Raw genomic sequence first — 115343 nt, forward strand, 5'->3', positions numbered from 1 at the left:
CGTTCCTCGCGAAGCCGGTGAGCACCGGCGTGACGAGCGTCGGCGTACCGGTCGGCATGGCGGTGATCGTGTTCACCGTCGTCATCACCGGCATCTACGTGCGCCGCGCGAACAACGAATACGATCAACTGACGCAGGACATCCTGCAGGACGTCGCCCAATGAAGAAGACACTTTCGATGGCGCTGGTCGCGCTGCTGGCCGTGGGCGTGTGCGGCGTGGCCGTCGCGGGCGGCGGCGATGTCGGGCAGACCGCCAAGCAGGCCACCAACACCACGGCCATCGTCCTGTTCGCACTGTTCGTGGCCGGGACGTTGTGGATCACCAAGTGGGCGGCGTCGCGCACGCGTTCCGCGGCGGATTTCTACACGGCCGGCGGCGGCATTACCGGGTTCCAGAACGGCCTCGCGATCTCGGGCGACTACATGTCGGCGGCATCCTTCCTCGGCATTTCCGCGGCGGTGATGACGTCGGGCTACGACGGCCTGATCTACTCGATCGGCTTCCTGGTCGGCTGGCCGATCATCACGTTCCTGATGGCCGAGCGGCTGCGCAACCTCGGCAAGTTCACCTTCGCCGACGTCGCGGGCTATCGCTTCGAGCAGGGGCCGATTCGCAGCTTCGCCGCGATCGGCACGCTGGTGGTGGTGGCGTTCTACCTGATCGCGCAGATGGTGGGCGCGGGGCAGCTCATCAAGCTGCTGTTCGGTCTCGACTACTGGGTGGCGGTCGTCATCGTCGGCGCGCTGATGATGGTCTACGTGCTGTTCGGCGGCATGACGGCCACCACCTGGGTGCAGATCATCAAGGCGTGCATGCTGCTCGCGGGCGTGACCTTCATGGCGATCATGGTGCTCGCGCAATACGGCTTCAGCCCGGAAGCGCTGTTCGCCCATGCCGTGGAAGTCAAGACCGCGATCGCCGCGAATGCCGGCAAGGCGCCGGACGACGCGACGCGGATCGGGCTGTCGGTGATGTCGCCGGGCGGGTTCATCAAGGATCCGATCTCGGCCATCTCGTTCGGCATGGCGCTGATGTTCGGCACCGCCGGCCTGCCGCACATCCTGATGCGCTTCTTCACGGTGCCGGATGCGAAGGAAGCGCGGAAATCCGTGTTCTGGGCCACCACGTGGATCGGCTACTTCTACGTGCTGATCTTCATCATCGGTTTCGGTGCGATCACGCTGGTACTGACCAATCCGGAACTGGCCGACGTGGCCAAGGGCGTGATCAAGGGCGGCGCGGGCACGGCCAACATGGCCGCGGTGCTGGTGGCCAAGACGGTGGGCGGCGACGTGTTCTACGGCTTCATCTCGGCCGTGGCGTTCGCGACGATCCTGGCGGTGGTGGCCGGGCTCACGCTGTCGGGCGCGTCCGCGGTGTCGCACGATCTCTACGCGACCGTCTTCAAGAACGGCAAGGCCAACAGTGCCGACGAGCTGAAGGTGTCGCGCATCACGACGCTGGTGCTCGGCGTGATCGCCGTGCTGCTGGGCATCGCGTTCGAGAAGCAGAACGTCGCGTTCATGGTGTCGCTGGCGTTTGCCGTGGCGGCATCGGCCAATTTCCCGGTGCTGTTCCTGTCGATGATGTGGAAGGGCTGCACCACGCGCGGCGCGGTCATCGGCGGCTTCCTCGGGCTGGTCTCGTCGGTGGGGCTGACGATCGTGTCGCCGTCGGTGTGGGAGGCGACGCTCGGTTATCCGAAGGGTTCGGCGTGGTTCCCGTACACGTCGCCCGCGTTGTTCTCGATGACCATCGGCTTCGTCGGCGTGTGGCTGTTCTCGGTGCTCGACACGAGCCTGCGCGCGAAGGCGGAGAAGGGCGCGTTCGCCGCGCAGCAGGTGCGTTCGGAAACGGGGCTGGGGGCGACGCGCGCCAGCAGCCACTGACCTATCGTTAGTCGCTCACGCCCGCGCCGGGGCCCCCGATGCAGTCCATCGCATCGCGGGCCCCGGGCGGGCGGAATCGTTTTCATCCGTCCGTGGAATTACGCCACGGTAATAAAAAATCGCGAATTCGACTGAATTCGTCGATAATGCGCAAACGTTTTACGAAAGCCCGATTGCGGCTAATTCGCGGATTAAATAAATAAAAATAAAATATCCGAACCTGGAATTTCCGGGCCGCGCAGGATCGCCGATCGAAGCCTTGTGGCAGGAGGTTAACGGCAGATCCCGGCAAATCTTTAGGGCGCTTTCGTCACAATTATTCATTTCATTTTTATCAATGAATGAATGATTTTCGGTCATCGGAGCGTCATACACCATCCCCGATAATTCGGCGCTCACATTCTTTCAATAGACCAAACGGCGATCGAAGCCGGATCGCTGCGGGGAGCTGTACTCATGACCATCCGTCATCGCATTACGCTGCTAGTCGTCCTGACGTTCTTCGCGCTGTCCGCGATCGGCATCTATGCCGTGTACCAGACCCGCAAGAGCGCGTCCGAGGTACGCCAGGTCACCCAGGGAATCGTGCCGAGCGCGCTCGCGTCCGCGGATCTCGTCGCCGATGTGAAGAACATCCAGATCGCGACGATGACGCTCGTCTATGCGCCCGACGCGAACACCGCCGCGCAGGCGCGCGACGAGCTGAAGGCGAAGCAGGGCGCGCTGCGCGCCGCGCTCGACGTGCAGGCGAAGTCGGCGGTCGGCCAGGCGCAGGTCGGGCTCGTCTCGCAGGCGAAGGAGAGCGCCACGAACTATTTCGCGGCAATCGACGACACCGTGAAGATGAAGGCCGACGGCAAGCCCGAGATGGCGCAGGCGTACCTGTTCGCGAACGTCGCGCAGTATCGCGACGAACTCGAAAGCATCGTCGACACGCTGCGCGTCGAGAAGAACCGCCAGAAGGACGACGCGATCAGCGCGCTGAACGGGATGCTGTCGACCACGGCGACCGCGATCGCGGGCGTCGCCGGCACGGTGATCGTGCTGCTGACCGCACTGGGCCTGCTGCTGTATCGCCAGATCACGCGCCCGCTGATCGGGATGCAGACGGCGATGAGCGAGATCGCGACGAGCCAGGATTTCACGCGCCGCGTGCCGGTGGGCCGGATGGACGAAATCGGCCATTCGATCGTCGCGTTCAACGGGATGATCGAGAAGATCCAGGAGAACTCGGCGCAGCTCAAGCAGAAGACGGCCGACATCCAGGCGATGCTGCAGAATATGCAGCAGGGGATCCTGACCGTCGTCGAAGGCGGCGTCGTGCATGCGGAGTATTCGGCGTACCTCGAAACCATCTTCGAGACGAGCGACATCGCGGGCCGCGACCTGATGGCGCTCGTGTTCGACGACTCGAACATCGGTTCCGACGCGCGCTCGCAGGTCGATGCGGCCGTGCACGCATGCCTCGGCGAAGACAGCATGAACTTCGCGTTCAACGAGCACCTGCTCGTGAACGAAGTCGCGAAGCGGATGCCGGACGGCCGCGACAAGTGGCTCGACCTGAGCTGGTCGGCGATCACCGACGAGACCGACACGGTCGTGCGCCTGATGCTGTGCGTGCGCGACGTGACCGAGATTCGCGAGCTGACCGCGCAGGCCGGCGAGCAGCAGCGCCGCCTCGAAATGATCGGCGAGATTCTGTCGATCAGCCAGGACAAGTTCCACGACTTCGTCCACAGCGCGAAGGGCTTCCTCAGCGAGAACGAGCGGATGATCCGCCAGCACGAGCGCGCCGATCACTCGATCGTCGCGGCGCTGTTCCGCAACATGCACACGATCAAGGGCAATGCGCGCACGTACAGCCTCCAGCACCTGACCAACATCGTCCACGAGGCGGAGCAGGCGTACGACTCGCTGCGCCGCGCGGACGGCGGCCCGGAGTGGAACCGCGACGCGCTGATGGACGACCTGGCCCGCGTGCGCGACGCGGTCGAGCACTACGCGACGATCAACGCGGTCACGCTCGGCCGCAGCGGCGAAGCGGTGCAGGGCGCCGACTTCCTGATGGTCGAACGCGCGCACATCAGCGAGAGCCTGCGCGTGCTCGACGGTGCCGATCCGGCGAACGCGTCCGACTGGCACGCGGCGCGCGACGCCGTGCGCCGCATGTTGAGCCAGCTCGGCACGCAGGGCATCGGCGATGCGCTCGGCGGCGTGATCGAGTCGCTGCCGTCGCTCGCGGCCGAACTCGGCAAGCCGGCGCCGGTCGTGCATATCGACAGCCACGGCCACCGCGTGCGCAGCGAAATCGCCGCGACGCTGAAGAACGTGTTCATGCACCTGCTGCGCAATTCGATGGACCACGGGATCGAATCGTCCGACGAGCGGCGCGCGGCCGGCAAGGCGGCGTCCGGCACGATCGATATCGCCGTCGGCGTGGGCGGCGGCGAGCTGTGGTTCGTGCTGAGCGACGACGGCCGCGGCCTCGCGCTCGACCGGATTCGCGGCATCGCGCGCGAGCGCGGCTGGATCGATGCCGGCCACGACGCGGCGCTGTCCGACGACGAGGTGGCCGAGCTGATCTTCCGGCCGGGTTTCTCGACCGCGAGCACGGTGACCGAAGTGTCGGGGCGCGGCGTCGGCATGGACGCGGTGCGCAACTTCCTGAAGCGCGACGGCGGCGACATCGCGCTGCGCTTCACCGACGATCGCGTCGGCGCGCCGTATCGCGCGTTCGAGACGATCGTGTCGCTGCCGGCCCGCTTCGCGGCGGACGGTGCCGCCCAGGGCGTCGTGCACGAACGTGCGCGCAGCGCGGACATCGGCGCGGCGGAGTGACGACGTGATCGGGCAGGCGTGGATGATCCAGATGGCCGCCGCACTGGCGGGCGGTGTCGTCGTCGCCATCGTGGCGGTGGTGGTGTTTCGCGTGACGCGCACGCGGCTCGTCGCGGCGCACGAGCGCGATGCGGCGCAGTTGCGCGGCGCGCTCGACGCAGCCGACGCGCGCGTCGCCGACGTCGCGTCGGCGCATGCGGAGGCGGCCGATGCATGGGCGCAGCGCGAGGCGCAGCTCGAGGATGCGCTGGCGCGCGAGACGTCCGCCGCCGGCTCGCAGCGCGACGCCGTGCAGGCGCTGTCGGCCGATCGCGCGGCGCTCGCGCAGCACGCGATGAAGATCGCCGATGAAGCCGCGCGCCTGCGCGGGCTCGCCGGCACGTTCGAGCGCTGGCACGAGCAGATGATCTCGCTGACCACGCAGAACCAGGACATGCGCGCGAAGAACCAGGAGCTGTCGGCGATCGTCGCGCACGTGTCGATCGTGTCGCTGAACGCGTCGATCGAGGCCGCGCGCGCCGGCGCGGCCGGGCGCGGCTTCTCGATCGTCGCGAGCGAGGTGCGCGGGCTGGCCGCGCGCTCGCAGCAATTGTCGAACAGCTATCGCGACAGCCTGAACCGCAACGATCTCGTGACGGCCGCGACGTTCCAGGACATCCAGGCCGGCGGCAAGATGATCACGGCCGCGCTCGCGACCGTCGAGACGCTGGCCGGGCAACTGCACGCGCGGATCGAAGGAGGCGCGGCGTGATCAGCGCGCAGGCGAAAGCCGGCTTCGAACGGATCTTTTTCGATGCGGCGCGCACGCGGCTCGCATCCGGCGGCGCGTGCGACATCCGGCCGGCTGCCGGCCACGCACATGATGGGCAGGACCACGCGCCCGCGAGGTCGCGCACGAAGCCGAAGGTGCCCGAGCATGTCGCGGTGCTGACGATCTCGGCGCTGCATTTCCGCCTGCTGCTCGCGCTGCGCTTCAGCGACGACGACGCGACGCGCCGCCGTTTCGCCGGCGCGACGGCGGGCACGAGCAGCCAGCGGCCGTTGCCCGAAGCGTTCATGGAAGTCGCGAACCTGTGCTGCGGCGCGATCAACCAGGCGCTGACCGTGCCGTTTCCCGACCTGGGGATGTCGACGCCTTATCTGCTGAGCGGATCGAGCATCGACTACCTGCCCGCGCTGGCGCCGGATCACGTGGCCGCCTACGACCTGACGCTCGACGGCGACGTGCGGGTCGGCGCGACGTTGTGCGTGTGCGCGAACGCGCCGGTCGATTTCCATGTGCCGGAGACGGCCACGGTGGATACCGGCGGCGAGCTCGAACTGTTCTGACCGACCCTGACAGATCATTAGGAAACCTTGAGATGACCCTGGACAAACCCGTCAGCAAGGTGCTCGTACTCGACGACAGTCGCGCGCACGCCGACGCGATCAAGCGTTTCTGCGACGAGCACAACCTGGTCGGCCTGACCGTGCGGCGCAGCCGGTTGCTGAAGGTGCTGCGCTCGAACATCGACCTCGGCGCGATCCTGCTGGCCGAGGATTACGGCGGTTCGCCGGCCGAGAGCGCGATCATCGCGACGCAGATCGATGCGCTGCGCCCCGAATTGCCGATCATCCTGCGCCGCGAATCGCTCGCGTCGCGCGACGGGTTGCCGGAGGCGCTCGCGCGCGTCGCGTGCGCGGCCTACGTCGCGGACGACATGACGCCGCTCAAGCGCGCGATCGACGAATACCTGTTCGGCCGCGACTACCCGAACGCACTCGTGCGCGGCATCTCGGAGATCACGGAGACGCGCATCGACAGCCTGTTCCCGGGCATGACGATCGAGCACGAAACGCCGTGCATCGTGCGCGACCAGATCATCTTCGGCGAAGTGTTCAGCCTGATCGCGCTCGAAAGCGCATGGTGCCGCGGCTACATGCTGCTGCAGACGAGCGAGCAGCCGCTGCTCGACATGCTCGGCGGCACGCGCGAGGCCGGCCGCGCGCCGGATTTCCGCGACGTGAACAGCGTGCTCGGCGAGCTGACCAACCTCGTGTGGGGCGCGTTCAAGAACCGCTATCTCGGCGACGCCGAGGCGCTGGCGCGCCATCCGGTGCAGGTGCCGCTCGTCGTCAATCACAAGCAGAAGTTCATCTCGTTCGGCGGCGATTGCCCGCAGCTCTGCTTCAAGTACCGGATGACCGACCCGGCATCGGGGCGCTCCGTCTGCCTCGACCAGCGCTTCGTGTTCAGCCTCAGCTGGTCGCCGGAGGATTTCCGCGAATCGGTGCAGGACGTGGGGCCGATGGTCGAATCGGGTGAACTCGAACTGTTTTGAAGACTGAAGTCAGCAACAAGGAAAGGAAGGGGAATACGACATGGCAAAGATTCTGGTGGTCGACGATTCGGGCACGGTGCGCGACGAAGTCGCGGGCTTCCTGCGCAATCACGGGCTCGACGTCGCGACGGCCGTCGACGGCAAGGACGGGCTCGCGAAGCTCAAGGCAACGCCCGGCGTGCGCCTCGTGATCAGCGACGTGAACATGCCGAACATGGACGGCCTGACGATGGTCGAGAAGATCCGCGGCGAGCTGGCGAACTCGACGGTCAACGTCGTGATGCTGACGACCGAAAGCAGCCCGGCGATGAAGGAGCGCGGCAAGGCCGCCGGCGTGAAGGGCTGGATCGTGAAGCCGTTCAAGGGCGAAGCGGTGCTCGACGCGCTGAAGAAGCTCGCGGGCTGACGCCCGTCGGGGGGCGGCGCACCCGCGCCCGCCCGCGCGCTCAGCGTTGCGGTTCGGGTTGCGCGGCCGCCGCGTCGCCGGTGGCGGCCGGCACGCGTGGTGCGGGCGTCTGCCATTGCACGACGATCATCCCAGCGAAGATCAGCGCGACGCCCGCGATGCGGCCGGGGGTCGCAAGCCGCTGCGCGAGCCCCATCAGCCCGTAGTGGTCGATCAGCAGCGACGCGAGCATTTGCCCGGCGACGACGCAGACGATGAAGGTCGTCGCGCCGAGCCGCGGCGTCAGGATCAGCGCGAGCGTGATGTAGATCACGCCCGCGAGGCCGCCGAGCCACATCCACAGCGGGCGCTGCAGCGCGTCGCCGACGAGCGGCGCGTTCGCACGCGTCGCCAGCAGCACGGGCAGCACCGCGAGCAGGCTCACCGTCAGCGACGCGACGCTCGCCCACAGCGGGTGGCCGAGCGTGCGCCCGAGCGCGGCATTGCTGCCGCCTTGCAGCGGCACGAGCGCACCGGCGACGAAGGCCGCGACGGCGAGCGGAAGGGTGGCGAAGGACAGGGAAGTCGTCATCTTGGTCGGTCGTGAAAGGATGTTGAAATGATTGTTGTCCATTAAGATCACGAATGGAAATTCGTTCTTCGGATGCTTCATATTCCTTTCATGAATAATCTGGCCCGCATCGACCTGAACCTGCTCGTGACGCTGCATGTGTTGCTGAGCGAAAAACACATCTCGCGTGCCGCCGTGCGGCTGCACCGCAGTCAGCCGGCCGTGAGCCATGCGCTCGCGCGGCTGCGCGACATCTTCGGCGATCCGTTGCTCGTGCGGCGCGCGGGCCGGCTCGAACTCACCGCACGTGCGAACGAACTGGTCGAGCCGCTGAACGACGTCCTTGGCCGGCTCGGCGCGCTGATCGAGCCGCCGGCGTTCGATCCGTCCGCGGCCACGCGCGTGTTTCGCATCGCGATGTCCGACTACGGCGCGCGGATCGTGCTGCCGGCGCTCGTGAAGACGTTGCGCGCCGACGCGCCGGGCATCGAGCTGATCGTGTCGCAGGCCACCCGCGAGGCGATGCGGATGCAGCTGATGGACGGCGAGGTCGATCTCGCGCTCGGCGTGTTGCCCGCGATGCAGCGCGACCTGCACGCGCAACCGCTGTTCGTCGAGTCGTTCGCGTGCGTGGCCGATGCAAGCCGCCTGCCGCGCCGCGGCGAACTCGCGCTCGATGCGTGGCTCGCGCGGCCGCATGCGCTCGTCGCGATGCGCGACGGGATGGACAACGAGGTCGATCGCGCGCTGGCGCGGCTGCGGCGCGAGCGGCACATCGCGGTGATCCTGCCGTTCTGGGGTGTGGCGAACGACCTGATCGCCGACACCGACCTCGTGCTGACCGTCGCGCGGCGCAACCTCGACCGCGTGCGCGACGATGCGCGGCTGCGCGTGTTCGAGCCGCCGTTCCCGATCGATTCGTTCGAGTTCGCGCAGCACTGGCACGCGCGCCGGCACGGCGACGCCGCGCACATCTGGCTGCGGCAGACGATCGCGCGCGTCGCGAGCGGCGGGTAGCCGCGCGGCGTGGCCGGCGCGACGCGCGCGCAATTTACAGCGCGCCGCGATCTCCGTATCCTGCCGGATGCCGAGGGCGGCGTGCCTGCGCGACCTGCGCGACCTGCGCGACCTGCGCGGCACGCACGGCATCCACAACAATCAGGAACGGGACACCTTCCCATGACAATCAAGATCGATCGGGCGGCGCTCGTGCGCGGCGCATGCGTAACGCTGATGGCCGCGCTGGCAGGCGGATGCGCGAACACCACCGGGCAGCCGAATGCCCAACAGGCTGCCGTCAGCAGCGGTTCGTCATACACGTGCAACGCCACGCAGGCCGACGGGCTGGTGACGGCCGGGAAGGGCGTCAACGGGTGCTATTTCGTGCTGCACGATCCCGCGACGAAGCAGCCGCTGCCGAACACGCGCTATGCGTTCGCGCTGTACACGAGCGCGGCCCAGGACAACCGGGAACTCGAAGTCGAAGGATCGACCGACGCACAAGGGCGCACGGCCTACATGCGCTCCGCTGCGCCGATCGATGCGGCTCGCATGGTGCTCGTCCGCACGATCGGCGACGGCCCGACGGGGCGCATCCCGGTGCTGGTCCGGCCGCAGGACGGCAAGCGCATTCCGTTCGCGACGTACAAGATCACCGGCTGCAACGGCCCGTACGAAGGTGTGACCGACGAAACGGGGCGCGGGGTGATGTACCGCTGCAAGACGAAGTCGAAGATCGACGTGTCGTTCCAGCAGTCGCGACCTTGAGGTGAGCGCAATGGTGTCCGGATCCGGTCGCACCGACGCGCAGCAGACGGAAACGCTGATCGCGAAGGGCGTCGTCTTTACCATCGTCGGTACGTGCCTGCTGATCGGCGCTGCCCTGTACGCGCAGTCGACGCGCGAATTCCTGCGGACGTCGGTCGTCGTGCCGGGGCGGGTCATCAAGCTGAACGCGGGCCCGCATCATCCGGAGATCGCGTTCACGACGCTCGCGGGCGAGCACGTCGAATATCCGCAAGGCGGCGAGGTCAGCGTGGAGGAGGGCGCAACGGTCGAGGTGCGCTACGCACCCGATGCGCCCCATATGACGGCGCGGATGAATACGTTCGGTGCGATCTGGGGGGGCGTACTGACCTTCGGCGGGATGGGCGCCGTCTTTTTCCTCGTCGGCGCCAGTCAACTGCGCTCGGGCGTGCGCGCGTGGCGCGGCGGGCGCAAGCGGACGTGACCGAGTGAGCCTGCTGCACCCCGACTGGACGTCGCACGGAATGTGGAGGAGCATTTCATCATCACGGTGCCGTGAACGTGCACGCATCATCGCCGCGCGTTCGCGCCGCATCGAATCCTGCCGAACCCCATCGAGCGGAACATCATGAAATCCGATCAAGACACTGCCGAGCCAATCCTGTTGCGCGACGCGCACGACGGCCTCGTCACGCTGCGGCTGAACCGTCCGCAGCAATTCAATGCACTGTCCGAAGCGATGCTGGCGAGCCTGCACGATGCGTTCGAGTCGCTGGCGGCCGATCCGCACGTGCGCTGCGTCGTGCTGGCCGCGGAAGGCAAGGCGTTCTGCGCGGGCCACGACCTGCGGCAGATGCGCAGCCAGCCCGAACTCGATTACTACCGCACGCTGTTCGCCCAGTGCAGCCGCGTGATGCTCGCGATGCGCGCGTTACCGGTGCCGGTGATCGCGCGCGTGCACGGCATCGCGACGGCCGCCGGCTGCCAGCTCGTCGCCGCGTGCGACCTGGCGATCGCGGCCGATACCGCGCGCTTCGCGGTATCGGGCATCAACGTCGGGCTGTTCTGTTCGACGCCGGCTGTCGCATTGAGCCGCAACGTCACGGCGAAGCGCGCATTCGACATGCTCGTGACCGGGCGCTTCGTCGATGCGGCAACGGCCGCCGCATGGGGCCTCGTCAACGAGGCCGTGCCCGAGGATGCGCTCGACGCGGCCGTTGCACGCAAGGTCGCGGAGATCGTCGCGAAGAGCCCGGCCGCGGTGCGGGTCGGCAAGCTGATGTTCTATCGCCAGCGCGAGTTGCCGCTCGACGAAGCCTATGCGTATGCGGGCGACGTGATGGCGCGCAACATGATGGAAGAGGATGCCGGCGAAGGGATCGACGCGTTCCTCGAGAAGCGCAAGCCGACGTGGCGTTCGTAGTGCGTTATTAGCGGAGTGCGGCGAGCGACGCGGAAGGGCCGTCACCCACGCCATTCGCTCGCACGGAAAAGCAAACGGGCCGCCCGAGGCGACCAGCAACCGAAGCGCACGTCAGGCGACGCAACAGCGCGTGCGCCGCCGCATCCAAGCCGGTCAGCGCCCGTAGCTCCCGGTCCGCAGCGTCGGCTGTTCGCTCGACGCACCCGGCGGCACGATCACGACCGGCACACGGCGCGCGAGCGCGCACATCAGCTCGTAGCCGATCGTGCCGCTGGCTTCCGCCACGTCATCCACCTTCACCTGGTCGCCCCACAGCTCGACAGGCGACCCGATGCCCGCGTTCGGGCACGGCGTCAGGTCGACCGTCAGCATGTCCATCGACACGCGGCCGACGACGCGCGTCATCACGCCGTCCACCGCGATCGGCGTGCCGGTCGGTGCGTGGCGCGGATAGCCGTCCGCATAGCCGCACGCGACGACGCCGATCCGCATCGGCCGGTCGGCCGTGAAGCGGCGGCCGTAGCCGACGGTCTCTTCCGGCGACAGCGTCTGCACACCGATGATCTTGCTCGTCAGCGTCATCGCGGGCATCAGCGGCGTGTCGGCGATACCCCGCGCCGCACCCGTCGGCGACGCACCGTACAGGATCGTGCCGGGCCGCACCCAGTCGCGGTGCGCGCGCGGATGCCACAGCACGGCGGCCGAATTCGACGTCGAGCGCTCGCCCGGAATCCCCGCGGTGGTCGCATCGAACTGGTCGAGCTGCCAGTCCACTTCGCCTTCGTCGGCGTTCGCGAAATGCATCATCAGCGTGATCTTGCCGATCGACGGCGCGCTCGCCGCGCGCTCCCACGCGGCCCGGAAAACGGCGGGGCGATAGCCGAGCCGGTTCATCCCGGAGTTCATCTTGAGCTGGATGTCGATCGGCAGCTGCGGCTTCGCCGCGATCAGCAGGTCGAGCTGCTCGTCGCAGTGCACGGCCACCGTCAGGCGGTGGCGATCGGCCAGCTCGACGTCGGCCGGCTCGAAGATCCCTTCGAGCAGCAGCACGGGCTTGTCCCAGCCGAGTTCGCGCACGCGCACGGCTTCGTCGAGATCGAGCAGCGCGATGCCGTCGGCGGCGGCCAGGCCCGGGTAGATCCGCTCGATGCCGTGACCGTACGCATTGGCCTTGACCACGGCCCACACGCGCGATTGCGCGGCGGTGCGGCGGATGAAGTCGAGGTTGTGGCGGACGGCGTCGGGGCGGATATGGGCGACGATGGGACGGGGCATGGCGATGTCTCGGATCGGATGTCGTTCGGCGCGCGCGGCGGCGCGGGTTCGGCGGCCTGGCGCGACAACGCGCCGGGCCAGTGTTGAACGCTATCTTATTGGTGTTCGACCAGTTTTAATTAACGTTTTTGTCGATGATTTGGTGGAAATTTTGGTGTCGAACCAGGCCGCGTTGCGGCTGCCGGCGGGCCGTGCAGCCGAGTCTCCCGTCTAGAAAACCGGTGCGCGAACAGCACGACGCAATGCTAAGCTCTCGGCGATCTTGTCATTGATCAATGTAATCATAAAGGAGGAGACTTTTGATGACGACGTCCCAGCTGTGCCTGTTCATCGTGGCGCTGTTGCCGTTCTCGATGACGTTTCTCGCGAAGGCCCGCAAGGGCTACGACAACCGCGCGCCGCGCGACTACCTGGCGAAGCTCGAAGGCTGGCGCGCTCGCGCGCAAGCCGCGCACCAGAACGCATGGGAGGCGCTTGCGCTGTTCACGGCCGCGCTGGTGGTGGCATGGCACAACGGCGCGAACGTGCATCGCGTCGACCAGCTGGCGATGGCGTTCGTCGCGATCCGTGTCGTCTATATGCTGATGTACCTGCTGAACTGGGCGTCGCTGCGTTCGCTCGTGTGGTTCGGCGGGATGGCGTGCGTGGTGGCGTTGTTCTTCGCTGCGCCGTAAGCGGCGCATGCGGGCGAGGCCGGCGCGTTACTTGCCGGTCGCGCCGCCCGTGCCGCGCACGCGGCTGTCGTTGGATGCGGGCGCAACGATCGGTCCCGCGATCGGCGCTGCGTTCGAGTCTGCTTCCGCTTCGCGGCGCAGGAACGCGATCAGGGGATCGAGCAGCCGGTGCCGCGTCGACGGGTTGCGGCGCAGCACGAAGCGCCACGACGCGGCGCGTTCGAGGCCCGGCCTCAGTGGCACGAGGCGCCCGCTGCGCAACTCGGGCTCGATCAGCGGCGCGCGGCCGAGCGCGATGCCCGCGCCGCCGACCGCCGCGCCGATGACCTGGCTGAAACTGCTGTAGCGGACGATCTTCGTCTCGAAGTCGCCGGGCAGGCCGAACTCCGTGGACCAGTTGCGCCAGTCGATCTCGGGGCTGTGCTCGTGCATCTCCTGCAGCAGCCGGGAGCGGCACACGTTCACGGACGCATACGGATGCAGTTCGGGGCTGCATACCGGGAACACCGTTTCCTGCAGCAGGATGTCGTCGTCGGCCTGCAGCCGGTGCGCGGGCACGTGCACGATCGCCAGATCGACGCCGCTGCGCGCGAAATCCGGTTCGTCGTCGAGCACGACGGCGTGCAGCGGTGTATCGGGATGAAGCGACGAGAATTCCGCGAGGCGGCGTGCGAGCCACATCGCCGAAAACGGCGCGTTGGCGGATACGGTGAGCCGTTGCGCGGTGCCGCGAATCTCGGCACAGGCGTCGGTCAGCCGCGACAGCGCATCGCTGACGGCCGGCAGCAGGCGTGCGCCGGCCGGCGTGAGGCTGATGCCGCCGAGCCCCGTGCTGCGTTCGAGCAGCCGCGCGCCGAGCGATTCCTCGAGCGCGCGAATCTGGTGACTGACCGCACTCGTCGACACGTTCAGCTCCGCCGCCGCGCGCGCGAACCCGCCGAGGCGGACGGCCGCCTCGAAAGCTCGCAATGCGCTGAGGGGAGGGAGGTGCGACATGCGGGGTATTGTAGTTGACTCAACACCCGTTGAAAAATCATCTTTTGCCGCGCACGGGTGGCGCGGGTAGCCTCGATCCGGTCAAGAAAAAACATCATCGGACACCACCGGAGGGCTTCATGTATTTCGACCGACGACTATGGGCAATGATGGCGGGACTGCGCTGGCGGGTGGCCGCCGCCGTCGCGCTCGGCCTGCTCGCGATGGGTGTCGGGATCCTGCGTTTCGTCTTTCTCGGCCGCGTGCTGGCGCTGGTCTTTTCCGGCGCGCCGGCACGCAGTATCAGCGAAGCCGTCGTTGCCACGGCGGCCTGCGTGCTGCTGCGCGCGTGGCTCGACCATCGCCGCACGGTGCTCGCGCAGCACACGGCCGGGCGCGTGCAGGCCACGTTGCGCGCGCGGCTGTTCGACCGGATCGCCGCACTCGGCCCCGCGTGGTTCAGCGGCGAACGCACGGGCGGCGTGATGCTGGCCGTCGTCGATGGCGTCGAGCAACTGCAGACCTTTTTCGGCACCTATTTGCCGCAGCTCGTGATCGCCGCGTGCGCGCCGGTGATGATCTTCGCGGTGCTCGCGTGGTGGGACGTGCCGACGGCCGCGATCCTGCTGGTCGCGGCGCTCGTCACGCTCGCGCTGCCGCAACTCGTGCATCGCGCCGACAAGCGCGCGGCGCTCGCACGCTCGGCCGCCTTCAAGGCGTTCGGCGAGGAGTTTCTCGACGCGGTGCAAGGCCTGCCGACGCTGAAGGCGTTCGGGCAAAGCACGGCATTCGGCGCGAAGCTGGCCGCGAAGGCGCGCGCGCTGTCCGACAGTACGTTCTGGGTGCTCGCGCTCGGCCTGCTGACGCGGCTCTTCACCGATCTCGGCACCGGCCTCGGCGCGGCCGCCGCGATCGCGGTCGGCGCGTGGCGCGTGCGGCACGGCGACATGAGCCTCGAGGCGCTGCTGATCGTGCTGATGGCCGGCAGCGAAATCTTCCGGCCGCTGCGCGACCTGCGTGCCGTGCTGCACCAGGGGATGATCGGCCAGTCGGCGGCGAATGCGATCCACGCGCTGCTCGACGCGGAGCGTCACGCACCGGCCACCGACGCGCCGCGCGTCACGGGCCTGCGGCCGGAGATCGCGTTCGACGCCGTCAGCTTCGCGTATCCGGGGCGCCGCGCGGACGCGCATGCGGCGCTGAGCTTCTCGGTGCGCGAAGGCGAGACGGTGGCGATCGTCGGGCCGAGCGGTGCGGGCAAGTCGACCATCGTGCGCCTGCTGCTGCGCCAGCACGATGCGCAGGGCGGCGCGATCCGCATCGGCGGCCAGGACGTGCGCACGCTCGATGCCGGCCAGGTGCGCGAGATGATCGCGGTCGTCGCGCAGGATGCGACGCTGTTCGACGGCAGCGTGGCCGACAACCTGCGGCTCGGCCGCCCCGACGCGAGCGACGCGGACATGATCGCCGCCGCGCGTGCCGCCAACGCGCACGATTTCATCTCGGCGCTGCCCGACGGCTATGCGACGCGCATCGGCGAACGCGGGCTCATGCTGTCGGGCGGCCAGCGCCAGCGCCTCGCGATTGCCCGCGCGCTGCTGCGCGATGCGCCGATCCTGCTGCTCGACGAGGCGCTGTCGTCGGTCGACGCGGAGAACGAAGCGCTGATCCAGCAGGCGCTCGACCGGCTCACGCGCGGGCGGACCACGCTCGTGCTCGCGCACCGGCTGTCCAGCGTGATCGGCGCCGACCGCATCCTGGTGCTCGACCAGGGGCAGGTGGTCGACGAAGGGACGCACGCGGCGCTGATCGCGCGCGACGGCCCGTATCGCCGGCTGATGGGGCCGCAACTGGAAGCGGTCGCCGAATCGGTCGGCGTGGCGGCAACGGCCGGCGCGACCGCGCGCGCGTCGTCGGGCCCGCAGGTGCGGCCGTTGAACGACGATGCGGCGGAGATCGGCTGGCCGGAAACCCTGCGGACGCTGCTGCGCTTCGTGCGCCCGTGGACGGGCAAGGTCGTGCTGACGGTGCTGTTCGGGATCGGCCGCGTGCTCGCCTTCATCGGCGTCGGCGTGATCGGCGCGCTGGTGGTCGGTGCGGTGCCGGGCGGCCACGTGAGCCCGGCGCTCGTCACCGCGCTGCTCGTGATCGCGCCGGTAGCGGCCGTGCTGCACTGGCTCGAATCGTGGCTCGCGCACGACATGGCGTACCGGCTGCTCGCGGAAATGCGCATCGCGCTGTTCGCGACGCTGGAACGCCTCGCGCCGGCCGGGCTGCTGCGTCGCCGTTCGGGCGACCTCGTGTCGCTTGCGACACAGGACGTCGAGACCGTCGAGTATTTCTATGCGCACACGCTGGCGCCCGCGTTCGTCGCGGTGCTCGTGCCGGCCGCCGTGCTGGTGCTGCTCGCGTCGGTTGCGTGGCCGCTCGCGCTCGCGCTGCTGCCGTTCCTGCTGTGGGCCGGGCTCGCGCCGGTGCTGGCGCGGCGCGACGTCGACCGGCTCGGCACCGGCGCACGTGAAGCGCTCGGCCAGCTCGGCGCGCACCTGACCGAAACGATCCAGGGGCTCGCGGAGCTGACCGCGTTCCAGGCCGTCGCGCGCCGGCGCGCAGCGTTCGTGGCCGAAGTCGATGCGTACCGCAACCAGCGCGCAAAGCTGCTCGACGATTTGTCGGCGCAAAGTGCCGCGCTGGAAATCGCGAGCGGGCTCGGCGGGCTGGTCGTCGCGGCGCTCGGCGCGCTGCTGTGCGCACGCGGCTGGTTTCCGCGCGAGTCGTTGCCGCTGCTGGTGCTGGTCGCCGTGGCCGCGTTCATGCCGGTGGCCGAAATCGGCCAGGTCGCGCGCCAGCTCGCCGATACGATCGCATCGACGCGCCGCTTGCGTGCGCTGGAGAAGGAGCCGGTGCCGGTGACGGACGGCACCCATGCGATGCCTGCCGATCCGGCGGTGCGTTTCGAGGCCACGTCCTTCACGTACCCGGGCCGCAGCGTGCCCGCGATCGATCGCGTGAGCTTCGACGTGCCGCCCGGCAGCACGGTCGCGCTGGTCGGCGCATCGGGCGCGGGCAAGTCGACGGTCGCGAGCCTGCTGCTGCGCTTCTGGGATCCGCAGCAGGGCCGCGTGACGCTCGGCGGCGTCGATCTGCGCGACCTGCGGCTCGACGACCTGCGCCAGCACATCGCGCTGGTTGCGCAGGATACCTACCTGTTCAACGACACGCTCGAAGCGAACATCCGGCTCGCCGCGAGCGACGCGTCCGACGCGGACGTGCAGCGCGCGATCGACCATGCGGCGCTCGGCGACTTCGTCGCGCGGCTGCCGGACGGGCTCGCGACGCGCGTCGGCGAGCGCGGCGTGCAGCTGTCGGGCGGCCAGCGCCAGCGTGTCGCGATTGCGCGTGCGTTCCTGAAGGATGCGCCGGTGCTGATCCTCGACGAAGCGACGTCCCATCTGGACACGATCAGCGAGCAGCAGATCCGCGCGGCACTGGAAGACCTGATGACGCAGCGCACGTCGATCATCATCGCGCACCGGCTGTCGACCGTGCGCAACGCCGACCTGATCCTCGTGATGGAGCACGGCAGCGTGATCGAGGCCGGACGGCATGCCGACTTGATGGCGCGGCAGGGCGCGTATGCGCGGCTCGTGTCGCATCAGGCGAGCGGGGTGGCGGCGTAAGCGACGCTGCATCGGAGGCGCGCGGCCGGCCGGCAGGGCCGCGCGCTTTCCGCAACACGCGTTGAACCGCGCCGGCGATTGCCGGCGTCGCGGGAGGGCGGCCGCACCGGCAACGCGCCGCGCGTCGAAGCGCCGATGATCGGTGCTGACAAACGGGCGGCCAATGGGCTGACCAGCGCACGGGCGACAGCAGTCGGCGCCGATCGCCGCCGCCATCCTCCTCTGGCGCGTGATGCCCTTGACGGCAAACCCTCCCGGCCAGTCCACAGCCACCGCGCACTGCTCGTCAGACACCGCCTACGGCCGGCGCAGCACGATCCGGCGCGACCGCTCCCCCCCGCCGGGCCACACGCCCTTTCCTCCGATTTATCCGCCCAGCGCGCCGCGGGTTTGTCTCGATGCATTTCCCCGTTGCGGACTTTTTTGTTGTCGTAGTATCGCAATTGACAACACTTGTTGCACTAAGGTCTAATTCGACATCGCATGTTGCGGTGCGGCTTGATGTCGTCGTTCCGCCGGCCGCCTGGCCGGTCACATCGCTCAACCATGCGGAGAGAAACCATGAGTCGCCGTTCCTTCCTGAAAGCCGTCGCGGTCGTTGCCGCGCTCGGCGCCAGCCTCGCGCACGCGGATACCAAGACGCTCGTCGTCGGCACCGACACGTCGTTCATGCCGTTCGAGTTCAAGCAGGGCGACAAGTACGTCGGCTTCGATCTCGACCTGTGGGCGGAGATCGCGAAGGACCAGGGCTGGAAATACACGATCCAGCCGATGGATTTCGCGGGCCTGATCCCGGCGCTGCAGACGCAGAACATCGACGTCGCGCTGTCGGGCATGACGATCAAGGAGGAGCGCAAGAAGGCGATCGACTTCTCCGCGCCGTACTACGACAGCGGCCTCGCGGCGATGGTGCAAACGGGCAACACGACGATCAAGTCGATCGACGACCTGAACGGCAAGGTGATCGCCGCGAAAACCGGCACCGCGACGATCGACTGGATCAAGGCGCACCTGAAGCCGAAGGAGATCCGTCAGTTCCCGAACATCGACCAGGCGTACCTCGCGCTCGAGGCCGGCCGGGTCGACGCGGCGATGCACGACACGCCGAACGTGCTGTTTTTCGTGAACAACGAAGGCAAGGGCAAGGTGAAGGTCGCGGGCCAGCCGGTCAGCGGCGACAAGTACGGCATGGGTTTCCCGAAGGGCAGCCCGCTCGTGCCGAAGGTCAATGCATCGCTCGTGAAGATCCGGGCCGACGGCCGCTACGCGCAGATCTACAAGAAGTGGTTCGGCGCCGAACCGCCGAAGATGTGAGCGTGACGCCGCAACAGTGCGCGGCCGGACGGCCGCGCCGGTCTTGATTCGAACGGGGAGCGACAAGTGAATTTCGATTGGTCGGCGATCTGGGCGGCGTTGCCGGACCTGATGGACGGGGTCCGGTTGACGGTGTTCATCGCATTTTTCGGGCTGGTGGGCGGCTTCATCGTCGGGATGGTCGCGGGCATGTTCCGCGCATACGGACCGAAGGCGATGAACGTGCTCGCCCAGGTTTATATTGAATTGATCCGCGGCACGCCGATCGTCGTGCAGGTGATGTTCCTGTATTTCGCGCTGCCGCTGCTCGCGCATATCCGCATCGACGGCCTGACGGCTGCGATTATCGCGATCACGGTGAATTCCGGCGCGTATCTCGCGGAAGTGGTGCGCGGCGCGCTGCTGTCGATCCCGAAGGGGCTGACGGAAGCGGGGCTCGCGATGGGCCTGTCGATGCCGCGCGTGCTGCTGAAGGTGGTCGGGCCGCTCGCGTTCCGGCGGCTGATTCCGCCGCTCGGCAACCAGTGCATCGTGAGCCTGAAGGACACGTCGCTGTTCATCGTGATCGGTGTCGGCGAGCTGACGCGCAAGGGACAGGAAATCATCGCGGGCAATTTCCAGGCGGTCGAGATCTGGTCCGCCGTGGCTGTCATCTACCTGTTGCTGACCGGCGCCATGACGTTGACGCTGCGGCTCGTCGAAAAGCGCATGAGGATTCTATGAGCATGATCGAATTCCAGAACGTGTCGAAGAGCTTCGGCCACGTGCCGGTGCTGAAGAACATCGACCTGAAGATCGACGCGGGCGAGGTGGTCGTCGTGGTCGGCCCGTCGGGCTCGGGCAAATCGACGATGCTGCGCTGTATCAACGCGCTCGAGAAAATCACCGGCGGCGAGCTGCTCGTCGACGGCCAGAGCGTGCGCGGCAACGCGACGACGATCCGCAACATCCGGCTCGAAGCCGGCATGGTGTTCCAGCAGTTCAACCTGTTCCCGCAAATGACCGCGCTCGAGAACGTGATGTTCGGGCCGATGCAGGTGCGCGGCGCGTCACGTGCCGACGCGCGCGACCAGGCGATGGCACTGCTCGACAAGGTCGGCCTCGAATCGCGCGCGAATCATTACCCGTCGGAGCTGTCGGGCGGCCAGCAGCAGCGCGTCGCGATTGCGCGTGCGCTTGCGATCCGCCCGCGGCTGATGCTGTTCGACGAGCCGACGTCGGCGCTCGATCCGGAATTGCGCCACGAAGTGCTGAAAGTGATGCAGGATCTTGCGACCGAAGGGATGACGATGATCGTCGTCACGCACGAGATCGGCTTCGCGAAGCGGGTCGGCACACGGCTGCTGTTCATGGATCAGGGCGGGATTGCCGAGGACGGCCATCCGGTCGAGCTGATCGACCGGCCGCCGACCCCGCGCCTGAAGGAATTCCTGAAACACGTGTCCTGAACGAAACCGAAATACCGACATGCCACTTTCCCTTTCCCCCGTCATCGCCGGCGCGCCGTTCGACATCGGCGTGCGCCTCGGCGAGCTCGCCCGCCCCGTGTTCGACGAATACATGCAGCAGAGCAGCGCGTGGCAGGCCGTGCGCCGCTGGCGCGGCCATCCGTTCGTCGCCGCGCTGCGGCTGGCTGCGCTGGCCGCGTATCCGGATCTCGTTGCGGAACTGGACGGGATCGCGGCCGGTGTCGGCTGGCCGGCCGAGGACATCTTCTTGTGGAACTGCCGCGGCGAGTTGATCCACAACGCGCCGGACGGCTGCACGACGCTTGCCGCGCGCGACGCGGACGGCACGCGCTGGATCGCGCACAACGAGGACGGCGATCCGTACCTGCGCGAGCGCTGCCTGCTCGTCGACGTGCAGCCGGCGGGCAAGCCGGGCTTCATCAGCTTCTATTACCCCGGTTCGCTGCCGGGCCATACCTTTGCGGCGAACCGCGCGGGTATCGCGCAGGCGATCAACAACCTGCGGATCCGCACGCCGGCAGCGGGCGTGCCGCGCATGATCCTCGCGCGCGCCGTGCTCGATGCCACGTCGCTCGACGCGGCGGCCGACGTGCTGCGCGGCCATGCGCGCGCGAGCGGCTTTCATCACACGCTGGGCGCGACCGGCGATGCGCGGCTGCTCAGCATCGAGGCGAGCGTCGCGCGCTGTTCGGTGATCGACGTCGCGCGGCTCGCGGGGCATGCGAACCATCTCGTGCATCCCGGCTGCGACGCGCAAGCGCAGATCGTCACGCAATCGTCGGCCGACCGCCAGCGCCGCGTCGACGCGCTCACGCCCGCCATCGACGCGATCGACGAAGCCGCGCTGCTGCGCGTACTCGGCGATCGCGCGCCGCAAGGGCTGCCGATCTACCGCGACGATCCGGCCGACCCCGACGACGAGAACACGCTGGCCACCGCCGTGTTCGCGATCGGCGCGGCATCGATCGATTTCACTCTTCACCAACACGGCACGCAGCGTTTCGCGACGCGCATCGTGCCGTCCGGACGCGCGCACGACGCGTCCTGATCCATGAGGCAACGCATGACGACCGTTTTCCATCGCGCTCCGCGCGCCACCTTGCCCGTTGCCGTCGCAGGCGACGGCATCGAGATCATCGACGCGACCGGCAAACGCTATATCGACGCGTGCGGCGGCGCGGCCGTTTCGTGTCTCGGTCACAGCAACCAGCGCGTGATCGACGCGATCAAGCGGCAGGCGCAGCAACTGGCGTACGCGCACACATCGTTCTTCACCACCGACGTGGCCGAGGAACTGGCCGACCGGCTCGTCGACGCCGCGCCGGCCGGCCTCGAACACGTGTATTTCGTGTCGGGCGGCTCCGAGGCGGTCGAGGCCGCGCTGAAGCTCGCACGCCAGTATTTCGTCGAGAAGGGCGAGCCGCAGCGCCGCCATTTCATCGCGCGACGCCAGAGCTATCACGGCAATACGCTCGGCGCGCTCGCGATCGGCGGCAATGCGTGGCGGCGCGAGCCGTTCCTGCCGCTGCTGATCGAGGCGCACCACGTGAGCCCGTGTTATGCGTATCGAGACCAGCAGGCGGGTGAAACCGACGAAGCGTATGCGCAACGCCTGGCGGACGAACTCGAGCAGAAGATCGTCGAACTCGGCGCGGCCAACGTCGCGGCGTTCGTCGCGGAGACGGTGGTGGGCGCAACGGCCGGCGCGGTGCCGCCGGTGCGCACGTACCTGAAGAAGATTCGCGCGGTGTGCGACAAGTACGGCGTGCTGCTGATCCTCGACGAGATCATGTCGGGGATGGGCCGCACCGGCTACCTGTACGCGTGCGACGAAGACGGCGTCGCGCCCGACCTGCTGACGATCGCGAAAGGGCTCGGCGCGGGCTACCAGCCGATCGGCGCGACGCTCGTCAGCGACCGCATCTACCGGACGATCGTCGACGGCTCGGGTTTCTTCCAGCACGGGCACACGTACCTGGGCCATGCGACCGCATGCGCGGCCGCGCTCGAAGTGCAGCGCGTGATCGCCGAGGAGAAACTGCTCGACAACGTGAAGGCGCGCGGCGAACAACTGCGCGCGACGTTGCGCGAGCATTACGGCGCGCATCCGCATATCGGCGACGTGCGCGGCCGCGGGCTGTTCGTCGGCGTCGAGCTCGTGCGCGATCGCGACAGCAAGGCGACGTTCGATCCGGCGCTGAAGCTGCATGCGGCGGTCAAGCGCGAAGCGATGCAGCGCGGCCTGATGGTGTATCCGATGGGCGGGACGATCGATGGCGTTCACGGCGACCACATCCTGGTCGCGCCGCCGTTCATTTGCACCGCGCAGCAGATCGATACGATCGTCGAGCGGCTGTCGGGCGCGATCGGCGCGGCGCTTGCGTCGGCCGGCGCGTGACCGCATTTGTCGAACCTTGTCAGGAGTTCGCCATGACCAACAGATTGCCTCCGTTCGATCCCGCATCGGCCACCGATGAACAGAAGGCCGTGCTGGCCGACATTCTCAGCGGCCCGCGCGGCAACCTGAACGGGCCGTTTCTCGGCTGGATCGCGAGCCCCGAGCTGGCGCAACATGCGCAGAAGCTCGGCGCGTTCTGCCGCTATCGCACGGGCCTGCCGCTGCGCCTGTCGGAACTCGCGATTCTCGTGACGGCCGCGCGCTGGCGCTCGCAGGCCGAGTGGCACATCCATTATCCGATCGCACTCGACGCGGGCGTGCCGGCCGCGACGGCCGACGCGATCCGGCGCGGCGTCGCGCCCGCATTCGAGTCGGACGACGATGCGCTGATCCATGCGTTCGCGAGCGAGCTGTACGACACGCGGCGCGTGAGCGACGCGACGTTCGCACGGGCGCAAGCGCGCTTCGGCCACGAGGTCGTCGTCAATCTCGTTGCATTGCTCGGCTACTACGCGCTCGTCGCGATGACGCTGAACACGTTCGGCATGCGCGCGGAAGGGCAGACCGAATTGCCGTTTCCGGAGTGATGCCCGTGCGTTGATCGTGCCGGAGCAGCGCAGGCGATACGTCTGACGAACGGTTTGCCGACCTGTTCCGGCACAATGCAACCAAATGTATTCGTGCGGGATCGACGGCCGATCGCCGGGTATGATGGCTTGTTCACGTCGATATGAGCGGTGAGCAAGCATGACGAGTACCCGCAAGACCTTGATGATCGCCGGTGGGCTCCTGGTAGCCGCCGCCGGCACTGCCTACGTGATGCTCCTGCGTGCGGATCACCGCGCGATCGAAGATGCCGGCATCGGCGATTCGGCCGCGCCCGTTGCCGCGGCGCCCGCGGGCAACGATCACGCCGTGCAGGGCACCATCGCGCCGCCGGCCCCGGCCGCCGCGATGGCACCGAAACAGGCGGCTGTCGCGCCGCCGCCCCCCGCACCGGCGCCTGCTGCGCCGGCCGCCACCGCGCGCGTCGACGCAGCGCCAGCCGTGCCGGTTGTCAGCGACAAGCCGCAGCCGGTGACGAAGCCGAGCGCACCGCCGCCGAAGGTCAACGTCGTGACCGTCGATGCGCAGGATTCGACCCCATCGGCACCGCCGCCAGCCGCCAAACCCGTGCAGCAGGCCGCTCCGGCACCCGCCCCCGCGCAGGTCACGCAACGCGCGTCGCGCAAGCGCGACGGCCTCGAACGCCACGCGGCTGCAGCCCCCTCCGCAACGAAATCCGAAACGCCGGAGACGGCCGCGCTCGTCAGGGAATCGGCGAAACTCGACCCGTCATTGCCGCCGCCGTCGATGTCGTCGATGCCGTCGATGTCATCGGGCGGCGGTTCAACCCGGCAGGGCAGTTCGTCATCGGGCGCGAATCCGGTTGCCGCCGCGATGACCGAGCAACTGGTCAGGCAGTCGAGCAGCTTCAAGTCGACGGCGCCCATGCCGGCGGACGGCGGCACGACCGCGACCAAGTAACAGCGAACGCTCTCGGCATAAAAAGAGCCCCGCACGCCGACCAAAGCATGCGGGGCCAAGAGAGACAAACTGTTGTGCCGACGGGCTGACGCGCGTTACGCGGCGACCGCTTCCTCGGCCTGCGGCTGAGCGGTTGCCACCGGCGCCACGTCCTGCCGGATCAGGTGGTCGAACGCACCGAGCGATGCCTTCGCGCCTTCTCCCACGGCGATCACGATCTGCTTGAACGGCACCGTCGTCACGTCGCCGGCCGCGAACACGCCCGGTACCGACGTCGCGCCACGCGCATCGACGACGATCTCGCCGTGCTTCGACAGTTCGACCGTACCCTTCAGCCATTCGGTGTTCGGCACGAGGCCGATCTGCACGAACACGCCTTCCAGATCGATGCGCTGCGTGTCGCCCGAGCGCAGATCCTTGTAGACGAGCCCGTTCAGCTTGCTGCCGTCGCCGGTCAGCTCGGTCGTTTGCGCCTGCGTGACGATCGTCACGTTCGGCAGGCTGCGCAGCTTGCGCTGCAGCACTTCGTCCGCACGCAGTTGCGCGCCGTATTCGATCAGCGTGACTTCCTTCACGATGCCGGCGAGGTCGATCGCGGCCTCGACACCCGAGTTGCCGCCGCCGACCACCGCGACACGCTTGCCCTTGAACAGCGGGCCGTCGCAGTGCGGGCAGTACGCCACACCGCGGTTGCGGTATTCGCGCTCGCCCGGCACGTTGATTTCGCGCCAGCGCGCGCCGGTCGCGAGGATGATTGTCTTCGCCTTGAGCACCGCGCCGTTCGCGAGGCGGATCTGGTGCACGTCGCCCGGAATCAGCGCATCGGCGCGCTGCACGTCCATGATGTCGACGTCGTACTGCTTCACGTGCTGTTCGAGCGCGGTCGCGAACTTCGGCCCTTCGGTTTCCTGCACCGACACGAAGTTCTCGATCGCCATCGTGTCGAGCACCTGGCCGCCGAAACGCTCGGCCACGACACCCGTCGCAATGCCCTTGCGCGCCGAGTAGATCGCGGCCGCCGCGCCTGCCGGGCCGCCGCCGACGATCAGCGTATCGAACACCGGCTTGGTCTCGAGCGACTTCGCGGCCCGTGCGCTGGCGCCCGTATCGAGCTTCGCGAGGATTTCCTTCACGCTGCTGCGGCCCTGGCCGAACGAGGCGCCGTTCAGGAACATCGTCGGCACGGCCATGATCTGGCGCGACTCGACTTCGCCCTGGAACAGCGCACCGTCGATCGCGACGTGACGGATGCGCGGGTTGATCAGCGACATCACGTTCAGCGCCTGCACGACTTCCGGGCAGTTCTGGCACGACAGCGAGAAATACGTCTCGAACGCGTAGTCGCCGTCGAGCGCGCGGATCTGTTCGATCACGTCGTCGTCGAGCTTGATCGGATGGCCGCCCGTCTGCAGCAGCGCGAGTACGAGCGACGTGAATTCATGGCCCATCGGGATGCCGGCGAAGCGGATGCCGGCCGGCTTGCCGGGCTCGCCGATCGAGAACGACGGCTTGCGCTCGGCATCGTCGCGGCGTTCGGACACGGTCACGCGATCCGTCAGCGACGCAATCTCGTTCAGCAGCGCCAGCAGTTCCTGCGATTTCGCGCTGTCGTCGAGCGAGGCGACGAGTTCGATCGGGCGCGTGATCTTTTCGAGGTACGCTTTGAGTTGGTTCTTTAGATTGGCGTCGAGCATGGCGTTTCGGATTCCGTATTAATGATTCTGGTCGGGCACGTCGTGCCGGAGGAGGGCGCGGGCCGCATGCCGCGGCGGCCCGTCATCGGGAGGCTCGCGCGCCTCGTGCGAGGCGCGCGGCGTGATCGTCAGATCTTGCCGATCAGGTCGAGCGACGGGGTCAGCGTTTCCGCACCCGGCGTCCACTTGGCCGGGCACACTTCACCCGGGTGCGCCGCGATGTATTGCGCCGCCTGCACCTTGCGCAGCAGTTCGCCTGCGTCACGGCCGATGCCGTTGTCGTGGATTTCGCACAGCTTGATCTCGCCTTCCGGGTTGATCACGAACGTGCCGCGCAGGGCCATCCCTTCTTCCTCGATCAGCACGTCGAAGTTGCGCGACAGCGTGAGCGTCGGGTCGCCGATCATCGGGTACTTGATCTTGCCGATCGTGTCCGACGTGTCGTGCCATGCCTTGTGCGTGAAGTGCGTGTCGGTCGACACGCCGTAGATTTCGACACCCAGCTTCTGGAATTCCGCGTAACGGTCGGCGAGGTCGCCCAGCTCGGTCGGGCAGACGAAGGTGAAGTCGGCCGGGTAGAACACGACGACGGACCACTTGCCCTTGAAGTTCTCTTCCGAGACGGGCACGAAATCGCCGTTGTGGTATGCGGTTGCCTTGAACGGCTTGATTTGGGTGTTGATGATCGGCATCTTGCGAGTTCCTTTGCGGTGGTGTTGATGAAGTGTTCCCAGTATCCGGGTTCACCCTGAGCTTGTGAAATTGCTTGTTTCAATCCGGGGCATCAGGAATTTCTATCTGCTTCCGGCCCTTGATTGGGTGGGGTGTGCGGAGCGGCAATTTTGAAGCGTTGGACGGGCGAGGTCCCCGTCCGATATGGGCGAGAGTGAGGGGCGGTGTGATGTGCCGGCGATTATCCGGTGCCTTCTAGACGGGGGAGGTATCGTCGAATGCGGTTGGATGGGGCGCGGCGGGGAGAGGGCGCGCAACCGCGCCCATCGATTCAGATCTGGTATGGCACGCGAACGCCGGGTTCGGTGGCTGGGAAGTCTTTTGTGTTGCGCGAAACGAGCAACAGTCCGTTCACTTGTGCCGATGCCCAGACGATCGCGTCGGGCAGGCGTATGCGGCGTTCCTGGCGAATGGTCGCGGCACGATTGGCAACTGCTTCGTCGAGCGCGATGACATCGAACGACGACAGCCAAGCGCGCATCGCGGCTTCATTATGTGAGGACGTGCCGACCAGAACCTCCATCCACGAGATCGCGCTGATCGCTCGATAGTCATAGCGGCCGAGTTCCGTGCGGGCGGATTCCACGCCGCCCAGATAATCGATCAGGATGTTGGTGTCGAAGAGAGTCTTTACCATTCCGAGCGCAGTTCTTCCTGATAAGCGAGCCCATCGACCGTGCGATCTTTCCAGAGACCGAAGACGTCGTCCGCGAGCGGACGCTTGTGCAGGGCGATGTAGGCATCGATCGCGTCGCGGATGATGGCGGCGCGGGGACGACGCTCAGTCTCGACGATGGCGGCCAACTCGTCGAGTTGGCCGTTCGATAGATCAACCAGAATCCGGCTCATGGCAGCCTCCGATATACGATATGTATATCATATATGTGCCGTTGAGGTCGCGCAAGGCTCGGGTGGGGTGAGGCGGTAAGGCGCTCCGCTCAAATCCCCGCCATCTTCCTCAACCACTCCGCCAGCCGCCTGGCCCCGTCCGGCATGTCCGCGTCCTCGCGCGTGCACAGGTAGTAATCGCGCCCGTCGTCGAGCGCGTGATCGAACAGCTTCACGAGCTCGCCATTCGCCAGCTCGCGCTCGACCAGCGGCGCGCGCAGCAAGGCCGCGCCGAGATCCGCGCGCGCGGCGCTCAGCGTGAGCTGGCCGTCCTCGAACATCGGCCCGACCGCATGCGACACGTGCTTGACACCCGCGCCCTGCAGCCAGTTGACCCACGTGCTGCGATCCTCGTCGTGCACGAGCGGGGCACGCGCGAGATCGGCCGGCGTGCGGAACGGCCCGTGGCGCTTCAGGAACGACGGGCTGCACATCGGCACCATCGCGCCCGGCAGCAGCCGCTCGCAGCGGTAGCCGGGCCAGTCGCCGGTGCCGAAGCGGATCGACAGGTCCGATGCGTCGCTGCGGTAGTTGCGGTGATGCGCGTACAACACCGTCACGTCGACGTCCGTGTTATCGGCCAGGAACGCATGCAGCCGCGGAATGAACCAGCCGATGCCGAGCAGCGGAATCAGGCTGACGGTGATTTGCCGCAGCGACGAGCGGTCGCGCACGAAGCGCGTCGCGCTGCGCAGCACCGAGAACGCGGCGCTGATCGAGCGGTAGTAGTCGCGGCCTTCGTCGGTGAGCGCGAGCAGCCGACCCTCGCGCACGGTCAGCGGCGTCTGGATGAATGCTTCGAGCAGTTGCAGCTGATGGCTGACCGCCGACGGCGTGATGTCGAGCTCGCCCGCCGCCGCGGTGACCGACCCGAGGCGCGCGAAAGCTTCGAACGCACGCACCGCGCGCAGCGGTGGATCGTGCGGTAATTGTTCGATATTTTTCATGTGTCGAATTTTATCGAAAAATCAGGGTAAGCGACAACATGAAAATACCCTGTATTTACAGTGATGTAGGTTAATGTGTCGGGAACGGTATAAGCATCCAACAATTGGGTATTTGGGGTTTGGGTGCCGAATATTTAATATTTTTCATGTTTTGATTCGATTTGCTGATCCCCCACACATGAAAATCGCCTTTCTCCACGCCAGCCTCGCATTCTCGGCGGCCGCCCTGGTCGCCTCCGTTCCCGCGTTCGCACAATCCGCGCCGCAGACCGTCCTGATCGGTCTCGCCGCGCCGCTCACCGGCCCTTCCGCGCGGATCGGCAAGGATCTGCAGAACGGCGCGCAACTCGCGATCGACGACGCGAACGCGAAGCATCCGACCATCGGCGGCAAGCCGGTCGTCTACAAGCTCGTCGCGGCCGATGATCAATCCGATCCGCGCACGGCCGTCGCGGTCGCGCAGCAGCTTGTCGACCAGCACGTGATCGGCGTCGTCGGCCACTGGAACACGGGCTGCAGCGTGCCGGCGTCGCGCGTCTACCGCGATGCGGGCATCCCGCAGATCGCACCGGCGTCCACCGGCCATCAATACACGCAGCAGGGTTACACGACCGCCTTCCGCATCATGGGTCACGACGATGCGGGCGGCAATTTCACCGGCGCGTATGCGGTGAAGACGCTGAAGGCGAAGCGCATCGCGGTGATCGACGATCGCACGTCGTTCGGCTCGGGCCTGGCCGACCAGTTCATCAAGGGCGTGCAGGCGAACGGCGGCACGATCGTCGATCGCCAGTACGTGAACGACAAGACGACCGACTTCAGCGGCGTGCTGACCGCGATCAAGGGCAAGCGCGCGGATCTCGTGTTCTTCGGCGGCCTCGATGCGCAGGCCGCGCCGATCTCGCGCCGGATGCGCCAGCTCGGCGTGAACGCGCCGCTGCTCGGCGCGGGCGGCTTCGTAAGCCAGACCTTCCTGTCGCTGGCCGGCAAGGACGGCGACGGCGTGACCGCGCTTGAACCGGGCCTGCCGCTCGACCGGATGCCGGGCGGCAAGGCGTTCGATACGCAATACCAGGCGCGCTTCCGCGCGCCGATCGAGCTGCATGCGCCGTTCGCGTACGACGCGGCCGCCACGCTGATCGCTGCCGCGCAGAAAGCCGGTACGACGCAGCCGGCGAAACTGGTCGCGGCGGTGCGTGCGATCGACCGGCCCGGCGTGACGGGGCGGATCGCGTTCGACAACGAAGGCAACCTGAAGGACCCGGCCTTCACGATCTACCAGGTGCGCGGCGGCAAGTGGAGCGTCGTCGACGTGCTCGGCGGCTCGCGCACCGTAGCCAAGTAACACACAACAAGACAACCAAGACGATCCCCATGACCGAAGCCACCCAGACATCCGCCGCCGCCCCCGAGGACACGCGCCTCGGGATCCTCGCGCGGCGCCGCATCGAAGCGGAAATCATCAAGCCGATCTACGAGATCATGAAGCGCGAGTTCGGCGCCGAGCGCGCGCAGGCCGTGATCGCGGAAGCCGTGCGCGGCGCGGCAGTGGACGCCGGCCGCACGTTCGCCGCACAGGAACCGGATGGCACGAGCGTGAAGTCGTTCATCGCGCTGCAGGTGCTGTGGGAGAAGGACGATGCGCTCGACGTCGAGGTGCGGCGCGCGGACGACGCGCATTACGACTACGACGTGCATCGCTGCAGCTACGCGGAGATGTATCACGCGATGGGGCTCGGCGAGATCGGGCACCTGCTGAGCTGCGCGCGCGACAGCTATTTCATCCAGGGCTATGCGCCGGACATCGCGCTCACGCGGACGAGCACGATCATGCAGGGCGGCAAGCGCTGCGATTTCCGTTACGCGCTGCAAGCGGCGCCGGAGAATGGCGATGCGTGACGACAACACGATTGCCGAAAGCGTGAGCGCGCCGCGCGTCGACGGCGACCGCCTGTGGGCGTCGCTCGACCGGATGGCGCAGATCGGCGCGACGCCGAAGGGCGGCGTCTGCCGCCTCGCGCTGACCGATCTCGATCGCGAGTCGCGCGACCTGTTCGTGCAATGGGCGCAAGACGCCGGCTGCACGGTGCGCGTGGACCGGATGGGCAACGTGTTCGCGCGCCGCGCGGGGCGCAACCCCGACGCCGCGCCCGTCATGACCGGCTCGCACGCCGATTCGCAGCCGACGGGCGGCCGCTACGACGGCATCTACGGCGTGCTCGGCGGGCTCGAGGTCGTGCGCGCGCTGAACGACGCGGGCATCGAGACCGAGCGCCCGATCGACGTCGTGATCTGGACCAACGAGGAAGGCTCGCGCTTCGCGCCGGCGATGGTGTCGGCCGGCGTGTTCTCGGGCGTCTACACGCTCGAATACGGGCTGTCGCGCACCGATGGCGCAGGCAGGACGATCGGCGAGGAACTGGCGCGGATCGGCTACGCGGGTGCCGAGCCTGTCGGCGGCTATCCGGTGCATGCGGCGTACGAGCTGCATATCGAACAGGGCGCGATTCTCGAACGGGCCGGCAAGACGATCGGCGTCGTCACGGCCGGGCAGGGGCAGCGCTGGTACGAGGTGACGCTCACCGGTGTCGACGCACATGCGGGCACGACGCCGATGGAATTCCGCCGCGATGCGCTGGTCGGCGCCGCGCGGATGATCTCGTTCGTCGAAGTGCTCGGCCGCCGTTACGCGCCGTACGCGCGGGCAACGGTCGGGATGATCGAGGCGCGGCCGAACTCGCGTAATACCGTGCCGGGCGGGTGCTTCTTCACCGTCGAATTCCGTCATCCCGATGACGCGGTGCTCGACGAGCTCGACGCGGCGCTGCGCGCGGAACTTGCACGGGTGGCCGACGAAACGGGCCTCGGTGCGCAGATCGAGCAGATCTTCACGTATGCGCCGATTCCGTTCGCGCCGCGCTGCATCGACACGGTGCGTGAGGCGGCGCAGGCGCTCGGGCTGTCGCACATGGATATCGTGTCCGGCGCCGGTCATGACGCGTGCTATGTCGCGCGCGTCGCGCCGACGGGGATGATCTTCGTGCCGTGCGTCGACGGGCTGAGCCACAACGAAGCCGAAGCGATTACGCCCGAATGGGCGGCGGCGGGCGCCGACGTGCTGTTGCGTGCGGTGCTGCGGAGCGCGCAGGAAGCCTGAATCCGAGTGTGACGGCGACGGTCCGGCGGGAGGGTGCCCTCCAGGCCGGGCTGCGTCGCTTTCCACCTGACCACGCGAACGTGCGGTTCGCGTCAGCCCGCCGGCGATTGCCGATCGATATACCGCCGCATCACATGGAACGCCGTATCGGTGCGCCCCGGCATCGTGATCGTCGCGTCATCGGCCGTGAAGCCGAGCTTTTCATAGAACCGGTACGCGGTCTCGCGTGCCGTGCACCACACGAGCGCGGCCCCACGCGCTTGCGCGTGCCTCACGCAAACCTGCACCAGCACGCGCCCGAAGCCCAAGCCGCGCACGGTAGGGTGGACAGCCATCCCGCGCAGCCGCCATGCCGGTCGCGCAGGATCGTCTTCGCGCAGCTCCTCGCAGAGCGATGCAACGGCGACGATGCCCGACGCGTCGCGTACGCCGACGTGCAGCGTCGTCGGCGCAAGATCACCGGCCAGCGCGCTCGCATCCAGATCGCCATTCAGCAGGATCATCGCGCGCAGCGGGTGCGTCTGCGCGGCATCGATCGGTGCGATGGTGAACAGCGTATCGCCTGACGTCATCAACGTTCCTCGAGTCATTCGATTCAGCCGCGCGTTACTGGGCGGCCTTGCGCCGCGCCATATAAGCGAGATACGCGATGATCTGGTCGAGCTCGCGGTCGCTCAGCTGGTCGGGCGGAAACGCCGGCATGCTGCGGCCCGGCCAGTCGCGCACCGACGCAGGGTTGCGGATATAGCGGCGCAGCGCGGCCGGCTGGAAGTAGTCGACCGGGTTCATCGGCGTGTTCAGGTCGGGGCCGGCGTGGCTGCTGCCCGCGCCGTCGAGGCGGTGGCACGCGAGGCATTGCGTGACGAACAGGTGCTGGCCCGCGCGAGCCGGGTCGTTTGCAGGCAGCGCGGCATCGACCGCGAGCGACGGCCAGCGCGCGAGCGGCGACGACTCGATCGTGACACGCACGATCTGGTACGGCCACTGCTCGCCGCGTACCGACGACGCGTCCGGCCCGAGCCAGACCAGGTAGAACGGCCCGGCGCTGACCTGCTTGCCGGGCAGCTTCGGCCACGGATGCGCCGGATCCTCGATCGCGAGCCACGGAACGGCGCCGGCCGGCGTGCGGCGGCGCACGAGATCCAGCGGCAGTTGCGCGGCGAAGCCGTCGGCGGCACGGGTTTCGAGCACGCCGTCGGCCGGCAGCCTGTCGCCGAGCAGCGCGGCGAACGGCACCGCGCGGAACGTCATCGGCCGGCCGTACGCGATGTCGCGCGGCACGTGGATGTCGGCGGCATCGGGGCGCGCGAGCAGCGTCTGCCGGGTGAGGGCGCGGGCCGTGCCGTCGGTCTCGAGTTCAAGCGCGGACTGGGCCGACGCGCGTTGTCCGATCAGGCAAACCGTCAGCAGCAAAAGCGAAAACCACCGGCGCTTCAGCATTCGTTCTCCGGGAAAGGGCGTTCCGGCGGCGACAGGAGGCGGACGCCGCGGCCGATGGAAGGAATCGGGCGACAGTCTATCCGGTACGCGCGGCGCTGGCGACTGCGGCGCGGGAAGGGGGGGCGGTCATGATCGGACCGGCTGGCGGCAGCGCGCCTGGCGGTCGGGTCGTGAGAGGGAAGGATGTGGCATCACGCGGCGTGGATTGAGCCCGAAGGAGCGGAAGGAGCGGAAGGAGCGGAAGGAGCGGAAGGAGCGGAAGGAGCGGAAGGAGCGGAAGGAGCGGAAGGAGCGGAAGGAGCGGAAGGAGCGGAAGGAGCGGAAGAGGCGGGGCGACGGCCCGGCCCGGGGTGAGAGCATGCCGGCCCGCCGCGTCCACGGCGATCGCGCTACAGAGCCACTGTCAATGACTCGAACAAGGCACGGCGCTCTTCGGCATCGGCGTTTCCCGGGCCGGGTCGAAATCGGCTTCGCGCGTGCCCGACGGCGTCAGCGACACGAAATGCATCGCGGTGCCGCTCCCAGGGAAGCCGGCGATACCGGTCAAACCCCACGGAATCGGCGAACGCTGCACGCCGCTCACCGAAATGTCCGCCGGCCCGAGCGCCAGCGTCAGCAACCGCCCGTCGCGGCTCGGTACGTACGCATGCGTGCCGGACACCCCGATGCCGGATTCGCGCACCGACGCCGGCAGGCAGTCGAGCGTCGCCGTGCGGCGGCCGTCCGGCGCGATCAGCATCGCGACGCCGCGATCGTCCGCCGTCGTCGTGACGACGATGAAGCGGTCGATCTCCGGCACGTAAGCCGACGAATACACGTAGTACTGGATCGCGTCGTTCAGCGTCCCCAGCTTGTCCAGCTTCGCCGTGACCGGGTCGAACATCGCGTATTCGAGCGTCGCGTCCGTGCTGCCCTCGATGTATTTCTGCCACACGAGCAGCGCGGTGTGCGGCGAGCCCGCGACGATGGGCCACCACTCGCGGCGGTGCGGCACGACCGCGACATGGTTCAGCACGCGCCCGGCCGCGTCGTAGGTTTTCACGTACACGCCGTTGCCGGTGCCGAGGTTGTCGACGCCGCCGCCGTCGATCCAGTCGGCCGAATAGAACACGACGAAGCGGTCGGCCGCCGTGGCGACATGCCCCGAGTGGCCGCCCGATTCGACGTCGTTCGGATAGGGCTTGATCGGCTTCAGGTCGCGGCGGTAGACGCCGTAGCGCTGGCTGACTTCCTGCGGCGCGTTCCAGCCGTCCTCGAACGTGACGAAGATGTCGCCGCGCGCGTTCTGCGCGATCGACACGGGCTCCTGCGCCTCGGGGCGGTTGATGAACGTGCGGACGTGCAGCAGGTTCGGCTTGCCGGGCAGCCATTCGCCGACGTACACGTCATGCGGCCAGCTGCCGCCGCGCATCGCGCCGCGCGGCACGACACCTGAGCTGCTGAAGAACACCCAGCGCTTGCCGTTGCCGGCGTCGGCCACGCCGATGCCGTGCATGAAGCTGCGCGGATCGACGGCCGGGCGAGATGAAGGGGCGCCCTGCACGGTGACCGTATGCACGACCGGCGTGGCGGCGAAGGCGGGCGGCATCGCCGTGACGATGCCGCATGCGCCGCACAGCGCGGCCGCGACGCACTGCGCGACCGCCTGTGCCGGGCGCGTTCGACCCTTCATTCGACGGTTACCGATTTCGCGAGGTTGCGCGGCTTGTCGACGTCGGCGCCGCGCGCGCAACCGACGTGATAGGCGAGCAGCTGCAGCGGAATCACGTTGACGATCGGCGACAGCACGTCGCCCGATTCGCGCACGCGGATCAGGTGCGTGTCGCGGTCGGCGTCGATCCCGAGCTGGTCGCCGGCCAGCACGTAGAGCCGTCCGCCGCGCGCGCGTACTTCGGCCATGTTGGATTTCAGCTTCTGGAACAGGCGGTCGTCCGGCGCGATCGTGACGACCGGCATCGCGCTCGTGACGAGCGCGAGCGGGCCGTGCTTCAGTTCGCCGGCCGCATAGCCTTCCGCGTGGATGTACGACACCTCCTTGAGCTTCAGCGCCCCTTCCATCGCGATCGGGAAATGAATGCCGCGCCCGAGGAACAGCGCGTTCTCGGTACGTGCGAACTTCGTGGCCCAGCCCATGATCTGCGTTTCGAGCGCGAGTGCGTGGCCGATGCGCTCGGGCAGCGCATGCAGCTGCTTCAGGTGCAGCGCGACCTGCTTCGCGTCGAGCCGGCCGCGCAGCTGCGCGAGCGTCAGCGTCAGCACGAACAGCGCGACGAGCTGCGTCGTGAACGCCTTGGTCGACGCGACGCCGAGCTCGATGCCGGCCCGCGTCAGGAACCGCAGCGGCGCGTTGCGCGCGATCGTGCTGGTCGCCACGTTGCAGATCGCCATCGACAGTTCCTGGCCCATGTCGCGCGCCTGCTCGATCGCGCCGATCGTGTCGGCCGTCTCGCCCGATTGCGAAATGCCGACGACGAGCGTGCGCGGATCGGCCACCGTCTCGCGGTAGCGGAATTCGCTGGCGATCTCGACCTGGGCGGGCACGCCCGCGATGGCCTCCAGCCAGTACTTCGCGGTCAGCCCCGCGTAGTAGCTGGTGCCGCAGCCGAGCAGCAGCACGTTCCTCACTCTCGACAGCAGCGCGCGCGTGCCGTCGGTCGCGTCGAACAACGCCGGCGAAATCGTGTCGATGCCGTCGAGCGTGCTGGCGATCGCCTTCGGCTGCTCGAAGATCTCCTTCTGCATGAAATGCTGGTACGGGCCGAGCGCGGCGTCGCCTTCGCGCGCCTTCACATGGCACAGCGGGCGCTGGGCCTCGTGCCCGCCCGAGTCGACCACGGCGATCCGGTCCGGCGTGATCAGCGCGACGTCGCCGTCTTCCAGGTAGACGAAGCGGTCGGTCAGGTCGCCGAGCGCCGCGCAGTCCGACGCGAGGTAGTTCTGCTCGGCGCCGATGCCGATCACGAGCGGCGAGCCGGCGCGCGCGGCGACGAGGCGCTGCGGCTCTTTCGCACTCAGCACCGCGATCGCGTACGCGCCGTGCAGCCGCTTGACGGCGCGCACGATCGCGTCGAACAGGTCGTCGCGATAGAGGCTGTGGATCAGGTGCGCGATCACCTCGGTGTCGGTCTGGCCGCGAAACGTGTAGCCGCGCTCCCGCAGTTCCACGCGCAGCGCGTCGTGGTTCTCGATGATGCCGTTGTGCACGACCGCGATCGTGTCGCCCGACATGATCGGATGCGCGTTCATTTCGGATGGTGCGCCGTGGGTTGCCCAGCGCGTATGCGCGATGCAGGTCTGCGCTTCGAGGCCCAGCGTCAGCACGCGGGCCTGCAGGTCGGTCACGCGCCGCAACGTGCGTTCACTGCGCAGCCGGCCTTCGTCCTGTACGGCAATGCCGCACGAATCGTAGCCGCGATACTCGAGCCTGCTCAGCGCATTGACCAGTTGCGGCACTTGATTGTTCAGGCCGCTTGCTCCGACGATTCCGCACATGTTTCACCTCGTCCACAAAGGTTGCCGGGCTGCCGGCAAAGTGCGGCAGCGCGGTATCTGGAGTGACGCCGCGTCGCACGAATGACATCCCCGTGCGCAGCGACGCATCTCCGCTGACCTACTCGCGGGGCTGCGGCCCCGCGTGGGCTACCCATTCGATGTCGGAAATCGAGCCGTTCGCGTCGTGCGACGCGACGAGAATGCGCGTCGTGCGCCGCGCGCCGCGCCGGCGGGCGCTTGCCAGCACGGTCGGCGGCACCGAGCGCACCTTCGCGCTGGCCGAGCGTCGCAGTATCTTCGACACGCGCAGCCGGTAGGCCAGCGGATGCACGACGCGTCCGGCGATCAGCCACATGACGATGGTGCCCGCGATGAGCGCGATGCTGGTCGCGTAGAACACCATCTGCTCGATCGGCATCTCGGCCGGATTGAACGGCAGCAGATAGCGGTACGTGTAGATGCAGATCGATGCCCACACGGCCCCCACCAGCGCCGGCCGCAAGAGCCGGAACCAGACGGTCAGCACGGACCCGATGATGCGACCGCGCTCGGCGATCAGTTCGCGCGGTGCGCGCAGGGAAAGGTCAATAATCGGCGCGTTCTTCATGTTGAATGCCTCGGTCGGGGCTGACCCATACGGCCCGCTTGCCTCGGCCCCGCAGCACGATGGCCGGCAGGGCGACGACGGTGGTGATCATGCTGATCAGCCAGAAGGCGACGGGATACCAGATGGTGTCCAGGAAATACATCAGGAGTTTTTCGTCGTAACGACGATCGATCATGCTGCCGATGATCAGTTGCAGGATGCAGGTGGCGACCAGCAGCATGCCGTGCCAGTGCGGCACGACCGATACGTGCCAGTCTTGCGGCAGCGGGTACACGACATTGATGAGCGCGAGCAGCAGGATGAACGTCATCGAGTACGCCCATGCGATGCCGATCAGGTACTCGGCGAACAGCGGCCACATCATCATTTGCGTCGGCCGCGCGAGCGTGCCCGCGTACTTCATCAGCACCTGGATGCCGCCCTTCGACCAGCGCAGCCGCTGCCGGTACAGGCCCTTCACCGTCTCGGGCATCAGGATCCAGCTCAGTGCGTGCGGCTCGTACACGACGCGCCAGTCGCGGCACTGCAGCTTCCAGCTGATGTCGATGTCCTCGGTCAGCATGTCCGAGCTCCAGTAGCCGACGTCGGCGAGCGCGGTCTTGCGGAACATCGTGATCACGCCGGATACCGTGAAGATGCGGCCGTACACCTGCTGCGTGCGCTTGATCAGCCCGACGATCGACGAGAATTCGCCGACCTGCATGCGGCCGAGCAGTGACGTGCGCGTGCGGATGCGCGGGTTGCCGGTCACGGCGCCGACGCCCGGATCGGTCAGGAAATGCTCGAGCATCCAGCCGATCGCGTCATGCGCGAGCAGCGCATCGCCGTCGATGCACAGCAGGTATTCCGCGTTCGACACGGCCGCCGCGGTCGTGAGCCCGACCGCCTTGCCTTCGTTGCGCGCGTGATGGATCACGAGCAACCGCGGGATCTCGACGGCCAGCTCGTTGAGGATCTCGCCGGTGCGATCCTGGCTGCCGTCGTTGACCGCGATGATGTCGTAGTTCGGATACTGCATCCGGTCCAGGTGGCTGATCACGCTGCGCGCGTTCGCGGCTTCGTTGAAGCAGGGCACGACGATCGAGATCTTCGGAATGCCGCTCGACGCGATCGTTCGCGTGGACAGCTCGCGGCCTTCCTCGAGCAGGAAGTAGTGCACGACGCCGCCGATCATCCACAGGTACGACATGAAGAACGGGTAGTAGAAGACGAAATCCTGCAGGCGCTGGATGATGCTGTGGGTGGTCATGGCGTCTTCGTCCCCTGCGTATGTTGTTGCATCAGCGCGTTGATCGAGGTTGGGTCGAGGCGGGACTTCAGCGACATCACGTCGCGCATCGCGTCGAGTTCCGGCTGCCCGTTCAGGAAGTTGTCCGGGTAGTAGCCGAAATTCACCGCGCCTTCGCTGCGCAGCCGTCGCATCTGCGCGAGCAGCGTGCTGGCCGGCACCGGCTTCTGTGCGTGCCAGTCGTACGACTGCAGTTCGAACACGGTGCGCTGCAGCCCGCGCTGCTTCGCGTGCACGGCTTTCACGAGCTGGTCCAGCCAGCCTTGGGGATCCTTCGCCTGCTCCATGTACGGCATCGCCATCAGCGCGACGTAGTCGTAGGTCGCGAGGAAATCGTCGTAGTTCTGCGCGTACCACGCTTCCGATTCGGGCTTGAGCACCGGCATCGCGAAGATGTTGCGCGCGGTCAGCACGTCGCCCACGTTCTGGTGGGCCAGCACGATCTGTTCCAGCTGCTTGGTCAGGTCGATCAGGTAGCGCGACTTCTGGCGCGTCCAGCGCTTCAGCAGGTCGGGGTTCTCGCGGATCTTGCCGACGTCGGCCGGCAGCCCCCACTGCGAATAGATGCGCAGCGCGTGCCGGCCCGCATCCTCGTAGTCGTCGAGCACCGCGTCGTCGCTGAACAGGATGCCGCTGAACGATGCGTGCTTGCTGAGATCCTCGTAGACCTGCTGGATCATCAGCCGCGCATCCGGATCGAACGGGCTCAGCCGGAACGTGCGCGTGCCGTTCTCGCGCGCCGGCGCGCCGCCGTAGGCGCTCACGGCCTCGAGCCCGCGCAGCTTGTCGGCCGGCGGCCGGAACGCGAGCACCGGCATCCAGGCATACACCTGCACGTTGGCGCGCGTGTTGAGCTGCCACGCGGCACGCGAGAACAGGTCGGAGCGCATCGGCAGGTGCCGGTTCGGGAAATACACGGATTCGGCCACGCCGGTGCCTTTCGGGTCCGCATACGCCTGCAGGTACACCGATTTCGGCTGCATCCGGTAGATGCGCTCGATCAGCTTGCCGAGATTCGCTTCCTGCCGCGCGGGGTCCGGATCGTAGACCTGGTCCAGGTCGACCTGCACGATGCGTTCGGGCACGTCGACGTCGCCGCGGTTCGACGCCGGCTCGCGCATCGAGCGCTCGAACCCGCCGATGTCGATGTCGTACACCATCAGGATCCGCCGCAGCCGGTCCAGCGGCACGTCCGGCGTATTCGGGCCGGCATCGAGACTGAACTGGATGTCCATCCCGAGCGACGTCGAGATCTGGCGCACCGGCTGGTTTTCCGCGCCGTATGGCCACACCATCGACCGTGCGACGATGCCCGTGCGTTCGCGGATCTGCCGCACGCAAGTCTGCAGGTCGTCGTGCACGCGTGCGTGGAATTCGGCGTCGGTTTCATAGCGTTTCTGGTCTTGCAGGTAGAGATGCGACGTGGTCGCCGGCAATTCGTTGCCCTGCGGATTCGCGACCGCGCCGTGATGGAGGTTGTGGGTGTGGCAACCGAGCTCGACGAACGGCGACTGGCCGAGCTTCTTCACCTCGTCCCACGACAGGAAATAGTCGCGCGGCACCTGAACCTTGTCGCTGATGCGGATCGGCGTATCCGGCGGGGTGTCGATCCACGCGGTGACGAGGCCCATCACCGCCGGATACTTGAAGCGCTCGAGCAGCGGCAGCACTTTCGTGTAGTGGCTGCGAAAGCCGTCGTCGAACGTGAGCAGCACCGAGCGCGGCGGCAGTGGCTTGCCGCCGTGCCGCGACTCCTCGATCTGCTTGACCGTGATGGTGTGATAGTTGTTGGTCTGCAGCCACGAGAAGATGGCGGTCAGCGTGCCGGTATCGACGGCGAACGCGTCGACCATCGCCGTACCGGAGTTGAACGACGCCATCAGGTTGTCGCGCACGTCATGCATGCAGATCACGCGAAACGTCTTGCCGTCGGCCGGATCGGACGGCGGAAGCAGGTCGATCATCCTGGCATTGGTCACGCCCGGAAACAGCGAACAGGCGGCAAATGCGCCCATGCATCCGCACATGAAGGTCCGTCTGGATTGCAGCATTGCTCGATCTCCTTGCTAGAACGGCAGGTTGACCGACATGAAGCCGGTTTCGGAGCGTTCGCGCTGGCCGTCGTACGCGTGGCTGCTGACCTCCACGCCGTAACTCAGCGTGATGTCGTGCTTGAAGGTCCACGCGTGCTCGAGGCGCGCGCTCCACAGGGCGCTGGTGCCGAAGCCGCGCTCGTTGTACATGCCGCCGGACACCGAGACGCGCTGCTGCAGCCCCATGTCGCCCTTCTTCCACAGCGTCAACTGGTGCATGACGGTCGCCGCGGCCGCGTAGTCGCGGCCCGGGCTGAAGTAGGGCGCGTCCTTGCGCGTGTTGCTGCTGGTGCCGAGATCCAGCGATACGTTGACCTGCTGGGTGGCGGTCGTGTACACGCGCTGCGTGGCGGTCGCCGTGATCTCCTGGTGGAAGTTCGAATCGCTGTAGCGGCTCACGCCGTAGCTCAGCTTGACCTCGCGACGGTCGTTCTGGCGATACACCACCGACACGTTCGCCGAGCGGCCCCAGATGTGCGCGGCGTACGCCTTCCACGGCAGTGAGTTGTCGTTGGAGTCGAGCCCGCCGCTGACCGTCCAGTAGTCGTTCAGCGCGTACGCGATCGATCCGCGGCCGCCCGTGCGTCCGTCCCCGCCGAGCGAGCGCGTGACTTCGCCCAGCACGGTGAGCGGCCCGTGCCGGTAGTCGCCGCCGATGCCCGTGCGCGTGCGGCTGACGCTGCCGCCGTCGGTTTGCGCATGGCCGTAGAACGTGTGCGCGAAGACCCGCCAGTTGTCGCCGAACGGTTGCGAATAGAGGTAGCTGTCCGACGTGAAACTGTTGTCGGCCAGTGCGCTGTTGCCGTGCTCGAAGCTCAGGTCGGTGGTGAACACCGGGCTGCGGTACGCGTTGTAGTCGCGCTTGAAGCCCCGCACGGCGCCGCTGTCCGGGAACGTGTTGTCCAGCGTCTGGTCGACGTACTTCGCGGTCGCGTAGTCGTCTGCCGTGAGCGATGCGCGACCGAGGCCCGCGAGCATCTCGACGCTGTCGGGGTGGTCGGTCAGCGACGCGCGATACATCGCGATCGCCTGGCGCGGATGCGCCTGGCCGGACACCGCGTCGGCATGCGCGGCGCGCACCTCCGCGTTGAACGGCACCTCCTTCTCGAGCTCTTCGAGTGCGGCGATCCCTTCATCGGGGTGACCCGTGAAGATCAGGTATTGCGCACGCAGCCGGTAGTAGCGCAGATAGTCGCTTTCTCCGGGACCGACGTTGGTCACCTGCTTGGCCGGCGGAAGCGTCGCGCCCATGTCGTCGAGCGCCTGCTTTGCGTCCGCCGCGCGTCCCTGGTCGACGTACGACCAGAACAGCCCTTCGCGCAGTTCGATCGGACGCGTGCGCTCGCCGTACTGGAAGCCGCGGGTCGCGCGATCCGTCGGTGACGCGGTCGCCTGCTTCAGTGCGCGCTGGTACACGGCATTCGCCTTGACCGGTTCGCTCAGGTACAGGTAGGCGTCGCCCACGGCTGCCAGCGCGTCGATCGAGATTTCCGCGTTGGACGGAATCGTCTCGAACGTCGCGACGGCCTGCTTCATGTCGCCGCGTGCCGCAAGGGCGATCGTCCGGTCGCCCGCGAGCGCAGTCCTGACCGGCGTGTACTCGGGCGTGGCCGGTATCCGCTTGTCGAGGTCGTCTGCCGCGCGCAGCGCGTTGTCGATCCCGTCGAAGCGGTCGGGGCTCGTCATCGAGCGCGACTTGTCGCGGCCGCCGCGCACCTGCTGGCGAATCGACAGTTCTTCCAGTTGCGCGATGTCGACGGCGGAGAACGCATCGGGGCGGGCCTTCGCTTCGTCGAGCGCCTTGACCGCGCCGCCGCTCGCCGCGAGGCCGAACACGTCGTTGCGCACGGTCTCGACGTCGGCGGTACGCAGATTCGGCGCCTGGGCATTCGGTGTTTCGACGTCCGGGCCCTGCGATCGCTGTGTCGGCTCGCCGGGCAGCTGGGCGCCGGGCGTTTGCGAGTTCGGCGCCGGGGACGACGGCGGCGGCGAGCCCGGCATCTGGGGAACGGGCGCGGGCGAATTCGGCATCGGGGTGCCGGAGACCTGCGCGGTTTGCGTCGGCGCAAGCGGCGGCATGGCGGGTGCGGGTCGTTCGATCTTCGGCGGGGTGTCCGAAGGCGGCGCGACCGGCGCCGGCGAAGGGGATGCGGACGCGTCGGACGCCGTCGAGGCGGCAGGCGTCGGTGCTTCGGGCGGGCGGGCGTTCTCGGCCTGCGCAAGCAGCATCGGCGCGGTCGATGTCTGCGCGACCGGTGCCGGCGTGTTCACCGTCTCCGGCGAACGTGCACCCGGCGCGGCGGCGCTCGATGGCGGCGCCTCCGGTTCCACCACGACCGTGGTCGGCAGGGTCGGCTGCTGCGGGGTCGATGCCTGCGCGATCTGCATCGACGCATCCGACGCCCGCGCGATCGGCGTCGGCTCATGAGGGGGCGGGGCCACCTCGGCCTGGGCAATCTGGATCGACACGACCATCGGCTGCCCACCGCGCGGCACCGCGTCCGGGGCGCCGTGGGTCCCGGCGAATTCGTTGACGCGGCCCGTTTCCGGATCGCCGTCGGCGGAGAAGCAGGGGCCGGACGCGACGAGCAGCAACACCAGCGGCGCATGCAGGAGGAGCCGTCGGTTGGACGGAGCGACGGTGGTGCATTGTTGTTTCCGATTGTTGTCCACGAGGTGTCCTCCTATTGACACGATCACGTCGGTTGTCCGTGTGACGACGCACGTCGTCGCACGTCGCGCGGCCGGGCTGCGAGTGCCCGGCGATGCGGACCCGACTTACAGCCGGTTGCGGATCGCCTGACCGAGCAATGCACGCGATTCGCTGTTCTTGGGGTCGATCGCGAGTGCCCGGCTCGCGTTTTGTTCCACGCAGTCCCATTCGTCGATCACCGCGCACGAGCGCGCCTTCGCCAGCGCACGCGCGCTTTCCAGCTCCGCGTGCATGATGCTGGCCGTCTGCATGCGCATGGTGTCGCTGCCGTCCGGCCGGGGCTTGGGCGCGAAGTCCATGCGCCTGCTCGTGCCGGCCAGCGCTTCGGCACGCTGCGCACGGTGCGCGGCGCCGTGCCGCGTGGCGGCGCGACCGTTGGCCGATGCCGCATGCGTACCGGCCGCGAGCGTCACGGGCGGCGCATGCGCCGACTGCCGCTGTTTCACGACGGCTTGGGGGGCGGGCTGCCGCGCGGCTTTCGGTTCGACCGCGAGCGAGACGGGCGGCACGGTGGATACCTCGGGCGCGGCCGACGTCGACGCAACCTGCGACGGCGGCGCGGGCGGCGAGGCCGGCGTGCGTGTCGACGCTGCCCCGGGCTCGGCCGATGTTCCGGACGTGCCCGTTGCGGGTGCGTGCGAGGCAAGGGCCATGATCGCGTTGCGGGTTTTCCCGACGGCGGTTCCGATCGCGCCGGAGATGTCGTGCGTCACGCTCGCATGGCCGACCGTCGTGTCCCGTTCGGCGTACGCGAAGAGGCCGAAGATCGCGGCGAATGCGGCGAAGCTGAGCGCCGCGTTCTTTCCAGGACCCCAGGAGGGTTTCGGCTGGTGGGCGGGCGAGCCGTCCTGTCGTTCTGCACGAGTCATTCATGTCTCCTCGATTCGATACGTTGTGGTGTAAGACGTGATGCGGTTCGCTCAGGTGGCGCTCACCATTTCAACTGCGTGGTCAGCGCACCCGTTTCGACGATCGCGAACTGGGTCGCGCCCTGATAGGTTCCTTCGACCCGGTAGCTCGCATCGGGCACGCTGAACAGGCAACGCGACCCCGATGCATTGAATTCGACGAGCACGCGGCCATGTCGCCGCAGGCGCACCTGGACGTTGGCGAGCGGCTGCCCCGTCTTGGCTGAAGCAAACGACACGCCCAGGTTGTACGGCCGTCCGTCGGGCGGTAGCGGTGCCGTACCGTCGATCCGCGCATCGCCGCAGATATACGAAATGACGTAGCGATCCGCACCCGGGCCGGATGCAGGGGCGGGCGCGGACGCGGACGGCTGGGACGCGAGCGTCTGGGCCATCGCATTCATGCTGAGCGCGCAGATGAAGACGCTCAGCAAAGGGCGAGCATGCTGTCGAAACGAGGAAGACATTGCAACCTCCCGTCCGGAATCAATGGCGAGCATTTATTCCGAGTCAGATTTGCCAACGTTCTTTTTGCGACACGCTATTGATACACGATGGACTTTGAACCAACAACCGCGTGTGGCCTGAATGGGACGACGTTAAATATCCTATTTAAATAGGATTGCGACGGATTCGTATGATTCCATTAACTATGAAGAAAGTCGATATTGCCGAATATGAATATTGCTAGTCGGTAGCGATGATCCGCCACGCATTGAATCACGTCGGACGTATCGCCATTCGTGCCGAAAAATAACGACTGATAAAAGGAATTTTTGCGGCTGTGTTCCGGAAAAATTGAAATCGATCCAGATACAGGTCGCACGATATGAAATGCGGGGGAGGCGTTGTTGGTATTTTAGATTGTTACAGGTAAATCGAAACTTTTAATTTGTTCTGTAACAGGGTATTTCTGTCCTGATAATCAGACGGAAAATGCCGATGTGCAATGCCGGACGTAAAAAGTTCATCCACGGGATGCAAACGATTGCGAATCATCTGATATCGATTACGCGTCCGGCACGGTCATTTTTCAGGCTAAAGCGGGATCGTTGCTTGCTACCGGAAAGCGGGGCGTGTAATCCGGGAAGCGACGCGGCGCGAATGGATGCGCACACCGGATTGTCGCCAACCGTGCTTGCGTTCGCGTCGTCCGCGGGAACGACGCGAACGCGGCGATCAGCGGCTGCCGCCCGCGCTGCGCCGGGCGATGCGCATCGCCGGTGCGGCCGCGGGTTCGGCCGCGCCGGCTGCACCGTCGACCGCCGTGCGCGGCCGGTTCATGATGTAGGTCCACAGTTGCTCGGCCGCGAGCCCGCGCTTGCGGGCCGATCGGTACAGGCGGATTTCGAGCTCGGTGATCCAGTCGCCGGAACCTGCGCACACGAGCGTGCCTTCCGCGAGTTCCTTCGCGACGCAGCTTTCCGGCAGCCAGCCGATCCCGTGCCCGGCCACGACCATGCCCTTCAGGGCCTCGGACATGTGCGTCTCGAAGCAGCGGTGCAGCACGTACGGCTCGGTGGCATTCAGCAGCAGCATCTCGACGATGTTGCCGAGAAACGCGCCCGACGAATACGCGAGCAGCGGCAGCGGTGCATCGGGGGTGCCCGGCAACTGGAACACGGGCTTGCCGCGCGCATCGGGTGTCGACACGGGCAGGATCCGCTCGACGCCGAGGCTGACGAACGGGAAGTGATTCGGGTCGAGCACGATCGGCAGCTGCGGATGGTGATAGCCGAGCAGCAGGTCGCATTCCCCTTCGACGAGCTGCTGCACGCCTTCCGGCACGTTCACCGCGTTGACGCGTGCGGTGACGTGGCCGACCTCGCCGTTGAGCTGCTTGAGCCATTCGGGAAACAGCGTGAAGACGAGCGTGTGGGCCACCGCGAAACGCACGACCTGGTCGCTGGCCGCGAACTGGTCGTAGCCGTTCACGAGATTGCGCGCCGCATACATGCTGCGCAGGATGTCCGCGGCGAGCCCGCGGAACATCTGGCCGGCTGGCGTGAGCGTGATCGGGTTGATGCTCCGGTCCACCAGCTTCGCGTCCATCCAGGTTTCGAGTGCCGCTATTCGTCTGCTGAATGCCGATTGCGTGAGGTGCCGGTTACGCGCGGCCCGGGAAAAGCTCTTGGTATCCGCAAGGCTCAGGAAATCTTCCAGCCACTTTGCTTCCATTTCGATCTTCGCTTTTTATAGTCGGGCGCCTGAAAGGCGGCGGCACCGTTTGCTGCACGAACGTTCTAGCGTACCGCGCCTCGCGCCGCTCGACCCGATGTTTTTTTTCGATGGGTGTCAGTCGAAATATGCATGGGCGTTGTCGGCGGGATTACGGCTGCATAGCGTTGAGGTGCCGGACCCGGCTTAACCGGACAGTTCATCGCGTCGAACTGCCGGTGCGGCCGCAGACGGTACTTCCCCCAGGGCCGGTTGCGCCGTGCGCGTGCCGGCCCGCCTTCTCGTCCTTTCGTTCCGGTGGTCCGATGCGCAGGCGGGCCGTTTTTTTTGTGCAGTGCAGATTGCACATTCGTGACACGCGGGGGAACTATGTTCGAAAGACGCGGCGCAGCATGAACCGTGCGCGCCGGCGACGCACCGTCGTCGCCCGTCGCGTCGGGCGCTGCACCGTGATGGTGCGCAATGCCGCGCGGGCGTGCCCGGCGCGGCGCAAAAACGGGGGGATATCGAGGGGATCGCGCAAGGCACGTTCCTTGCAAAGCATTCATTACGCCGGTCCGGCATGCGCAATGCCGGGGAAAACGATCGATGGAGAAAAGATCGATGAAGCCATTCGATGAAATGCTGCAATCCGGCGACATGGTAAGGGCGCCCTACGCGCGCCTGAAGCAGTGGCTCGACACGCAGAATCCCGCGAGCCTCGCCCAGAAGGCCTACGACGCGGAAGGCGTGTTCCGCAAGACGGGCATCACGTTCGCCGTCTACGGCGACGCGGAGGCCGCCGAGCGGCTGATTCCGTTCGACATCGTCCCGCGCATCATCTCGGGCGCCGAATGGAGCCGGCTGTCGCTCGGCATCGAGCAGCGCGTGATGGCGCTCAACGCGTTCCTCGACGACATCTACCACCGCCAGGAAATCGTGCGCGCGGGCATCGTGCCGAAGCACCTGATCGCGCACAACGAAGCGTTCATCCCGGAAATGATCGATTTCCGGCCGCCCGGCAACGTTTACACGCACATCATCGGCGTGGACATCGTGCGCACCGGCGAGAACGAATTCTATGTGCTGGAGGACAACGCGCGCACGCCGTCCGGCGTGTCGTACATGCTGGAAAACCGCGAGACGATGATGCAGCTCTTCCCGGAGCTGTTCCAGCAGGTGAAGGTGCGCCCGGTCGAGACTTATCCGCAGATGCTGCGCCAGTCGCTCGCGGCCGTGTGCCCGCCGGGCGGCAACGCCGACAACCCGACCGTCGCCGTGCTCACGCCCGGCATCCACAATTCCGCGTACTACGAACATTCGTTCCTCGCCGACCAGATGGGCGTGCATCTCGTCGAGGGCAGCGACCTGCAGGTGATCGACGGTCGCGTCGCGATGCGCACGACCGAAGGCTTCCAGCCGATCGACGTGCTGTATCGCCGCGTCGACGACGCGTTCCTCGATCCGCTCACGTTCCGCCCCGATTCGGTGCTCGGCGTCGCGGGGATCATGGACGTGTACCGCGCGGGCAACATCACGATCGCGAACGCGCCCGGCACCGGCATCGCCGACGACAAGGCGATCTACTCGTACATGCCGGAGATCGTCGAGTTCTACACGGGCCGCAAGGCGCTGCTGGAGAACGTGCCGACCTGGCGCTGCGGCGAGGCCGACAGCCTGAAATACGTGCTCGACCATCTCGACGAACTGGTCGTGAAGGAAGTGCACGGCTCGGGCGGCTACGGGATGCTGGTCGGGCCGTGCGCGTCGAAAGCCGAGCTCGAAGCCTTTGCCGCGAAGCTGCGCGCGCGCCCCGCGAACTACATCGCGCAGCCGACGCTCGCGCTGTCCACGACGCCGATCCTGACCGAAGCCGGCCTCGCGCCGCGCCACGTCGACCTGCGGCCGTTCGTGCTGGTGTCGGATCGCATCCGCATCACGCCGGGTGGGCTGACGCGCGTCGCGCTGAAGGAGGGATCGCTCGTCGTCAACTCGAGCCAGGGCGGCGGCACCAAGGACACCTGGGTGCTGGCCGACTGAGCCGGACGCGACCGCGCGCCCCGCGACCGGGGCGCCAACCGAACGAAGACGGAGTGGACACGAGATGCTTCTGGGACGTACTGCAAGCGGTCTCTACTGGATGTACCGCTATATCGAGCGCGCGGAGAACATCGCGCGCATCGTCGATGCCGGGCTGCGGATGGCGCTCACGCGCACGTCCGACGCGCCGGCCGAATGGTCGTCGGTGCTCGTCAGCTCGGGCACGGACGACGGCTACCGGCAGAAATACGACGCGTATGCGGCCGATACCGTGACCGACTACCTGCTGCGCGACCGCGACAACCCGTCGAGCGTGCTGTCGTGCATCGACGCCGCGCGCTCGAACGCGCGGATGGTGCGCACGGCGCTCACCCGCGAGGCATGGGAGAGCGTGAACGGCGCGTGGCTCGCGTTGCGCCGCGCGCTCGCGCAGCCGGTGCCGGAGAGCGAACTGCCGGCCGTGCTCGACCAGGTGAAGCGCGAAACCGCGCTGATCCTCGGCAGTTTCTACAGCACGATGCTGCGCAACGAGATCTTCGATTTCGCGCAGATCGGCGCGTTCGTCGAGCGCGCCGACAACACCGCGCGGATCATCGACGTGAAATACCACCTGCTGCTGCCGTCGGTGTCGCACGTCGGCACGATCCTCGACAACTACCAGTGGGAGACGATCCTGCGCTGCGTCGCCGCGCACCGTTCGTACCGCTGGGTGTACGACGTGCAGTACAAGCCGATGAACATCGCCGACTACCTGATCCTGAACGGCCGCATGCCGCGTTCGCTGCGTTATTGCTACGGGCGCGTCGTGTCGAGCCTGAACCTGCTCGCAAAGGATTACGGTGTGACACACCCGTGTCACGACACGGCCACGAAGATCCTGCAAATGCTGTCCGACACCTCGGTCGAGCGGATCTTCAAGAGTGGCCTGCACGAGTTCCTGACCGACTTCATCGGCCGCAACAACAGCCTCGGGCTCGAAATCGCCCAGGCTTACAACTTCGACTGAGACTTGCCATGCGACTCGCCATCCGACACATCTCGCGTTATCAGTTCGACGATCAAGCCACCCATGCGCTGCAACGGCTGCGGCTGCGCCCGCAGTCGGGCCCCGGGCAGACGGTGCGCGCGTGGCAGGTCACGATCGACGGCGTCGAGCCGTCGCTGTCCTATGCCGACGGGCTCGGCAACCGGATCGACCTCGTGCGGCACGACCGCGGCGCGAAGGCCGAGATCGTCGTCATCGCGGCCGGCGTCGTCGAGACGCAGGACCGCGCGGGCATACTCGGTCATCCTGAAGGCTATGCGCCGCCGTGGATCTTCGAGCGCGAAACGGCGCTGACGAAGGCCGGCGACACCGTGCGTGCGCTGGCGCAAGCGCTGCCGATCGAGCCGCACAGCCTCGACGCGCTGCACTGGCTGATGACGGAAGTGCACGACCGCATCGCGTATGCACCGAACCTGGCCGCCGACGCCCCCGTCGACGCGGAAACCGCGCTGCAAAGCGGCGAGGGCACGAGCCGCGACCATGCGCATGCGTTCATCGCGGCCGCGCGCGTGCTGAAGATTCCCGCGCGCTATATCTCGGGCTACGTGCTGGCGGACAGCGCGATGCAACGCATCGCCGACGCGAAGCAGAACGCGGGCGACGTCGAGCAGGAAGAAGCGCTCGCGCTGCAGAGCGGCGAGGGCATGCAGCAGGTGCTCGGCGCGTCGCATGCGGCGCAGTCGCAGTCACAGTCCCAGTCCCAGTCGCAATCGCAGTCGCAGGGAATGCCGCAGCCGGCGCACGGCGCGCAGTCGCAGGCGGCCGGGCTGACGCAGCAGCCGGCCGGCCATGCGTGGGCCGAGGCGTATGTGGAAGGGCTCGGCTGGGTCGGGTTCGATCCGTTCATGAATCGCTGCCCGGACGAGCGCTACGTGCGCATCGCGGTCGGCCTCGACTATCGCGACGCGCAGCCGGTGACGGGGCTCGGCGCGACGGCCGTCGGTGTCGAGATCAGCGTCGTGCAGACGCCCGAGCTCGTCTGACCTCGCGCACGTTTTCGCCGAATCCGCCAGGCCGGGGTGCCGCGTCGCATCGAGCGCGACGCGGCGCGCGGCTGGCCCAACCCGAACCGAGCTCCCATGTCCATCCACGTCGCGCTGCATCACACCACCCGCTATCGCTACGACCGGCTCGTCAACCTCGGCCCGCAGGTCGTGCGCCTGCGGCCCGCGCCGCACTGCCGGACGCCGATCCTCGCGTATTCGATGACGGTCGAGCCCGCGCAGCACTTCATCAACTGGCAGCAGGACCCGTTCTCGAACTATCTCGCGCGGCTCGTGTTTCCGGAGCGCACCGAGCACTTCGAGATCACGATCGATCTCGTCGCCGAGATGTCGGTGTACAACCCGTTCGACTTCTTCCTCGAAGCCAGCGCGGAGCAGTACCCGTTCAGCTATGACGACGCGCTGAAGACCGAGCTCGCGCCGTATCTCGTGTGCGATCCGCAGACGAGCGCGTCGCCGCTGTTCCGCGCGTATCTCGACGGCGTCGACCGCACGCCGGCCGGCACCGTGAACTTCCTCGTCGCGCTGAACCAGCAACTGCAGCACGACATCGGCTATCTCGTGCGGATGGAGCCGGGCGTGCAGACGCCCGAGCAGACGCTCGAACTGGCCTCGGGCTCGTGCCGCGACAGCGCATGGCTGCTCGTGCAGCTGTGCCGCCATCTCGGCATCGCCGCGCGCTTCGTGTCGGGCTACCTGATCCAGCTCACGCCCGATGTGAAATCGCTCGACGGCCCGAGCGGCACGTCGGTCGACTTCACCGACCTGCATGCGTGGTGCGAGGTGTACCTGCCGGGTGCCGGCTGGATCGGCTTCGACCCGACTTCGGGCCTGCTCGCCGGCGAGGGCCACATTCCGCTGGCCTGCACGCCGCAGCCGACCAGCGCCGCGCCGGTCGAGGGGCTGATCGACGAGTGCGAGGTGTCGTTCGAGCACGAGATGACCGTGACGCGCGTGTACGAATCGCCGCGCGTGACGAAGCCGTACACGGAATCGCAATGGGACGGCGTGCTGGCGCTCGGCATGCAGGTGGATGGCGCGCTGGCGGCCGGCGACGTGCGGCTCACGCAGGGCGGCGAGCCGACCTTCGTGTCGATCGACGATCGCGACGGCGCCGAGTGGAACACCGACGCGCTCGGCCCGACCAAGCGCGGCTATGCAACCGAACTCGTGCAGCGGCTGCGCGCGGAATACGGCGACGGCGGCTTCCTGCATTTCGGGCAGGGCAAGTGGTACCCGGGCGAGCAACTGCCGCGCTGGGCGCTGTCGATCTTCTGGCGCGCGGACGGCCAGCCCGTATGGCACGATCCGTCGCTGTTCGCCGACGAGCGCGAGCCGTCCGCGTATACGACCGACGACGCGAAGCGCTTCATCGACGCGCTCGCCGCGCGGCTGAACCTGACCGGCGAATTCATCCGGCCCGGCTACGAGGACGTCTGGTACTACCTGTGGCGCGAGCGCCGGCTGCCGGTCAACGTCGACCCGTTCGATTCGCGTCTCGACGACGAGCTCGAACGCGCGCGGCTGCGCAAGGTGTTCGAGCAGCAGCTCGACAGCGTGGTCGGCTACGTGCTGCCGGTCAAGCGTACGGAAGCTGCGCCCGGCCTCGACGGCCCGCGCTGGCAGACGGGCCCGTGGTTCTTCCGCGACGAGCGGATGTACCTCATGCCCGGCGATTCGCCGATGGGCTATCGGCTGCCGCTCGATTCGCTACCGTGGGCGAGCCGCGCCGACTATCCGTACCTCGTCGAGCGCGACCCGTTCGCGCCGCGTGACGCGCTGCCGGATGCCGCCGCGATCCGCGCGCGCTACGCAGGGCCGGCCGATGCGCCGCGCTACCTGTCCGGCGTGCATCGCGAGGCATCCGCGCAGACCGTGATGCAGTGGCGCGACGACGGCACGGCCGGCAACGGCCGGCCGGCCGCGCGCGACCCGGGTCGCCAGCCCGAGCGCTTCGAATCGGCCGCATGGATCACGCGCACTGCGCTGTGCGTCGAAGTGCGCAACGGCATCCTGTACCTGTTCATGCCGCCGCTCGCCGCGCTCGAGGATTATCTCGAGCTGCTCGGCGCGATCGAGCTGACCGCGCATGCGCTGGGCGTGAAGCTCGTCCTGGAAGGCTATCCGCCGCCGCGCGACGCGCGGCTGAAGCTGCTGCAGGTGACGCCCGATCCCGGCGTGATCGAGGTGAACATTCATCCGGCCAGCAACTTCGACGAACTCGTCGATCACACCGAATTCCTGTACGACGCCGCGTGGCAGTCGCGGCTGTGCAGCGAGAAGTTCATGGTCGACGGCCGCCACGTCGGCACGGGCGGCGGCAACCACTTCGTGCTCGGCGGCGCGACGCCGGCCGACAGCCCATTCCTGCGCCGCCCGGACCTGCTCGCGAGCCTGATCGCGTACTGGCACAACCATCCGTCGCTGTCCTACCTGTTCTCCGGGCTCTTCATCGGGCCGACGAGCCAGGCGCCGCGTGTCGACGAGGCGCGCAACGACCAGCTCTACGAGCTCGACATCGCGTTCGCCGAGATCCAGCGCAACAAGCTGCTGTTCGGGCAGGACATGCCGCCGTGGCTCGTCGACCGCGTGCTGCGCAACCTGCTGATCGACGTGACCGGCAACACGCACCGCAGCGAGTTCTGCATCGACAAGCTGTATTCGCCGGACTCGTCGACCGGCCGGCTCGGCCTGCTCGAACTGCGCGCGTTCGAGATGCCGCCGCATGCGCGGATGAGCATCGTGCAGCAATTGCTGCTGCGCGCGCTGGTCGCGCGTTTCTGGGCTGCGCCGTACACGACGCCGCTCACGCGCTGGGGTACCGCGCTGCATGACCGCTTCATGTTGCCCGCGTTTCTTCAGATGGATTTCGACGACGTGCTGACCGAACTGCGCGACGCCGGCTTCGCGTTCGATCCGGCGTGGTTTGCGCCGCACTTCGAATTCCGCTTCCCGCTGTTCGGCCAGATCGCGGTGAACGGCATGGAGCTGTCGCTGCGGGGCGCGCTGGAGCCGTGGCACGTGATGGGCGAGGAGGGCGCGCCCGGCGGCACGGTGCGCTACGTCGATTCGTCGGTCGAACGGCTCGAAGTGCGCGTAACGGGGCTGAACGACAACCGGCACGTCGTGACGGTCAACGGCCGCGCGCTGCCGCTGCAGCCGACCGGCACCGTCGGCGAATACGTCGCGGGCGTGCGCTACAAGGCGTGGTCGCCGCCGTCCGCGCTGCATCCGACCCTCGGCGTGCACGCGCCGCTCACGTTCGACATCGTCGATACGTGGCTGCAGCGCTCGCTCGGCGGTTGCCGCTATCACGTCGCGCATCCGGGCGGGCGCAACTACGCGACGTTCCCGGTCAATGCGTACGAAGCCGAGAGCCGCCGGCTTGCACGCTTCGTCGAGATGGGGCATACGCCGGGGCGCATGGATGTCGCGGCGGCCGCGCCGAGCCGCGAATTCCCGTTCACGCTCGACCTGCGGCGGCCGTGACCGGACGATGACGACGCGGATGACGATGCGCGGTTCGCGATACCCGGCGGTTTCGGTCGCTGGCGGCCCCGCCGGAATGCTAGGATGCGGGCAGATTGCGGCCGCGCGCCGCGCCCCGCCGCCCGGGTGGCGGCGCGCGTGCGCGGCCGCGCCCTGACGACGGAACGACATCGTGCCGCCCATTGACACCGATCATCTCGCCGCCCTCGACGCGATGCCCACGCTTTTCGATACCGGCGCGCAGCCGGATGCCGCGGAACTGGCCGCCGCGCTTGCGGCGCCGGCTGCCGCCGGCCGCTACGACGAACTGCGCGGCAGCGCGGCCGGCCTGAACGCGCCTGCGCTCGCGCCCGCGTGGCGCAGCTTCTTCACGTCGATCGGCAGCGACGGCGTGGCCGACCTCGATCGCCGCGCCGACGCGCTGCACCGGCGCATGCGCGAGAACGGCCTGTTCTATCAACTGCACGAGCAGCGCGCCGGCGACGGCGCGGCCGGCCCGTGGTCGCTCGACCTGCTGCCGCTGATCGTCACGCCCGAGGACTGGGTCGCGATCGAGCGCGGCGTGCTGCAGCGCGTGCGGCTGCTCAACGCGACACTGGCCGACCTGTACGGGCCGCAGACGATCCTCGAACGCGGGCTGCTGCCGCCCGCGCTCGTCACCGGGCATCCCGGCTACCTGCGCGCGATGCGCGGCGCGCGCGTGCCGGGCGATACCTGGCTGCACGTCGTCGCGTTCGACCTTGCGCGCGGCCCGGACGGGCAGTGGCGGATCGTCGCGCAGCACACGCAGGGCGCGGCCGGCCTCGGCTACCTCCTCGAAAACCGCCTGATCGTGTCGCGGCTCTTTCCGCGCGGGTTTCGCGGGCTGCGCGTGCAGCGGCTCGCGTCCGCGTACCGCGCGCTGTTGCAGAGCATGCAGGCGCTCAGCCCGGCTCGCAAGAATTCGCGGATCGTGCTGCTCACACCGGGGCCGCACAGCGCGACCTATTTCGAGCATGCGTATCTCGCGCGCTACCTCGGCCTCACGCTCGTCGAAGGCGGCGACCTGACCGCGCGCGACAACCGCGTGTTCCTGAAGACGCTGAGCGGGCTCGAGCCGGTGCACGGCATCCTGCGGCGCGTCGACGATGCATGGCTCGATCCGCTCGAACTGCGGACCGATTCGATGCTCGGCGTGCCGGGGTTGCTGCAGGCCGTGCGCGCGGGCAACGTGCTGCTCGCGAACGCGCCGGGCTCGGGCTTTCTCGAATCACCGGCGATGCTCGGCTTCATGCCGCGCCTGGCGGAAGGGCTGCTCGGCGAAACGCTGACGCTGCCGGCCGTGCATTCGTGGTGGTGCGGTGAAGCGGCCGCGTGCGACGACGCGCTGCCGCAGCTCGCGCGCGGCATCGTCAAGGCATCCTATCCACCGGACGTGCAGGAAGGCGGCGCATTCGAGCCGGTGATCGGCGCGCGGCTCACGCAGGCGCAGCTGGCCGAGTGGCGCGCGCGGATTCTCGCGCGGCCCGAGCACTACACGGTGCAGGCCGACCTGCCGCTGTCGCAGGCGCCGACCTGGCCGCGCCACGACGCACCCGACAGCAACGGCGGCGCGCGCATCGTGCCGAAGCCGGTGCTGCTGCGCGTGTTCGCACTTGCCGACGGTGCGCAGCGCTGGCGGCTCCTGCCCGGCGGGCTGTCGCGGGTCGGCACGCGCGACACGCTGTTCAACGCGCCGATGCCGCGCGGCGGCAGCACCGTCGATACGTGGGTGATGACCGAAGGCATCGTCGATTCGACGACGCTGCTGCAGACGCACCTCGGCCCCGACGATCTCGTCGAACGCCCGCGCGCGATCGCGAGTCGTGCGGCTGAAAACCTGTTCTGGCTCGGCCGTTATACCGAACGCGCAACCAACCTGATGCGCCTCGCGCGTGCCGCGCTCGAACGGCTGCGCGGCGAGGACGACGTCGACAGCCCCGCGCACCTGGAACTGCTCGACACGTTGTGCCGCGACACGGGCCTGATCGCGGCCGACGCGCCGAACGCCGTCGATGCGCCGCGCGCGTTCCAGCACGCGCTCGCGACGTCGCTGACGCGCGGCGCGGATCGCACGTCGGGCATTGCGTCCTGCCTGTTCGGCATGCGTGGCGCGGCCGCCGCGATCCGCGAGCGACTGTCGAGCGATCAGTGGCGGCTGATCGACGACGCGACTCAACTGTTCGCGGACAGCGCGGGCCTGCCGGAAGCCGAGGAGCAGATCGGCAACGAGGCCCTGCAGTTGCTGGAGCGCCTCGGCCTGCTGCTTGGCGCGATCACGGGCGCGCAGACCGACAACATGACGCGCGACGACGGCTGGCGCTTGCTGTCGATCGGCCGGCAGATCGACCGGCTGGACTTCCTGTGCAGCGTGCTGAAGGCGGCCTTCGACGAAGGCGCGGTGCACCGGCAGGACGGCTTCGAGCTCGTGCTGGAACTGTTCGACAGCACGATCACGTTCCGTTCGCGGTTTCAGCGCGGCTTCGACGTCGCGCCGCTGCTGTCGCTCGTCGTGCTCGATACCGACAATCCGCGCTCGCTCGGCTGGGTCGTGCAGGCGCTGCGCGGCCGGCTGACGAAGGTCGAGCGCAGCGAAGGCTACGCGCTGTCCGAGCTGGCCGAGACGATTCCCGACGTCCCCGCGTGGTCGCTGCACGAGCTGTGCGAGACCGCCGACGGCGGCCGGCACGACAAGCTGCTCGAAGCGCTCGACACGACGGTGAAGGCAGTATGGGAATTGTCGAACCGGATCGGCGAACGCTATTTCAGCCACGTGCGCGAGGCGGGCAGGACGTTATGGTGACGAAGAAAGGCGCGGCGAAAGCGCCGCACGGTTCCGGCAATGCGCGGAACGCATCGGCACCGCCATCGGCGCCGGCCGCAAAGGCCGACGGTGCGCCCGGCCGGTTGCTGCGCGTCACGCACGACACCGAATACCGTTACGCGGCGCGCGTCGAATCGGCGCAGCACCAGGCACGCCTGCAGCCGCTCGTCACGCCGCGCCAGCAGGTGCTGTCGTTCGCGCTCGACATCGACCCCGCGCCGGAATCGGTCGGGACCGAGATCGATGCATTCGGCAACGCGCGCGCGTCGTTTGCGTTGAACCAGCCGCACGATGCGCTGCTCGTGCGCAGTTGCAGCACGGTACGCGTGACGCCGCCGGTGTGGTCGCGCGGGGCGCGCGGCGAGCCGCCGCCCGCCATCGCGAAACCCGACGCGAAACAGGCGATGGCGTGGGAAGCCGTGCGCGACCGCTTGCGGTTCCGCGCAGGGCAGCCTTACGACGCGGCGAGCGAATTCGTGTTCACGTCGCCGCATGTCATGTGCGATCCCGAACTCGCCGCGTATGCGGCCGCGAGCTTCACGCCGCAACGGCCGCTCGTGCAGGCCGCGTGGGAACTGATGCGGCGCGTGCATGCCGATTTTGCGTATACGCCGAATAGCACCGACATCACGACGTCGGCGCTCGATGCGCTGCGCTTGCGCAAGGGTGTGTGCCAGGATTTCGCGCACGTGATGATCGGCGCGCTGCGCTCGCTCGGGCTGGCCGCGCGTTACGTGAGCGGCTACCTGCTCACGCAGCCGCCGCCCGGGCAGCCGAGGCTGATTGGCGCCGACGCATCGCATGCATGGGTCGAGGTGTACGACCCGGCATGGCCCGAGGACAACGGCTGGCTGCAGCTCGACCCGACCAACGATCGCGCGCCGGGCGACGACTACGTGATGCTGTCGATCGGCCGCGACTATGCGGACGTGACGCCGTTGCGCGGCGTGATTCGCGGCGGCGGCGCGGATCAGGAGCTGAAGGTCGGGGTGACGGTGGAGCCGCTCGATGTCGTTTGACGCGGGTTCGCCGATCGGAGCGGTCGGTTGTTGATCGCGTGTCTGCAGGCGCGTACGTTCGTGACGGCTGCGAACCGGACGGTCCATGCGCGCGGCTCGGAAGACACTTCGTACTCGACCGTGAGACATGACCGGAAAGTCACGTGTCATTCCGTTCGATTGAATCGGACGAGTTCAATTCTGTAGGAAAAGAGAAAACTGCACTTGTGCGCTGGTGCGCGGATTTCCGATGATCCGCATCTGCGTTCACGTCGCGTCAGCTTGAATGACTGGCGGCGGAACGGCAGAACAACACCAAACCGCGCGCAGGAGCCAGGGTGACCCAGCTTTATCCCGAACATCGATCGGCGACAGACGAACCCGTCGCACGGTTGATCGATGCCACCGAGTCGGACAGCACCGGAACGCCACGCAAGCCTCCACCGATCGTCGTCGGCCGAGGCGACGGGGTGTCGATGTGGACGAAAGACACTCGGCTGATCTGCATCAAGCAAATGCCGTTGCCCGGTATCGTCATCTTCGTCCATGGTGTGAATTCCGAAGGCGAATGGTTCGAGGCGGCGGAGCAAGGATTGTGCGACGGCCTGAATCGCCGGCTCGGGCGGCTGGACGATCAACTGAAGTATCGCGGCATTGCTGCCGGGCAGTTGGTGCCGGCGAAGTACACGGAAAGCGTGACGCCGGACGGTTTTCTGAACCCGAAGCTGCTTGCGGATAACTACGTCAAGGCCGATCCGTCGTTTTCACCGGTCATTCATTTCCGGTGGGGCTATCGGGCAACCGCCGCAGAGCTGAAAGAGTATGGCGACAAGATCTTTCTGAACGAGAAGGACTACTGGGGCGGCGGCCCGTTCACGAACGGTTGCGCGAGCCTGCCCGATCTCTGGCACGGCGGCCTCGACGACCGCGCGGCCGGGTGGTTGACCGTCCAGGGGATCAACCCGACCAATCGACCGCTGTATCGCGCGCCGCCCCGCGCGTATGGCGTGCTCGCGGCGTTGCGCCTTGCGAGGTTGATCGAGTCGATCCGCCGCATGCAGGCCGACGTGCCGATTACCGTCGTGTGCCATAGCCAGGGCAACATCGTGGGCCTTGCCGCGGCCTTCTTCGGCGATGCGCTGCCCGACGTCGAAGATCCGTGGGGACGTAGCGGGCATTGCGTGGCCGACGCCTACGTGCTGGCGAATGCGCCGTACAGTCTTGCGCGCGCAGACGGCCCGAATCCATCCGATACGTTCATGGATACCTGGTCGCAACGCGCGACCAGGGACGGCAGCGGTCGTCGCGGGCGGCAGACCTACGCCGCGCGCACGAAAACGTTCGGCAAGTTTCTGTCGATCATCGGCACGCGGAAGGCCTATGAACTTCCCGCAGACAAGATCGATGAAGACATGGCGAACGAACGGGTATCGCCGACCAGCAAGCGGTCTTATGCCGCACACGAGGATCGGGTACGCCACGGCCTGAACGGGTCGACGTATGGTCGCGTCACCGCGTATTGCTGTCCGCACGACCAGGTGATTTCGGCCGTCACGGTTCAAGGCATCGGCTGGCGCGGCATCGACGAGAACGAGCTGAACGATATCAGCGTCCCCGGCGTGCTGACGCAGCGCGTCTTTGCCTCCGGCTTCCACGTCGGCGTGCAGGAGAAATATTGGTATTGGGAAGATGACTGGCGGCATGTACAGAAGGGAAAGACGTCGGGCTTCTGGTATCCGCCTTCACCGCCTGCCAAATTCAACCTCATCGGTGCACTCAAGGGAAACGAGTCCGTGTTCGGGATAGCGGCCACGCTTGCATCCGCGCCGATCATGTTTTTCGTGACCCAGATCAGCTCGACATTGAATATGTTCCGCGTGAACGCCAATCCGCCGGAGGGCTGGGCCGTGGTGGCGGACGCGCCGGCACTCGACGAACCGTTCCCGCCGAAGGCGTTGCGGTTCGGCAAGTGCATCGAAACGAAGGACGGCAATGCGACCAGCGACTTCAACGAAGGCAACGATCCGCCGGCCGCATGGCGCGACGCAAGCAAGAGCGAGGCAGACAAGCGCGCGGACGATCCCTACGATCAGTACGAGGCGAAGAACAATGACAGCGTCGCGCAAGGCACGGCAGAGAGCGAAGCCGGACAGCGTTACGAGGACCGCGCGTTGATGCGGATGGAGGCGCGGCGAACGCTGAATACGGAATGGCTCGATGGCGACGGCCACGTGATCGGCGAGGACGGCAAGAGCGAAATGCCGGAGGGCTACAAGGAATGGCGCGATCAACAGATTGTCGATTGGCTCGATCGTGGCTCGACCAACAGCCCGACGAACCATTCCACGACGATGACCAATCCGGAGCATGCGAAAAAGGCGCTTGCGTACGATGTGGCGATCGGGCGGTGCTACCTGACGCCCGAGCAAATGAAAGCACTACGGATTGAAGCCGATTGGCGGATGGGAGACGGTATTCCCGACGGCAACCCGAACAAGAAATACGCAGAGTACTTTGTACGCGGAGAGCTTGACGAGCTTCCGATGCACGACTGGATACATGCAGAGAGCAGTGAAGGCACGATGCCGGACACGATCACGGATGAACGGGAAGGTCAGTTCTATCTGAACGTCGGGAGAGCAAGATGAAAGCACTGATCGCTACATGGCCGCGACGTGCCGCTGTTTCGGTCGCTGCATGGATGATCGCAGCCGTACTCATGGCTTCGCTGATGGCTCACGTAGAGCAACCGGACCCGACCCAACTGGAAATAGGAGATTGGATGAAACGATTTGTATTCGTGCCCAGCTTGGCTGCGCTCATGGTGCTCCTGTTCACCACGGCCACGGCACGGTCAGCGCACGCGGCACCCGCTACGGAACCCGTAACTCATGCGGTGCTGTCCGCGGAAGAAGTAGCGAAGCCGTTCGTGGCACAAGTTGCAGGTTTGATCTGGTTGAATCCATTGCAACGCATGGACTACCCGACCGAATGGCAATTGTTGTGGACGCAGGGACTCGTGTCTCCGAACAAGAACGACGACATGGTACGGACCGATCCGAAGTCCTTCACAACGCTTCAATCGATTGGCGCGCTGGTATATGGCAACGAAGGTGCAGAAACATTTAGAGGCTTCTATCGTAAGTACATGACCAAGTTCCCGCTGCTGCTTCGCTCACGCTATGCAAGCAACGCGAAATACTTCTACACGGTCAAGCCTGATGACAAGAAAGGCTGGCGCGAACTGGCCGGCATCCGCGTCGAGCTTGCGATTCCGGAAAGACTTGACGCGTCCGAATCGCAAAGCTATTTGCGGGACTCCATTCGAAAGACGTTTTCGATCGGCAATCCGTATTTTCCAACCATGTGGAGCCGAAACACGCTTCCCGATGTCCAGATCACGCAAGGCGGGCCGAACGCCGGCTTCACCTCGCTGAACAGCGCGTTGGACTACCTGCAGGCGAACCCCGACGAGACCGTCTGGGTAGTGAACTGGGACGCACCCAACTTCCCGCCCACGGATGCACAGATCAACGAGAACCTTGTCGTGCTGTTCCTCGCCGGCCCAGCCTTCAACACCGAGCGAGAACCGCTCGCCTGGATCGGCAAGGCCGCAACCGGCAACACGCATGATTTTCCGCCGAAGGTCGGCACGACGCGCACCGTGCAGGCGTGGAAGGCGACCATCGACCAAGCGGCACGCAACGCCGGCGTCGCAGTCCCGGATCTCCATTACATCGTTCACGACGCGGGTAAGGGCAGCGACGCATCATCGTCACGTCTAGCCGTGCTCGGACAGACCTTGACCGAAACCCTTCCCGAATACGACCACCGCAAACAGACCTTCAACACGGCGGCCCTACTCGGTGACATGGGAACCGGCAGCGCATTGACCGACGTCGCGCTCGCCATCGGCCGGATCAATCACTTCGGCGGCAACGCACTCGTCGCCGGCACGACCGATCCGGATCACCCGGTCGCGGTCGTTGTCCGGCCACCGTCGAAGCTCACGCCGATCGATCCCGACAAGGACTGGTTCCGCGCGCGCGGCGGAAACAATGCCTACCTGCCGTGGTGGGGCCGCCGGCACGATACCGATTACGGCATGCAGGGCTATTCGTGGTGAGGTATGTCAGTGCGATGGTCGGCGGGCTTGACGCCCATCAGGTTCATCGGTCGTTGCGGAGATCGCGTCGGCGCTTTAAGTCTTCGTTAATACTGCGCGCCTAGCATGATCATGCCGGCGAACGGATCGGGCTCGATCCGGGGCACCGGCGGCACGCGCGGGTGCGTCGACGTCACGGCGCCGCGCCGTCGCGCGTCGCCATTTCCCTGCAACGGCGGCAGACCATGATCAAGAACTTCGACTACACGCTCGGCAGCGACACGATTGCGCTCTGCGCGAGCTTCGGCGCGGGGCCGGCGTGGCGCCGCGTGCTCGTGAGCCGCGCGGATTCGATGGAAACGCTGGTGGTGCTCGACGCGCGCGGGCTGTCGGGCTTGCTGAAGGTGGCGACCGAAGCGCCGGAAGGATTGCTCGACGACGCGATCCGCAAGGTCGGCGACGAACAGCTCGTCGAGCGGGCGATCCGCGGCAAGGCGATCGTCGAAGCGGCGCTTTGACGGCACATGTGGCACACGAGCGGCGCGGCTGAACGGATCAAAGGAGTATGCTTCCGGTCCGACCGGCTTTTCGACGCTGCCCATGCTCACGACAGGCGCTGCCATTCCTGCTTCCCGCCGCTATACGACGATTCGCGTGATCGCGTATCACGGCATCCTGCAAAACTTGACATCGCTGCTGCAGTTCGTCCCGTTCGTGCTGTTCGTCCAGCACGAGCGATCGCTGAATGCGTTTTCGGCGTGGTCGTGGCAGTTCCGGGCGCTGCAGTGCGCACTGTTCGTGTCGGCGGTTGCGGGGCTGATCAGTCACGTTGCGCTTGCGTTGCGCCGCCGCTGGGGACGCACGCTGGCGCTAGCGACCTGGTGCGTATCGTGTGTCGTGTGGCTCCTGCTGTCGACGTGGGTCCCGGTGCTCGTCGGGTTGCCGTTCGGCATCATCGGCTTTGCGCTGATGTACAACAGGCTCAGCAGCGACTACCTGCACCTGCCGCAGGCCGCGTCGGGTTCGACGGTGCGGCATTTCGTGTCTTTCGGCCTGCTGGCCGTGGCGTCGGCCCTGTATTACTGGGCGATATCGTACGCGGCGGCGCATGCGGGCGCTTTCGCCTACCTCATTCCGAACATCCGGCCGAAGAATCTGCTGCAGGCGGCGGCAGTCGCGCTGGTCCTGGGCACGGCCATCGCGCCGCGCGGGCGGCGCATGTGGAGTTGCGGCATGTCGCTGATGACGGCTGCGATCGCGATGCTGGGCATGCTGACGGGCTATGTGTCGATCGCGACGCCGCTGGTTCGCCATATGCCGCAGGAGTATCAACGCACGGCCGTTGCCATTCCGTGGCAGCCGATCATGGTCTACGTGGTCGTGACGTTCTGCGTTGCGCTGGTGCTGATTCGCGTGACGAAGCCGCCCAGGCCCGGCGATTGGGAGCAGGGGGCGAATCCCGACGCGCCTGCGGATTCGGCGCGCCGGGAAACGACTTCCTGATATCGCGCGGCTAGCCCGCGAACCGGTCCGTCGCCGCGATCAGCGCTTCCAGAATCCCCGGCTCGTTGTAAGCATGCCCGGCGCCGGGCACGATCTCGAACGTTGCGTCAGGCCACGCCTTGGACAGCTCCCACGCGGTGCGTGCAGGCGTCGCGATGTCATAGCGGCCCTGCACGATCACGCCCGGAATGCCGGCGAGGCGATGCGCGTCGCGCAGCAACTGGCCTTCCTCCACGAAGCCCTGGTTCACGAAGTAGTGGTTCTCGATCCGCGCGAACGCGAGTGCGTAGTGACCGTCCGCGAAGTGCGCGGCGAGGGCGGGGTCGGGCAGCAGCGTGATCGTGCGGCCTTCCCAGATGCTCCACGCGCGCGCGGCTTCGAGCTTCGCGGCTTCGTCGTTGCCGGTCAGCCGGCGATGGTAGGCGGCCATCAGGTCGCCGCGCTCGGCTTCCGGAATCGGCGCAACGAAGTCCTCCCATAGATCAGGGAACAGCCACGATGCGCCTTCCTGGTAGTACCACAGCAATTCCGCGCGACGCATCGTGAAGATGCCGCGCACGACCAGCGCGCTCACGCGCTCGGGATGCGTTTCCGCATAGGCGATCGACAACGCGCTGCCCCACGAGCCGCCGAATACGAGCCACTTTTCCGCGCCGACCATCTCGCGCAGGCGTTCGATATCGGCGACCAGATGCCAGGTCGTGTTGTTCTCGAGGCTGGCGTGCGGTGTCGAGCGCCCGCAGCCGCGCTGGTCGAACAGCAGGATGTCGTAGCGCTCCGGATCGAACAGGCGGCGGTGGTCGGGGCTGCAGCCGGCGCCGGGGCCGCCGTGCAGGAATACGGCGGGCTTGCCGGCCGGGTTGCCGCAGCGCTCCCAGTAGATGCGGTGGCCGTCGCCGGTGTCGAGGTGGCCGTGGGCGTAAGGTTCGATCGGTGGGTACACAGGCAGGCTCCGGGTAAGGGTCGGCAGGAGGCGGACGACGCGCGGGCCGGGGTGCGGGCGGGGGCTACGGATATTGCGCCGCCGCAAAAATCGTTGTGTCGGCATCGACCCGGCCGCCGCCGGACAAAGCTTGTCATTATGCCCATTCGCTGCCCCGGGTGTCGGCTCGTTGCGGCGTGCGCGGCCGCGGGTGTCGGCCCGGGGATTTTTGAAGCAATTTCATTCCGATATTTTTCATACAAAATCGCGGCGGCATAGCGGCGTGCCGAAGCGGGGCGCCGGCGTGCTGCCCATCCACCGTGCCAACGGAAACCAGCCGATGAACCATCGCGTCACGCAGTTGACCGGGTTGCGCGCCGTCGCGGTCGCGATGGTGGTGGTCGGGCACGCCGAGCACGTGCTGCCCGGCGGCTACACGGGCTGGTACGCGCCGTTGCGGCTGATCGCCGACGGCCGGCTCGGCGTGCTGATCTTCTTCGTCCTCAGCGGCTTCCTGATCACCAACGTATTGCGCGCCGAGTTCGCGCGCACGGGCGGCATCGCGCTGACGTCGTTCTACGTGCGCCGCGCGCTGCGGATCTGGCCGGCCTGCTACGTGTATCTCGCGGCGGTCGCGATCGTGGCCTTCGCCGGCTGGTTCGACGTCGATCGACGACAGTGGCTGTATGCGGCGCTGCACCTGTGGAATTACTCGGCGTGGTTCGGGCTGACCGGCGACAACGCGCTGCATCCGGACGGCGCGTGGTATCTCGGCCATTTCTGGTCGCTCGCGCTCGAGGAACAGTTCTACTGGTTCTGGCCGCTCCTGTTCGTGCATGGGATGCGGCGCGGCGGCACGCGCTGGCTGGCTGCGTTGATTCTGGTCGTGCCGCTGGTGCGCGCCGTGACGTATTTCGTTGCGCCTGCGCTGCGCGGGCAGCTCGGGATGATGCTGCACACGGGCGTCGATCCGATCCTGATCGGCTGTTATGTGTCGCTCAATCGCGAGCGGCTTGAGGCATGGATTCGTACGTGGCGCAACGAGACGCGCATCGTGACCGCGATCATCGTCATCGTGCTGATCGGCATGCCGCTCGCCGAACATCGACTCGGCGGTTTCTGGAATGCGACCTATGGCGTGACGGTCGAGGCCGCGCTGATCGCAATCGTGATCGTCGTGCTGAATTTCCGCAGCGAATTCTGGTGTGCGCGGTGGTTGCGCGCGCGGCCGGTTGTGTTCGTCGGCACGATCTCGTTCAGTCTTTATCTGTGGCAGCAGCCGTTTGCGAATCCGGATCTGCAGGTTCCGCATGCGTTTCCGCTTGGGATCGTGTGGGCGCTGCTGGCGGCGACGGCCAGCTATTTCCTCGTCGAGAAGCCGTTCCTGCGATTGAAGGATCGTTATTCGGCGCGCGAGGCGCGACGTGTGCGTGACGATGCGCTGCGGATGCCGGCTTCGGGTGAGGCGATCGGGGCGAAAGTGGCGGAGTAGGCGGGTGGGGCGGACTCACCGTGGCTTCGCGTCACCGTCATTTGAATCGCTTCTTCGAGGCAGGCGAATACCAGAAGTCCCGGTACATATCGCTCCCGTATGATTTGCCGTCGTATTTGACGACCGTGCGCACGGTGCGTTTTCCCGCGTCCGGTTGTTTGTCGTCGTTGCTTTCCGCGTTCATGACGTGTGCCGTAATCGACAGGTCCGCAAAGCCGTTGTGCGACGTCTTCTCGACCGCAATCGTCATGCGGGCGGACTCACTGCGCAGGTCGCTGGTATCGGGGCCGCACGCGGTGCCGGTGGTGGCGACCCAGCCATTGAGATTGGTACCAAACACGGGGCGGATACGGGCGCCTTCGCGAATCCACAGTGTCAGTTCGTTCTCCATGTAGGCATCCGGGCAGCTCGGTCCGTGCGCGGTACTGCTGAACACGACGCCGAATGCCCGTACATCCGGCGACAGTCGGTACGGCGCCGTATCGATGTGGTAACTGTTCTCGCCGATCTGTATCGCCGCGTCCTCCTGGATCACCGCACGGTCTGCCGCTACGACCTTGCTCCCTTCGACGAGCGCGACGACCTGCAGCTTGCTGCTTTCGTCGGGGTTCTTGCTTTTGGGCAGCGAATCGAACGCAACGGCCGCGATCGTCGTTTCCGGCGCGTTCGGCATGGCCTTGCATGCCGATGCGACGACGAGCCGGTTCGTGTCGCGCGTCGCGATGCGTGCGCTTGCGATGCCGGCCCAGCGGGCGATGGCTGTGACGGTTTCGTCGTTGCAGGACTGCTTATCGCCAGCGTGAGCGAACGGTGCCGCGGCGAGCGCCAGCAGCGGAACAAAACGAGCGATTCTCGGGGTCATGTGGGAGGTTTTTTATGGATTGCCGTGGAAATCGCTCAACGGCCGGAAACGAACGTCTTCAGAACGACCCCGCGTCGTCATGGGCGTGGCCACGGTGCCTATAATCGATTCTCGACAAACACCAAGGAAAGTGGCACGGATGAGCATTCGAGGGAAAGACCGGCAGATCGACAACATCGAATTCAATGTTAACAGCATTGCACGAAGCAAGGCCTTCTATGGCAGCGTGTTCGGCTGGACCTTCACGGATTATGGTCCCACCTATACCGAGTTTCGCGACGGCCGGATCACAGGCGGGTTGACGACCGGTGAGCCCGTTCGGCCCGGCGGCCCGTTAGTCATTCTCTACGCTGACGATCTGGTTGAAACCCGTCGAAGGATCGAGGCGGCGGGAGCCACCATCACCCGTCAGATTTTCTCGTTCCCTGGCGGTCGGCGCTTCCAGTTCCTTGATCCCGATGGCTATGAACTGGCCGTATGGTCAGCAGACGAATCGGGCCAGTAATCAAGACAAGAACCAGGAACCGGCCGTTGCTTCCGGCCATGTTCAGGATGTTAATCTAGACGAATTGTTTTGAATTTGACAAATCGTCTTGACGTGGCCAAACTGCCCGGCATGCCAAGGAAAATCACTGGACCCGACATGCCGAAGAAGACGCCCGAACAGCAGCTACTGCTGGGGCAGCTCAAACAGGTCGCCGAAGGGCTGGCCAGGACCTTCGCCCCGTTTACCGAGGTCGTGGTCCATGATCTCCTCGACCCGGAGCACGCGGTGCTCGCGATCCACAACAACCTGTCAGGTCGAGAAGTCGGACAGCCTGCCACTGAATTGGGGCTTGCGCGGATCATGGACGCCGCCTACGAGCAGATCATCGCCAACTATCCGAATCAGTTCTCGGACGGCCGTCAGGTGAAGAGCACTTCCATCGGTATCAAGGACTCCAAAGGCGACTACATCGCCGCGTTGTGCCTGAATATCGACCTCACGTTGTTCCGGGGATTTCAGAACATGCTGAGCAGCTTCATGGCGGTCGAGGGCACCGCGCCTGCCAGGGAATCGCTGGACCCCGCTGGCGCGGATCTCATTCGCGCCCGTATCGACGAGTTCGCCGCACGCATGGCGTCGACACCGCGCTCGCTCAAGCCGGAGGACCGCCGCTCGCTCCTGAAGGAGCTCAAGGCGGCCGGCCTGCTCGAGGTCCGTCGGGCGATGGACACCATTGCCGTCTACCTGGGCGTCTCGCGCGCAACGGTGTACAGCGATGTCAAATGACGCCACGCGACTTCTCGTCGACCAGCATGTCGTCGCTCAATTGCTCGTGCCGGACGCCGTGATCGCGGCGGTGCGCGTGGCCTTCGAACTGCATGGGCAGCGCGCGGGCCGTGTGTTTCACCCCCAACGTCCCAGCCGTCATCGTCTTGCTCTTGCAGCGATCCGGTAGGTGCCAAAGCGGAGGCGGAAAACTTGAAACCGCACTATGTCGAGCCGCTCAGCGGCACTACTTATCCTCTCGACACGCCTCGGTGGTGTTCGGACGACCGCAGGCCGCTCCTGATCTCGCCGCAGGCTGGCATTTCCCGGGACGACATCGATCGACACGTTCGCTCCCAATGGCGCTATCGCGCGTCGCTTCCAGTCGAGATCGTCTCCCCCATCTCCATGGGGGAAGGATGCACCCCGTTGATCCAGAAGACGTGGGGCGACCACCGGCCGCATTTCAAGCTGGAGTGGTTCAGCCCCACAAGCAGCTTCAAGGATCGCGGCACGACGGTGATGCTCTCGATGTTGCGGCAGCAAGGCATCGCGTCCGTTCTGGAGGACAGTTCGGGAAACGGCGGAGCGTCGGTGGCGGCGTATGGCGCTGCAGGCGCCGTGCGCGTGAAGATTCTGGCGCCCGCATACGCGTCGCCCGCGAAGATTGCCCAGATGCGAGCCTATGGGGCGGAGGTACAGCTGGTCGACGGCCCGCGACAGGCGTGTGAGGACGAGGCCGTCCTGCAGTCCGCGAGCATCTTCTACGCCAGCCACAATTGGCAGCCATTTTTCCTCGAAGGGACCAAGTCGGTCGGCTACGAGATCTGGGAGGACCTCAACTTCCAGGCGCCGGACAACATCGTCATGCCTGCAGGCGCGGGCAGCAATGTACTCGGCTGTTATTTGGCGTTCTCGGAACTGATGCGCGCGGGCCAGATTCACAAAATGCCCAGGCTCTTCGTATGCCAGCCATTGAACTGTTCTCCTATCGATGCCAGCTTTCAGGCGGGCGTCACGACGCCCATTCCCCGCGAGGTCCGAAAGACGGTCTCCGAGGGGACGGCCATCGCCCATCCTCTGCGGCTGGCGCAAGTGATCAACGCTGTCAGGGAGACGGGCGGTACGACTGTGGCCGTGGAGGAAGAAGCAATCGTCGACGCGCTCAGGCGGATTGCGCGACTGGGCCTTCTGCCGGAGCTGACTTCGGCGACCGCGGTTGCAGGATTTGATCGGCTCACGCAACTGGGGGCGATTGAGGCGCGAGAGGAAACGGTTGTCCTGCTGACGGGCACGGGTATCAAGAATGCCGAGGCCATCGCGGATATGTACGCGGAAATTCCCGATACGCTTGCGTAAAGGCTCCCTCCATGAAAATCGGACTCCTGAATTGCGGCGGCACCATCACGGAAAGCTATCAGAGTGATGGGACGATCAAGCGTCTACTGGCGCGTGATCTGATCGTATCGAGCGGTCAAGCAGACTGGATCGGACGTGATATCGATCCTGTCGATAGCTGCGATCTGACTTTTGCCTCACTTTGCCGCGCTCGTGACGTCATGCGGCAGGATCGCGAGAGCGAAGCTTTCGTCATGTGCTGCGGCACCGACGCAATGGAAGACGTCGCCTATGCGGCCGCTCTGCTTTTTGATCGCGATCGGCCCGTCGTTTTGACCGGTGCGGCGATCCCCGGCGGCAATGCCAATGCCGACGGTCCGCGCAATCTGGCGGATTCCGGACGTCTGGCACAGGCCATGCAGAAGGGTGCGAGCGCTCTCGTGGCCTTCGCGGGACGGATTTTCGATCCGGTCTCGATCGTCAAGGTATGGCCGCAGGCCATTCAGCCCTTCGGACCGGAAACAGCGATCCGCGGCTCCATCGAGGCCGACATTGTGACGCTCACAGGTTCGGGAACCGTTGACGAGAGTTACGCGGATCTCGATGTATCCGACCTCGGCGCCCGCGTTGCGATCGTCATGGAGACCTTCGGGCCACTCGTCGGCTTGCCGGCTATCTCCGAACTCGACGGTATCGTCGTGGCAGGCAAGGGGGCAGGGGGTTTCTCGGCGCAGTCGGAGAGATTCCTGAGCGAAGCCGCGCGGCATATCCCCGTCGTGCTATCGACACGCTGTGCCCAGGGTTTCCGGGTCAATTCAGCCGTACCCAAATATGCCTATGAGCGCGCCCACAACCTCGGCCTGACCACGGCAGGTTATGACGGCCTGGACGCATCAAAGGCACGAATCCGGCTCATCGCGGAGCTTGGTCGTGCAACTCGCAGCGGAAAGGCTGGGCGCTGATCCGCGGACGGCGGCCACTCAACGATCTCGGCGAAGATGCGCCCGGTGCGGGGCCGGCGCGGGGGGCTTGAAGGCGCCCGCGTCGGCCCCGCCTCGTTCACATCTTCTCGACTTCCAGCAGGGTTCGCTTGCCTTTCACGTACTTGTAAAGGGAGATGGTGCTGTCCTTCAGGTCGCCGTGCTCGTCGAACCGGATATTGCCAATCAGCGTGTTCAGATTGGTCGCGGGCATGGCGGACAGGATGCCGGCGCGCGTGATCGAGTTGGCGCGTTTCATCGCATCGACGATCACGTAGACGGCGCTGTACGCAACCGGCGAGTAGACCACTGGATCGTGGCCGTACACGGCCTTCAGTTCCTTGCTGAACGCAGCGCTGCCCGCCATCGCGGACAGATCGCCGCCCGCGACGGAACAGACCAGATTGTCGGCGGCGTCGCCGGCCAACCTGGCCAAATCGGTCGTGCAGACACCGTCGCCCGCCAGGATCCTGGCGCGTAGGGCCAGTTGCATGGCCTGTTTGGCGAAGGGGCCGCCGGTGGCGTCCTCGCCGCCATACATGATCGCGTCGGGGCGTTCGGACTTGATCTTGGTCAGGATGGCCTTGAAGTCAGTGGCCTTGTCGTTGGTCGCATCGCGCGATAGCACCTGGATGCCTTCGGCCTTGGCGGTCTTCTCGAACTGGTCCGCAAGACCCTGGCCGTAGGCCGTGGCGTCGTCGACGATGGCGACCGTCTTGACTTTCTGGTTTTTGGCGTATTTCGCGAGGGCGGGGCCCTGCTGGGCATCGGTGCCGATCACGCGGAAGGCGGTCTTGTAGCCTTGCAGTGTGTACTGCGGGTTGGTGGAGCCCGGCGTGATCTGCGTGACGCCGTTGTCGCGGTAGATTTTGGACGCGGGGATGGACACGCCGGAGTTCAGGTGGCCGATCACGGCCACGACGCCATCGTCGACCAGCTTCTGCGCGACGTTCGTACCGATCCTGGGATCGGCCTGGTCATCCAGCGACTCGACCTCCAGGATGACCTTTTGACCGCCGATGACCAGATTGCCGGCCTTGTTGATCTGCTGGACGGCGAGCTTGGCGCCATCGGCCGCATCCTGGCCCATGTGAGCAATGTTGCCGGTCAGCGGTTCGGCGCTGCCGATCTTCACGATCACGTCCGCGAGAGCCGCTTGACCGTAGACCATGGCAACGCAGGCGAGTGTCAGCGCGGCGTTGCCGGGTTTGAGTTGAGATTTCATATGCTTAGCCTCTTGTTGAACTGGGTTGCTGTTGAAAATGCAAGCGGCGTCTCCTGTCGAAGTCGCGACGTTGGCGACGTTTCCGAATGTGAGTATTCGTCAGAGCAGCCCATCACCCGAGGAAAGACTGATTAGTATTCCGTAGCGTTATGGTCGGGAGCGTGGCCGCTGGTGAGCGGCCCGTCTGCTCCTTGGGCTCCCGTTTCTAGAAAGATTATCTAGAATTAAATAAAATGTATTGTAGGGGTAAACGCTTGGTATTGTCCGGCATCGACCAGAGGCTGAACGACTGACTGATGGACGGGGGGTAGGTCCAGACTGGAAGAAGCACCGCGTCTCGGTCCACGCAGTTGACTTGAACGCAACATTGATCGCTGGATCGACCGGTGATATTTGGCATTGCCGCGCCCGCAGGTACGTGCTGCTGGAGGCACCTCAGGGCTGAATGCGATCGGGATGACGCGAAGTCTCGAAGACCTCCAAAGCAGCCACCATTCCGTTAAATACACGCGGCCGATGTGGGTCGACAACCGGCCAGCCACCGCTGCCAGCCGAACGTTGTCAATGAGTTCAGCCTTTGCCGGAGCATCGCGAACAATAAAAAAGGCCCGGGAGCATTGCCCGGGCCTTTCGTAGATGAGGTGCGGATAACGCTTACCGCGTCAGTGCCGTAAACCCCTCCAGCAACCGCTCAACATCAGCCGCCTGAATCGCGCCCATCGTCGAGATGCGGAACAGTTCCTTCGACAACCCGCCTTGTCCCGCATAGATCACGAAGCCGCGCGCCTTCAACCCGTCGTGCAGCGTTTCGTACGTCACACCCTGCGGCAACCGATACGCACGCAGCACGACCGACGATTCACCTTCCGGCAACACCAGCGGCATCCCGCGCGCCGCAAGCCCGGCTTGCGCCTGATCGGCGAGCGCCTTGTAATGCGCATGCCGCGCACGCCAGCCGCCGGCTTCGTCAAACTCGCGCAGCGCCTCGACGAGCGCGTAATACGCATGCACGGAAGGCGTGAAGGGCGTATTGCGCTGGTCCTGCAGCTTCGCGAGACGGCCGAGGTCGAGGTAGTACGTACGGCTTGCGGCCTTCGCGAGCGCACTGCGACGCACGATCACGAACGCTGCGCCCGGCACACCATGCAGGCATTTGTTCGCGGTCGCAGCCACAGCATCGATATCACCACCGGTAAAATCGATCGCTTCCGCCCCAAAGCTGCTCACACCATCAACGAGCATCTTCACGCCGCGCGAGCGGCAGACTTTCGCGATCGCGCCGAGGTCGTTCAAGCGGCCCGTCGTGGTTTCGTGATGGATCACGGCGACGTGCGAGTAACCACCCGCATCGAGCTTCGCACCAATCTGCGCAAGATCCGGCGCCTGCATCCACTCATGCTTGAGCACATCATGCGCGATCCCATACTGCGTCGCGATCTGCGTGATCCGCTCGCCATAAACACCGTTCTCGATCACGAGCAGCTTGCCGTCCTTCGGCACGAGCGCCGCGATCATGCTTTCGACAGCGGCCGTACCCGAACCGGTCATCAGCACGGCCGTCCACTCAGCCGGATCAAGCTCATACGCAGCAACGAGCCGCGCACGCGCCTCATCCTGCAGATCGAAGAATTCGCTTTCGCGATGGCACAGGTCGGGTTGCAGCAGGCTGCGGCGCACGCGTTCGGTGAGCGTGACCGGGCCGGGGTTCAGCAGCAGCATCAATGGGCTCCTTCAACGTGGGCTTCGGTCTGTGCGGCGCCGATGTGCCGCATCAGACGGGTCTTGACCTCGACCGGCGTGACGGTCGGGCGGGGCAGGCCGTCGGGCACGCCGGTGCGGATTGCCAGTCGCACGAACTGCGCACCATCGGCCGACGAAGCAAGCGCCGTATCGAGCACATCCAGCGTATCGCCTTCGACCGCCGACGCATACCCGCACGCGGCAGCCACGCCCGCGAACGAAACATGTTGCGACACGGTGGCCTGGCCACCCGTCGATTCGTGCGCGCCGTTGTCGAGCAGCACGTGCGTGAGGTTGGCCGGGCCGTAGGTGCCGAGCGTCGCGAACACGCCCATGCGCATCAGCGCGGCGCCGTCGCCGTCGACCGCCACCACGCGCAGGTCGGGGCGTGCGAGCGCGAGACCGAGCGCCATCGGCGTGACGCAGCCCATCGAGCCGACCATGTACAGCTGGTTCGGGCGATCGTCGATTGCGTACAGTTCGCGGCCGCAGAAGCCGGTCGACGCGAGCACGACGGTCGAATCGACCGGCGTGTGCGCAATCACGCGCTGCAGCGCGTCCTGGCGGGTCGGCCAGGCTTCGGCCGATGCAGCGCGCGACGACGCTTGCGCGGCGACATGCGCACGCGGCTTCGCGGCCGGGTTCGATTTCAGCTCATACGGCGCGACGCTGCCTTTCTGCATCACGAGCGCGTACGGGCGGCCCGTCGCGTCCATGTGCGCGATCGCGCGGTCGAGTGCCGGGCCGACCTGTTCGGGGTCGGTCGGGAACGTCTCCCACGGGATCTCCATCGTGTCGAGCATCGCGGGCGTGATCGGGCCCATCAGCGCGTGCTGCGGCTCGTCGGCCACGCCCGGCTGGCCGCGCCACGTGACGATCAGCAGCTGCGGCAGGCGGAACGTCCACGTAAGCGACGTGAGCGGGCTCACCGCGTTGCCGAGCCCCGAGTTCTGCATCATCGCGATCCCGCGCTTGCCGCCGAGCGTCGCGCCCGCGATCAGCGCGACCGCGTCGCCTTCGTTCGCGGCCGACACGTAATTCAGCGTCGGGTCCTGCAGCACGTAATTGATGAACGGCGTCAGGTACGAGCAGGGCACGCCCGCGTACCAGTCGAAACCGCGCTCGCGCGCGGCCTCGACGAACTGGGCCGCTTCGATCATTGCGCGCCCCCGTTGCCGGCACCCGGTTCGGACAGCGGCGTCTGGCCGTGCGCGAAGTCGCCCGCGCGGCGGAAGTCCTCGAGATCGTTGACGCCGCGCCAGTGGCCGTGCACGTATTGCACCTCGATCTTCTCGCCGGCGGCGATCAGTTCGTTGAGCAGCGACGGGATGTCGAGCGTGTCGAAATCAGGACGCGCCTGCAGCGTCGCGAGCATGGCCTTCAGGCGGTCGACACCGGCGCCGCGCACGTTCAGCAGGCCGATCCAGCGGCCGTGCGGCGTGCCTGCGGCGACGTCGCTCGATACGCGTTGCAGGTACGTCTTCTGGCCGAACAGGCCGCGATCGTCTTCAGCCGAGCAGAGTGCGAAGTCGCGCACGCTCTGGTTGGTTTCGGTGAGCGACGAATCGACCACCACGCTGAACTCGGCCTCGCTCTCCGCGAGGTCGCGCACGATGTAGCTGCGGAACAGCAGGTCGCCGTACGAGATCACGGTGTCGCCGGTCAGGCGGTCGGCCGCGCAGGCGAGCGACGCGAGTTCGCCCGTCTGTGCATGGCGTTCGTTGACGACGAGCTTGATGCCCGACGTGTCGATCGCATCGGCGCGATAGCCGCCGACCACGGTGATGTCGTTCACGCCGTGCGTCTTGAAGCCGTCGACGAGCCAGCGCAGCAGCGGCTTGCCGGCGACCGGCAGCATGACCTTCGGCTTGTCTTCGGTCACGGCTTCGAGGCCCTTGCCGCGGCTGGCAGCCAGCACGATCGCCGCGTTCGACGCGCGCGACGACGACGACAGGTAGATACGCTCGGCCGCCGAGTATTCGTCGGCGTCCTGCAGGCGGAAGATCTCGTTGACCGATGCTACGCGGTCTTCGACGTTGATCAGCGTTTCGCTCTCGTGGATCTCGCGTGCGGTCGCCTGCATCGCGGAGGCCGACGCGCGGATCAGGTGGTTCGCCCAGATCACGGTGCTGATGCCGGCCTGGCGGAACACATCGGTCGGCGTGCTGTAGTACTTGGTCGGCACGATCACGAGCGGCGCCTTGCCGCTCCATTCGCGCGCGAACTGCAGGATCTCGTCCGGGCGCGACAGCTTGCTGTGGATCAGGATCGCGTCGGCGCCGGCTTCCGCGTACGCGTTCGCGCGGCGCAGCGCCTCGTCCATGCCCCAGCCGGCGATCAGCGCTTCGACACGCGCGACGATCGAGAAGTCGGGATCGGTCTGCGAATCCTTGCCGGCCTTGATCTTGCCGCAGAACTCGTCGATTTCCGCGAGCGGCTGGCGCTCGCCGCCGATGAAGCTGTTGGTCTTCGGAAACTGTTTGTCTTCGATGCAGACGCCCGCGATGCCGCGCTGCTCGAGCTTCTTCACGAGGCGGCGCACGTTGTTGAAGTTGCCGTAGCCGGTGTCGCCGTCGAGCAGGATCGGCAGGTCGCTCGCGTCCGCCATGAATTCGAGCACGTCGACGACCTGGGTCCAGCTCGCCTCGTTGTTGTCACGCACGCCGAATTGCGCGGAGATCGCGAGGCCCGATGCCCAGATGCCCTTGAAGCCGGCTTCGCGGACGATCCGCGCGGACAGGCCGTTGTGCGCTTCCATCAGGAATTCGAGGTCGCTGCTGACGAGCATGCGGCGCAGGCGTGCGCTGCGCGATTCGGTGAAGTTGGGTTCGCGTGCGTTCATCGTGCGACTCCTGCGGTGGTGCGTTGAATCAGGGGGAGGATTTCTTGCGTGGCGCGAGCGACGTCGTTCGGGAAGTCGATCTCGATCCACGGCGAGCCGGTGACGTCGGCGACGTCGAACGAGTGACCGCCTTCGAGCAGCAGGTCGCGCACGGCTTCTTCGTGCGGCATGTTCGCGCGGCCGCTGTCGACGTAGCCCGCGACGATCGTCGCGAGGCGGCGCGCGGTGCCTTCGGTGAAGCGGAAGAAGCCGACCGATTCGCCGATCGTGTCGTAGTCGAGGTCGACTGCGAGCTGCTTGCGCAGCTCGACCGGCACGCCGTTCTTCAGGCACAGCTTGACGGGCTCGTCGCCGGCCTCGAAGTCGCGATCGATCAGCAGGCGGTCGACCGCCTTGTCGGAATCGGCCACCAGCGCGTGCAGGATGTTCTCGTCATACAGCACGTCGGCGTCCATCAGCAGCACGTCGCCGCCGCGCGTCATCGCCTCGGCGACGGTATGCACGGTCAGCACGCTGCCGAGGTCGTAGCGGTCGTTGATCACGATCTCGGCCTGGCGGCCGAGACGCTTCAATTCCTGCTCGACCTTCTCGTGCTGGAAGCCCAGCCCGAGCACGATCTCGTCGACGCCCGCGGCATCGAGTACGCGCAGATGGCGCTCGAGCAGCGACACGTCGTCGAAGCGCAGCAGGCACTTCGGGAACTGCGCCTCGGGCGGTTGTTGCAGGCGCAAGCCGAGGCCTGCCGCAAGAATGATGGCTCGCATGGGTTCTCCAACCAAAAAGCCGGCGGATCTGAACGATCAGTCGGCGAGCGGCTGCGGCGCACGGCGCCGCTGCCAGTTTCTTTCACTGAAATGCAGATAGAGCAGGCCGGGCAGGCCGAGCGCGAGTTCGCGCGCGCGTTTCGCAAGCGACAGCGCGAGCGCCGCGTCGGGCGGCAGTCCGACCAGCGGCGCGAGCAGCAGGTAGCCGCCTTCCTGCGCGCCGAGCGAGCCCGGGATCGCGAAGGCCGCGCCACGAATGGCCTGGCCGACGCTCTCGAGCAGCAGCGCGTCGAGCCAGCTCACCGGATGCCCGAGGAAGTGCAGCGCGAGCCACACTTCGGCGGTGCCGACGATCCAGCCGACGAGACTCAATGCGAACGTCTTCGCGACTTTCGCACGATCGCGGTACAGCGCGCCGACCGCGTCGTCGATCGCATCGGCGCGGGTGGCCAGCGACGACCAGTCGCGCGGGCCGAGCAGCTTCGACGCGAGGCGCAGGCCGCGGCCGAACAGCCCGCGCCGCTGCGCCGCATAGAACCCGATGGCGAGGGCGCCGAGCACGCCGGTGGCGATCAGCGCGGGCGTGCGCAGGTGCGCGACCGATTCGTGCGTCGCATACAGGCTGAACGCGGCGATGCCGATCAGCGCGAACGCCATCTGCGCGAGCGCCTGCATCGTCGTGCTGACCGTGACGGCTGCCGCCGCGTCGGCCATCCGCGTGCCGCGCTGCGCGAGGTGGCGCACCATCAGCACGGGGCCGCCGATCTGCCCGGCGGGCAGCAGGCTGTTCACCGATTCGCCGACCCAGCGCGCGCGCAGCGCGTTGCCGAGCTCGGCGCCCGGCTGGCCGGGGCGGAACATCACGGAGATCGCGACCGCGTCGATCGCGAGCGGCACGACGTGGAACGCCGCGACGAGCGCGAGCCCCCAGCCGGCCGCGAGGAACGTGGACGCCACGGCGCCGACGCCCTGCCAGGCCAGCAGTGCGATGAAGAGTGCGGTCCCGAGGGACAGCAGGATGAGGCCCGCGCGTGTCATGACCCGCTCGTGCGTCGCGTCGCCAGTTGCTTGAACACCTGGCGGAAACCGAAATACGCGATCGCGTCCTTCATGTTCGAGATGAAGCGCTTCCACGGCCGCATGCCGGGGTTCGTCACGTATTCGAACGTGAGCGACACGCGCATCTCGTTCTGGCCGAGCGGCGTGATGCGGTGGCGCAGCTTGTCGCCGTCGAACAGCACGATGCCGCCGTCGGCGATCTGCACGGAACCCGGTTCGTCGGCTACGTCCGGATTGCGTGTGTGCAGCTCGTAGTCGAGCCGGCACGACGATTCGTCGATCACGCCGATCAGCAGCGTGTAGCGGCGGCCGTCGTAGTACGACGTGTCGTAGTGCCAGCCGATGTGGTCGCCGGGCTTCGTGTAGTAATACAGCGCGTACGCGTGCGGATCGTCGTCCGGCGACAGCATCAGCTTGTCGCCCGTGACTTTCTCGAGGAACGAGATCAGTGCCTTCGAGCGATACAGCTCGGCGATGTACGGCGCCTGCTCGTCGATCGTATGACGGCTGACGCTGCCGCCCTGCTTGTGGCCGGGCAGGTAATTGCGGTTCAGGCCGGCCTGCAGCGCGCGGGCGGCGTCGGCCAGTTTCGCGTGCGCGTCGGCCGGCAGGAAGGTGTCGAGATAAAGGAACGAGCCCTGGCGCGTGTAGTCGCCGCGCAGGCGGTCGAGGTCGAGCTGGCCGACACGGTCGGCCACGGTGCGATCGGGGTCGGCCGCGGCCGCGCGCACGGGCGCGGGGCGTGCCGGGCTCAGCACGGAGTCGTCGCGCGTGCTAGGAGTCATTTGGAAGCCTGGATTTCAGTAGGGTTCTGCGAAACGTTGCCGCGCCGAACGATGCGCCACCAGTCGAACACGACCCACGCCGCGAACAGCGGGGCGCCGATCGACGCCGCGAGCAGGAACGGCTCGACGCCGTCGAACAGCGTCACGAGCGGCAGCAGGTACAGCACGTCTTCGGTCTCGAAGCCGCCGGCGAATGCCTGCTTGGTGCCGGCCTTGCCGGCGAACGATTCGATCCGCATGCGCAGGAAGAAGATCAGCGCGACGGCCGCGCCGGCCACCGCGCCGAGCAGCACCGGCGACGCAGCCATCTGGCCGCCCTGGGCGACGATGCCGACGCCCATGCTGACGAACAGCGCGACCGTGACGAGCGCGTCTGCCGCGAGGTCGTAAAAATGACCGATCTTGCTGGATTTCCCGCTGATGCGTGCGAGCTCGCCATCGGTGTGGTCGACGAAGTTCGACAGCACGATCAGGAACGCGCCTGCATTGCTCCAGCCGAAGCCGCCGTGCGCGAGGCACCAGGCGCCGGCGAGGCCGATCAGCAGGCGAACGGTAGTGAGGTGATTCGGGGTGACGGGCGTGTCGACGAGCGGTCGGACAAGCGAGCGCGCCAGCCGCGCATCCCAGGTGCGCGGCAGGGGCGGTTCGGAACGTGTGGCGGTTTTTCTTTGGTCCATCGGCGAAATATATACGGAATTGTAATTTGGTGCTTTTTATTCGATCAATGTCCTGACATGAGGGAGTGTTACCGCGTCTTGCGGCGATCGGCCGGCCGAAAAAAGCGTGCGCGAAAGGGCGGCCAGACGGGGCGGCGGCATCCGTATTCCAGTGTGGTTCGCAACGCGCGACTGTCAAGGACGGACGGGCCTCACAGGCCGGTGCGGCGGTGCTTTTCGCGCTTCCCGCCGCGCGTCGCGCGGCGCGTGCGAGCTTGACGTGCGTCAGGTCGGGACAAGCCGCATCGGGCGACAATTGGCCGCGCCGGACGGGCGTCGGTCATTGCCGATCCGCAGGCGATAAAGCGCAGTGGAAATTCGTCGATTGATGCGCGTGAGTTGTCGATCGGCGACCGGTCGTTCTGCCCGATGCTTTCGCGCACCTTTCGTGTGCATCCGATTTAAACGGCACGCCTGTCACAGAACGGTCGTTCGATACCCGGCAAATCCGGCAAGGATCTTTTGCATTTAGCGGACATTTTGCGGCGATGGCCTCTGCGATACTCCGACCGTGCCTGTGGTGCCGGCCGCCCCTCGCGGCCCCAAGGGCTTCATGTCGCTCAGGAGACACCCCCCGCGACGTCAACGACAGACCCCAAGCGTCAGAAACCAGCCATGTCTTCATCACGCATCCTCGCTCCCGCCCTGCGTTCGCTCGTCCGCACCGCCGACGAAGCCGCCGCGCTGATCCGTCCCGGCATGACCGTCGCCATGAGCGGCTTCACGGGCTCAGGCTATCCGAAGGCCGTCCCGGCCGCGCTTGCCGCCCACATCGACGCGGCGCACACGCGCGGCGAGGACTTCCGGATCAACGTGCTGACGGGCGCGTCGACCGCGCCGGAACTCGACGGCGCGCTCGCCCGCACCAACGGCATCTCGATGCGCCTGCCGTACCAGTCCGACCCGACGTTGCGCGACAAGATCAACGGCGGCGAAGTCGACTACCAGGACGTCCACCTGAGCCATGTCGCGCAGTACGCCTGGTTCGGGCTGTACGGCGATCTCGATGTCGCGATCGTCGAAGTCGCGGGTATCCGCGAGGACGGGCTGCTGATTCCGTCCGCGTCGATCGGCAACAACAAGACCTGGCTCGAACGCGCGAAGCACGTGATCCTCGAGGTCAACTCGCGCCAGCCGCTCGGCCTCGACGGGATGCACGACGTCTATTACGGCACCGCGCTGCCGCCGCACCGCAAGCCGATTCCGCTGACGAAGAGCGACGACCGGATCGGCGAGCCGTACCTGCGCTGCCCGGCCGACAAGATCGTCGCGATCGTCGAGACCGACGCGCCGGACCGCAGCAACGCGTTCTCCGCGCCGGACGCGACGTCCAAGCAGATCGCGCTGCAACTGATCGACTTCCTGCGCCATGAAGTGAAGCGCGGCCGCCTGCCGGAAAACCTGCTGCCGCTGCAGTCGGGCGTCGGCAACATCACGAACGCGGTACTCGCTGAGCTCAGCTCGGCCGGCTTCTCGAACCTGACCGCGTACACCGAAGTGATCCAGGACGGCATGCTCGATCTGCTGCAGGACGGCACGTTGAGCTTTGCGTCGGCCACCGCGCTGTCGCTGAGCCCGGCCGCCGTGCAGCGCTTCGCCGACGAAATCGCGACGTTCCGCGAGAAGATCGTGCTGCGCCCGCAGGAGATCAGCAACCATCCGGAGCTCGTGCGCCGGCTCGGCTGCATCGCGATGAACGGGATGATCGAGGCCGACATCTACGGCAACGTGAACTCGACGCACGTGATGGGCACGAAGATCCAGAACGGCATCGGCGGCTCGGGCGACTTCGCGCGCAACGGCTACCTGTCGTGCTTCATGTCTGCGAGCACCGCGAAGGGCGGTGCGATCTCGCGGATCGTGCCGATGGCGAGCCACGTCGATCACACCGAGCACGACGTCGCGGTGGTCGTCACCGAGCAGGGTCTCGCGGACTTGCGCGGCCTGTCGCCGAAGCAGCGCGCACGCAAGGTCATCGCGACCTGCGCGCATCCCGACTACCGGCCGATGCTCGAGGATTACTTCGAGCGTGCGTCGCGCGAAAGCTTCGGCAAGCACACGCCGCACCTGCTCGCCGAGGCGCTGTCGTGGCACGAGCGCTATGTGCGCACGGGCACGATGAAGGCCTGACGCGGAGCGAAGCGGGCGCGCGCCGCGCGTGCGCCCGTCAATCCATCGCCGCGTGCGCGATTTCCACGCTCGCCGCCTTCTGCGGCGGGCGGATCAGCAGCAACAGCGGAATCATCAGCAGCGTCGCGACGAACATCAGCTTGAAGTCGTTCAGGTACGCGATCATCGACGCCTGCTGGTTGATCGTGCGGTCGAGCAGCGCGATGTCGACGCGGCTGCCGACCATCGCCTGCACGGCCGGGTTGAACGGCGTGATGTGGGTCGCGAGGTCGGCATGCGCGACCTGCGTGTTGCGCGTCATCAGCGTCTGCACGATCGAGATGCCGATACTGCTGCCGATGTTGCGCATCAGGCTGTAGGTGGCCGTGCCGTCCGCACGCAGGTCGGGCGGCAGCGTCGAGAACGACAGCGCGCTCAGCGGCACGAACACGAGCCCCAGCCCGAAGCCCTGCACCACGCCCGGCCACACGATGTCCGCTTCGGACAGCACGACCGTGTACTGCATCATCTGCCAGAGCGCGAGCGCGGAAATCGCCAGTCCCGCGAGCAGCAGCATCCGCGCATCCACGTATTTCAGCAGCCTGCCGACGAACAGCATCGCGATCATCGTGCCGGCGCCGCTTGGCGCGGTGACGAGGCCCGTCGTCGCGACCGGGTAGCCCATCAGGTTCTGCAGCATCGGCGGCAGCAGCGCGCGGGTCGCGTACAGCACCGCGCCGACCACGAAGATGAACAGCGTGCCCGTCGCGAAGTTCGGGTCGCGCAGCAGTTCCGACTTGAAGAACGACGCCTTGCCGACGGTCGCCGTATGCACGAGGAAGAACGCGAAGCTGAGTGCCGCGACGATCGCCTCGATGCGGATCTCGTACGAGCCGAACCAGTCGAGTTGTTCGCCGCGGTCGAGCATCGCCTGGAACGCGCCGATCGCGAGCGCCAGCGTCGCGAAGCCGAACGCGTCGAACTTCACGTGCGGGCGCGGCGCGCGTGCGGGCAGGAAGGTCATCACGCCGGCGAGCGCGAACGCGCCGATCGGCACGTTGATGAAGAACACCCAGCGCCAGTTGTAGCTGTCGGTGAGCCAGCCGCCGAGCGTCGGGCCGAGGATCGGGCCGACCATCACGCCCATTCCCCAGATCGCCATCGCCTGGCCTTGTTTCTCGCGCGGATTGATGTCGAGCAGGATCGACTGCGACAGCGGCACCAGCGCGGCGCCGAATACGCCCTGCAGCAGGCGCGCGCCAACGATCTGCACGAGCGTCTCGGACAGCCCGCACAGCGCCGACGCGACCGTGAAGCCCGCGATCGACACGATCAGCAGCCGTTTCACGCTGAGCCGGTCGGACAGCCAGCCGGTGAGCGGGGTCGCGATCGCCGCGGCGACGATATACGAGGTCAGCACCCACGTGATCTCGTCCTGCGACGCGGACAGCGTGCCCTGCATGTGCGGCAGCGCGACGTTCGCGATCGTGCTGTCGAGGGTCTGGATCAGCGTGGCGAGCATGATCGACAGGGTCAGCATCGGCCGGTTCAGGGCGGGCGAGGCGGGGGCGTCGGCGGCGGGGTTCAAGCGGGTGTCTCCACGGGGCGGTCGCCGTGGGCGGCGATCCGGTATGGCTGGAATTATAAGCACGCTTATTATATATCCGCTTATCGCTGAGGCATGGCCGGCTTGACCCCTATAATCGCCGGATGGACAAGACTTACGAGAACCGGATCGGCTATCTGATCGCCGATGTCGCCCGCCTGAACGGACGCCTGTTCGACCGGCGCGCGAAGCGCATCGGGCTGACCCGGGCGCAAAGCCGCGTGCTCGCGTACCTGACGTGGAAGGGCGAGATGAATCAGGCGCGGCTCGCCGAATGGCTCGAGATCGCGCCGATCTCGCTCACGCGGTTGCTCGACCGGATGGAAAGTTATGGCTGGATCGAGCGCATCGCGAACGACGACGACCGCCGCGCATTCGTGATCCGGCTGACCGACAAGTCGCGCGAGATCTTTCCGCAGATGCTCGAAGTGGGTGACACCGTCGCCGACGACGGGTTGCGCGGCTTCACGCCCGACGAGCGCGACACGCTGGTGCGGCTGCTCGGGCGCGTGCGCCACAACCTGATCGATTGCGGCGGGGAGTGAGGTCGCCCGCCATTCGGGCGGGCCGGATGAACGACTTGAAAGCACCGGGCGGCAGCGCGCGAGCACGCCGCGTTTGCCCGCATGCCGGCACGCGGCGTTGTCATCGCCGTTGCGCGGGTGCCGATGCCCGGCGTGGCCGTCGTCCGGCTGGCACACGAGACGATACGCTCGCCATGTTCGACGAAGCGCTTGCGTGGGTATCGACGTCGGCTCGGTTGAGCCGACGCTAGCTGTTACGGCCTCCGGAAGTCCATCTGCTCAACGGGCCAGTGCCGCGAGCGTGTACGCAGCCAGATAAAGCCCCACACCGTAGGACAGATGCGTGATGAGACTGCGCCGGCGCGCGACGCCCGGGTTCGGCGTGCGCGACGCCGCGATGCCGAAACCGAACGCGGGCTGCATCACGAAGAACGGTGCGACGACGCTGGCGAGGCCGGCGACTAGCGCGGGGAGCGGGGTCGGCGCGTCGATCCACGCCGGGCCGGCGATCAGGAGAGGCAGCGCCGCGAACGCGATGCCGATCGCGTAATGCGCGACCCAGCCGAGCGCACGTTCGCCCGGCACGGGCGCCGCGGCGCCGATCGACGCATGCCGGAACCGGCCGTGCATCATGTGGCCGATCCAGCGGCCGACCAGCGCATAGTCGAGCGACGGAATGCCGAATGCACGCCGCCGGAACAGTGTCCACAGATCCATCACGAGCGTGGCGCCCGTGCCGATCAGCAGCAGGTCGGGCAGGACGTCGGGCAGGCTCATCGCGTCCCTCCGCAGAGAAGGGAACAGGCCGCGCGGTGCAGCGGAATACGGCGTGGTTTCAACGGTTTCATGGCGATCCGGGCTTGTCTTCATCGAGTCGAACGACTATCTTGCAACCTCAAGTTCACTTGAGGTCAAGCATGAGCAGGCTGGACATTGCAGAGGTGGCGCGACGCTCGGGATTGCCCGCGTCGACGCTGCGCTACTACGAGGAAAAGGGGCTGATCGTCCCGATCGGCCGCCACGGGCTGCGGCGGCAATACGACGAGTCGGTGCTGGAGCGCCTGGCGCTGATCGCACTGGGCCGCGAGGCCGGCTTTTCGCTCGACGACATCCTCGCGATGGTCGGCACGGACGGCCTGCCTGCGATCGATCGCGCGAAGCTCGACGGCAAGGCCGACGAACTCGACCGCACGATCCGCCGTCTCGGCGCCGTGCGCGATGCGTTGCGGCATGCGGCCGTGTGCCCGGCATCGAACCATCTCGAATGCCCGTCGTTCCAGAAGCTGCTGCGGATCGCCGCGCATCGCCATCCGGCCCGCCGCACGAAGACGGAGGGTGCGTAGGCGGCGAGTATGCATCGGCGGGTTGGCCGATGGCAGGGTGATGCGCGGAGTCATGCGGTACCAGACATCGCAAACTGGAACAACGGGGTTGCAGCGTGTGGATTTTGCTTGTGTTTCCTGCCGCGTATGCGGCATCGCGGGTCGCGCCGCATTTCGGGGTGCTCGCCGGGCTCGCGACGGTGGCCGTCGTGATGGTGACGCCGCAAGTGCTGCTGGCGTTGGGAATCGATTGGGTGACTCGGCGGCGCGGAGGCATTGAGCCGCCTGTCATGGCCGCTCCGCCTGTACGGACCGATAGTCTGGAGGACGAACTGGCTGACGAGCCCGGCGACGCACCCGATGTGCCGTTTCGATACGGCGAGCGTGCACGATTCAAGCAACTGGTGCTGATCGCCGACGCCGTGCGGTCCGACGTCACGCGCAGTTTCTACGACAAGGCGAAGCGGACGATCGAAGCGTACGTGGATGTCGAGACGGGGCGCGACGGTTCGAGGGCGGCGATGGTGTCGACGGCCGAGCTGGCCCAGGAAGACGCCCCGACCGTCGTGCTGCCGGACGAAATGCTGACCGTGTTCGTGTCGAACGACGGCGCGTGGTCGGGGTTCCGCGTCGGTGACGACACCATCCGGTTCCGCCACGGTGCAATCACGAGAATGCAGCTCACGCAGGTGATTCCGGTTCGCTGGAAGGGCGGCTACATGGTGAAGTTCTGGTTCGACGTACCGAAACGGAACAGTCAAGACGATTGCGGGCCGCATTCGACCTGGTTCTATCTCGCGGCAGATTATTCCGGCCGCCGATCGCGCGTGCTCACCCATGCATGTCGCGAAGTCGCGTCGGTGCTCGACGTCCCGTTCGACGTCGACGAAACCGGCGACGACTGAGTCATCCCGCGTAGTACACGCGGCATTCCTGCTCGCGCCCGCGCACGATGCGCTTGCCGACGAGCGAGCCGTACGTTTCGGTGAAGACGGTCCGCTGATGCTCGCGTTGCAGGGCGTCGTAGAAATAGAGCGAGACCCAGTCCGTCGGGCGGGACGCCTCCGGCGTGCGCATCGCGGCATGCAGGCACAGCGCGGTGAAATGCCAGCCGCCCTTGGTCATGTGCATCACGGGAAGCGGCACGTAGTCGTCCGCATTCGGGCGCCGATGCGCGGTGACGCGTTGTACGACGCCAGGCGTCGGCAACACGCCGGCGGCGGCCTTGTTGCGGTACAGGCGGTCGATGTAGAGCAGCAGTTCGACGGGCGGCTCCGTGCCGCGGCCGGCGTCCTGCACGTGGCCCTGCCAGCGCCGGCGGCGGCTCAGCACGTCGTCGAGCGCGGCGCGGATGCCGGCCGCGCGCCGCGGGCCGACGCCCGAGATCGTTTCGAGCTGGCCGTTGCGGGCCGCGCGTTCGAGTTCCTCGAGCGTATCGATGTGCAGCAGGTCGTGAATGCGCAGCGCGAGCGCGTGGCCGATGCCCGGCACCGCTTCGAACGCGGAGGTGCGTTCGGCGTCGCCGCACAGCCGGTCGAGCTGGCGCCAGCGCCCCGTCACCAGCAGCTCGGCAATCGCCTGGGCGACGCCCGTGCCGACCTCGGGCAGCATCCCGAGCGCATCGACGCCACCGGATTCGAACAGGGAGCGGATGTCGAGGTCGAGCGCGTCGACCGTCTCGGCCGACGCGCGGTACGCGGCGACCCGGTACGGATTCGCGCCCTGGTCAGCCAGCCGCTGCGCCGCCTCGCGCAGGCAGGCCGCGATATGCCGGTTTTCCTCGAACGTTTGGCTGACGGTCGTCTGCATGGCGAGGGACCCGGGGAAGCACAAACGGAATGGACACGGCGAACGATGCGCCGGTCGGCCTTTCATCATTGTCACGACACGCGATGAAGAAAACTTGACGCACGTCAATGGCAAACGTAGCACAGGTTCGACGCGCACGGTCGTGCCGGAAAGCGGCACGACCGTGCGTCGCGTGAGGCGGTCACGCGTCGAGGAACGACTGCGCGTTTTCGGCCTCGGCGGCCGTGCGCAACGCGGCGAGCGCCCGCTTCTCGATCTGCCGCACGCGTTCGCGCGACATGCCCGCGTCCTGCGCGATCGCGTCGTAGGTGTCAGGCTCGGCGCCGCCGAGCCCGAACCGCCGGCGCAGCACGTCGGCCTCGGCCGGCGTGACCGACCGGAGCAGCGACCTCACGCATTCGCGCATCCGCGTGTCGGCCAGTTGCTCGAACGGGCTGGCCGACGCCTGGTCCTCGATCAGCTCGACGAGGCCGGTGTCCGCGTCGGGCAGCGGCGCGTCGAGCGACACGGGCTCGGCAGGCAGCGCGAGCACCGCGCGCAGCTTGTCCTCGTCGAGGCCGGTTTCGGCGGCGAGGTCGGCCGGCGTCGCCCGGCGGCCCGTGCGCTGCCGAAAACGCAGCGCATGCCGCTGCACCCGCTGGTACTGGTCGCCGACGTGCACGGGCACGCGGATCGTGCGGGCGCGATCCGCGACCGCGCGCGCGATCGCCTGGCGGATCCACCAGGTCGCATAGGTCGAGAACTTGAACCCGCGCCGGTATTCGAATTTCTCGATCGCGCGCATCAGGCCGAGACTGCCGTCCTGCACGAGATCGGGCAGGTCGACGCCGCGGTTCATGTACTTGCGCGCGATCGACAGCACGAGCCGCAGGTTCGCCTCGAGCATCGCGCGCGTGGCGTCGTGCACTTTCTGCTGGCCGTCTGCCAGCGCCGCGGCGAGTGCCCGCCGCGCGACCGTGTCGAAGCAGGCGGCTTCGCCCGCCGCGGCGCGATGCGGCGCGGACACGAGCGTGCGCACGACGCCGCTCGCGTCGTCGACGGCCGGTGCGACCCACGCGATCGAGCCGAGCAGGGCGGCGACGTGGTTGCGTGCGTCACGGTATTCGTCTGAACGGTAGCCGTGCGCGTGCAATGCGCCGCGCAAGGCCGCGACGGCCGCCTGCAGCGCGTCGTAGCTGGCGGGCGCAGGCGTGTCGCCGGCGTCGTCGTCGGACGACCCGGCTGCGCGGGTCGAAGCCGGGGCGCGATGACGCGCGAGCAGCGCGTCCACCGCCGCCGGATAGCCGGCGAGCGCGTGCAGGATCTGGTGGCGGCCCGTCTCGATCTCGCGCGCCAGCACGATTTCTCCTTCGCGCGTGAGCAGCGGCACCGCCTGCATGCGGCGCATGTAGAGGGCGAGCGGATCGGTCGACGCGCTCGTGCCGCGTGCGAGGTCGCCGAGCATCGCGCGGCCTTCGTCGAGCGCATCGCGATCGACGTCGACCGGCGCCGAACCGGCGAACGGTGCAGGCGCGGCCGGCTCGTCGAGCACGGCGATGCCGATGTCGGCGAGCGCGGCGCGCACGACGTCGAGCGCGTCGGGGCTGTCGCTTTCGGGCGGCAGCGCGTCGACGAGGTCGGCGTGGGTCAGATAACCCTGTTCGCCGGCGAGCGCCAGCAACTGGATGATCGGATCGAGCGGCGTGTCCGCCCGGGGAGTGGGCCGTGGCGTAGTCATGTCGATGGCGGCGTGAGCCGCGTTCCTGTCTGGGCGGGCCGAAGTCCGCTGGTTTCGGGCCGCCGGTTGCTCGCGAACCCCGTCCGCGCCGGCCAGCCTGACATCGTTCAAGTTGAGGGCATTTGCGCGAACTTCAACGCGGGTGCGGCAGACGTGCCAGCATGCGGCGTGCCCGCGCGCCCGTCCGGTGCAGGAAACAAAAAGTAACCGATCAGACCGAGCGGAAATCTGCAGGGGACGTAAGCTAGAGTCAGGCGCGCGCCTGGCGGCGACGCGTGGATTCTGCCGGAGCAACCGATGACCCCAATTCCTGCCGCGAGGTATGCGGTATTCGCATTGACGACGCTGGCCCTCGGCGGCTGTTATTACACGAGTCCGTATGGCTATGCGCCGTACTACACACCGGCGCCGGCCACGCTGACGCAGCGCGAGATTCCCGTCACGCCGGCTGCGCCGGCCACCACTGCGCCGGGCCCGGCTGCGGCGGCGGTCGCGCCGCCGGTGGTCGATCCGGCGCCCGTCTACGTCGCGCCGGCCTATCCGCCACCGTATCCCTATCCGTATCCGTACTATGCCCCCGCGTATTACCCGGGCTGGTACGGCTGGGGCGCACCGGCGATCTCGGTCGGCTTCTGGGGCGGATGGGGCGGCGGCTGGCGTGGACGCGGCGGGTACGGGCATCGTCCGTGGGGCGGCGGCCACTGGGGCGGCGGCTGGGGCGGGCATCGGCACTGACCGGCGCGCGGCGGCACCGCGCGGGAGAGCATCATGAGGAACACGATTGTCCGTAGCCTGTGCGTCGTCCTGCTCGGCCTGGCGGCCGCGCCGGATATTACACAGGCACAGAGCACCGGCTACACGAATTCGCCGGCCGAACTGTTCGCCGGGCCCGCGCCCGACTATCCGGTCGTCGCGCAGATTCCGCCGGGCACCGCGCTGGACGTGTTCGGCTGCCTGAGCGACTACACGTGGTGCGACGTCGCGCTGCCGGGCGTGCGCGGCTGGATCGACGCGCAACTGATCGACTATCCGTACCAGGGCGGTTATGCGCCGCTGCTCGAATATGGCGCGATCGTCGGCGTGCCGATCACGGGGTTCGCGATCGGTGCGTACTGGGATCGCTACTACCGTCACCGCCCCTGGTTCCATGACCGCGATCGGTGGGAACACCGAGCGGAACCGCGGCTCGGCCCGGGCGGCGCGCCGCCGGGACAGGGGCGCCCGCAACCGGGTGGGCCGCCGCAGGCCGCACCGGGCGGACCGCCGCCCGTGCATGACGCGCGGCCGTCCGCTGCACGCGGCGGCTGGAACGGCGCGATTCGCACGCCGCCGCCGGCTGCGCCTGCGCCGGCACCCGCGCCTGCGCCGATGCCGGGTGCAGCCGGCAATCCGCGTCCGGCAGCGCCGCCGCAGGCCGTCATGCATCCGCCACCGGCCGCCGTCATGCGTCCGCCTCCCGCGCCGGGCGGTGAGGGCCGTTCGATGCCGGTACCAGTGCACCCGGGCGGTGGTTGGGGTGGCGGCGGTGGGCGGCCGCAAGGCGGCGGGAACGGCGGCGGAAGCCACGGTGGTGGCGGAGGCGGCGGCCCGGAAGAACTCCGTCACTGACGATGCCGATGCATTGGGTCGGCGCAGGACGAAAAAAAGCCGCTCCGGAGAGCGGCTTCTGGATCGGGCGAGCGGGCGACGGCCCGCAGCCTGACCGGCTACGTGTTACAAGCAGCCGGCCTTGCTAGTTGCTACCCCAATCAGTCGTCGAGCAGCGACAGGTCGCGCACCGCACCCTTGTCGGCGGACATGACCAGCTTCGCGTAGGCCTTCAGCGCAGCGGACACCTTGCGCGGACGCGGCTGCGCCGGCTTCCAGCCCTTGGCGTTCTGCTCTTCGCGGCGGCGCGCCAGTTCCTCGTCCGACACCAGCACGTCGATCGTGCGGTTCGGGATGTCGATGCGGATCTTGTCGCCGTCGCGCACGAGGCCAATCGCGCCGCCCGCTGCCGCTTCCGGCGAGCAATGGCCGATCGAGAGGCCCGACGTACCGCCCGAGAAGCGGCCGTCCGTCAGCAGCGCGCATGCCTTGCCGAGGCCCTTCGACTTGATGTAGCTGGTCGGGTAGAGCATTTCCTGCATGCCGGGGCCGCCCTTCGGGCCTTCGTAGCGCACGATCACCACGTCGCCGGCCTTGACCTTGTCGTTCAGGATGTTGTCGACTGCCTCATCCTGCGATTCGGTCACGTGTGCCGTGCCTTCGAACACGAGGATGCTCTCGTCGACGCCGGCCGTCTTCACCACGCAGCCGTCGACCGCGATGTTGCCCGTCAGCACGGCGAGGCCGCCTTCCTTCGAGAACGCATGCTCGTACGAGCGGATGCAGCCTTCGGCGCGATCGAGGTCGAGGCTCGGCCAGCGCGTGTTCTGGCTGAACGCGACCTGCGTCGGGATCCCGGCCGGGCCGGCCTGGTAGAACGTGCGGACCGCGTCGTCCTGCGTGCGGACGATGTCCCACTGGTCGAGCGCGTCCTTCAGCGACGGCGCGTGCACGGTCGGCACGTCGGTGTGCAGCTTGCCGGCGCGGTCGAGCTCGCCGAGGATCGCCATGATGCCGCCTGCGCGGTGCACGTCCTCGATGTGGTACTTGTTCGTGTTCGGCGCGACCTTGCACAGCTGCGGCACGACGCGCGACAGGCGGTCGATGTCCTTCATCGTGAAGTCGATGCCGGCTTCCTGCGCGATCGCCAGCAGGTGCAGGATCGTGTTGGTCGAACCGCCCATCGCGATGTCGAGCGTCATCGCGTTCTCGAATGCCTTGAAGCCCACCGAGCGCGGCAGCACGCGTTCGTCGTCCTGCTCGTAGTGCTGGCGGGTGAGTTCGACGATGCGACGGCCGGCGCGCTTGAACAGTTGCTCGCGGTCGGCGTGGGTGGCCACCACCGTGCCGTTGCCGGGCAGCGACAGGCCGAGGGCTTCGGTCAGGCAGTTCATCGAGTTCGCGGTGAACATGCCCGAGCACGAACCGCAGGTCGGGCAGGCCGAGCGTTCGACTTCGGCGACTTCGGCGTCGGAATACGACGGGTCGACCGCGATCACCATCGCGTCGACGAGGTCGAGCTTCTTCACCTCGATGGCCTTGGTGACCGGGTTCGCGAGGCGCGTCTTGCCCGCTTCCATCGGGCCGCCCGACACGAAGATCACCGGGATGTTGAGGCGCATCGCGGCCATCAGCATCCCCGGCGTGATCTTGTCGCAGTTCGAGATGCAGACCATCGCGTCCGCGCAGTGCGCGTTCACCATGTATTCGACCGAGTCGGCGATGATGTCGCGGCTCGGCAGCGAATACAGCATGCCGTCGTGGCCCATCGCGATGCCGTCGTCGACCGCGATCGTGTTGAATTCCTTCGCGACGCCGCCGGCCGCCTCGATCTCGCGCGCGACGAGCTGGCCGAGATCCTTCAGGTGCACGTGCCCCGGCACGAACTGCGTGAACGAGTTGACGACCGCGATGATCGGCTTCGAGAAATCGTCGTCTTTCATGCCGGTGGCGCGCCAGAGCGAGCGCGCCCCTGCCATGTTGCGGCCAGCGGTGGAGGTTTTGGAACGGTAAGTGGGCATGGTCGTTGCTGAAGAAATATCGCGGGAAAAGGGTGGAGGCACGGGGAATAAAGGCCTCTCTCGCGCCCGTGCGAACAACCTCTTGAGCTGCGCCCTGGGCAAACTTCGTGATTATCCCACAGCCGCCGGGCGCGCGGCGCCGGCGGGCAAGGCCGACCGGCGCGGGTGGGGCGCGGCGGGCAGCGCGTGGGCGCACAGGCCGAAAGAACCGAACAAAGCGCGGCGCGAAGACGGAATGGCGGGAGCACGCGAAGCCGGAAGCCGGCCATCGCCAGCGGAGCCCAGCAGCGGCTTCATCGCCCGTCTTGCCGACGACGAAGCCGCGCCGCTCGATCGCGCGTCAGTCGAGCAGCGTCAGGATCTCGTCGTACAGCGCCTTCGGAATCCGCACGCCGTTCGCGATGCTGCGCGCGCGGGCGTCGAAGCGGCGTTGCGACGGCAGCCGCGCACCCTGCGCGACGATCGATTCGAACATCCGTTCGCCGCGCGCGAGCCCCGTGTCGAGATCGTCGCCGAGGAACACCTTCGGGTCGAATGCGATCACGAGCTCGCCGTGGCACGGCGTCGCGCCGACGCCTTCGTCGAAGTCCATCGATTCCCGGCTCGTCATGTCGCCGATCAGCGCGCCGCCGAGCAGTTCGACCATCGCCGCGAGCGCCGAACCCTTGTGGCCGCCGAACGTGCGCATCGCGCCCTGCAGCGCGGCTTTGGGATCGGTGGTCGGCCGGCCGTCGGCGTCGATCGCCCATTCCGGCGGGATCGCCTTGCCTTGCTTCGCATGCAGCTCGATGTCGCCGCGCGCGATCGCACTCGTCGCGAAATCGAACACGAACGGCACACCGCCCGGGCGCGGCCATGCGAACGCGATCGGGTTCGTGCCGAACACCGGCTCCTTGCCGCCTTCCGGTGCAACCCAGCTATGGCTCGGGTTCATCGCGATGCCGACCAGCCCCTCGGCCGCGATGGCCTCGACCTCCGGCCACAGCGCGGAGAAGTGGTAGCAGTGGTTGATCGTCATCGCGGCGATGCCGTGCTGCTTCGCCATCTCGACGAGCACCGGCAGGCCGGTCTCGAAGCTCAGCAGCGAAAAGCCGCGATGTGCGTCGACCGAGACGATCGACGACGACAGCCGGCGCAGCGTCGGCACGGCTTGCGGATCGACCTTGCCTTTCTTCAGCGAACGCACGCAGACGAGCAGCCGGTACACGCCATGCGAATGGCATTCGTCGCGCTGGCCCTGCGTGATCACGTTGGCGATGGCACGCGCATGCGCGTCGGACATGCCGTTGTGCGTCAGCACGCGCAGCGCGAGCGCGTGGACGTCATCGAGCGACAGGACGATTTCGTCGGTGGATGCGGTCATCTCACGCCTCCCGCGGCGCGGGCACGCCGTCGATACGTTGCGGCACGTTCAGCGGATTGCCGTTGCGGATCGCGTCCGGCAGCAGCGCATCAGGCAGGTCCTGATACGACACCGGGCGCAGGAAGCGCTCGATCGCGCGCGCGCCGACGGACGTCGTGCGCGTATCGGACGTGGCCGGGAACGGGCCGCCGTGCACCATCGCATGGCCGACCTCGACACCCGTGCCGAAGCCGTTGACGAGAATGCGGCCGGCCTTGCGCTCGAGCAGCGGGCGCAGCGCGGCGAACAGCGGCGCGTCGCCATCGGCGAGGTGTGCCGCGATCGTCAGCTGGCCTTCGAGCGACTTCAGCACGCGATGCAGCGTGTCGGCGTCCGGGCAACGCACGATCAGCGAAGCGGGGCCGAACACTTCTTCTCGCAATTCGGGATGCGCGACGAACGCGTCGGCCGAGGTCGCGAGCAGCGCCGCGCGGGCCTGCAGGCGGTTGCCTTCGGCGCCTTGTGCGAGCAGCTCGACGGCCGCGTGATCGCGCAGCGCCGCGACGCCCTGTTCGTAGCTGGCGTGGATGGGCGGCGTCAGCATCGTTTGCGCGGGCGCGGCACGCACCGCGGCGGCGGCCGTTTCCTCGAACGCGCGCAGCGCGGGCCCGTCGACGGCGAGCACGAGGCCCGGGTTCGTGCAGAACTGACCGGCGCCGAGCGTGAGCGACGCGACGAACTGCGGCGCGATCGCATCGTGGCGCGCGTCGAGCGCGGCGGGAAACAGCAGCACGGGATTGATCGAGCTCATTTCCGCATAGACGGGAATCGGCTCGGGGCGCGCGGCCGCGATGTGCATCAGCGCGACGCCGCCGCGGCGCGAGCCGGTGAAGCCGACGGCCTTGATGCGCGGATCGGCGACGAGCGCCTGGCCGATCTCGCGCGACGCGTCGAACAGCAGCGAGAACACGCCGGCCGGCATCCCGCATTCACGCGCGGCTTGCTGGATCGCGCGGCCGACGAGTTCCGAGGTGCCCGGATGTGCCGAATGCGCCTTGACGATCACCGGGCAGCCGGCCGCGAGCGCCGACGCGGTATCGCCGCCGGCGACCGAGAACGCGAGCGGGAAATTCGACGCACCGAACACGGCGACGGGCCCGACCGCGACGTTGCGCAGGCGCAGGTCGACGCGCGGCAGCGGCTTGCGCTCGGGGCGCGCCGGATCGATGCGCGCGTCGAGAAAGGCGCCGTCGCGCACGAGCGACGCGAACAGCGCGAGCTGGCCGACCGTGCGGCCGCGCTCGCCTTCGATGCGCGCGCGCGGCAGGCCCGTTTCGATGACGCAGCGCTCGATCAGGTCGTCACCGAGCGCCGTGATGTGGCGGCCGATCGCGTCGAGAAACGCGGCGCGGGCTTCGAGCGACGTTTCGCGATAGGTGTCGAAGGCGTCGTCGGCGAGCGCGCAGGCCGTTTCCAGGTCGTGCAGGCTCGCACCGCCGAAGGCGGGTTCGAGCCGTTCGCCGGTGGCGGCGGCGATCGCGTGGAGGGTGCCGTTCTGTCCGGCGACGGCGGACGGGCCGATCAGGAGCTGACCTGTGAGTTGCATGGTTTTCCTCGGAAAAAGACAGGAGCCGGGCGTGGAGCGCCCGGCCGAAGGGATCATGGGAAAAGGAGCGAGTGCGTCAGTCCTCGTCGTCGTCGAGTTGCAGCTTCTCCGAGCGCACGCCTGTATTCGCGCCCCAGTAGTAGATGACGAGCGCGACGGCCGCGACGACGACCGTGTCGTACGGATGGGCAAGCTGGCCCGTGCCGCCGAAGCCGCCGAGATACGACAGCACGATCATCGCGGCATAGAACGCGATCAGCCACGCGGACGAGCGCACCTGCTCGGCGAGGCTCAGGTGCGCGGTCGGCACCCAGCGACGGCACGCGAGATAGATCACGAACATCACGATCTGCAGGCCGAGCAGCCAGGACACCGTGCTCCAGCCCGACCAGTAGACGATCAGCGCGGCGATCACGAACGATGCGGGGCCGGTGATGCCGAACGCGCTCGCGCGGAACGGCCGGGGGAGGTCCGGCGCGGTGCGGCGGAGTGCGGCGACCGACACCGGTGCGACCGCATAGCTCAGCACCAGCGCGGCCGACACGATGTTGATCAGCGCTTCCCACGACGGGAACGGCAGCGTCCAGAAGATCGCGAGGCCGAACGTGAGCCACAGGCCCGCGCGCGGAATGCCCGATGCTTCGTCGACGCGCGTGAACACCTTGAAGAACGTGCCCGTCTTCGCCCAGCCGTAGACCACGCGCGGCGTCGCGTTCATGTAGATGTTGCCGCAGCCGCTCGGCGAGATCATCGCGTCGGCGACGACCATCACCGCGAGCCAGCCGACGCCGAGCGCCAGCGCGATGTCGCGGTACGGCAGCGAGAACGCCTTGCTCACGTCGTGCCAGCCGGCGGCGAGCATGTCGGTGGGGATGCTGCCGATGAACGCGAGCTGCAGCAGCACGTAGATCAGCGTCGACAGCAGGATCGACAGGATCAGCGCGATCGGGATCGTGCGCTGCGGATTGCGCACCTCGCTCGCGACCGACACGATCGGCGTGAGCCCGAGGTACGCGAAGATGATGCCGCCGGCGGACACGGCCATCTCGATGCCTGGCATACCGAACGGCGCGAAGCCCTGGATCGTCAGGTTCGCGGGCTTGAAGAACGTGAACAGCACGGCGATCACCGCCAGCGGCACGATGAACTTGAAGAGGCTGATGATGTTGTTCGCCTTCGCGAACGTCTTCACGCTCGAATAGTTCAGGTAAAAGAAGAAGCCCAGCAACGCGGCCTGCACGAGCCAGCCGAGCGTGGTCGGGTCGCTCGATCCTGCGACGGTCAGGCCCGGAAACCACGCGGCCGCATACTGGCGCGCGGCGACGACTTCGATCGCGATCAGGCTCGAAAAGGCGATCAGCGTGATGAAGCCCATCAGGTAGCCGAGCAGCGGGCCGTGCGAGAACACCGGGTAGCGGACCACGCCGCCCGCGCGCGGCAGCGCGGCGCCGAGTTCGCAGTAGACGATGCCGAGCAGCAGCACCGCGAAGCCGCCGAGCAGCCACGAGAAGATGCCGGCCGGGCCCGCGATCGTCGACACGTGACTCGCGGCGAACAGCCACCCCGAACCGAAAATGGCGCCGAGACCGATGAACGTGAGATCGGTCAGCGACAGCTGTTTCTTGAACTTGCCGTGACCCGCGTCGGGGTGCGCGGAACGGGAAAGCGGGACAGACGGGTGAGCGTTGCCTTGGCCTGGCATGGGCGTGTCTCCTGGAGGAATGTCGGCACAGGCTCGAGGTGCGCCGCGCTCCGACGGAGCAGCGGCGCCAGCCTGCCGGCCGGCGTCGCCCGGTTCGAACGACCGGGGCGGGCTGCGGGGCGTTCACGCGCGGCGCGCTCGGGCGCCGGTATGAACGGGCCCGCAGGCCATGCCGGACCGAAGACGGCGGCGCGCAGGGGGAAAGCCCGCGTGCCGCCGCAGGGGAAGTCGGTCAGAGACCGACGTCGGGCAGCGCCGGGCGCGTTTCGAGCGCCTTCGCGACGATGGCCTTCACTTCCGCGAGCGTGTCGCCCTGCAGCGCGAGGCGCGGCGGGCGCGTGATCGCGCTGCCGCGGCCGACCAGCTCTTCGCACAGCTTGATGCACTGCACGAGGTCGGGGCGCGCGTCGAGGTGCAGCAGCGGCATGAACCAGCGATACAGCGCGAGCGCTTCGTCGAAGCGCTTCTGCTTCGCGAGGCGGAACAGCGTCTCGCCTTCCTTCGGGAACGCGTTCGACATGCCCGACACCCAGCCTTCGGCGCCGACGGCGATGCTCTCGACCACGACGTCGTCGAGGCCCGCGAACAGCACGAAGCGATCGCCGACGGCGTTGCGCAGGTCGATGAAACGGCGCGTATCGCCCGACGAATCCTTGAAGCAGACGATGTTCTCGCAATCCTGCAGGGCGATCAGCACGTCGGGCGTCACGTCGTTCTTGTAGATCGGCGGGTTGTTGTAGACCATCACCGGCAGGTCGGTGCTGGTTGCGACCGCGCGGAAGTGCGCGGCGGTTTCGTGCGGCTTCGCCGAGTAGACGAGGGCGGGCATCACCATCACGCCGTCGACACCGACGCGCTGCGCCTCACGCACCGTGTTGCGCGCGAATTCGGTCGTGAATTCGGCGATGCCGGCGATCACCGGAATCTTGCCGCCGGCCGCGTCGCGTGCGGCCTCGATCACCTGGAGCTTCTCGCTCGTCGACAGCGACGTGTTCTCGCCGACCGTGCCGCAGACCACGAGGCCCGATACGCCGTCGTTCACCAGGTTCTTCACCACGCGGTGCGTGGCATCGATGTCGAGGGAAAAGTCCGGCTTGAACTGGGTGCTGACGGCCGGGAAAACCCCGGTCCACTGAATGGCGTTTCGGCTCACTTCAATCTCCTACGTGTTTGTATCGGTCGGCCGACAGGTGTCGGTGTGGCAACCAGTATCGCCGCGCAAATGCCCATCACGCTTGAGTCGTATCGCGGAGCAAAATGACGAAATCGGCACAGCGGCCGGACGGCGCGGGAAGGGCGCTTCGCACTATGCCGATTTCGTCGTCGTCCTCATCGAAAAGCCACAAGCGGGCGGACGCGCGACGGAGGAAGCTGTGCTCCTTTCCCCACTTCGGACAGCTCATGATGAAGCGCATCCAGATCATCGATTCGCACACGGGCGGCGAACCCACTCGGCTCGTCGTGTCCGGTTTCCCCGCGCTCGGCAGCGGCACCATGGCCGAGCGCCGCGACGTGCTCGCGCGCGAGCACGACCGCTACCGCACCGCCTGCATTCTCGAACCGCGCGGCAGCGACGTGCTGGTCGGTGCGCTGCTGTGCGAACCCGTGTCGCCCGAGGCGGCGGCCGGCGTGATCTTCTTCAACAATAGCGGCTATCTCGGGATGTGCGGGCACGGCACGATCGGTGTCGTGCGTACGCTGCACCATATGGGGCGCATCGCGCCCGGCGTGCACCGGATCGAGACGCCCGTCGGCACCGTCGAGGCGACCCTGCACGACGACCTGTCGGTCAGCGTGCGCAACGTGCCTGCGTATCGCCATGCGAAGGGCGTCGCGCTCGACGTGCCGGGTTACGGCCCCGTGAAGGGCGACGTCGCGTGGGGCGGCAACTGGTTCTTCCTGATCAGCGACCATGGGCAGCGCGTTGCCGGCGACAACGTCGCGGCGCTCACCGCGTATGCGTCGGCCGTGCGCGAAGGGCTCGAACGCGCGGGCATCACCGGCGCGAACGGCGGCGAGATAGACCATATCGAGCTGTTCGCCGACGATCCCGAGCACGACAGCCGCAGCTTCGTGCTGTGCCCGGGCCTCGCGTACGACCGCTCACCGTGCGGCACCGGCACGAGCGCGAAGCTTGCGTGCCTCGCGGCCGACGGCAAGCTCGAACCGGGCACCGTTTGGCGGCAGGCGAGCGTGATCGGCAGCGTGTTCCAGGCGAGCTACGAAGTGGCCGACGGCGGCATCGTGCCGACGATTCGCGGCAGCGCGCACCTGAGCGCGGAAGCGACGCTGCTGATCGAGGAAGACGATCCATTCGGCTGGGGTATTGCGCCGTGAGCGACACGAAGACGGATGTCGTCGTGATCGGCGCCGGCATCGTCGGCGCGGCGTGCGCGCACGAACTCGCGCAGCGCGGGCTGCGCGTGCTCGTCGTCGACGACGCGAGCGGCGGGGCAACCGGCGCGGGCATGGGGCATCTCGTCGCAATGGACGACAACGCGGCCGAACTCGCGCTCAGCCATTACTCGATCGAACTGTGGCGCGCGCTGAGCGGCGAGATGCCGGAAGGGTGCGCGTACCGCAACTGCGGCACGTTGTGGCTCGCCGCCGATGCGCACGAAATGGATCTGGCGCGCGCGAAGCAGGCGACGCTGGCCGCGCATGGCGTGGCGGGCGAGCTGATCGACGCGGCGACGCTCGCGCGGCTGGAGCCGATGCTGCGCGCGGGCCTCGGCGGTGCTCTGAAGATTCCCGGCGACGCGATCCTCTATGCGCCCGTCACCGCGAACTGGCTGCTGCAGCGCGCGCCGCGCATCACGTTGCGGCGCGACCGGGCCGTCGCGGTCGACGGCCCGAGCGTGACGCTCGCGAGCGGCGACACGCTGCGCGCGGAGCGGGTGGTCGTCGCGAACGGCGTCGCCGCGCGCACGCTGCTGCCCGAGTTGCCGCTGCGCCCGAAAAAGGGCCATCTGCTGATCACCGACCGCTATCCCGGCCAGGTGTCGCACCAGCTCGTCGAGCTGGGCTATGCGGCGAGCGCGCATGCGAGCGACGGCACGTCGGTCGCGTTCAACGTGCAGCCGCGGCCGACCGGCCAGTTGCTGATCGGTTCGTCGCGCCAGTTCGACACCGAGGACGCGCAAGTCGACCCGCCCGTGCTCGCGCGCATGCTGCGCCGCGCGGTGGGTTATCTGCCGGACCTGGCCGACCTGAACGGGATCCGCGCATGGACGGGCTTCCGTTCCGCGAGCCCCGACGGGCTGCCGCTGCTCGGCGAGCATCCGGCGCGGCCGGGCGTGTGGCTCGCGGTCGGGCATGAAGGGCTCGGCGTGACGACCGCGCCGGGCAGCGCGCGGCTCGTCGCGGCGCTGATGGCCGGCGAACGGCCGCCCATCGATATCGAACCGTATTTGCCGGGACGCTTTCTGAGCGCGTCCCTCGTAGCCGGAGTGCTGACATGAAACGACCCCCACGCTCTCTTCGTTCGCTGTCGACCGGTGTTGGCGCTTCAGAGCTGACTCCCGTCCCATGCACGGCGCCCCTCGCAGCGGCGGCCCGGCGGAGGCTGAGATGAAACGACCCCCACGCTCTCATCGTTCGCTGCCCCCCGCGGGGGCGGTCAGCCTCCTTGGGGCGGCCCGGCGGAGGCTGACATGATCATTCATCTGGACGGCCGCGCGCTGACGGTGGCCGACGGCGCGACCGTCGCGGCCGCCGTCGCGGCGAGCGGCGACGACACGACGCGCGTGTCGTGCACGGGTGCGGCGCGTGCGCCGTTTTGCGGGATGGGAATCTGCCAGGAGTGCAGGATGACGATCGATGGCCGTCGCCGGCTGGCCTGCCAGACGCTGTGCCGCGACGGAATGCAGGTGGAGCGCACGCGATGAAACAGGAACGATTGAGCGTCGACGTCGCGATCGTCGGCGCGGGGCCGGCCGGGCTGTCGGCCGCGCGGGCCGCCGCACGCAGTGGTGCGACGGTTGCGATCGTCGACGACAACCCGCGGGCGGGCGGGCAGATCTGGCGGCAAGGCGCGGCGGCGATGCCGACGCCGGCCGCCGCCGAGCGGCTCGCCGTATTGCGGCAGCCGAACGTCACGCATCTCGCGGCGACGCGCATCGTCGCCGAAACGCAGCCGGGCACGCTGCTGCTCGAAGACGACGAACGCGGGCTGTTGCTCGATTTCCGCACGCTGATTCTCTGCTGCGGCGCACGCGAGCTGCTGTTGCCGTTTCCGGGCTGGACGCTGCCGGGTGTCACCGGCGCGGGCGGCTTGCAGGCGTTGATCAAGTACGGCCTCGACGTGCGCGGGCAGCGCACGGTGATCGCGGGCAGCGGGCCGCTGCTGCTGGCGAGCGCGGCGACGGCCCGTCAGGCTGGCGCGCGCGTGTCGCACGTGCTCGAACAGGCCGCATGGGGCGACGTGGCCGGTTTCGGGGCAGGGCTGTGGCGCTGGCCGTCGAAGCTCGCGCAGGCCGCGAAGCTCGTCACCGCCGCCTATCGGCCTGATGCGCATGTCGTCGAGGCGTTCGGCGACAAGCGGCTCGAACGCGTGCGGATTCGTCAGGGCGATCGCGAGTTCGACGTCGACTGCGACCGGCTCGCGTGCGGCTTCGGCCTCGTGCCGAACACCGTGCTGCCCAGTCATCTCGGCTGCCGGATCGACGATGGCGCGGTGGCGGTCGATGTGCACCAGCGCACGAGCCGCGATGGGTTTTTTGCGGCGGGTGAGTGCACGGGCGTCGGCGGCAGCGAACTGGCGATGGTCGAAGGCGAAATCGCCGGTTTGGCGGCGACCGGGCAGACCGCGCAGTTGGCCGCGCTGGTTACGCAACGAGCGCACTGGCAGGTGTTTGCCGATGCCGTACGCGAGCGTTTCGCGATCCGCGAACCGATCCGCCGGCTCGCGCGGGCCGACACGTTGCTGTGCCGTTGCGAGGACGTGCGTTTCGACGCCGTCGCGCAAGCACCGGGCTGGACGGCCGCGAAACTGCAGTCACGTTGCGGGATGGGCGCGTGTCAGGGGCGCGTGTGTAGCGCGGCTGCGCAGGCGCTGTTCGGCTGGACGCCGCCGATGCCGCGTACGCCGCTCGTGCCCGCGCGGGTCGGTACGTTGATGCTGGACGGCACGGCATCCTGCGACGGCGCGTGACGCGTCGCGGCACCACGGCACCACGGCACCACGGCACCACGGCACCACGGCACCACGGCACCACGGCACCACGGCACCACGGCACCACGGCAACACGGCAACACGGCAACACGGCAACACGGCAACACGGCAACACGGCAACACGGCAACACGGCAACACGGCAACACGGCAACACGGCAACACGGCAACACGGCAACACGGCAACACGGCAACACGGCCCGGTTGACACCGGGCCGCGCCATTCATTCCACCTTCACTTTCTCCCATCCGCCGACCTGCGGCGCCGCACAGGCGCGCAGGCACTCGATCGTCGCGGCCACGGCCGCGCGATTCGCGCTGTCGGGGTGCCAGTACATCGACACCGCGCCCTGGCCCTCGAGCTGCATCGGCAGGATCCGGATCGCGTTCAATTGCGCGAAGCGCTGCGCAGCGCGGTGCGATGCCACGCCGAGCAGGTCGGTGTTGTTCAGCAGCGTGAGGTTGAGGATCGACGAATTCGATTCGACGCAGTGCGGCGGCCGCACGCGGCCGGCGGCCGACAGCGCGGCCTCCAGCGCGTTGTGCACGGGCGTGCCCGACGGCCACACGATCCACGAGTAGGCGAGCACGTCGTCCCAGCCGACCGACGTTGCACCGGCGAGCGCGTGGCCGGGCCGCGCGACGAACACGACCGGATCGACATACAGCGCTTCGGCATGCAGCAGCGGATCGACGGAGGTCGACCCCGAGCGGCCCACGACGATATCCAGTTCGCTGCGTGCGAGCTGCGGCATCAGCTGGTTCATCGTGCTTTCGGTCATCCGCACCTGCGCTCGCGGCATCCGTTTCAGCAACTGCGACACCGCGAGCGGCACCGTGTCGGCCGCCGCCACGCCGGACGTGCCGATCGTCACGAGGCCGCTGCCGCCTTCCCGCAGCGCAGCCATGTCGTCACGTGCGACGTCGAGCTGCGCTTCGACGCGGCGCGCATGCTCGATCAGCGCTTCGCCGTACGGCGTCGGCCGCAGGCCGCGCGCATGCCGTTCGAACAGCGGCAGCCCGACATCCTCTTCCAGTTCCTTCAGCCATTTCGACAGCGCGGGCTGCGTGGTGGCGAGCGCGACCGCCGACTGGCTCAGATTGCCGGTGCCGGCAAGGCTCAACAGTACCTGCAGATGCCGCAGGCGCAGCCGGTAGGTCCAGTCCATCGCATGCCTCGTCGCGAGTAGGTATATCCAGAAACATATGGATCAGATGATTTGACCATTTTACCGGGTATGTCTTGGTCGAATATAAATCCACTAACGGACTGCAGCACGGTTCCCGCCCCGACATAGCGCCGACGCCGATCGGCCGACTCCAAGGAGACATCATGACGACCCACCCGGACGCGTCGCGCGCCGCCTACTACGCACGGATCGCCGAGCAACGCCTGGCGCCGCTGTGGGAATCGCTGCACAACCTCGTGCCGAAAACTCCGCAGCCGGCCGCGCAGGCCGCGATCTGGAAGTACGCGCAGGTGCGCGACCTCGTGATGCAGGCCGGCAGCGTGATCAGCGCGGAAGAAGCCGTGCGCCGGGTGCTGGTGCTGGAGAACCCGGGGCTGCCCGGCAAGTCGAGCATGACGCCGACCCTGTACGCGGGCCTGCAGCTGATCCTGCCGGGCGAGATCGCGCCAAGCCACCGGCACACGCAGTCGGCGCTGCGCTTCATCGTCGAAGGGCGTGGCGCGTGGACGGCCGTGAACGGCGAACGCACGACGATGCATCCGGGCGACTTCATCATCACGCCGTCGTGGGCTTGGCATGACCACGGCAACCCGTCGGAGGAAGCGGGCGGCGAGCCGGTCGTATGGCTCGACGGGCTCGACATCCCGCTGCTCGCGAATCTCGACGCAGGCTTCGCGGAGAACTACCCGGAAGCCGTGCAGCCGGTGAATCGCCCGGAAGGCGACAGCTTCGCGCGCTTCGGTCACAACATGGTGCCGGTGCGGCATCGCGTGAGCGATCCGACGTCGCCGGTGTTCAGCTACCCGTATGCCCGCACCCGCGAAGCGCTCGACGCGCTGTACCGGAACGGCGAGCTCGACGCGTGGGACGGCGTGAAGCTGCGCTACGTCAACCCCGCGACGGGCGGCTGGCCGATGCCGACGATCGCGACCTTCATGCAGTTCCTGCCTGCCGGTTTCGACGGCCGCACGTACCGCAGCACCGACGCGACGATCTACTGCGTCGTCGAAGGCCGCGGCACCGCGCATATCGGCGGCGTTGCATTCGATTTCGAGCCGCACGACATCTTCGTCGCGCCGTCGTGGGCGCCGGTGCGGCTGTCTGCGTCGTCCGACAGCGTGCTGTTCAGCTATTCCGACCGGCCTGTGCTGTCCGCGCTGAACCTGCTGCGCGAAGCGCGCGACTGACGCCGGCCGGTTTCGACGATTCGTTTCCCGTTTCCCGTGCGTCGCTGCGGCGGCGCGCCCCTTCATTCGTATTGACGCTGGAGCCATTCATGACTTTCGTTTTCCCGCCCGAAGCGCCCGTGGCGCTCCCCGTTGCCGGCAGCGACGCGCAGTTCGCGGTACGCCGTGTGTATTGCGTCGGTCGCAACTACGCGGCCCATGCACGTGAAATGGGCTTCGATCCCGATCGCGAGCCGCCGTTCTTCTTCTGCAAGCCGGCCGACTCGATCGTGCCGGTCGCGTACGGCGACACGCTCGACCTCGCCTATCCGTCGCAGACGCAGAACTATCACTACGAAGCCGAGCTTGTCGCGGTGATCGGCAAGGGCGGTTCGGACATCCCGCTCGAGCACGCGCTCGAACACGTGTGGGGCTACGCGGTCGGCCTCGACATGACGCGCCGCGACCTGCAGATGAAGATGCGCGAGATGGGCCGACCGTGGGAAATCGGCAAGGCATTCGACCGCTCGGCGCCGGTCGGGCCCGTGCATCCGGCGAGCGACGTCGGTCACTTCGAACAGGGCGGCCTGTGGCTGACCGTCAACGATGCGACGAAGCAGAAGAGCGACGTGTCGCACCTGATCTGGTCGGTCGCGGAAACGGTGGCCGACCTGTCGAAGTTCTTCCGCCTCGAACCGGGCGACGTGATCTTCACGGGCACGCCGGAAGGCGTCGGCGCGGTGGTCGCGGGCGACGTGATGAAGGTTGGCGTCGAACGGCTCGGCGAGCTGACCGTGCGCGTGGTCTGACGCATCTTCATCGAAAGGCGACATCGTGCAACTGCATAGCTTCTTCAACAGTTCGACGTCCTACCGGGTGCGCATCGCGCTCGCGCTGAAAGGGCTGCCGTACGACACGCTGCCGGTGAACATCCGCACCGGCGAGCATCGCGAGGCGGCGTACGTCGCGAACGTGAACCCGTCGGCCGCGGTGCCGGCGCTGGTCGATGGGGATTTTCGTCTCGGGCAGTCGCTCGCGATCCTCGATTACCTCGACCAGATCCAGCCGACGCCTCGACTGATTCCGCTCGAACCGCACCATCGTGCGCGCGTGCTGGAACTCGCGACGCTGATCGCATGCGACATCCATCCGGTCAACAACCTGCGCGTGCTGCGCTATCTCGACACCGAGTTGAAGGTCACGCCGCAGCAGAAGACCGCGTGGTACCGGCACTGGATCGCGGAAGGGATGGCCGCCGTCGAGCGGCTGCTCGCGCGCGCGGACGACGGCCCGTGGTGCTTCGGCGACACGCCGACGCTCGCCGACGTATGCCTCGTGCCGCAGGTCGCGAACGCGTTGCGGATGGATTGCGACTTGAGCGCGTATCCGCGCAGCCTCGCGGTATATGAACACGCGCGGCACGAGCCGGCGTTCGAGGCGGCGCAGCCGCAGCGACAACCGGATTACGTCGCGTAACACGAAGCAGGAGACAGACATGGGCGAGACACAACACAACGGCCGGCGCGTGCTGGTGATCGGCGGCGGCATCGGCGGGCTCGCGACGGCGCTCGCGCTCGCGCGCCAGGGCATCCGCGTGAAGCTGCTCGAACAGGCCGACCGGATCGGCGAGATCGGCGCGGGAATCCAGCTCGCGGCGAACGCATTCAACGCGCTCGACGCGCTGGGTGTCGGCGAGGCCGCGCGCGGCCGGGCGGTGTTCACCGACTGGCTGCAACTGATGGATGCGGTCGATGCGCGCGAGGTGGCGCGTGTCGATACGGGCGCCGCGTACCGCGAGCGCTTCGGCAATCCGTATGCGGTGATTCATCGCGCGGACATTCACCTGTCGATCTACGAGGCGGTCAAGGATCATCCGCTGATCGAATTCCGGACGAGCACGCAGGTGTGCGGCTTCGAGCAGGACGGCAACGGCGTGACCGTGACCGACCAGCACGGCGAACGTTATAGCGCGGATGCGGTGATCGGCTGCGACGGCGTGAAATCCGCGATCCGTCAAGCGCTGATCGGCGACGCGCATCGCGTGACGGGCCACGTCGTGTATCGCGCGGTGGTCGACGTCGACAACATGCCGCAGGACCTGCAGATCAATGCGCCGGTCGTGTGGGCCGGCCCGCATTGCCATCTCGTCCACTACCCGCTGCGCGGCGGGCGGCAGTACAACCTCGTCGTCACGTTCCACAGCCGCGAGCAGGAAACCTGGGGCGTGCGCGAGGGCAGCAAGGAAGAAGTGCTGTCGTACTTCGACGGCGTCCATCCGCTGCCGAAGCAGATGCTCGACCGGCCGACGTCGTGGAAGCGCTGGGCGACCGCCGATCGCGATCCGGTCGAACGCTGGAGCGAAGGCCGCGCGACGGTGCTCGGCGACGCCGCGCATCCGATGACGCAATACATCGCGCAGGGCGCGTGCCAGGCGCTCGAGGACGCGGTGACGCTCGGTGCGGCCGTCGCCCGGACCGATGGCGACTTCGAGGCCGCGTTCGCGCTGTATGAACGTGTGCGGATTCCGCGCACCGCGCGCGTGCTGTATTCGGCGCGCGAGATGGGGCGGATCTATCACGCTAAGGGCGTCGAGCGGCAGGTGCGCAACGGCCTCTGGGTCGGCCGCACGCAGGCGCAGTTCTACGACGCGCTCGACTGGCTGCACGGCTGGCGCGCGGAGGATTGCCTGAAGTCCGTCGCGTAACGCGGCGCGGTTGGCCGATTCCGGCGGCGCGCATTTCAACGACACGACGCGCGACCGCCTTCCTGGAGGAGACATCATCATGGCCGATACGCTGTCCATCGACGTCAGCGAATGGATCAACCGGCATCGCGTGGCGCCGTTTCAGGCCGCGATCGTCGTCCTGTGCTTTCTGATCGTCGCGATCGACGGTTTCGATACCGCATCGATCGGGTTCATCGCCCCCGTCATCCGCGCGGAATGGGGGCTGTCGCCCGCGCAGCTCGCACCGGTGTTCGGCGCGGGGCTCGCCGGGTTGATGGCCGGCGCGCTCGTGTTCGGGCCGTTCGGCGACCGGTTCGGCCGCAAGCGGCTGCTGCTCGCCTGCGTGGCGTGCTTCGGCATCGCGAGCGCCGCGTCGGCGAGCGCGGGCGGCCTGACCGAGCTGATCGCGTGGCGCTTCGTGACCGGGCTCGGGCTCGGTGGCGCGATGCCCAATGCGATCACGCTCACGTCCGAATACTGCCCGGCGCGGCGCCGTTCGCTGCTGGTGACGACGATGTTCTGCGGCTTCACGATCGGCTCCGCGCTCGGCGGGCTCGCGGCTGCGTCGTTGATCGAACACCACGGCTGGCGCGCGGTGCTCGTCGTCGGCGGGGCCGCGCCGTTGTTGCTGCTGCCGGTGCTCGCGTGGCGGCTGCCGGAATCGGTGCGCTATCTCGTCAACGCAGGTGCGGCGCGCGAACGGATCGCGGCGATGCTGGGGCGCATCGCACCCGATCCGCATCTTGCGAATGCGTCGTTCATCGCGCCCGACGGCAAGCCGGCCGGGTCGCCGCTTGGCCGCCTGTTCGGTGCCGACCTGCTGCGCGGCACGCTGCTGCTGTGGCTCACGTTCTTCATGAGCCTGCTCGTGATCTACCTGCTGTCGAGCTGGCTGCCGACGCTGCTGCGCACGACCGGCGCGACGCTGCAGACGGCCGCACGCGTCACCGCGATGTTCCAGATCGGCGGCACGCTCGGCGCGATCGTCCTCGGCGGCTTGATGGACCGTTTCGATCCGCATCGTGTACTGGCCTGCAGCTATGCGGCGGCCGGTGTGTTCGTCGCCGCGATCGGTGTGTTTGCCGCATCGCCGTGGGGCGCCGCGCTCGCCGTGTTCGCGGCCGGCTTTTGCGTGTCGGGTTCTCAGGTCGGCGCGAACGCGTTGTCGGCCGCGTTCTATCCGACCGAGTGCCGCACCACCGGCGTGAGCTGGGCGAACGGGATCGGCCGTGCCGGCTCGGTCGTCGGATCGATGGCGGGCGGCGCGATGCTCGCGATGGGCGTGCCGTTGTCGACAGCGTTCGCCGTCGTCGCGGTGCCGTGCGTGATCGCGGGGATGGCGGTGCTGGCGCTCGGTGTGGTTCGCGCCGATTCGACGCGCGTAACTGCCGCGAAGGCGATGGCGGGCAAGCAGGCCTGAGCGAAGGAGGGGGCAAGGCCGCCTGCCTCTCCCGGTAAACCGCGGGGAACATCATTATATAAATCAATATAATATTGATTCTTTAATTGTGTCCCTGCGCCGATGAACGACGATCTTTCCACCGGGTTGCCGGAACCCGACCCGATGCGTGCGGCTGCCGAATCGGCCTGCGCGCTGCTCAAGGTGATGTCGAATCCCGACCGGCTGCTGCTGCTCTGCGAACTGTCGCAAGGCGAGCGGTGCGTCAGCGATCTCGAGACGGCGCTGGATATCCGCCAGCCGACCCTGTCGCAGCAGCTCGGCGTGTTGCGGGACAACGCGCTGGTTCGCACGCGCCGCGAGGGCAAGAACATCCACTATTCGCTCGACAGCCCGGCCGCGATCGCGGTGATGGGCGTGTTGTACGAACAGTTCTGCGGCCCGGCCGCGAAGGGGCGGCGCGATGCAGCTTGATGCGCTTCATTTCACGCCGTGGCTGTCGCTGGCCGGCGGCGTCCTGATCGGGCTCGCGGCCGTGTGGCTCGTCGCGTTCAACGGCCGGATTGCCGGCATCAGCGGCATCGTCGGCGGTCTGCTCACGGCACGCGCGGGCGAGCGCGACTGGCGCGCTGCGTTCGTCGCCGGGCTGATCGCCGCGCCGCTTGTGATGTACGTCGCAGGGAATCGTATGACGCCGCTTGTCGATGCAGGCTGGGTCGAACTGGTGGCGGCCGGGCTGCTGGTCGGCGTCGGCACGCGCTATGCGGGCGGTTGCACGAGCGGCCACGGCGTGTGCGGGATGTCGCGCGGTGCGTTGCGCTCGGTGGTCGCGACGGTAGTCTTCATGGTCGCAGGCTTCGCGACCGTCTTCGTGCGACGGCACGTGCTGGGAGGCTGACATGCAGGCAGGATTCGCGTTTCTGGCGGGGCTGCTGTTCGGCACCGGCCTCATCGTGTCGGGCATGGCCAATCCGCAGAAGGTGCTCGGTTTTCTCGACCTGGCGGGCCGCTGGGATCCGTCGCTCGCGTTCGTGATGGCCGGCGCGACGGGCGTGGCCGTGTTCGCGTTCGCCTGGGCGAAGCACCGGACGCGGACGTGGCTCGGCTTGCCGATGCAGTTGCCGGCCGTGCGTGCGATCACCGTGCGGCTGGTTGCCGGAAGTGCGGTGTTCGGCATCGGCTGGGGGATCGCCGGGTTCTGCCCGGGGCCCGCGATCGTGTCGATCGGCTTCGGGTCCGCGAAGGGGATCGTGTTCGTCGTCGCGATGCTGGCCGGGATGGCGGTGTTCGAGTGGGTCGAGCGGCGCAGGGGTGTGCGGTGATGTCGGGGCCGCCGCGTGCCAGGCAGGGTGCGGCGATTGCGCGTGCAGCGCGACGTGACGATCGATGCGATTGCGCGGCATTTCCCGGCCGGAACCCGGATGAACCAGCCGCCGGGCGGGATGCTGCTGTGGATCGCGCTGCCGGACGGCATGCGCTCCGAGGCGCTGTTCGACGCCGCGCTCGCGCACGGAGTCAGGATCGCGCCCGGCTCGATCTTCTCGAATTCCGACCGCTTCGACCGCTTCGACCGCTTCGACGGCTATATCCGGCGCGCTTGCACGCGCGTGTCCGATGCGGCGCACGAAGCGGCATTTGAAACGCTCGGCCGCCTCGTACGGGAAGCCACCGCGGCCACGTAAGCATGGTGTCGGCCGGCCGGGCCAGCGAATTCGCAGGCCCTCCGGCTTTCCGGGCCACCGACGCGGCCAGCCGCCGCCATTTCATCGGCTGGCCGAGTGCGTGGCGAGGTGCTGGCGGATCAACGACAGGTAACGATCGCCGACCGAGAAATCGCGAGCGGCGCGCGGCCGTTCGGCCTGGCGCAGCGTGGCCGGTGCGCTCATGCCCAGATACCGGCATACGGCGGACGGGAAGGGCTTGCGCGTATGCCCGAGCTGGCGAGCCGCGCGCTCGACGCGGGCATCACCGACCTGAGCGCGGAGCCACGCCAGCACTTGGCGATCAGCTTCGTTGACGATACGGACCAGATGTTCCATCGCGCACCTCACTGTTCATAAATACAGTACTGTAAATATAACCAGTGTTTGCGGTGACCGCAAGCGGGTGCGCATGCGGCTGGCCGTTCGGCCAGGGTCAGCGAGCCGGTACGGTGGTTCGCGTGATCCGGCCAGCAGGAGCGGCGGGCGCCACAGGAGCCGCAACCTTCGTGTAGCGCGCGTCAGTCAGCGTGCCGAGGAACGCGACGATGTCGTCGATTTCCGCGTCGCTCAGTGCGGGTGGCGTGCCCGGCCGACGGTTCATCGGCGTCGAGTTGATGTTGATGTTGCCGCGGTAGGCGGCCGGCACGTCGTCGAACGTTCTGGCCCCGTGATACCAGAAGCCCGGGTCGGTCGAGCGCGTGTTGTAGAACGCGACCGCGTCGCGCAGCGTCGTGAACACGCCGTTGTGCATGAACGTCTGCTTGACCGCGACGTTGCGCAGCCCCGGCGTGCGCAGGTAGCCGCACCATTGCGTCGGCTCGGGCCAGCGCAGCCGACGTGCGGTGTCGCACAGCCCGTTGTCGAAATGGCGCGGATCGCGGTTCGCCGGCAGCGCGCGGTTGCGCGGCACCGCGATCGCGTCGTAGCCGAAATCGGTGAAGAGCGAACGCTCCGGGCGGCTCGACGTCTCCGACAGCGTATGGCAGCTCATGCAGTTGCCCTTGTCGGGATTCCGGAACAGCGCGAGGCCGCGCATTTCGGCCGGCGCGAGTGGCTTGCGCGTGCGCAGGAAAACATCGAAACGCGACGTGAACGGCGCCATCTCGTCGCTCTGCAGATAGGCCTCGACGGCCAGGCCCATCGCATGCACCAGTTGCTCGGGATCGCGCCGCACCGGCGCGCCGAAACGTGCGGCGAGATCGGGCGCGAGTTCGGTCGCGTCGACCTTGCGCAGCAGCGCGGCGGGCGACCGGTTGTTCATCTCGTTCGGATCGAACAGCGGCCCGCGGATCTGCTCGGCGAGCGTATCCGCGCGGCCATCGCTGAACAGGCCGCCGAACGGCGACGGCGCGGGTGCGTCGTCATCCTGGTAGAAGTGGCGGCGCGGCACGTAACGCACATAGAGCAGCGACGGCGCGTTGCGCTGGCTGAAACGCCCGGGCCGGCTGCCTTCCGGCACACCGGGCCCCGCGAGCGAGGCGGCCGACAGCGTCGGCGCGAACGCGCGGCCCGGATCGTGGCAGCCCGCGCACGACATGCCGCGCGGCTCGGACAGCCGCGGATCGAAGAAGATCCGGCGGCCGAGCGCGACGAGCGTCGGGTCGGGCGCGAAGCGGGCGGTCGCCGCATCGATCTTGCCCGTCACCTGCGGCGTGCCGTTGCCGATCGTGTCGACCACTCGCGAAGGCGGCGCGCCGGGGAGCAGGACCGTTTCGGCCGGCGCGGCGTGAGCCGCGAGCGTCAGGCCGGTGAATACGACCGCCGTGGCTAGCGTGCGCAGCGTTTGCAGGCCGCCCGCATGGCGGCCGTCACATCGAACCCCTTCACTCACGGCGCAATGAACCCCGTCTTGTCGCAGGCGAGCGTCGTGCCCGACTGGTCGCACGACGCGAGCAGCTTGCCGGCCGCCGAATACGCGTGGAACACCCAGCCGGTCGCCGGGGCGGCGCGACGTTCCATGATCAGGAAGCCGAAGCTGTTGTTGTGCGACAGCCGTTCGATCACGGCGCCCGGTGCGGGCGTCAGGCCGGCCGGGAACGGGTCGGGCAGCGCGACGTCGAGATTGTCGCCGCCGTTGCCGGACACGATCGTCGCCGGATGCCCGGACGAGAAGTTGATTGCCTGGAAGTCGTGCACGTGCCCGTGCAGCGCGACGTGCACGCCGGGCGGGTAGTACGCCTGCGCGTTGAGGCTCGACATCACCGACTGCAGCGCGAGGTTGCCCGGCGCGGGCGTGCTGCCGGCGATCGGCGCGAACGCGAGGATCGGATGGTGGTTCGTGAAGATCGTCGTCGTCATGCCGGCCTTCGACGCGAGCGCGGCGACCGTCTGGAACTGCTTCTGGTAGATGCCGAATTGCGCGTCGGTCGTCTTGAGCGGCGTGCGGCCGACCTTCGCGGTGTCGAACACGATCACCTGCGAGCCGCCGCCGAGCGACACCGCATAGGGTTCCGAATAGTTCGCGTTGTTGTCGTTGGCCGGATCGTCGCACGAGCGCGCGGCCGAATACGGGCGCGGATCGAGGAAGCGGAACCAGCCCTGGCCCGCCCGCGCGCACTCCTCGTGGTTGCCGCGCACGACGACCCATGGCGCCTTCGCGAGCAGCGGCGCGGCCGGGCGGAACAGGTCGGCCTGCCACGTATCCCAGCCATAGCCCCACGGGCTGTCCTTACAGCCGGCGATGTCCGGCGGGCACGCGTTCTCGCGATAGTGGTAGTCGCCGATGTGCATCACGAGGTCGGGCGACAGCTTCGCGACGCTGGCCGCGATCGTGTCGAACGGCCACACCGTCGCGTCGTTGCACGCCTGCCACGCGTTGTCGGCTTTCTTCATGCGGCAGCCGGTATCGGCGATGATCGCGATGCGTTGCGGCTGCGCCTTCGGCAGCGGCAGCGTGCGGCCCGCGACGCTCGCCGCCTGCGCGCCGGCCGGTAGCGTCATCTCGCAGACGGACACCGGGAAGCTCGACGGCTTCGAATCGGACGGATCGCTGGCGGTGGGCCGCTGGGCAAGGGTAGCGGCGCCCGCGCGCACGGCCATGCGCGACAGCTTGCCGTCGACGGTCAGTTGCGGGCACAGCGGATCGCCGGCCGACGCGGGTGTGTAGTTCGTGATGACGCGCGCGATCGCCTGGTTCGACTCGCCGATCTCGACCCATGCGGCCTGGACGTTGGCCGATGCGCTCGCCGGATCGGCCGGCGAATCGATGTGGTTCGAGCACGCCGACAGCGCGGCGAGGGCAGCAAGGGGGGCGCAGCGCACGAGCAGCGCGCGCGTGAGGAGTCGTCGCATGGGAGGCACCGTAGGAAAGTCGTCAACGATACGCAGCGCGAATGTAAGAAATATGAAAAAACCGGGCGCGACAGGGCGCTTGAGCACGGCCCGGGGGCTTGACCTCAAGCCGGCTTGAAGCAGCAAAGTGCGAGGCACGATCAATGAGCCAGAAGGGGAATCGACGATGGAAACCAGCCTGCCCAATGACGAACAATCCGCGCTCTGGAACGGCCCGTCGGGGCGCGCGTGGGTCGACACGCAGGCGCCGATCGACCGGATGTTCGAGCCGCTGGAAAAGTTGCTCGTGGATGCGGCGGCCACGTCGTCCGCGCGCAGCGTGCTCGACGTCGGCTGCGGCACGGGCGCGGTCACGCTCGCGATTGCGCGGCGGCTCGCGGCGGACGCGCAATGCACGGGCATCGATATCTCGGCCCGGATGATCGACGCCGCGCAGGCGCGCGCCGAACGCAGCGGCGTTCACGCCCGTTTCGTGCGCGCGGATGTGCAGACCCACGCGTTCGAGCCCGCGAGCGTCGACCTGATCGTGTCGCGCCTGGGCGTGATGTTCTTCGACGATCCGGTTCGTGCTTTTGAGAATCTGCGGCATGCGGCACGGCCGAATGCGCAGATGCGGTTCATCGCATGGCGCAGCGCGGCCGACAATCCGTTCATGACGATCGCCGAGCGGGCCGCCGCGCCGTTGCTGCCGAACCTGCCCGCCCGGCGGCCCGGCGCGCCGGGGCAATTCGCGTTCGGCGACCGGCAGCGCGTTGCGTCGGTGCTGTCGGATAGCGGCTGGGCGGACATCGCGATCGAGCCGGTCGATCTGGCGTGCGCGCTGCCTGCTTCCGCGCTGGACGACTACATCTCGCGGCTGGGCCCGGTCGGGCTGGCGTTGCTGGAGGTGGACGAGGCGACCCGGCGGCGCGTGGTCGACACGATGCGTGCCGCGTTCGCGCGTTACGTGGAGGGTGCCGATGTGCGCTTCGACGCGGCATGCTGGCTCGTGACGGCGCGGGCACCGTCCGCGTAATGCGTTGCGGTAACGAGGCAGGTCAACGAAGGGCCGGCCGGTTCGCCCCGCGCGTGGCCGTTCGCGCGGGACGAAGCCGGGCCGCGTGACGCACGCGCGTCAGTGTCGCCGCGCGCGCAACATCAACCACGCGCATCCGCCGGCGACCAGGGCGAGACCGAGCAGCACGGCTTCGACGCCGAGCGCAAATCCGGGCGGCATGTTCCCGGTATCCGGCACCGGCGACAGGTTGACGCCCATCGCGATGGCGCCGCCGGCGAGCAGCGCCGCGCAGACGATCCAGTAGACCTTGCCGCGCGGCGCCGCGGCCCGGATTCGCCACAGCGCGATGCCGGCGCCGCCGAGATAGAGCACGGCGAGCGTGCCGAGCGCGATGACGTCGGAGGCGCGGCTTTGCAGGAGTCCGGTCATCGTGCCGCTCCATCGAGGATGGCGAACCGCCACGGCATGGCAAGGGCGGAGCTCATTCGGCCTCCGTCGCATGTCCCGGCGCGCGGCTCAGCAGATGCGTGCGCTTGTCGGCCGCGAGCGACACGTAGCGTTCGTACTGGCGCAGCACATCGGCAATCACTTCGTCGCCGCGCAGGTATTCGACGTCGTAGCCGAGCCGCCCGTCCTCGAAGAACGTGACGATCCCGTACACGTGGGCCCGTTCCGCTTCCGGCTCGGCTGCCTCGCGCACCAGGAACGCGGCAGCGGATTTCACCGTCACGCGCACGCCGTACACGAAAT

General features: G+C 67.4%; 103 protein-coding genes and 1 pseudogene (2 of these 104 cut by a window edge). 58 read left to right on the forward strand and 46 right to left on the reverse strand.

The annotated features are described in order from the left end of the window. Positions 1-164 carry the 3' portion of a DUF485 domain-containing protein gene (locus tag CFB40_RS23195; RefSeq protein WP_043179330.1) on the forward strand. 145 nt of this gene lie to the left of the window's left edge, so 164 of the gene's 309 nt are visible here — the last part of the coding sequence; the start codon falls outside the window, past its left edge; it ends in the stop codon at positions 162-164. Further along, positions 161-1891, forward strand: coding sequence for a cation acetate symporter (locus CFB40_RS23200; protein ID WP_089427792.1), 1731 nt, complete (start codon positions 161-163; stop codon positions 1889-1891). Before CFB40_RS23195 ends, CFB40_RS23200 begins: the two co-directional genes overlap by 4 nt. A gap of 159 nt (positions 1892-2050) precedes the next feature. Here the strand turns inward: CFB40_RS23200 and CFB40_RS23205 are convergent, their stop codons facing one another. Then, positions 2051-2290, reverse strand: a complete 240-nt coding sequence (locus CFB40_RS23205) for a hypothetical protein (protein ID WP_089432496.1) — start codon at positions 2288-2290, stop codon at positions 2051-2053. A 57-nt stretch (positions 2291-2347) separates the two neighbouring features. On the opposite strand from CFB40_RS23205, the gene CFB40_RS23210 reads away from it, so the two are divergent. Genes CFB40_RS23210 through CFB40_RS23230 form a run of 5 tightly spaced genes read left to right on the forward strand, consistent with a single transcriptional unit; the run spans position 2348 to position 7456 of the window. Continuing rightward, positions 2348-4729: an MCP four helix bundle domain-containing protein gene (locus CFB40_RS23210; protein ID WP_089432497.1), complete on the forward strand. Its 2382-nt coding sequence runs from the start codon at positions 2348-2350 to the stop codon at positions 4727-4729. Positions 4730-4751: 22 nt separating this feature from the next. Further along, positions 4752-5480, forward strand: a complete 729-nt coding sequence (locus CFB40_RS23215; protein ID WP_089433287.1) for a methyl-accepting chemotaxis protein — start codon at positions 4752-4754, stop codon at positions 5478-5480. Further along, the gene (locus CFB40_RS23220; RefSeq protein WP_089432498.1) at positions 5477-6058 is read left to right on the forward strand and encodes a hypothetical protein; all 582 of its coding nucleotides are present in this window, start codon (positions 5477-5479) and stop codon (positions 6056-6058) included. The genes CFB40_RS23215 and CFB40_RS23220 overlap by 4 nt, the downstream gene beginning before the upstream one ends. 32 nt (positions 6059-6090) lie before the next feature. Next, positions 6091-7050, forward strand: a complete 960-nt coding sequence (locus tag CFB40_RS23225) for a chemotaxis protein CheX (RefSeq protein WP_089432499.1) — start codon at positions 6091-6093, stop codon at positions 7048-7050. A 40-nt stretch (positions 7051-7090) separates the two neighbouring features. Then, positions 7091-7456, forward strand: coding sequence for a response regulator (locus tag CFB40_RS23230; RefSeq protein ID WP_089432500.1), 366 nt, complete (start codon positions 7091-7093; stop codon positions 7454-7456). A 40-nt stretch (positions 7457-7496) separates the two neighbouring features. On the opposite strand, the gene CFB40_RS23235 is transcribed toward CFB40_RS23230, so the two are convergent. Then, positions 7497-8027, reverse strand: coding sequence for a DMT family transporter (locus CFB40_RS23235; RefSeq protein ID WP_089433288.1), 531 nt, complete (start codon positions 8025-8027; stop codon positions 7497-7499). 90 nt (positions 8028-8117) lie between these two features. Here CFB40_RS23235 and CFB40_RS23240 point away from each other — a divergent pair, with 90 nt between their 5' ends. The 4 genes from CFB40_RS23240 (at position 8118) to CFB40_RS23255 (ending at position 11175) form a co-directional block, all read left to right on the forward strand. Next, positions 8118-9023 (forward strand): LysR family transcriptional regulator, encoded by a 906-nt coding sequence (locus CFB40_RS23240; protein WP_089432501.1) that lies wholly within the window; start codon positions 8118-8120, stop codon positions 9021-9023. Positions 9024-9185: 162 nt separating this feature from the next. Then, entirely contained in the window at positions 9186-9773 is a 588-nt protein-coding gene (locus tag CFB40_RS23245; protein ID WP_089432502.1) for a hypothetical protein, read from the forward strand. 10 nt (positions 9774-9783) lie between these two features. Continuing rightward, entirely contained in the window at positions 9784-10236 is a 453-nt protein-coding gene (locus CFB40_RS23250; protein ID WP_089429129.1) for a DUF3592 domain-containing protein, read from the forward strand. 144 nt (positions 10237-10380) lie between these two features. Beyond that, complete coding sequence (locus tag CFB40_RS23255) at positions 10381-11175, forward strand: enoyl-CoA hydratase (protein ID WP_089432503.1); 795 nt, start codon at positions 10381-10383, stop codon at positions 11173-11175. A gap of 153 nt (positions 11176-11328) precedes the next feature. On the opposite strand, the gene alr is transcribed toward CFB40_RS23255, so the two are convergent. Next, a complete protein-coding gene (gene alr / locus CFB40_RS23260; RefSeq protein WP_089432504.1) occupies positions 11329-12450 on the reverse strand; it encodes an alanine racemase in 1122 nt (373 codons plus the stop codon). Between the two features lie 302 nt (positions 12451-12752). Here alr and CFB40_RS23265 point away from each other — a divergent pair, with 302 nt between their 5' ends. Then, entirely contained in the window at positions 12753-13124 is a 372-nt protein-coding gene (locus CFB40_RS23265; protein WP_089432505.1) for an MAPEG family protein, read from the forward strand. Positions 13125-13151: 27 nt separating this feature from the next. On the opposite strand, the gene CFB40_RS23270 is transcribed toward CFB40_RS23265, so the two are convergent. After that, positions 13152-14120, reverse strand: coding sequence for a LysR family transcriptional regulator (locus tag CFB40_RS23270; protein WP_089427781.1), 969 nt, complete (start codon positions 14118-14120; stop codon positions 13152-13154). A gap of 119 nt (positions 14121-14239) precedes the next feature. Between CFB40_RS23270 and CFB40_RS23275 the strand changes: the two genes are divergently transcribed. From CFB40_RS23275 to CFB40_RS23310, 8 genes are all read left to right on the forward strand, one after another. After that, the gene (locus tag CFB40_RS23275; RefSeq protein WP_089432506.1) at positions 14240-17779 is read left to right on the forward strand and encodes an ABC transporter ATP-binding protein/permease; all 3540 of its coding nucleotides are present in this window, start codon (positions 14240-14242) and stop codon (positions 17777-17779) included. A gap of 561 nt (positions 17780-18340) precedes the next feature. After that, positions 18341-19093 (forward strand): glutamine ABC transporter substrate-binding protein GlnH, encoded by a 753-nt coding sequence (gene glnH, locus CFB40_RS23280; protein WP_089427779.1) that lies wholly within the window; start codon positions 18341-18343, stop codon positions 19091-19093. A 66-nt stretch (positions 19094-19159) separates the two neighbouring features. Then, positions 19160-19816 carry a glutamine ABC transporter permease GlnP gene (glnP, locus tag CFB40_RS23285; protein WP_089427778.1) on the forward strand — a complete coding sequence of 219 codons (657 nt, stop codon included), beginning with the start codon at positions 19160-19162 and terminating at the stop codon, positions 19814-19816. After that, positions 19813-20541 carry a glutamine ABC transporter ATP-binding protein GlnQ gene (gene glnQ, locus CFB40_RS23290; protein ID WP_174388472.1) on the forward strand — a complete coding sequence of 243 codons (729 nt, stop codon included), beginning with the start codon at positions 19813-19815 and terminating at the stop codon, positions 20539-20541. Before glnP ends, glnQ begins: the two co-directional genes overlap by 4 nt. 19 nt (positions 20542-20560) lie before the next feature. Further along, on the forward strand, positions 20561-21610 hold the full coding sequence (locus CFB40_RS23295) for a C45 family autoproteolytic acyltransferase/hydolase (protein ID WP_089432507.1): 1050 nt from the start codon (positions 20561-20563) through the stop codon (positions 21608-21610). A 15-nt stretch (positions 21611-21625) separates the two neighbouring features. Next, positions 21626-22960: an aspartate aminotransferase family protein gene (locus CFB40_RS23300; RefSeq protein WP_089432508.1), complete on the forward strand. Its 1335-nt coding sequence runs from the start codon at positions 21626-21628 to the stop codon at positions 22958-22960. A 32-nt stretch (positions 22961-22992) separates the two neighbouring features. Further along, the gene (locus tag CFB40_RS23305) at positions 22993-23547 is read left to right on the forward strand and encodes a carboxymuconolactone decarboxylase family protein (RefSeq protein WP_089427774.1); all 555 of its coding nucleotides are present in this window, start codon (positions 22993-22995) and stop codon (positions 23545-23547) included. 160 nt (positions 23548-23707) lie between these two features. Beyond that, on the forward strand, positions 23708-24487 hold the full coding sequence (locus CFB40_RS23310; RefSeq protein ID WP_089432509.1) for an extensin: 780 nt from the start codon (positions 23708-23710) through the stop codon (positions 24485-24487). A 95-nt stretch (positions 24488-24582) separates the two neighbouring features. Here the strand turns inward: CFB40_RS23310 and ahpF are convergent, their stop codons facing one another. The 5 genes from ahpF to CFB40_RS23335 form a co-directional block, all read right to left on the reverse strand. After that, on the reverse strand, positions 24583-26181 hold the full coding sequence (gene ahpF, locus CFB40_RS23315; RefSeq protein WP_089432510.1) for an alkyl hydroperoxide reductase subunit F: 1599 nt from the start codon (positions 26179-26181) through the stop codon (positions 24583-24585). Between the two features lie 128 nt (positions 26182-26309). Continuing rightward, positions 26310-26873, reverse strand: coding sequence for an alkyl hydroperoxide reductase subunit C (ahpC, locus tag CFB40_RS23320; RefSeq protein WP_006488685.1), 564 nt, complete (start codon positions 26871-26873; stop codon positions 26310-26312). A gap of 311 nt (positions 26874-27184) precedes the next feature. Then, a complete protein-coding gene (locus CFB40_RS23325; protein ID WP_089432511.1) occupies positions 27185-27550 on the reverse strand; it encodes a type II toxin-antitoxin system VapC family toxin in 366 nt (121 codons plus the stop codon). Then, entirely contained in the window at positions 27544-27762 is a 219-nt protein-coding gene (locus CFB40_RS23330; protein WP_089427770.1) for a CopG family transcriptional regulator, read from the reverse strand. Before CFB40_RS23330 ends, CFB40_RS23325 begins: the two co-directional genes overlap by 7 nt. Before the next feature lie 89 nt (positions 27763-27851). Then, the gene (locus tag CFB40_RS23335) at positions 27852-28748 is read right to left on the reverse strand and encodes a LysR substrate-binding domain-containing protein (protein ID WP_011355549.1); all 897 of its coding nucleotides are present in this window, start codon (positions 28746-28748) and stop codon (positions 27852-27854) included. Between the two features lie 178 nt (positions 28749-28926). Between CFB40_RS23335 and CFB40_RS23340 the strand changes: the two genes are divergently transcribed. Genes CFB40_RS23340 through CFB40_RS23350 form a run of 3 tightly spaced genes read left to right on the forward strand, consistent with a single transcriptional unit; the run spans position 28927 to position 31905 of the window. Next, complete coding sequence (locus CFB40_RS23340; protein ID WP_089427769.1) at positions 28927-30093, forward strand: branched-chain amino acid ABC transporter substrate-binding protein; 1167 nt, start codon at positions 28927-28929, stop codon at positions 30091-30093. Between the two features lie 29 nt (positions 30094-30122). Beyond that, positions 30123-30647 (forward strand): L-2-amino-thiazoline-4-carboxylic acid hydrolase, encoded by a 525-nt coding sequence (locus CFB40_RS23345; RefSeq protein ID WP_089432512.1) that lies wholly within the window; start codon positions 30123-30125, stop codon positions 30645-30647. Beyond that, complete coding sequence (locus CFB40_RS23350) at positions 30640-31905, forward strand: Zn-dependent hydrolase (RefSeq protein WP_089429128.1); 1266 nt, start codon at positions 30640-30642, stop codon at positions 31903-31905. The genes CFB40_RS23345 and CFB40_RS23350 overlap by 8 nt, the downstream gene beginning before the upstream one ends. Before the next feature lie 92 nt (positions 31906-31997). Here the strand turns inward: CFB40_RS23350 and CFB40_RS23355 are convergent, their stop codons facing one another. From CFB40_RS23355 to CFB40_RS23410, 11 genes are all read right to left on the reverse strand, one after another. Next, positions 31998-32477 (reverse strand): GNAT family N-acetyltransferase, encoded by a 480-nt coding sequence (locus CFB40_RS23355; RefSeq protein WP_089432513.1) that lies wholly within the window; start codon positions 32475-32477, stop codon positions 31998-32000. 34 nt (positions 32478-32511) lie between these two features. After that, on the reverse strand, positions 32512-33345 hold the full coding sequence (locus tag CFB40_RS23360; RefSeq protein WP_089432514.1) for a c-type cytochrome: 834 nt from the start codon (positions 33343-33345) through the stop codon (positions 32512-32514). 403 nt (positions 33346-33748) lie between these two features. Next, positions 33749-35017, reverse strand: coding sequence for a hypothetical protein (locus CFB40_RS23365; protein WP_089432515.1), 1269 nt, complete (start codon positions 35015-35017; stop codon positions 33749-33751). Continuing rightward, the gene (gene glmS / locus CFB40_RS23370; protein WP_089432516.1) at positions 35014-36837 is read right to left on the reverse strand and encodes a glutamine--fructose-6-phosphate transaminase (isomerizing); all 1824 of its coding nucleotides are present in this window, start codon (positions 36835-36837) and stop codon (positions 35014-35016) included. Before glmS ends, CFB40_RS23365 begins: the two co-directional genes overlap by 4 nt. Positions 36838-36955: 118 nt before the next feature. Then, on the reverse strand, positions 36956-37444 hold the full coding sequence (locus CFB40_RS23375; protein ID WP_089427763.1) for a Biofilm PGA synthesis auxiliary protein PgaD: 489 nt from the start codon (positions 37442-37444) through the stop codon (positions 36956-36958). After that, positions 37422-38693, reverse strand: a complete 1272-nt coding sequence (gene pgaC, locus CFB40_RS23380; RefSeq protein ID WP_089427762.1) for a poly-beta-1,6-N-acetyl-D-glucosamine synthase — start codon at positions 38691-38693, stop codon at positions 37422-37424. The genes CFB40_RS23375 and pgaC overlap by 23 nt, the downstream gene beginning before the upstream one ends. After that, the gene (pgaB, locus tag CFB40_RS23385; RefSeq protein WP_089433289.1) at positions 38690-40780 is read right to left on the reverse strand and encodes a poly-beta-1,6-N-acetyl-D-glucosamine N-deacetylase PgaB; all 2091 of its coding nucleotides are present in this window, start codon (positions 40778-40780) and stop codon (positions 38690-38692) included. The genes pgaC and pgaB overlap by 4 nt, the downstream gene beginning before the upstream one ends. Positions 40781-40798: 18 nt before the next feature. Further along, positions 40799-43498, reverse strand: a complete 2700-nt coding sequence (gene pgaA / locus CFB40_RS23390) for a poly-beta-1,6 N-acetyl-D-glucosamine export porin PgaA (protein WP_089432517.1) — start codon at positions 43496-43498, stop codon at positions 40799-40801. 105 nt (positions 43499-43603) lie between these two features. Further along, the gene (locus CFB40_RS23395) at positions 43604-44407 is read right to left on the reverse strand and encodes a hypothetical protein (RefSeq protein ID WP_089432518.1); all 804 of its coding nucleotides are present in this window, start codon (positions 44405-44407) and stop codon (positions 43604-43606) included. A 62-nt stretch (positions 44408-44469) separates the two neighbouring features. Next, positions 44470-44913, reverse strand: a complete 444-nt coding sequence (locus CFB40_RS23400) for a hypothetical protein (RefSeq protein WP_089427759.1) — start codon at positions 44911-44913, stop codon at positions 44470-44472. A gap of 712 nt (positions 44914-45625) precedes the next feature. Further along, the gene (locus CFB40_RS23410) at positions 45626-46624 is read right to left on the reverse strand and encodes a LysR substrate-binding domain-containing protein (RefSeq protein ID WP_089432519.1); all 999 of its coding nucleotides are present in this window, start codon (positions 46622-46624) and stop codon (positions 45626-45628) included. Positions 46625-47227: 603 nt separating this feature from the next. On the opposite strand from CFB40_RS23410, the gene CFB40_RS23420 reads away from it, so the two are divergent. The 10 genes from CFB40_RS23420 (at position 47228) to CFB40_RS23465 (ending at position 63629) form a co-directional block, all read left to right on the forward strand. Further along, on the forward strand, positions 47228-48643 hold the full coding sequence (locus CFB40_RS23420; RefSeq protein ID WP_046547558.1) for a circularly permuted type 2 ATP-grasp protein: 1416 nt from the start codon (positions 47228-47230) through the stop codon (positions 48641-48643). Positions 48644-48707: 64 nt separating this feature from the next. After that, positions 48708-49649 (forward strand): alpha-E domain-containing protein, encoded by a 942-nt coding sequence (locus CFB40_RS23425; RefSeq protein WP_089427755.1) that lies wholly within the window; start codon positions 48708-48710, stop codon positions 49647-49649. 8 nt (positions 49650-49657) lie between these two features. After that, entirely contained in the window at positions 49658-50671 is a 1014-nt protein-coding gene (locus CFB40_RS23430) for a transglutaminase family protein (RefSeq protein ID WP_089427754.1), read from the forward strand. 96 nt (positions 50672-50767) lie between these two features. Further along, positions 50768-54181 carry a transglutaminase family protein gene (locus CFB40_RS23435; RefSeq protein ID WP_089433290.1) on the forward strand — a complete coding sequence of 1138 codons (3414 nt, stop codon included), beginning with the start codon at positions 50768-50770 and terminating at the stop codon, positions 54179-54181. A gap of 214 nt (positions 54182-54395) precedes the next feature. After that, on the forward strand, positions 54396-57002 hold the full coding sequence (locus CFB40_RS23440) for a circularly permuted type 2 ATP-grasp protein (protein ID WP_254600161.1): 2607 nt from the start codon (positions 54396-54398) through the stop codon (positions 57000-57002). Then, on the forward strand, positions 56996-58042 hold the full coding sequence (locus tag CFB40_RS23445; protein ID WP_089432521.1) for a transglutaminase family protein: 1047 nt from the start codon (positions 56996-56998) through the stop codon (positions 58040-58042). Before CFB40_RS23440 ends, CFB40_RS23445 begins: the two co-directional genes overlap by 7 nt. Before the next feature lie 455 nt (positions 58043-58497). Further along, entirely contained in the window at positions 58498-60669 is a 2172-nt protein-coding gene (locus CFB40_RS23450; RefSeq protein ID WP_089433291.1) for a T6SS effector phospholipase Tle3 domain-containing protein, read from the forward strand. Beyond that, positions 60666-62147, forward strand: a complete 1482-nt coding sequence (locus tag CFB40_RS23455) for a virulence factor (protein ID WP_256976889.1) — start codon at positions 60666-60668, stop codon at positions 62145-62147. The genes CFB40_RS23450 and CFB40_RS23455 overlap by 4 nt, the downstream gene beginning before the upstream one ends. A 224-nt stretch (positions 62148-62371) precedes the next feature. Continuing rightward, entirely contained in the window at positions 62372-62644 is a 273-nt protein-coding gene (locus CFB40_RS23460) for a hypothetical protein (protein ID WP_089429124.1), read from the forward strand. Between the two features lie 82 nt (positions 62645-62726). Then, a complete protein-coding gene (locus CFB40_RS23465) occupies positions 62727-63629 on the forward strand; it encodes a hypothetical protein (protein WP_256976890.1) in 903 nt (300 codons plus the stop codon). A gap of 10 nt (positions 63630-63639) precedes the next feature. On the opposite strand, the gene pip is transcribed toward CFB40_RS23465, so the two are convergent. Next, positions 63640-64572, reverse strand: coding sequence for a prolyl aminopeptidase (gene pip / locus CFB40_RS23470; RefSeq protein ID WP_089432523.1), 933 nt, complete (start codon positions 64570-64572; stop codon positions 63640-63642). Positions 64573-64891: 319 nt separating this feature from the next. Between pip and CFB40_RS23475 the strand changes: the two genes are divergently transcribed. Further along, a complete protein-coding gene (locus CFB40_RS23475; RefSeq protein ID WP_089433293.1) occupies positions 64892-66043 on the forward strand; it encodes an acyltransferase family protein in 1152 nt (383 codons plus the stop codon). A 37-nt stretch (positions 66044-66080) separates the two neighbouring features. Here CFB40_RS23475 and CFB40_RS23480 read toward each other — a convergent pair whose 3' ends face one another. Beyond that, positions 66081-66905, reverse strand: coding sequence for a multidrug ABC transporter ATPase (locus CFB40_RS23480; protein WP_089432524.1), 825 nt, complete (start codon positions 66903-66905; stop codon positions 66081-66083). Positions 66906-67044: 139 nt separating this feature from the next. Here CFB40_RS23480 and CFB40_RS23485 point away from each other — a divergent pair, with 139 nt between their 5' ends. Then, entirely contained in the window at positions 67045-67410 is a 366-nt protein-coding gene (locus tag CFB40_RS23485; protein ID WP_089427747.1) for a VOC family protein, read from the forward strand. 138 nt (positions 67411-67548) lie between these two features. Then, a complete protein-coding gene (locus tag CFB40_RS23490) occupies positions 67549-68178 on the forward strand; it encodes a helix-turn-helix transcriptional regulator (protein ID WP_089432525.1) in 630 nt (209 codons plus the stop codon). Here the strand turns inward: CFB40_RS23490 and CFB40_RS38775 are convergent. Then, a complete protein-coding gene (locus CFB40_RS38775) occupies positions 68171-68320 on the reverse strand; it encodes a hypothetical protein (RefSeq protein WP_179255099.1) in 150 nt (49 codons plus the stop codon). The two genes, CFB40_RS23490 and CFB40_RS38775, sit on opposite strands and share 8 nt — an antisense overlap. Before the next feature lie 50 nt (positions 68321-68370). Between CFB40_RS38775 and CFB40_RS23500 the strand changes: the two genes are divergently transcribed. Together CFB40_RS23500 and CFB40_RS23505 are read left to right on the forward strand one after the other, a co-directional pair. Continuing rightward, positions 68371-69516: a threonine synthase gene (locus tag CFB40_RS23500; protein WP_089427744.1), complete on the forward strand. Its 1146-nt coding sequence runs from the start codon at positions 68371-68373 to the stop codon at positions 69514-69516. A gap of 11 nt (positions 69517-69527) precedes the next feature. Further along, the gene (locus tag CFB40_RS23505) at positions 69528-70457 is read left to right on the forward strand and encodes an asparaginase domain-containing protein (RefSeq protein WP_089432526.1); all 930 of its coding nucleotides are present in this window, start codon (positions 69528-69530) and stop codon (positions 70455-70457) included. 97 nt (positions 70458-70554) lie between these two features. Here the strand turns inward: CFB40_RS23505 and CFB40_RS23510 are convergent, their stop codons facing one another. The 8 genes from CFB40_RS23510 to CFB40_RS23545 form a co-directional block, all read right to left on the reverse strand. Beyond that, on the reverse strand, positions 70555-71700 hold the full coding sequence (locus tag CFB40_RS23510) for a branched-chain amino acid ABC transporter substrate-binding protein (RefSeq protein WP_089427742.1): 1146 nt from the start codon (positions 71698-71700) through the stop codon (positions 70555-70557). A 654-nt stretch (positions 71701-72354) separates the two neighbouring features. Beyond that, positions 72355-73419: a 2-aminoethylphosphonate aminotransferase gene (locus tag CFB40_RS23515; RefSeq protein WP_089432527.1), complete on the reverse strand. Its 1065-nt coding sequence runs from the start codon at positions 73417-73419 to the stop codon at positions 72355-72357. Next, on the reverse strand, positions 73419-74600 hold the full coding sequence (gene aepY, locus CFB40_RS23520) for a phosphonopyruvate decarboxylase (RefSeq protein WP_089427740.1): 1182 nt from the start codon (positions 74598-74600) through the stop codon (positions 73419-73421). Before aepY ends, CFB40_RS23515 begins: the two co-directional genes overlap by 1 nt. Continuing rightward, positions 74597-76282, reverse strand: coding sequence for a phosphoenolpyruvate mutase (gene aepX / locus CFB40_RS23525; protein WP_089432528.1), 1686 nt, complete (start codon positions 76280-76282; stop codon positions 74597-74599). Before aepX ends, aepY begins: the two co-directional genes overlap by 4 nt. After that, positions 76279-77046 (reverse strand): phosphocholine cytidylyltransferase family protein, encoded by a 768-nt coding sequence (locus CFB40_RS23530; RefSeq protein WP_089432529.1) that lies wholly within the window; start codon positions 77044-77046, stop codon positions 76279-76281. The genes aepX and CFB40_RS23530 overlap by 4 nt, the downstream gene beginning before the upstream one ends. A gap of 36 nt (positions 77047-77082) precedes the next feature. Next, positions 77083-78084 carry an HpnL family protein gene (locus CFB40_RS23535; protein WP_089432530.1) on the reverse strand — a complete coding sequence of 334 codons (1002 nt, stop codon included), beginning with the start codon at positions 78082-78084 and terminating at the stop codon, positions 77083-77085. Beyond that, entirely contained in the window at positions 78081-78890 is an 810-nt protein-coding gene (locus CFB40_RS23540) for a HalD/BesD family halogenase (RefSeq protein ID WP_089432531.1), read from the reverse strand. Before CFB40_RS23540 ends, CFB40_RS23535 begins: the two co-directional genes overlap by 4 nt. Then, positions 78887-79567, reverse strand: a complete 681-nt coding sequence (locus CFB40_RS23545) for a CDP-alcohol phosphatidyltransferase family protein (RefSeq protein WP_039357120.1) — start codon at positions 79565-79567, stop codon at positions 78887-78889. Before CFB40_RS23545 ends, CFB40_RS23540 begins: the two co-directional genes overlap by 4 nt. A gap of 654 nt (positions 79568-80221) precedes the next feature. Between CFB40_RS23545 and CFB40_RS23550 the strand changes: the two genes are divergently transcribed. Continuing rightward, positions 80222-81736 (forward strand): acetyl-CoA hydrolase/transferase family protein, encoded by a 1515-nt coding sequence (locus CFB40_RS23550; protein WP_089432532.1) that lies wholly within the window; start codon positions 80222-80224, stop codon positions 81734-81736. A 37-nt stretch (positions 81737-81773) separates the two neighbouring features. Here CFB40_RS23550 and CFB40_RS23555 read toward each other — a convergent pair whose 3' ends face one another. Next, complete coding sequence (locus CFB40_RS23555) at positions 81774-83303, reverse strand: DHA2 family efflux MFS transporter permease subunit (protein WP_089427733.1); 1530 nt, start codon at positions 83301-83303, stop codon at positions 81774-81776. 122 nt (positions 83304-83425) lie between these two features. On the opposite strand from CFB40_RS23555, the gene CFB40_RS23560 reads away from it, so the two are divergent. After that, positions 83426-83866, forward strand: a complete 441-nt coding sequence (locus CFB40_RS23560) for a MarR family winged helix-turn-helix transcriptional regulator (RefSeq protein WP_047850156.1) — start codon at positions 83426-83428, stop codon at positions 83864-83866. Between the two features lie 258 nt (positions 83867-84124). Here the strand turns inward: CFB40_RS23560 and CFB40_RS23565 are convergent, their stop codons facing one another. Then, on the reverse strand, positions 84125-84622 hold the full coding sequence (locus CFB40_RS23565) for a DUF2938 domain-containing protein (protein ID WP_089432533.1): 498 nt from the start codon (positions 84620-84622) through the stop codon (positions 84125-84127). Between the two features lie 140 nt (positions 84623-84762). On the opposite strand from CFB40_RS23565, the gene CFB40_RS23570 reads away from it, so the two are divergent. Both CFB40_RS23570 and CFB40_RS23575 read left to right on the forward strand, forming a co-directional pair. Further along, positions 84763-85188, forward strand: coding sequence for a helix-turn-helix domain-containing protein (locus tag CFB40_RS23570; RefSeq protein WP_046547576.1), 426 nt, complete (start codon positions 84763-84765; stop codon positions 85186-85188). Positions 85189-85376: 188 nt separating this feature from the next. Then, a complete protein-coding gene (locus CFB40_RS23575) occupies positions 85377-86072 on the forward strand; it encodes a hypothetical protein (RefSeq protein ID WP_179255298.1) in 696 nt (231 codons plus the stop codon). Position 86073: 1 nt separating this feature from the next. Here the strand turns inward: CFB40_RS23575 and CFB40_RS23580 are convergent, their stop codons facing one another. Both CFB40_RS23580 and CFB40_RS23585 read right to left on the reverse strand, forming a co-directional pair. Then, positions 86074-86976 carry a helix-hairpin-helix domain-containing protein gene (locus CFB40_RS23580; RefSeq protein ID WP_089427729.1) on the reverse strand — a complete coding sequence of 301 codons (903 nt, stop codon included), beginning with the start codon at positions 86974-86976 and terminating at the stop codon, positions 86074-86076. A 181-nt stretch (positions 86977-87157) separates the two neighbouring features. Next, entirely contained in the window at positions 87158-88693 is a 1536-nt protein-coding gene (locus CFB40_RS23585) for a sigma-70 family RNA polymerase sigma factor (RefSeq protein WP_089432535.1), read from the reverse strand. Positions 88694-88990: 297 nt separating this feature from the next. Here CFB40_RS23585 and CFB40_RS23590 point away from each other — a divergent pair, with 297 nt between their 5' ends. Together CFB40_RS23590 and CFB40_RS23595 are read left to right on the forward strand one after the other, a co-directional pair. Continuing rightward, complete coding sequence (locus CFB40_RS23590; RefSeq protein ID WP_089427727.1) at positions 88991-89428, forward strand: hypothetical protein; 438 nt, start codon at positions 88991-88993, stop codon at positions 89426-89428. Between the two features lie 33 nt (positions 89429-89461). Next, on the forward strand, positions 89462-90301 hold the full coding sequence (locus tag CFB40_RS23595) for an SH3 domain-containing protein (RefSeq protein ID WP_089432536.1): 840 nt from the start codon (positions 89462-89464) through the stop codon (positions 90299-90301). Between the two features lie 140 nt (positions 90302-90441). Here the strand turns inward: CFB40_RS23595 and ilvD are convergent, their stop codons facing one another. The 5 genes from ilvD to CFB40_RS23625 all read right to left on the reverse strand — a co-directional run bounded on the left by ilvD (position 90442) and on the right by CFB40_RS23625 (position 98104). Next, complete coding sequence (gene ilvD, locus CFB40_RS23600; RefSeq protein ID WP_069251334.1) at positions 90442-92301, reverse strand: dihydroxy-acid dehydratase; 1860 nt, start codon at positions 92299-92301, stop codon at positions 90442-90444. A 340-nt stretch (positions 92302-92641) separates the two neighbouring features. Then, positions 92642-93664, reverse strand: a complete 1023-nt coding sequence (locus tag CFB40_RS23605; protein ID WP_089432537.1) for an Ldh family oxidoreductase — start codon at positions 93662-93664, stop codon at positions 92642-92644. A gap of 1 nt (position 93665) precedes the next feature. Next, entirely contained in the window at positions 93666-95249 is a 1584-nt protein-coding gene (locus tag CFB40_RS23610; RefSeq protein ID WP_089432538.1) for an aldehyde dehydrogenase (NADP(+)), read from the reverse strand. A gap of 76 nt (positions 95250-95325) precedes the next feature. Beyond that, the gene (locus CFB40_RS23615) at positions 95326-96951 is read right to left on the reverse strand and encodes an APC family permease (RefSeq protein ID WP_089427722.1); all 1626 of its coding nucleotides are present in this window, start codon (positions 96949-96951) and stop codon (positions 95326-95328) included. Between the two features lie 232 nt (positions 96952-97183). Further along, the gene (locus CFB40_RS23625) at positions 97184-98104 is read right to left on the reverse strand and encodes a dihydrodipicolinate synthase family protein (protein WP_006484863.1); all 921 of its coding nucleotides are present in this window, start codon (positions 98102-98104) and stop codon (positions 97184-97186) included. A 251-nt stretch (positions 98105-98355) separates the two neighbouring features. Here CFB40_RS23625 and CFB40_RS23630 point away from each other — a divergent pair, with 251 nt between their 5' ends. From CFB40_RS23630 to CFB40_RS23645, 4 genes are all read left to right on the forward strand, one after another. Then, positions 98356-99288 carry a 4-hydroxyproline epimerase gene (locus CFB40_RS23630; protein ID WP_089433294.1) on the forward strand — a complete coding sequence of 311 codons (933 nt, stop codon included), beginning with the start codon at positions 98356-98358 and terminating at the stop codon, positions 99286-99288. Then, positions 99285-100412, forward strand: a complete 1128-nt coding sequence (locus tag CFB40_RS23635) for an NAD(P)/FAD-dependent oxidoreductase (RefSeq protein WP_089432539.1) — start codon at positions 99285-99287, stop codon at positions 100410-100412. The genes CFB40_RS23630 and CFB40_RS23635 overlap by 4 nt, the downstream gene beginning before the upstream one ends. 192 nt (positions 100413-100604) lie before the next feature. Continuing rightward, complete coding sequence (locus CFB40_RS23640) at positions 100605-100838, forward strand: 2Fe-2S iron-sulfur cluster-binding protein (RefSeq protein WP_012338331.1); 234 nt, start codon at positions 100605-100607, stop codon at positions 100836-100838. Beyond that, positions 100835-102103 (forward strand): NAD(P)/FAD-dependent oxidoreductase, encoded by a 1269-nt coding sequence (locus CFB40_RS23645; protein WP_089432540.1) that lies wholly within the window; start codon positions 100835-100837, stop codon positions 102101-102103. Before CFB40_RS23640 ends, CFB40_RS23645 begins: the two co-directional genes overlap by 4 nt. Positions 102104-102346: 243 nt before the next feature. Here CFB40_RS23645 and CFB40_RS23650 read toward each other — a convergent pair whose 3' ends face one another. Next, positions 102347-103291: a LysR family transcriptional regulator gene (locus CFB40_RS23650; protein ID WP_089432541.1), complete on the reverse strand. Its 945-nt coding sequence runs from the start codon at positions 103289-103291 to the stop codon at positions 102347-102349. Between the two features lie 164 nt (positions 103292-103455). On the opposite strand from CFB40_RS23650, the gene gtdA reads away from it, so the two are divergent. From gtdA to CFB40_RS23695, 9 genes and pseudogenes are all read left to right on the forward strand, one after another. Then, positions 103456-104499: a gentisate 1,2-dioxygenase gene (gene gtdA, locus CFB40_RS23655; protein ID WP_089432542.1), complete on the forward strand. Its 1044-nt coding sequence runs from the start codon at positions 103456-103458 to the stop codon at positions 104497-104499. 89 nt (positions 104500-104588) lie between these two features. Further along, entirely contained in the window at positions 104589-105287 is a 699-nt protein-coding gene (locus CFB40_RS23660; RefSeq protein ID WP_089432543.1) for a fumarylacetoacetate hydrolase family protein, read from the forward strand. 25 nt (positions 105288-105312) lie between these two features. Next, positions 105313-105954, forward strand: coding sequence for a maleylacetoacetate isomerase (maiA, locus tag CFB40_RS23665; RefSeq protein ID WP_089432544.1), 642 nt, complete (start codon positions 105313-105315; stop codon positions 105952-105954). 19 nt (positions 105955-105973) lie between these two features. Next, positions 105974-107182, forward strand: a complete 1209-nt coding sequence (locus tag CFB40_RS23670; RefSeq protein ID WP_089432545.1) for a 3-hydroxybenzoate 6-monooxygenase — start codon at positions 105974-105976, stop codon at positions 107180-107182. Between the two features lie 79 nt (positions 107183-107261). Then, a complete protein-coding gene (locus CFB40_RS23675) occupies positions 107262-108623 on the forward strand; it encodes an MFS transporter (RefSeq protein WP_089432546.1) in 1362 nt (453 codons plus the stop codon). Between the two features lie 102 nt (positions 108624-108725). Beyond that, positions 108726-109076 (forward strand): ArsR/SmtB family transcription factor, encoded by a 351-nt coding sequence (locus tag CFB40_RS23680; protein ID WP_089427714.1) that lies wholly within the window; start codon positions 108726-108728, stop codon positions 109074-109076. Continuing rightward, positions 109066-109500 (forward strand): YeeE/YedE family protein, encoded by a 435-nt coding sequence (locus CFB40_RS23685; RefSeq protein WP_089432547.1) that lies wholly within the window; start codon positions 109066-109068, stop codon positions 109498-109500. The genes CFB40_RS23680 and CFB40_RS23685 overlap by 11 nt, the downstream gene beginning before the upstream one ends. A 1-nt stretch (position 109501) precedes the next feature. Continuing rightward, positions 109502-109924: a DUF6691 family protein gene (locus CFB40_RS23690; RefSeq protein WP_089432548.1), complete on the forward strand. Its 423-nt coding sequence runs from the start codon at positions 109502-109504 to the stop codon at positions 109922-109924. A gap of 33 nt (positions 109925-109957) precedes the next feature. Then, a pseudogene (locus tag CFB40_RS23695) lies at positions 109958-110284 on the forward strand (PLP-dependent aminotransferase family protein); the annotation flags it as partial. Between the two features lie 81 nt (positions 110285-110365). Here the strand turns inward: CFB40_RS23695 and CFB40_RS23700 are convergent. The 3 genes from CFB40_RS23700 to CFB40_RS23710 form a co-directional block, all read right to left on the reverse strand. After that, positions 110366-110641 (reverse strand): hypothetical protein, encoded by a 276-nt coding sequence (locus tag CFB40_RS23700; RefSeq protein WP_011355479.1) that lies wholly within the window; start codon positions 110639-110641, stop codon positions 110366-110368. 97 nt (positions 110642-110738) lie between these two features. Beyond that, entirely contained in the window at positions 110739-112136 is a 1398-nt protein-coding gene (locus CFB40_RS23705) for a cytochrome-c peroxidase (protein ID WP_179255299.1), read from the reverse strand. Further along, a complete protein-coding gene (locus tag CFB40_RS23710) occupies positions 112133-113596 on the reverse strand; it encodes a metallophosphoesterase family protein (protein ID WP_089427711.1) in 1464 nt (487 codons plus the stop codon). The genes CFB40_RS23705 and CFB40_RS23710 overlap by 4 nt, the downstream gene beginning before the upstream one ends. A 166-nt stretch (positions 113597-113762) precedes the next feature. Here CFB40_RS23710 and CFB40_RS23715 point away from each other — a divergent pair, with 166 nt between their 5' ends. Beyond that, positions 113763-114611, forward strand: a complete 849-nt coding sequence (locus tag CFB40_RS23715) for a class I SAM-dependent methyltransferase (protein ID WP_089432549.1) — start codon at positions 113763-113765, stop codon at positions 114609-114611. 99 nt (positions 114612-114710) lie between these two features. Here the strand turns inward: CFB40_RS23715 and CFB40_RS23720 are convergent, their stop codons facing one another. Further along, a complete protein-coding gene (locus CFB40_RS23720; RefSeq protein WP_089432550.1) occupies positions 114711-115022 on the reverse strand; it encodes a hypothetical protein in 312 nt (103 codons plus the stop codon). A 52-nt stretch (positions 115023-115074) separates the two neighbouring features. After that, on the reverse strand, positions 115075-115343 hold the end of the coding sequence (locus CFB40_RS23725; RefSeq protein ID WP_089427708.1) for a BCCT family transporter. 1753 nt of this gene lie beyond the right edge of the window; 269 of the gene's 2022 nt are visible here — the last part of the coding sequence; its start codon lies beyond the right edge, outside the window — the gene reads right to left on this strand; its stop codon occupies positions 115075-115077.

It is taken from the genome of Burkholderia sp. AU31652, from assembly GCF_002223155.1.
GTDB lineage: Bacteria > Pseudomonadota > Gammaproteobacteria > Burkholderiales > Burkholderiaceae > Burkholderia.

Bases quoted from the DNA above. Each gene is read 5' to 3' on its own strand.
- CFB40_RS23215 (WP_089433287.1), top strand. From the start codon at position 4,752: ATGATCCAGATGGCCGCCGCACTGGCGGGCGGTGTCGTCGTCGCCATC.
- glnH (WP_089427779.1), top strand. From the start codon at position 18,341: ATGAGTCGCCGTTCCTTCCTGAAAGCCGTCGCGGTCGTTGCCGCGCTC.
- CFB40_RS23435 (WP_089433290.1), top strand. From the start codon at position 50,768: ATGTCCATCCACGTCGCGCTGCATCACACCACCCGCTATCGCTACGAC.
- CFB40_RS23510 (WP_089427742.1), bottom strand. From the start codon at position 71,700: ATGAAATCTCAACTCAAACCCGGCAACGCCGCGCTGACACTCGCCTGC.
- CFB40_RS23515 (WP_089432527.1), bottom strand. From the start codon at position 73,419: ATGCTGCTGCTGAACCCCGGCCCGGTCACGCTCACCGAACGCGTGCGC.
- CFB40_RS23505 (WP_089432526.1), top strand. From the start codon at position 69,528: ATGAAAATCGGACTCCTGAATTGCGGCGGCACCATCACGGAAAGCTAT.
- CFB40_RS23350 (WP_089429128.1), top strand. From the start codon at position 30,640: ATGCGTGACGACAACACGATTGCCGAAAGCGTGAGCGCGCCGCGCGTC.
- CFB40_RS23565 (WP_089432533.1), bottom strand. From the start codon at position 84,622: ATGAGCCTGCCCGACGTCCTGCCCGACCTGCTGCTGATCGGCACGGGC.
- aepX (WP_089432528.1), bottom strand. From the start codon at position 76,282: ATGAACGCACGCGAACCCAACTTCACCGAATCGCGCAGCGCACGCCTG.
- CFB40_RS23410 (WP_089432519.1), bottom strand. From the start codon at position 46,624: ATGGAAGCAAAGTGGCTGGAAGATTTCCTGAGCCTTGCGGATACCAAG.
- CFB40_RS23460 (WP_089429124.1), top strand. From the start codon at position 62,372: ATGATCAAGAACTTCGACTACACGCTCGGCAGCGACACGATTGCGCTC.
- CFB40_RS23720 (WP_089432550.1), bottom strand. From the start codon at position 115,022: ATGACCGGACTCCTGCAAAGCCGCGCCTCCGACGTCATCGCGCTCGGC.
- CFB40_RS23585 (WP_089432535.1), bottom strand. From the start codon at position 88,693: ATGACTACGCCACGGCCCACTCCCCGGGCGGACACGCCGCTCGATCCG.
- glmS (WP_089432516.1), bottom strand. From the start codon at position 36,837: ATGTGCGGAATCGTCGGAGCAAGCGGCCTGAACAATCAAGTGCCGCAA.
- CFB40_RS23645 (WP_089432540.1), top strand. From the start codon at position 100,835: ATGAAACAGGAACGATTGAGCGTCGACGTCGCGATCGTCGGCGCGGGG.
- CFB40_RS23200 (WP_089427792.1), top strand. From the start codon at position 161: ATGAAGAAGACACTTTCGATGGCGCTGGTCGCGCTGCTGGCCGTGGGC.
- CFB40_RS23335 (WP_011355549.1), bottom strand. From the start codon at position 28,748: ATGAAAAATATCGAACAATTACCGCACGATCCACCGCTGCGCGCGGTG.
- CFB40_RS23450 (WP_089433291.1), top strand. From the start codon at position 58,498: ATGTGGACGAAAGACACTCGGCTGATCTGCATCAAGCAAATGCCGTTG.
- alr (WP_089432504.1), bottom strand. From the start codon at position 12,450: ATGCCCCGTCCCATCGTCGCCCATATCCGCCCCGACGCCGTCCGCCAC.
- CFB40_RS23615 (WP_089427722.1), bottom strand. From the start codon at position 96,951: ATGCCAGGCCAAGGCAACGCTCACCCGTCTGTCCCGCTTTCCCGTTCC.
- CFB40_RS23275 (WP_089432506.1), top strand. From the start codon at position 14,240: ATGTATTTCGACCGACGACTATGGGCAATGATGGCGGGACTGCGCTGG.
- CFB40_RS38775 (WP_179255099.1), bottom strand. From the start codon at position 68,320: ATGACGGCTGGGACGTTGGGGGTGAAACACACGGCCCGCGCGCTGCCC.
- CFB40_RS23365 (WP_089432515.1), bottom strand. From the start codon at position 35,017: ATGAAGGGTCGAACGCGCCCGGCACAGGCGGTCGCGCAGTGCGTCGCG.
- ilvD (WP_069251334.1), bottom strand. From the start codon at position 92,301: ATGCCCACTTACCGTTCCAAAACCTCCACCGCTGGCCGCAACATGGCA.
- ahpF (WP_089432510.1), bottom strand. From the start codon at position 26,181: ATGCTCGACGCCAATCTAAAGAACCAACTCAAAGCGTACCTCGAAAAG.
- CFB40_RS23395 (WP_089432518.1), bottom strand. From the start codon at position 44,407: ATGACTCGTGCAGAACGACAGGACGGCTCGCCCGCCCACCAGCCGAAA.
- CFB40_RS23715 (WP_089432549.1), top strand. From the start codon at position 113,763: ATGGAAACCAGCCTGCCCAATGACGAACAATCCGCGCTCTGGAACGGC.
- CFB40_RS23670 (WP_089432545.1), top strand. From the start codon at position 105,974: ATGGGCGAGACACAACACAACGGCCGGCGCGTGCTGGTGATCGGCGGC.
- CFB40_RS23270 (WP_089427781.1), bottom strand. From the start codon at position 14,120: ATGTCGCACCTCCCTCCCCTCAGCGCATTGCGAGCTTTCGAGGCGGCC.
- CFB40_RS23430 (WP_089427754.1), top strand. From the start codon at position 49,658: ATGCGACTCGCCATCCGACACATCTCGCGTTATCAGTTCGACGATCAA.
- CFB40_RS23685 (WP_089432547.1), top strand. From the start codon at position 109,066: ATGCAGCTTGATGCGCTTCATTTCACGCCGTGGCTGTCGCTGGCCGGC.
- CFB40_RS23210 (WP_089432497.1), top strand. From the start codon at position 2,348: ATGACCATCCGTCATCGCATTACGCTGCTAGTCGTCCTGACGTTCTTC.
- CFB40_RS23680 (WP_089427714.1), top strand. From the start codon at position 108,726: ATGAACGACGATCTTTCCACCGGGTTGCCGGAACCCGACCCGATGCGT.
- CFB40_RS23425 (WP_089427755.1), top strand. From the start codon at position 48,708: ATGCTTCTGGGACGTACTGCAAGCGGTCTCTACTGGATGTACCGCTAT.
- CFB40_RS23445 (WP_089432521.1), top strand. From the start codon at position 56,996: ATGGTGACGAAGAAAGGCGCGGCGAAAGCGCCGCACGGTTCCGGCAAT.
- CFB40_RS23640 (WP_012338331.1), top strand. From the start codon at position 100,605: ATGATCATTCATCTGGACGGCCGCGCGCTGACGGTGGCCGACGGCGCG.
- CFB40_RS23230 (WP_089432500.1), top strand. From the start codon at position 7,091: ATGGCAAAGATTCTGGTGGTCGACGATTCGGGCACGGTGCGCGACGAA.
- CFB40_RS23455 (WP_256976889.1), top strand. From the start codon at position 60,666: ATGAAAGCACTGATCGCTACATGGCCGCGACGTGCCGCTGTTTCGGTC.
- CFB40_RS23560 (WP_047850156.1), top strand. From the start codon at position 83,426: ATGGACAAGACTTACGAGAACCGGATCGGCTATCTGATCGCCGATGTC.
- CFB40_RS23235 (WP_089433288.1), bottom strand. From the start codon at position 8,027: ATGACGACTTCCCTGTCCTTCGCCACCCTTCCGCTCGCCGTCGCGGCC.
- CFB40_RS23360 (WP_089432514.1), bottom strand. From the start codon at position 33,345: ATGCTGAAGCGCCGGTGGTTTTCGCTTTTGCTGCTGACGGTTTGCCTG.
- CFB40_RS23295 (WP_089432507.1), top strand. From the start codon at position 20,561: ATGCCACTTTCCCTTTCCCCCGTCATCGCCGGCGCGCCGTTCGACATC.
- CFB40_RS23610 (WP_089432538.1), bottom strand. From the start codon at position 95,249: ATGCAACTCACAGGTCAGCTCCTGATCGGCCCGTCCGCCGTCGCCGGA.
- CFB40_RS23245 (WP_089432502.1), top strand. From the start codon at position 9,186: ATGACAATCAAGATCGATCGGGCGGCGCTCGTGCGCGGCGCATGCGTA.
- CFB40_RS23325 (WP_089432511.1), bottom strand. From the start codon at position 27,550: ATGGTAAAGACTCTCTTCGACACCAACATCCTGATCGATTATCTGGGC.
- CFB40_RS23690 (WP_089432548.1), top strand. From the start codon at position 109,502: ATGCAGGCAGGATTCGCGTTTCTGGCGGGGCTGCTGTTCGGCACCGGC.
- CFB40_RS23530 (WP_089432529.1), bottom strand. From the start codon at position 77,046: ATGCGAGCCATCATTCTTGCGGCAGGCCTCGGCTTGCGCCTGCAACAA.
- CFB40_RS23375 (WP_089427763.1), bottom strand. From the start codon at position 37,444: ATGAAGAACGCGCCGATTATTGACCTTTCCCTGCGCGCACCGCGCGAA.
- CFB40_RS23345 (WP_089432512.1), top strand. From the start codon at position 30,123: ATGACCGAAGCCACCCAGACATCCGCCGCCGCCCCCGAGGACACGCGC.
- ahpC (WP_006488685.1), bottom strand. From the start codon at position 26,873: ATGCCGATCATCAACACCCAAATCAAGCCGTTCAAGGCAACCGCATAC.
- CFB40_RS23300 (WP_089432508.1), top strand. From the start codon at position 21,626: ATGACGACCGTTTTCCATCGCGCTCCGCGCGCCACCTTGCCCGTTGCC.
- CFB40_RS23535 (WP_089432530.1), bottom strand. From the start codon at position 78,084: ATGACACGCGCGGGCCTCATCCTGCTGTCCCTCGGGACCGCACTCTTC.
- CFB40_RS23540 (WP_089432531.1), bottom strand. From the start codon at position 78,890: ATGACTCCTAGCACGCGCGACGACTCCGTGCTGAGCCCGGCACGCCCC.
- CFB40_RS23570 (WP_046547576.1), top strand. From the start codon at position 84,763: ATGAGCAGGCTGGACATTGCAGAGGTGGCGCGACGCTCGGGATTGCCC.
- CFB40_RS23700 (WP_011355479.1), bottom strand. From the start codon at position 110,641: ATGGAACATCTGGTCCGTATCGTCAACGAAGCTGATCGCCAAGTGCTG.
- CFB40_RS23590 (WP_089427727.1), top strand. From the start codon at position 88,991: ATGACCCCAATTCCTGCCGCGAGGTATGCGGTATTCGCATTGACGACG.
- pgaC (WP_089427762.1), bottom strand. From the start codon at position 38,693: ATGACCACCCACAGCATCATCCAGCGCCTGCAGGATTTCGTCTTCTAC.
- CFB40_RS23240 (WP_089432501.1), top strand. From the start codon at position 8,118: ATGAATAATCTGGCCCGCATCGACCTGAACCTGCTCGTGACGCTGCAT.
- CFB40_RS23420 (WP_046547558.1), top strand. From the start codon at position 47,228: ATGAAGCCATTCGATGAAATGCTGCAATCCGGCGACATGGTAAGGGCG.
- CFB40_RS23485 (WP_089427747.1), top strand. From the start codon at position 67,045: ATGAGCATTCGAGGGAAAGACCGGCAGATCGACAACATCGAATTCAAT.
- CFB40_RS23580 (WP_089427729.1), bottom strand. From the start codon at position 86,976: ATGCAGACGACCGTCAGCCAAACGTTCGAGGAAAACCGGCATATCGCG.
- CFB40_RS23550 (WP_089432532.1), top strand. From the start codon at position 80,222: ATGTCTTCATCACGCATCCTCGCTCCCGCCCTGCGTTCGCTCGTCCGC.
- CFB40_RS23340 (WP_089427769.1), top strand. From the start codon at position 28,927: ATGAAAATCGCCTTTCTCCACGCCAGCCTCGCATTCTCGGCGGCCGCC.
- CFB40_RS23330 (WP_089427770.1), bottom strand. From the start codon at position 27,762: ATGAGCCGGATTCTGGTTGATCTATCGAACGGCCAACTCGACGAGTTG.
- CFB40_RS23355 (WP_089432513.1), bottom strand. From the start codon at position 32,477: ATGACGTCAGGCGATACGCTGTTCACCATCGCACCGATCGATGCCGCG.
- CFB40_RS23675 (WP_089432546.1), top strand. From the start codon at position 107,262: ATGGCCGATACGCTGTCCATCGACGTCAGCGAATGGATCAACCGGCAT.
- CFB40_RS23475 (WP_089433293.1), top strand. From the start codon at position 64,892: ATGAACCATCGCGTCACGCAGTTGACCGGGTTGCGCGCCGTCGCGGTC.
- CFB40_RS23650 (WP_089432541.1), bottom strand. From the start codon at position 103,291: ATGGACTGGACCTACCGGCTGCGCCTGCGGCATCTGCAGGTACTGTTG.
- CFB40_RS23225 (WP_089432499.1), top strand. From the start codon at position 6,091: ATGACCCTGGACAAACCCGTCAGCAAGGTGCTCGTACTCGACGACAGT.
- CFB40_RS23440 (WP_254600161.1), top strand. From the start codon at position 54,396: ATGCCCACGCTTTTCGATACCGGCGCGCAGCCGGATGCCGCGGAACTG.
- CFB40_RS23490 (WP_089432525.1), top strand. From the start codon at position 67,549: ATGCCGAAGAAGACGCCCGAACAGCAGCTACTGCTGGGGCAGCTCAAA.
- gtdA (WP_089432542.1), top strand. From the start codon at position 103,456: ATGACGACCCACCCGGACGCGTCGCGCGCCGCCTACTACGCACGGATC.
- CFB40_RS23465 (WP_256976890.1), top strand. From the start codon at position 62,727: ATGCTCACGACAGGCGCTGCCATTCCTGCTTCCCGCCGCTATACGACG.
- CFB40_RS23255 (WP_089432503.1), top strand. From the start codon at position 10,381: ATGAAATCCGATCAAGACACTGCCGAGCCAATCCTGTTGCGCGACGCG.
- CFB40_RS23310 (WP_089432509.1), top strand. From the start codon at position 23,708: ATGACGAGTACCCGCAAGACCTTGATGATCGCCGGTGGGCTCCTGGTA.
- CFB40_RS23545 (WP_039357120.1), bottom strand. From the start codon at position 79,567: ATGGACCAAAGAAAAACCGCCACACGTTCCGAACCGCCCCTGCCGCGC.
- aepY (WP_089427740.1), bottom strand. From the start codon at position 74,600: ATGATCGAAGCGGCCCAGTTCGTCGAGGCCGCGCGCGAGCGCGGTTTC.
- CFB40_RS23250 (WP_089429129.1), top strand. From the start codon at position 9,784: ATGGTGTCCGGATCCGGTCGCACCGACGCGCAGCAGACGGAAACGCTG.
- CFB40_RS23595 (WP_089432536.1), top strand. From the start codon at position 89,462: ATGAGGAACACGATTGTCCGTAGCCTGTGCGTCGTCCTGCTCGGCCTG.
- CFB40_RS23400 (WP_089427759.1), bottom strand. From the start codon at position 44,913: ATGTCTTCCTCGTTTCGACAGCATGCTCGCCCTTTGCTGAGCGTCTTC.
- CFB40_RS23265 (WP_089432505.1), top strand. From the start codon at position 12,753: ATGACGACGTCCCAGCTGTGCCTGTTCATCGTGGCGCTGTTGCCGTTC.
- CFB40_RS23480 (WP_089432524.1), bottom strand. From the start codon at position 66,905: ATGACCCCGAGAATCGCTCGTTTTGTTCCGCTGCTGGCGCTCGCCGCG.
- glnQ (WP_174388472.1), top strand. From the start codon at position 19,813: ATGAGCATGATCGAATTCCAGAACGTGTCGAAGAGCTTCGGCCACGTG.
- CFB40_RS23630 (WP_089433294.1), top strand. From the start codon at position 98,356: ATGAAGCGCATCCAGATCATCGATTCGCACACGGGCGGCGAACCCACT.
- CFB40_RS23660 (WP_089432543.1), top strand. From the start codon at position 104,589: ATGACTTTCGTTTTCCCGCCCGAAGCGCCCGTGGCGCTCCCCGTTGCC.
- CFB40_RS23710 (WP_089427711.1), bottom strand. From the start codon at position 113,596: ATGCGACGACTCCTCACGCGCGCGCTGCTCGTGCGCTGCGCCCCCCTT.
- CFB40_RS23605 (WP_089432537.1), bottom strand. From the start codon at position 93,664: ATGACCGCATCCACCGACGAAATCGTCCTGTCGCTCGATGACGTCCAC.
- CFB40_RS23305 (WP_089427774.1), top strand. From the start codon at position 22,993: ATGACCAACAGATTGCCTCCGTTCGATCCCGCATCGGCCACCGATGAA.